Below are 84813 nucleotides of genomic sequence, written 5' to 3'. Positions count from 1 at the left end.
GGGCCCCCCCCCAGCCCGGCGCGCGACCGCGTCCCCCGGCTCTCGCTCCTCCCGGCCCCGCCGCTCAGGCGGCTTCGTTCACCGGACGGCTGAGGCGGCGGACCTCCTCGTCGTTGAGCAGGCCGCCGGCGCGCAGCAGGCTGGCGAAGCGGCCGTTGCGCAGCGACAGTTCGGTGAACCCGCCCATCTCGACCACCCGACCCTTGTCCATGAACACGACCAGATCGGCGTCGCGAACGGTGGTCAAGCGGTGGGCGATGATGAAGGTGGTGCGGCCGCGCCGCAGCTCATCGATGGCGTCCTTGACGCGATCTTCCGTCTCGACGTCGAGCGCGCTGGTCGCCTCGTCGAGAACCAGGATGGGCGCGTCCTTCAGCACGGCGCGGGCGATCGCGATGCGCTGGCGCTCGCCACCGGACAGCTGTCCGCCGCGTTCGCCGACGACCGTGTCGTAGCCCTCGCATTTCGACAGGATGAAATCCTGGGCGGCGGCCGCATTGGCCGCAGCATGGACCTCGTCATAGGTCGCCTCCGCACGGCCGACGCGGATGTTGTCCTCGATCGAGCGGTTGAGCAGGCCGGCATCCTGGAACACGGTGGCGATCGAATGGCGCAGCGATTTGCGGGTCACCGTACGGGTGTCGATGCCGTCGATCAGGATACGGCCGCTGGACGGGGTGAAGACGCGCTGCAAAAGGTTGATGAGCGTGGTCTTGCCGGCGCCCGTCGGGCCGACGATGGCGACGGTCTGGCCGGCCTGGACCTCGAACGACGCGTCGTCGACGCCCTGCCCGGAATTGCCGAACTCGAAGCAGACATTCTCGAAACGCACATGACCGGTGACGTTGACAAGCTCGCGCAGCCCGTCGGGCTCGGCGGCATCGGAAGCGGAGTCCTCGAGATGGTAGAATTCCTCGAGCTTGGCGCGTGCCTCGGAAATCTGGTTGGCGAAAGCCGACATCTGGTCGAGCCGGGCAATCAGCAGCGTGGCAAAGCCGGTAAAGGCGATGACGTCGCCGATGCGCAACTGGCCGTGCGTCACCAGATAGGCGCCAATCAAGAGCACCACCATCATCGAAATCGTCGACGACAGGCGGTGCAGCGCGTTGGCCATCGCCCACCAGTCGAGCACGGGATTCTGCGCGTCGAGCAGGTTCTTGACGTAGCGCTTCAGCGCCTCGGTCTCATGGCCGATGCGGTTGTAGCTCTGCAGGACGGCGACGTTGCTGACCGAGTCGGTCACATGCGCAAACACCTTGTGGTAATGCCGTTCCACGGCCGCCTGGCCTTCCTTGGTGCGCCGCATCACCAGCCGTCCGATGCCGACATAGAGCGCGCCAAGCGCCAGCAGCACCATCGACATGCGGATATCCATGCTGAGCGCCGTGGGCACCAGCAGAACCAGCGCAACCGCGGTCGACAGATGCTGCCGCATGAATTCCAGCCAGAGGCTGAACAAGGTCTCGACCGCGCGCAGGAGCGTGTGCAGGGAATTGGAGGTGCCGCGCTGATGATGCCAGGCAAGCGGCATGGTGATCACGCGCTCGAACGACTGGCAAAGAACCTCGCTGCGCCGCTGGTGGGCAAAGCGGTCGGCGCCGCGCGCCACCAGCACGAAGGCGATGATGTTGAACGCGCCGAGGCCGGCCCACATTGCGAGCGTCGCGAATACCGAGCCGCGGTCCGAAATGGCGTCGATCACCCGGCCGAACATGATCGGCTCGAGAATGGCGATAATGGCAAGCGCGACATTCGCCCCGCAGATAAACGCAACGCGTTTCCTGTCGGCAGCGAGATAACCAAGGGCTCGCCAGTAGATTTGCAGAAGTGACACTTCAGCTACTCCGCCAATTATTTATGGTGCAGTGCATCATTTTTTGACTCGTATCGGTTGACGCGTCGCAAAACAATGCTCGTCTAGCTCTTCCGTTCCCATTCGGCGAACAAAAGATGACGACGCTTCGAAATTTGCCGTGATCGTCTAACAGTTTGAGATAAAAGGTGAAATGTCAGCGTTGCGGCAAAATCATGGCAGCTGGAAAGCACTGCCACAATTTTAATCAGCAAGACCCTGGGCACGCCGTCTAAAGTCGTGTGCAGGCATTCAGCAAGGTCAAACGCAAATATAACCGGTAGAGGCACTTGGAGCGCCCGTGCGTGCCCTGGGGAACCCTGAGCGACGCTCCAAGTCCTTGAATCTAGGCCGGTATTCTGACGACCACCTCGGCACTATCTCCGGCTTTTGGCTCGAAGGACGAAGATTTGGTCTTCGTGCCGTTCACTTCAAGTGAGATGGCCCGGGCCTTTTTGTCGCGGACGACGCGTACTTTGATCTCGGCGCCCAGCATCTTCAGGGTTGCCGAATAGCCGTCCCAATGGCTGGGAAGTCTCGGCGTGAACTGGAGGCGCTGTCCGCGGCGCTCTATGCCGAGAATGCTCTCGACCGCAGCGCGATAAAGCCAGCCCGCCGACCCGGTATACCAGGTCCAGCCGCCGCGGCCGCCCTTGTCTTGCTCGGAATAAACATCGGCCGCGACGACGTAAGGTTCCACCCGGTAGCGCTCTGCCGCGGCTTCGTCGAGCGCATGGTTGACCGGATTGAGCATCGAAAGGCAACGGTAGGCATCGTCGGTGCGACCCATCTCGGCGAGCGCAATGACGAACCATGTCGCCGCGTGCGTGTATTGGCCGCCGTTTTCACGGACGCCCGGCGGATAGCTCTTGATGTAGCCCGGGTCCTTTTCCGTCTTCGAGAAGGGCGGGGTGAACAGTTTGACGATCTTGAGCTCGTCGTCGACGAGCGCTTTCATCGCCTGCCCCATTGCAGTCGTCGACCGCGCCGGGTCGCCCTCGCCCGAAAGCACGCTCCAGGACTGGGCGATCGAGTCGATCTTGCACTCGTCCGATTTGCGCGAGCCGAGCGGCGTGCCGTCGTCGAAGCTGCCGCGCCGATACCACTCGCCATCCCAGGCGGTGCTTTCCAGCGCCCGCTTCAGCACCTCGGCGTGCTTTGTCCAGGCTTGCACGCGCTTGGCATCGCGCTCCGCCTTGGCGACAGCGGCAAAGTCGCCGAGCGTCTTCAGCAGGAACCAGCCCAGCCACACGCTCTCGCCCTTGCCATGCTCGCCGACGCGGTTCATGCCGTCGTTCCAGTCGCCGCCGAGGATCAGCGGCAGCCCGGCTGGGCTGCTGCGCTTGACGGCAAGATCGAGCGCCCGCGCGCAATGGTCGTAGAGCGAGGCTGTCTTCTTCGAGATTTCCGGGATGAAGAAAGCATCGTGCTCGCCTTCGCCCAGCGCCTGCCCTTCGATGAAGGGCAGTTGCTCCTTCAGGATCGCGGTGTCGCCTGTCACCAGCAGGTAGCGGGCCGTGGCGTGGGCCAGCCAGACCACGTCGTCCGAGATCATGGTGCGGACGCCGGCCTCGGTGCGCGGCAGCCACCAATGCTGCACATCGCCTTCGGGGAATTGCCGCCGCGCCGCGTTGAGGATCTGATCGCGCGCCAGCTTGGGGTCATGCGCCAGCAAGGCCAACGTATCCTGCAACTGATCGCGGAAGCCGAAGGCACCGCTCGCCTGATAGAACGCAGAGCGAGCTCGGATGCGGCAGGCCAGGCTCTGATAGGGCAGCCAGTGATTGACCATGGCGTCGAGTGCCTTGTCCGGCGTCTCGACCTGGATGGTGTCGAGAAAGCCGCGCCATGTGCGCTCGTTGTCGGCCAGCCGCTGATCGAAATCCCTGGAGCGATGGGTCTGCACCAGCGCGCTGGCCTCCTCGGGCGAGGCCGCATCGCCGAGCAGCCAGAGCAGCGTGACGTCGCCACCGGCAGCGATGTCGATGTCGCGTGCGATGGCCGCGCAGGGATCGTCGCCGGCCTCGACGCGGCCCGACAGGCCGGTGCCGCTCAGCACGGCATGCGGAAACTCGCTCGTGCCTTGCCTGCCGATGAACTCGCCGCGATCGGCGGTGACCGAATGCACCGCACCGTCGGCGGCCAGAAAGGCGATCCGCTCGCCGAAATCGAGCCCATAGGGATTTTGCGCCAGCAATGCGCCGGTTGCGGCATCCCTCGACGGAACGATGCTTGCAGCGGTGCGCGAGCGATGGCCGCCAAGAACCCATTCCGCATAGGCATAGATACGCAGCCGCATCGACACCGAACCCGAATTCTGGATGCGCAGCCGCGATATCTTCACCGGATCGACGGGATCGACAACATGGGTCAGGTCCATCGACAGCGGCCCGCGTTTTGAACGGAACGTCGAAAAACCCTGCCCGTGCCAGGTTTCGTAGGTCATTGTCGGATCACGCACCACGGCAGCCATTGGCGAGAACGCCCTGCCACTGGCATGATCGTAGATATAGATGCCCTCGCCCGGCCGGTTGGTGACCGGATCGTTCGACCATGGCGTCAACTGATAGTCGCGGCTGTTGCGGCTCCAGGTGAAGGCAGCGCCTTCAGCCGAAATGTGGAACCCGAACGACGGGTTGGAGATGACGTTGATCCACGGCTGCGGCGTCGTGCGCCGGCCGGCAAGACGCACGACGTAGTGGCGTCCGTCCCCGTCGAAGCCGCCGAAACCGTTCCATTGGTCGAGCCCGCTGCCGTCGACGCGGCCCTCGATCAGTGCCTGGGCGGCAGATGCTTGCGACGTCGGCACCGGCAAGGACGGCTCGCGAAGCGCTGCAAGGTCTGCCGGCTGGAGGGCGGCGTCCCGCGCCTGCAGTGCCGCGGCCTCGGCGCGCTCGATCTGGTCGAAGATGGTGCCGTTGCGCGTATGCAGCACCACCCGGGCGACGGCGAGCAAGGTCCTGTAGGTCGTTTCCTCCATCAGATCGCGGCGCACCGCGAAAATGTGCTGGCGGGGTCCGAGCTCCTTGCCGCGCAACCGGCTGTTTTCGCACAGCGTCTCGACCGCGCGCTGCAGGTCCTGCACGTAGGATGACGCCTGCTCGTTGACGACGACAAAATCGATCATCATGCCGCGAGCGCGCATGTATTCCTGGAAGCGAAGCGCCTGGGCGACGATCTCCAGATCGGCGACATCGGCGATCCTGACCAGGAAAATCGGAAAATCGCCGGATATGCTGGTCGGCCACAGGCTGGACTGCCTGCCGAGCCCGGAAACGATGGATTCGCCGGGAAGGCGCAGGAACGGATCGGGATAGATCAGATAGCGCGCCAGCTTCTGCACATTGGCGGCGTCGGACAGGCTGAGGCCAAGGTGCCGGGTCTGCACCTGCGAGCGCGTCCAGGCGAGCATCGCCTGGCGGGCGAAGCTTTCGGGATGGTCGAGCCGTGCGATGGCGGCATCCAATTCGGCGCGATGGGTACCAACGACGGTCCAGAAGGTCAGCGAAATCTTCTTGTTGGCCGGCACGCGCACCTGCCGGCGAAGCGATGCGATCGGATCCAGGGTGAATCCGGAATGGCCGCCAAGCTTGGCGCCGGGATCAAAGGCAGCCGCCTCGGTGATGGTGCGGCCGCGGCCGATGAAAGCGCGCCTGTCGGTTTCCGCCTCGGCGTCGCGCGCCGATCCAGACGGGTCGGTGACGAAATGCACCATGGTGACGTCGGGTTCGTCCTTCTCGCGCTTGCGCCTGGTGGCGAAGATCGCGCCGTTGTTCGACGCGATCTCGGTCTCCACGAACATCTTCGAAAAGGCAGGATGGGCATTGTCCGAGGGCTCGGAGCCCAGCACCAGTTCGGCAAACGAGGTTACTTCGATATGCCGGTCGGCGGGGCCATCATTGTGGAGCGTCACCCGTCGGCCCTCACCATTGCCTTCCGAGATGACGATACACTCGACTTCCGAACGCAGCGATCCGATCGATTTGACGAAGCTCGCCTTGTCGTCGGAAAACAGCGTCTGCGCACGCTCGCCGGCGGCGCGCTTCGGCTCGGCGGTGGCCGACCACCAGTCGCCGTTGCTGGCGTCGCGCAGGAAAATATAGGAACCAAGGCGGTCCTCGGTCGGATCCGGCTGCCAGCGCGTGACGGCAAGTTCGCCCAAGCGGCTGTAGCCGGACCCGGTGGCGGTGACCATGACCGAGTAGCGGCCATTGGACATGACACTGGTCGAGCGCAGCGCCCTGATCGGATCGAGCACGATGCGCGTATCCGGGCTTTCCAGCTCGGTCTCGTCCTTCGAGCGCTCGTCGGCCTCGGTCCTGACGGTCGCGGTCGGGATGTCGCGCGGCGCCCTTTCCTGCAGCAGCAATTCGGCCGACTCGATCACCGGATCGCTGTGGAAGCGGTCGCGCAGGCGCCCTTCGAAGATCGCATCGGCAACGGCGGCAATCGACATGCCGGAGTGGTGGGCCATGTAGTTGAGCACGACGGCGTGGTCGGTGCCCTCAGGGACGCGTTGCGGCGTGAAATCCACCGCGTCGTAAAAGCCGTGCCGGCCCAGCGCGCCCAGCCGCCTCAGCCTGGCCAGGTTCTGCACGGATTCATGCGGCGTGAACTGCGCTGCCAGCACGGTCGCGTAAGGCGCGATCACCGTATTTTGGCCAAGGCCGCGCTTCAGGCCGAGCCCGGGCACGCCGAAATTGGTGTACTGATAGGTCAGCTCGCGGTCGCGGGCGTTGTAGGCCGCTTCCGAAATCCCCCAGGGAACGTTCTTCGAACGGCCGTACTGGATCTGGCGCTTGATGATCAGCTTGCTGGTCTGGTTGAGAATGCTGCCTTGCGGCTCCTTCATCACCAGCGGCGGCATCAGATATTCGAACATCGAGCCGGACCAGGACATCAGTGCGCCCTGGAAGCCGATCTCGACGATCGGCCGGCCGAGCCGGAACCAGTGCTCGGTCGGCAAATCGCCCTTGGCGATGGCGAACAGGCTGGTCAGCCGCGCCTCGGAGGCCAAAAGGTCGTAGCAGCTTTCGTCGAGCTGATGCTCCTCGACCCGGTAACCGATCGACAGGAGCTTCCGTTCGGGCCGCATCAGGAACGAGAAATCCATCTCGAAGGCGAAACGGCGCGTGCGCTCGCGCAAGGTCAGAAGCTTGGCCCGCAATGCCGCGACGGCGTTTTCGTCGCTGTGCGCGTCGTGCACATGGGCCTCGCAGGTGGCTTCGAGCCTGGCCGCCCAATCGGCGATGGTGTCGCTCTGGGTCGATGCGGCTTCGGTGTGGATGGCTGTTGCGAGCTTGCGTATCTCGCCGGCCAGGACGGCCAGATTGATCGTGCGGATCGACGCCATCTCCGGCTGCGCCTTGATCAATTCGACCGCCCGCCGCATGCCGTCGAGACGGTCGGCGAGCCGCTGGCGCAAGGGCCGCAATTGACGCCGGTCGTCGGGCAGTTCCTCAAGGCTTTCGTCGAGGATGGTGACGGTGTCGAGGATGCCTTCGAAGTCGCCCTGCACATGCACCGACGGCGCTTCGGCCCATTCGGCGCAGGCAGCAGCCACGGCCACCAGATGGCCGGCGAGATTGCCGCTGTCGACGGCAGAAATGTAAAGCGGGTAGAGCGGCTTCAGGGTCGTCGTGTCGTACCAGTTGAAGAGATGGCCGCGGTCGCGCGGCATGCTCTCGATGGTCGACATGGTCGCGTCGATGCGGTTGACGGCGTCGGAGAGGCTGATCCAGCCGAAATCGCGTGCCGAAATCACCGACAGCAGGTAGACGCCGATATTGGTCGGCGAGGTGCGGGGCGCCACTACGGGTGCCGGGCTTTCCTGGAAATTGTCCGGCGGCAGATGGTGATGCTCGGCCGTCACGAAGGTCTCGAAATAGTGCCATGTACGCCGCGCCACGGTGCGCAGCGCGTGGATGTCGGCGGCAGATATGCGCAGGCGGTCCTCGGTTTCGGCCGAACGGCTGATCCAGCAGGCGATGGCGGGCGAGCCGATCCAGAACAAGGCAAAGAAGAAGGCGACGAAGGCGCCGGTGGAATCGGCCAGCACCGGGACGGCGAGGCCGACGACGCCGATGATCACCGCACCGTACATGATGCTGTAATAGGAGCCGAGATCGTTGTCGCCGCCCTTGTGTGCCTGCGAGGCGGTGCGCCATTCGAGCAGGTTCTGGCGGCTGACGAACAGGCGGTAGAGCGTGCGGATGATTGCGTCGCCCATCATCCAGGCAAGATGCGCCATCAGCACGATCTTCAGCGCCACCAGGGCGGTACCGAAGGCAACGTCGCGCGCCAGCGCCGAGAAATGGCCGCGCGGCGTCTGATCGCCGCTCTTCGGCAGGATGGCGTTGACGATGTCGAAAGTGGGCGCCATGAACAGCGTAAGGATCAGCAGCGCCTGCCATTGCGCGGCCTGCGTGAAGGGCAGCAGCGTCCAGCCGGCGATCGCGGCCATCATCCAGAAGATCGGCGTCACCGAGCGGCGCAGATTGTCCACCATCTTCCAGCGCGACAGCGCAGGCACATTTGAGCGCGGGCCGAGGATGAATCCCAGAAGCTGCCAGTCGCCGCGTGCCCAGCGATGGTGGCGCGACGCGTCGACCGAATAGCGGGTGGGATAGTCCTCGACCAGTTCGACGTCGGTGACCAAAGCCGAGCGCGCCAGCGCCCCTTCGAGCAGATCGTGGCTGAGGATGGTGTTTTCCTCGATGCGGCCCTTCAGTGCCGCCTCGAAGGCGTCGACATGGTAGAGACCCTTGCCGGTGAAGGAACCGTCGCCGAAGATGTCCTGGTAGAGATCCGACACGGCAAAGACGTACGGATCGAGCCCGCGATTGGCGGAAAAGACACGCTGAAAGAACGACGCCTCGTCGCCACTGGTCAGCGACGCGGTGATGCGCGGCTGCAGGATGGAATAGCCTGCGATGACCTCGCGCCGGGCCACGTCGAAATGCGGACGGTTGAGCGGGTGGCAAAGCTTGCCGGCCAGCGCAGCGACGGCGTCGCGGGTGGTGCGGGTGTCGGCGTCCAGCGTCATCACGTGGACGACGCTCTCCGGCAATGGCACTTCCAGCGGCAGGAAGGTGGTGTCGCTGTCGCCGCGCAGCAGAAGGTTCAATTCGTGCAGCTTGCCGCGCTTGCGCTCCCAGCCCATCCAGACGCCTTGCGACGCGTTGTAGAGCCGGCGCCGATGCAGCAGATAAAAGCGCGGCGCGCCTTCCGAGGGATAGCGGGCGTTCAGCCTGGCGATTTCGGCGCGGGCGAATTCGAGGATTTCGACATCCGCCGTATCGATTTCGGTCTTCGAGTCCGGCCAGTCGGAAAGCAGCGCGAAATAGACCTCACCCGCCGTGTTGGCGAGGTGATGCACCTCGATGTTGCGGATGTTCTCCTCGACATCGTCGCGCGAGCCGATCAGCGACGGCACCACCACCAGCGTGCGCGCCTCGGCCGGCACACCGTGCCTGAAATCATAGCCGATGAGACGCGTCGGCTTCAAAAACAGCGAGACGACGGTGTTGAAGAATGCGAGCGCACCTTCGCTGGCTGGCACCGCGAACAGGGCCAGCATCAGGACGATCGACGGCACCGACAGGCCGAGATTGGCAAGCGCATTGCCGGAAACGACCAGAAGCAGGACCGTCAGCGCAAACACCGGCACGACGATGCCCAGCCATCCGGTCTTGCGGAACGTCCGGGTGATCGTCTTGCCGATGGTCGGCCGGTAGCCGATCGACCGCTCGAGCTCCATCCGGCGCGGGCCGACCAGAAAGAAGCCGACGTCGGTGTGAGCGATCGGACCGGTTTCGGAGCCCGGTGCATCGGCAGCATGGCCGGCGAGTTCTATCGCCCTTTCGGCAACGCGAAATTCGGAGAGATCGGAACGGCGTGCCAACTCCTCGATCGCAGTCCGGTACTGGTCGCGCGAAAAGAAATCGAGCGCCGCGAAATCGGTGCGTTCGCGCAGCAAGGTGTCGATGCGGCTGACGCCCTCGAACCACACCGTCCAGTCGATGTCGTTGATGAGGCGCAGGCCGCGGATGATGTTGCCAGTGGTCACGTTGCCGCTGGACAGCGTGTGGTGCTCGCTGAGGATGATCTCCTCGGCGTCGGAGCCGGTCCTTTCCAGCTCGCCCTCCAGCCATTCCAGCGCCCTGCCGGCATTTTGCGAGCCGTCACGCAGCCGGTAGAGCAACTGGGTGGCGAAGGTGGTGTCCTGCGCATGGGCGCTGTAGTGGGAAAGTATCGCCTGCCGGTCGGCGCTGTCGTCCGTCGCCAGCACACGGTCGGCGACCTCGTTGGCGATCTGGCGCAGTTCCCGCGTGCGATTGACGCGGACCGCGATGCGGCGAAGGTTCTCGATCAGGACGAAGCGCAGCAGCGACGGCAGCGCCCATAATTCGCCGATCTTCAGCGGCTCGACGGACTGGAAGCCTTCAACGATCGCCCTGAACATGGCCGACGAGACGGAACTGTCGGAATGCGCCACATAGGTCCATGCGACCGCCAGCGCGCGCGGCACGCTGGATCCGTCGGACAGTTTCAGCGTCGGCAACTGACGGTAGAAGCGGCGCGGCAGGTCGCGCTTGACCTGAAAAATGGTCTCCTCGACCAGGTAATTGTTGTCGAGCAGCCACTGCGCCGCCGGCGTGATCGTTTCGCCCCTCGCCTGGGCAGCGTTGGTGGAACGGTAAACATCGAGAATCTTCCTGGCGCTGTCGCGGATGCGCGCCTGAAAGTCGAAAGGTGTCAGACCGAACAAATCCTTGGCATCGCCATTGGCAAGGGCTGCGCCCAATGCGCGCAGCCGATCTTCCGGCAGGAAATTGGAGCGGATCGGCTCGTCGGTGACAGCCGGAAAGCTGGCGCTCGTCTTTTCGATTTGTGCGAGATTGGTCTGGATATTCATCTAAGGTTCCGTGTTGGGGACGCGGTGCGGCGTCACCGCCACGGCAATGTCCCTAAAACCGGTCCAAATGCAATTGGTTGCATCGCAACACTTGGCCGAATGTTTGTTTCCGCACCACGACAAGGTGTCGTCTTTCGACAAGTTCCAGGCGAGCGCTCCGAGCATCGTTTCGGCTTCTGATCGGCGGAAGATTCAGGCTTTTTCGTGATGCAGCGACCAGCTTACGCGATATTTGGCCGGCATCGCGATCATGTTTGGAAACAGGCGTTAATCGTTGCCGGCAATGCGGTCGATGCGGATCACGAACAGCATCGCCGGCCGGACGGGATGCAGGCGCAGTTCAGGTGCTTGCGGCCCGAGCAACAGCGCATCGAGCGGCCCCAGTTGCACGGACGCTGCGCCGGCCACCCTGAGCTCGCCGTCGACGCACAGGATGAGCGCCGCATCGGCGTCGGCCCGGATCTCCGTCGGAGCCGAAATCAGCAGGCGCTCGACCGTGTGGGCCGCCCGGGCGCGGCGCGTCATGACGTTGAGGTCGGTGATCGGACCGGCGATCAGCGTCGCTTGCGTCGGCACATCGGCTGGAAAGGCAAGCGGTGCGGAAGCCCGGGTGATTTCGACCGGCGGCCGGCCGGCGATGTCGAGGACCATGCCCTCGCCTTCCAGCAAGGCCAAGGTCCGGTCGACGCCGGCGAAGCCGGAGAACGGCCCGCTGCTCTCGACGCGCGCCATCGAGACGCGCCAGTCGAAATCGTCGAGCCCGGCACCTGGCGGCGAGACGGCAATCTCCGTCGTCACCCCGCCACCGTTCTTCCACGGCATCGAGCGGTATTCCGGAGCCCGAAGGATGCGCAAGGCGCGGCTCAGCCCAATATGCCGGGCAGGTTGAGCTGGTTCTCCCGGGCGCACTCGATCGCGATGTCATAGCCGGCATCGGCGTGGCGCATGACGCCGGTCGCCGGATCGTTCCACAGAACCCGCTCCAGGCGCTTGGCCGCCTCGGGTGTGCCGTCGGCGACGATGACCATGCCGGCATGCTGCGAAAAGCCCATGCCGACGCCGCCGCCATGGTGCAGCGACACCCAGGTGGCGCCGGACGCCGTGTTGAGCAAGGCATTGAGCAACGGCCAGTCGGAGACGGCATCGGAGCCGTCCTTCATCGCCTCCGTCTCGCGGTTCGGCGAGGCGACCGAGCCGGAATCGAGGTGATCGCGGCCGATGACCACCGGCGCCTTCAGTTCGCCCCTGGCGACCATCTCGTTGAAGGCGAGGCCGAGCCGGTGGCGATCGCCAAGCCCAACCCAGCAGATGCGCGCCGGCAGTCCCTGGAAGGCGATACGCTCGCGTGCCATGTCGAGCCAGTTGTGCAGATGGGTGTTGCCGGGCGTGAGTTCGCGCACCTTGGCATCGGTCCTGTAGATATCCTCGGGATCGCCGGAAAGTGCTGCCCAGCGGAACGGGCCGATGCCGCGGCAAAACAGCGGACGGATATAGGCCGGCACGAAACCCGGAAAGGCAAAGGCATTCTCGAACCCCTCCTCCTTTGCCACCTGGCGGATGTTGTTGCCGTAATCGAGCGTCGGCACGCCGGCGTTCCAGAACGCCACCATCGCCTCGACATGCTCGCGCATCGACGCGCGCGCCGCCTTCTCGACCGCCTTCGGGTCGCTGGTGCGCTTCTCGCGCCACTCGGCCAGCGACCAGCCCTTGGGCAGATAGCCGTTGAGCGGGTCATGCGCCGAGGTCTGGTCGGTGACGATGTCGGGGCGCACGCCGCGTCGCACCAGTTCCGGCACGATATCGGCGGTGTTGCCGACCAGGCCGACCGATTTCGCCTCACCGGCTTTGGTCCAGCGCTCGATCTTTTCCAGAGCCTCGTCGAGCGTGTCGGCGCGCTCGTCGACATAGCGGGTGCGCAGCCGGAAATCGATGCGGTCGGGATCGCATTCGACCGCCAGGCAGCAGGCGCCGGCCATGACCGCGGCGAGCGGCTGGGCGCCGCCCATGCCGCCGAGACCGCCGGTCAGGATCCATTTGCCCCTGAGATTGCCGCCATAATGCTGGCGGCCGGCCTCGACGAAGGTCTCGTAGGTGCCCTGCACGATGCCTTGCGTGCCGATGTAGATCCATGAGCCGGCCGTCATCTGGCCGTACATCATCAGGCCCTTTCTATCGAGCTCGTTGAACTTCTCCCATGTCGCCCAGTGCGGCACGAGGTTCGAATTGGCGATCAGCACGCGCGGCGCGTCCGGATGGGTGCGGAACACGCCGACCGGCTTGCCGGATTGCACCAGCAGCGTCTCGTCGTCGCCGAGCGTCTTCAGCGAGGCAACGATGCGGTCGAAATCGTTCCAGGTGCGCGCCGCCCGGCCGATACCGCCATAGACGACCAGCTCGTTGGGGTTTTCGGCAACGTCCGGGTCGAGATTGTTCATCAGCATGCGCAACGGCGCTTCGGTCAGCCAGGTGCGGGCGGTGAGCTCGCTGCCACGCGGGCTGCGCACTTCACGGATGTTGTGGCGAGGATCGGTCATGATTGTCCCTTTCGAATGAGGTGCACCGCATCAGCGCTGGGCCCACGCGATCGCGGTTTCCAGGATCTTTCTCAGCGTAACGCGGATCGGCGCCGCGAATTCGGCGTCGTAAGGCACCGGCCAATTGCCGGGCATGCCCTTGCCTTCGGGCTCGCGCAGATAGCCGCGGTTGGAGAGCTCCATCTGCAGCGCGTGGACGCCGGCTTGCGGCTGGCCGAAATGGCGCGTGATCCAGCCGCCCTTGAAGCGGCCGTTGACGACGAAGCTCTCGCCGGTTTCGGTGAGGATTTGCGTGACGTTCTCCTGCAGCGTTGGATCGGCGCTCTTGCCGTCATTGGTGCCGAGATTGAAGACCGGCAATTTGCCTTCGAAAAGACGCGGCAGCACCGAGCGGATCGAATGGCAGTCATAGACGACGATCTTCCCCTGCAAAGCGCGCAGCCTGTCGATCTCCGCCTGCAGCGCGGCATGATAGGGTACGAAGAATTTTTCGCGGCGTTCGTCGATCTCCGACGGTCCCGGCTCTTCGCCCTCACGGTAGAGCGGATCGCCGTCAAAGGTCTCGGTCGGGCAGAGCCCGGTCGTCGTCTGGCCGGGATAGAGCGAAACGCCCGACGGATCGCGGTTGACGTCGATGACGGTGCGCGAAATCGCCGTATGCACCACCGTCGCACCAAGGCTCTTGGCAAAGTCATAGAGCTTGTCGATCCACCAGTCACAGTCGCGGCGCCCGAGCCAGGGCGAGACCAGTCGGCTGTCGAGGCCGGCGAGGTCGATGCCGGTATGCGGGATCGAAACCAGCAAGGGTGCTGTGCCACGCTTCACAGTGAGCCAGGAGGGTGAGGTCATCGGAAGTCTCCGCGCGACAGAACGCGACCTTGCAATTGTCCGTGAACACCGACCTCGCTTTTTGCCGGCCGTGTCGTATTTTGTTCTTGCTTTGTGCCGGCAGCTATGCTACTAATTTCGGTATGGTGCTGATTCGGCCCCACGACCCGCCTTCGAGGCGGGTTTTTTGTTCCTGACCTTGAAAGTTTCGGTGTTGCCGGGCTGAGGTTGGCGGGACAGCGCCCCCCTCTGTCCTGCCGGACATCTCCCCCTCTAGTGGGGAGATTGGCGGTCACGACTGCTTTCGCCAATCTCCAACGTTGCAGTAATGAACGCAGGACCGCAGCTGCCAATCTCCCCCCTGGAGGGGGAGATGTCCGGCAGGACAGAGGGGGGCGCGACGGAACACGACCCGTGCCGGCGTAACGCAGCGACGACGGCTTCACGACGTCACCCCCGGCAGCCTTACCGCGCTTGCCGCTTCCACCGCCGCGCCGTTGCGTACCATGGCGATGGCCTTCTCCATGTCGGGGTGGAAGTGCCGGTCGTTGTCGAGATGCGGCACCTCTGCCCTGACCAGCCGGCGCACCGCCTCCAGTGCCGCGCTCGAGGCCAGTGGCGCATGGAAATCGCAGCCCTGCGCGGCGGCCAGCAATTCGATGCCGATGACGGCCGTCGCATTCTCGACCATGCCGATGAGCCGGCGCGCGCCATGCGCCGCCATCGAAACGTGGTCTTCCTGGTTGGCCGAGGTCGGGATCGAATCGACGCTGGCCGGATAGGCCTTTTGCTTGTTTTCAGAAACCAGTGCCGCGGCCGTCACCTGAGGGATCATGAAACCGGAATTCAGACCCGGCTTGGGTGTCAGAAAGGCCGGCATGCCGGACAGCGCCGGGTCGACCAGCATGGCGATGCGCCTTTCCGACAACGAGCCGATCTCGCAGACGGCAAGCGCGATCATGTCGGCGGCGAAGGCGACCGGCTCGGCGTGGAAATTGCCGCCCGAAAGTGCTGAGTCATCCTCGGCAAAGATCAGAGGATTGTCGGTGACGCCGTTGGCCTCGGTGGCGAGCGTGTCGGCGGCCTTGCGGAGCACGTCGAGCGCTGCGCCCATTACCTGCGGCTGGCAGCGCAGGCAGTAGGGATCCTGCACGCGCTCGTCGCCGACGCGGTGCGATTCACGGATGGCGCTGCCGGCCATCAAATTGCGCAACGCCTCGGCCGTCTCGATCTGGCCGCGATGTTTCCGGAGCAGATGGATACGGGGGTCGAACGGCGCGTCCGAACCCTTGGCGGCATCGGTCGACAGCGCGCCGGCGACCAGTGCCGACTGGTAGAGCACTTCCGCCTCGAACAAAGCCGCCAGCGCATAGGCGGTCGAAAACTGGGTGCCGTTGAGCAGCGCCAGGCCTTCCTTGGCGCCCAATATCACCGGCTCCAGGCCGTGCGAAACGAAGGCGACCTTGGCGGGAAAGCGGCCATGCGGGGTAAAGCATTCGCCGACGCCGATCATCACCGCGGTCATGTGCGACAGCGGCGCAAGGTCGCCGGAAGCGCCGACCGAGCCTTGCGCCGGCACCACGGGGATAACGTCGTTGGCCAGCATCGCCTCGAGCAGTTCGATGGTCCGCGGCCGCACGCCGGAGGCGCCCTGGGCCAGGCTGGCCAGCTTCAGCGCCATCATCAGCCGGCAAATTGCGACGGGCATCGGCTCGCCGACGCCGGCGGCATGCGACAGCACGATGTTTCGTTGCAACGTTTCCAGATCGGCGGCGGGGATGCGGACGCTGGCCAGCTTGCCGAAGCCGGTATTGATGCCATAGACCGGCTCGCCCTTGGCAACGATCCTGGCGACGGCCTCGGCGCTGGCCTTGATCTTCGGCCGGCAGGCATCGTCGAGCCTCAGTGCGGCGCCGCGATAGATGGCGCGCCAATCGGCCAGCGTGGCATTGCCTGGCCTTAGCTTGAGTTCGGTCATTGTCCCCTCCAGATGCGGGCATGCAGCGGGTTGAAGCCCATGCGGTAGACGAGTTCGGCCGGGCGCTCGACGTTCCAGATCGCCAGATCGGCGGATTTTCCGGCCTCCAGCGTGCCGGTCTGTCCAAGCAGCCCGAGCGCGCGGGCAGCCTCGCGGGTGACGCCGGCAAGGCATTCATCGACGGTCAGGCCGAACAACGTCGCGGCCATGTTCATGGTCAGCAGCAGCGAGGTCAGCGGCGACGTGCCGGGATTGTTGTCGGTGGCAACGGCCATCCTGACGCCATGCTGGCGAAACAGGGCGATCGGCGGCTTCTTGGTCTCGCGGATGAAGTAGTAGGCGCCGGGCAAGATGGTCGCCACGGTTCCGGCCTTCGCCATCGCCGCCGCACCGGCCTCGTCGGTATATTCGAGATGGTCGGCCGATAACGCATCATAGCGCGCCGCAAGTTGGGCGCCGTGCAGATTGGACAGCTGGTCCGCATGAAGCTTGACCGGCAGGCCGGCCGCCTTGGCCGCATCGAACACGCGGGCGATCTGCTCCGGCCAAAAGGCGATGCCTTCGCAAAAACCATCGACGGCATTGGCCAGGCCCTCGGCAGCGACGGCCGGCAAAATCTGCTTTGCAACAAGATCGATAAAGGCGTCCTTGTCACCTTTTGCTTCGGGCGGCAGCGCATGAGCGCCTAGGAAAGTGGTCCTGACCGTCACCGGCCGCTCATCGCCCAGCCGTCGCGCGGCGCGCAGCGACTTCTTCTCGTTTTCGAGGTCGAGGCCGTAGCCGGATTTGATCTCGACGGTGGTGACGCCTTCGGCAATCAGCGCATCGAGGCGCGGCAACGACTGGGCGACCAGTTCGTCCTCGTTCGCCGCGCGCAATGCCTTGACCGAGGAAACGATGCCGCCGCCGGCCTTGGCAACCTCCTCATAGCTGGCGCCGGCCAGCCGCATCTCGAATTCATTGGCACGGTTGCCGGCATGGACCAGATGGGTGTGGCAGTCGATCAGGCCGGGCGTGATCCAGCGGCCTTCGCAGTCGGTCGCCTCGGCGTCTTTACCAAGTGCTCTGGGGCGGAGTGCTGCCGGCATGTCGGCTTCCGGCCCGGCATAGACGATCCGGCCGTTGCGCACGGCGATTGCACCGTGCTCGACGACGCCTAACCCGGCGCTGCTTTCGGCCATGGTCGCGAGGCGCGCATTGCGCCAGAGGCGAACCTCCCCTGCCCGGCTTTTGCTCTCTGCAGCCATCATCTTTTCCGTTTCAATCGGTGATGATTATGTATATACATATCAAAAGGCACTGCAAGCGCTATCATCGCATGGCAGGCCGGGATTTGGAGAAAAACGTGACGGCAATCTTTGCGGAACAGGCACTTCTGCCCGACGGCTGGCACAGTAATGTGCGGATCGTCATCTCCGACGGCAGGATCGCCACGGTCGAGGCGAATACCTCGCTCCTGCCTGGCGACGAGCGCCATGCCATCCTTTTGTCCGGCATGCCGAACCTGCACAGCCACGCCTTCCAGCGCGGCATGGCCGGCCTTGCCGAATTGCGCGGGCCCTCCGCCGACAGTTTCTGGAGCTGGCGCGAGGTGATGTACCGTTTCGCGCTGTCGATGACGCCGGACCAGGTCGAGGCGGTCGCGGCCCAGCTCTATGTCGAGATGCTGGAGGCCGGGTTCTCGCGCGTCGGCGAGTTTCACTATTTACACCACGACCGTGACGGCCGGCCCTATGCCAATATTGCCGAGATGGCGGAGCGCACCGTTGCTGCAGCCGCCGAGACAGGCATCGAGCTGACTTTGCTGCCCGTGTTCTACGCGCATTCCTCTTTCGGCGGCGCTGCGCCAAATGAAGGCCAGCGGCGGTTCATCAACTATGTGAATCAGTTCTCGCGACTTGTTGAGAAAAGCCGCGAATCCATTCGCGCGCTGAATCAAGGCGTCGTCGGCGTCGCCCCGCACAGCCTGCGCGCCGTGACGCCGGGGGAACTGCAGATCATCACGGCGATGGCGCCGGAGGGGCCGATCCACATCCATATCGCCGAGCAGATGAAGGAGGTCGAGGATTGTCTTGCCTGGTCCGGGGCGCGGCCGGTCGAATGGCTGCTTGCCAACGCCAACGTCGACCAGCGCTGGTGCCTGATCCACGCTACCCACATGACCGAAGCCGAGACGATCCAGATGGCGAAAAGCGGCGCCGTTGCCGGCCTCTGCCCGATCACTGAGGCCAATCTCGGCGACGGCACCTTTGCCGCGCCGCTGTTCATGCAGCATGGCGGCCGCTTTGGCATCGGCTCGGATTCAAACGTACTGATCGGCCTGCCGGACGAGTTGCGGCAACTCGAATATTCGCAACGCCTCGCCCACCGCGCCCGCAATGTTCTGGCGGTGGCCGGCGGCTCGACCGGTCGCGCGTTGTTCGATGCTGCGCTCGATGGTGGCAGTGCCGCGCTGGGCGCCGGCGCTTCGCAGATCGCCGCAGGTGCCTCGGCCGATTTCGTCTCGCTCGACGGCAAGCATCCATCGCTGGCCGGCAAGACGGGCGATGCAATCCTTGACGCCTGGATTTTTGCCAACGGCACCAAGGTCGATTGCGTCTGGGTGCATGGCAGGAAACTGGTCAGCGACGGCATGCATGCGAAGCGCGATGCCATTGCCGAGCGGTTCCGCAAGGTCATGACGGCGCTTTCGGCATGAGCATGATCGGGATAATAAGCGCGGATTCTGGAAGCGCGGATGGCGGCGAGGTTCTTTCGCTGCACCAGCGCATCCTGTCGGACATCAGCGAACGGATCCTGTCCGGTGCCTGGGCGCCCGGCCACCGCATTCCGTTCGAGCATGAACTGACGGCCGAATACAATTGTTCGCGCATGACGGTGAACAAGGCGCTGTCACAACTGGCCAAGGCCGGGCTGATCGAGCGCCGGCGTCGCTCCGGCAGTTTTGTCCGCCGGCCGCAGTCGCAGGCGGCCGTTCTCGAAATCCACGACATCCGGATTGAGGTCGAGGCGCTTGGCCTGCCCTACCGCTATGAGCGCATGGCGCGAAGCAGAAGGCGCAGCAGCGCCGACGACCGCGCCCTGCTGGAACTCGACGTCGCCGGGCCGGTGCTGGTGCTGGAATGCCGGCATTTCGCCGGCAACCGGCCGTTCGCCCACGAGCAGCGGCTGATCAACCTGTCTGCCGTGCCGGAGGCCGCCGAAGAGGCGTTTTTCGACACCGCGCCCGGTCCGTGGCTGATCGGGCGCGTCCCGTGGAGTGCCGCCGAGCATCGCATCCGCGCCGTTGCCGCCGAAAGGTCTATCGCCGCGGCGCTCGACATCGAGACCGGCGCGCCGTGCCTGGTGATCGAGCGGCGGACATGGAGCGCCGAGCACCCGGTCACCCACGTCCGGTTCACCTACGCGGCAGAGAACCACACGCTGGTGGCGCGGTTCACGCCGTCGCAGGGGTGAGCTCCTAACCCTCCCCCTTGAGGGGAGGGTCGCGGAGCAAATTGCCGCACGGCGGCATTTTGTGACGCGGGGTGGGGTCGGAGCAACCTCGCCGACCCCACCCCGTCTCGAGTCTCCGCTTCGCTTCGACTACTCGCCGACCCTCCCCTCGAGGGGGAGGGTTAGAGCCGCATTCTCAAATCGCCGCAGTAACAATAATCTCGACCAGATATTCCGGTCCGGCAAGCTTGGCTTCGCCGGTGGCGCGGGCCGGCGTGTTGCCCTGTGGTACCCACTTGTCCCACTCCGCGTTCATCTCGGCGAAGGTGCTCATGTCGGCCAGCCAGATGATCGCCTGCAGGATCTTGGTCTTGTCGGTGCCGGCCTTGGCCAGCAATTCGTCGATCGCCGCTAGAATGTCCCTGGTCTGGGCGCCGACGTTTCCGCCCGGCTTGCCGACCTGACCGGCCAGATAGACGGTGTTGCCGTGGATGACGATCTGGCTCATGCGCGGGCCTACATCGATACGACGAATGCTCATTGGATATTCCTTCTCCTCTTGTCAGCTGCGCCTGTTTAGGGGCCGGGTTCGCCGGGAGCAAGGTCGCTCGAGCGGAACTTCTTGAGCCAAGCCAAAGCACACAACATGACGGCCGGCCGCAATTCCGCCCGATTGGCTTGTTGACTAATGTAATAACATCACATATCGAATCCGCCCCTGCAGCACAGATCGTCGCCCCATGGATCGTCACATGAGCCAAACCTGCCTGACCTTCCGCGACCTGACGCTGGGCTACAACAGCCATCCGGCGATCCACCACCTCGATGGTACGATCCGCAAGGGATCGTTGACAGCGGTCGTCGGCGCCAACGGCTCCGGCAAGTCGACGCTGATGAAGGGCATTGTCGGCGTCCTGAAGCCGATGGCCGGTGCGGTGATCCGGGCGCCGGGCGGGCGCGCCGCCTACCTGCCGCAGCAGTCCGAGCTCGACCGCTCCTTTCCGGCCCGGGTCGTCGACCTGGTTTCGCTGGGCCTGTGGCCGCGGCGCGGCATGCTCGGCCGTTATACAAGAGAAGACCGCGACTCGGTCGGCGAGGCGCTGATGGCCGTCGGCCTCGGCGGTTTCGAGAAGCGCCCGATCGACACACTCTCAGGCGGCCAGCTGCAGCGCACCCTGTTTGCCCGCGTGCTGTTGCAGGATGCCGAGCTCATCCTGCTCGACGAGCCGTTCAACGCGGTCGACAGCAAGACCGTCGGCGACCTGATCGCGCTGATCAAGCGCTGGCACGGCGAGGAACGCACGATCATGGTCGTCGTTCACGATCTCGATCTGGTGCGGCAGAATTTCCCCGAAACGCTGCTGCTGGCGCGCCAGCCGGTCGCCTGGGGAGAGACCAGGGAGACGCTGCGGCCGGAGAATCTGTTGCGCGCGCGCCGCTTCCACGAAGCCTGGGAAGACAACGCGCCATGGTGTGAGCCCGGCGAGCATGATCACAGTGGGCACGAGCACGGCAGCCACGAGCACAGCCATGACCATCATCACGGCTCCGGGCCGAGGGCGGCATGATGGACGTGCTTTATGGTCTTTTCGTCGCCCCGTTTGCCGACTACGCCTTCATGCAGCGGGCGCTCGCCGGTTCGATGATGTTGTCGCTCGGCGCCTGCCCGGTCGGCGTGTTCCTGATGCTGCGGCGCATGAGCCTGTCCGGCGACGCCATGGCCCATGCCATCCTGCCGGGTGCCGCCGCCGGATTCCTGTTTTATGGCCTGGAAATCCTGCCGATGACCATCGGCGGACTGATCGCCGGCATCATCGTGGCGCTCGGCGCCGGCGCCGTCTCGCGCTTCACCATCCAGCGCGAGGACGCCTCGATGGCGGCCTTCTATCTGATTTCGCTGGCGATCGGCGTGCTTATGGTGTCGATCCGCGGCTCCAGCGTCGATCTCATGCATGTGCTTTTCGGCACCGTGCTGGCACTCAACAACGAGGCGTTGACGCTGATCGGCGGCATCGTCGTGGTGACGCTGGTCAGTCTCGCCATCTTCTGGCGAGCGCTGGTCGCCGAATGCCTCGACCCCTTGTTCCTGCGCTCGGTCAGCCGGATGGGCAGCCCGGTGCATTTCATCTTCCTCGGCCTCGTCGTGCTCAACCTCGTCGGCGGCTTCCAGGCGCTCGGCACCTTGCTGTCGGTCGGGCTGATGATGCTGCCGGCAGCGGCGGCCCGCTTCTGGACCTCACGCGTCGAGCCGATGTGCGTGCTGGCCACAGTGATCGGCTTTGCCTCCTGCATTGCCGGGCTGCTGTTGTCCTACCATGCGTCATTGCCCTCCGGCCCGGCCATCATCCTGTCCGCCGGCGTCGTCTATTTCGCCTCGATCCTGTTCGGCACGCGCGGCATCCTGCGCGCCCGTATCGTCCATCACCGCCACAGAACCGCCTGATCCCAACAAGGAGAACCTGTCCATGCTGAAATCGATCCGCGCCTCCTTGGCCGTGAGCGTTATAACATTAACCGCCCTTGGCTCATCTTCGGCCTTTGCTGAGCCGTTGAAAGTCGTCGCCAGCTTCACCATCATCGCCGATTTCGCCAAGAATGTCGGCGGCGACCGGATCGATCTGACCACCGTCGTCGGGCCGGACGGCGACGCCCACGTCTACGAGCCGAGCCCCGCCGATGCGGTGGCGATGGCCAAGGCCGACATCGTGCTGGTCAACGGCCTGCATTTCGAAGGTTTTCTGCAGCGCCTGGTCGACGCCAGCGCCACCAAGGCTTCGATTGCCGTGCTGACCAAGGGGGTCACGCCGATCAATTTCAAACCCGAATTCGCCGAGGCCGATGCCGCCGAAGGCGCGGAAACCGATGGCGGCAAGACGGTCACCGATCCGCATGCCTTCCAGTCGATCGCCAATGCCAAGATCTATGTGAAGAACATCGCCGACGCCTTCTGCACGGCCGACGCTGCCGGTTGCGACAGCTACAAAGCCAATGCAGCCGCCTATACACAAAAGCTCAATGCGCTTGAGGGCGAAGTGCAGGCGGCGATCCAGTCGATCCCGCAAGAGAAGCGCGTCGTCATTACCTCGCATGACGCCTTCGGCTATTTCGAGAAGGCCTACGGCTTGACGTTCCTGGCCCCGGAAGGCGTGTCGACCGAGTCGGAGCCTTCCGCTGCCGACGTCGCCAAGCTGGTCAGCCAGGTGAAGCAGGACAAGGCGGCGGCGATCTTTGTCGAGAACATCACCAACCCGCGGCTGATCGAGCAGATCGCCAGCGAGACCGGCATCAAGGTGGGCGGCACGCTCTATTCCGATGCGCTGTCACAGCCCGACGGCCCGGCCGCGACCTATATCGACCTGATGCACAACAACATCGCCCAGATCAAAGGCGCGATCCTCGGCAGCTGAGCCGACCGATCCGGTTCATCCAGCCGGGCTGGCGCATGATGCGTCTGGCGACATGCGGCGTTAGCCCGGCTGGATTTCTGGCATCGAAATCTCTATCTGCGCGGATGGATTTCTTTTCGCGCGGATTGCCGACCGGGTCAGGGAGTGGCAAGACTGCCGCTAACCAAATTGCGAGGACCCCAGCCATGGAATACCGTCAGATCAGCGAGGACTATTCGGTCTCGGGCCAGATCCAGCCCGAGGATGTCGCCGCCATCAAGGATGCCGGCTTCAAGAGCGTGATTTGCAACCGGCCGGACAACGAGCAACCGGGCCAGCCATCCGCCGACACCGTCAAAGCGGCGGTCGAAGGAGCCGGGCTCGCCTTCCGCTACATCCCGGTGATCAGCGGCCAGATCACGGCCGAGAATGTCGAGGACCAGGCCGAGGCGCTGGATGAGCTTGATGGCCCGGTCTTCGCTTACTGCCGGTCCGGCGCCCGTTGCACCAATCTGTATGGGCTGATCCAGCAGCAGAAGGGGTGACTGGCTAGCCGCCGCGATCCTTCGCACCCCCCTCTGTCCTGCCGGACATCTCCCCCGCAAGTGGGGAGATTGGATGCCGCGTTGGCTTTCGCCAATTTTCAATGTTGCGGAGTGGGGCACGAGGTCAGAGCTGCCGATCTCCCCCCTTGCGGGGGAGATGGCCGGCAGGCCAGAGGGGGGTGCTGTCCCTCCGACATATCGCGCTTAATTCACCCAGCCTAAATCGGCAGCGCGCCGGTTTCCTTTAGCGTCTCCAGCACGATCGCCGTCTTCACATGCTGCACGGATTCGTGCGGCAGCAGCACGCCGTTGACGAACTCCGACAATGATTTGAGATCGGGCGTCACCACCTTCAATATGTAGTCCATCTCGCCGGTCAGCGCGTGCGCTTCCTGCACTTGCGGTAGCCGCGCCACCAATTCGCCGAAACGCCGCGCATTGTCGCGGTTGTGGGTGGCGAGCGTCACCGAAATGACGTTGACCAGGGAAAAGCCGAGCTTGTCGCGGTCGAGCACCGCCCGGTAGCCCTTGATATAACCGTCCTCCTCCAGCCGCTGGCGACGGCGCGAGCATTGCGACGCTGACAGGTTCACCCGTTCCGACAAATCGTTGTTGGTCAGCCGCGCATCGCCCTGCAGCAGAGCCATTATCTTGCGGTCAAACTGGTCGATGCGCGCCTCATCCATGAATTTCGGCTCCGCAATGCACAACTCGCGCATGACCAGAGCATTTCAAGCGTTTGAATGCAAGCAATTTGCACTCGCTCCGCGCTATAATTGCGCTCAGACATGGCCGACGCGGCCAATGCCAGATTTCGGGCCAGATTTCGGAGCAATGCCATGGGTCCCTTCCCGCACGACGCACCGCCCGCCAAGATCAGCAAAACCAATCCCGCCGGTACCGACGGCTTCGAATTCGTCGAATTCGCGCATGCCGAGCCGGAAAAGCTCGCCGAGCTGTTCACCCGCATGGGTTATGTGCAGGTGGCCAAGCACCGCAGCAAGGACATCACCGTCTGGCGGCAGGGCGACATCAACTATGTCGTCAATGCCGAACCCGGCTCGCATGCGATGAAATTCGTCGACAAGCACGGCCCTTGCGCCGCCTCGATGGCGTGGCGCGTGGTCGATGCCAGGCATGCCTTCGATCACGCGGTAGCCAAGGGCGCGACGCCCTATGAAGGCGCCGACAAGACGCTCGACGTGCCGGCGATCGTCGGCATCGGTGGCTCGCTGCTCTATTTCATCGAAACCTACGGCGAGAAGGGCTCGGCTTACGACGCCGAGTTCGACTGGCTGGGCGAGCGCGATCCAAAGCCTGAAGGCGTCGGCTTCTACTATCTCGACCACCTCACCCACAATGTCTATCGCGGCCAAATGGACAAATGGTGGGATTTCTACCGCGACCTGTTCGGCTTCAAGCAGATCCATTTCTTCGACATCGACGGCAAGATCACCGGCCTGGTCAGCCGCGCCATCACCTCGCCCTGCGGCAAGATCCGCATCCCGCTGAACGAGTCCAAGGACGAGACCAGCCAGATCGCCGAATATCTGAAGAAGTACAATGGCGAGGGCATCCAGCACATCGCCGTCGGCACCGACGACATCTATGGCGCCACCGACAGGCTGGCCGCCAACGGCCTGAAGTTCATGCCGGGCCCGCCCGAGACCTATTACGACATGTCTTATGCCCGCGTGAACGGCCATGAAGAGCCGATCGAGCGCATGAAAAAGCACGGTATCCTGATCGACGGCGAAGGCGTGGTCGACGGCGGCACGACCAAGATCCTGCTGCAGATTTTTTCGAGAACCGTGATCGGCCCGATCTTCTTCGAGTTTATCCAGAGGAAGGGCGACGAAGGTTTTGGCGAGGGCAATTTCCGCGCTCTGTTCGAATCGATCGAGCAGGACCAGATCAAGCGCGGCGTGCTGAAGGTGGACGGCAAGGCAGCGTAGCCAGCTCGGCCGAGGTGGCTTGTGGTTTGATCAGTTATGACCTAAATTCTGGTCATAAGAGGTTTGACCATGAATGTTCCGATGGCAAAAGCGAAGGCGCAACTCTCCGAGTTGGTGAAACGTGCCCAGGCCGGCGAAGAGATCCATCTGACGCGGCATGGAGAGGTGGTGGCGACCCTGAGCGCGCCCACCCGGGCTGGCGGGAGCAAAGGCCTTTTTGGGGCCCTGAAAGGCCAAATTCGGATATCGGATGATTTTGATGAACTCGGTCCCGAATGGGACGAGTACATTAAATGAGCCGCCAATATCTGGTGGATACTCACATTCTGCTTTGGGTACTCAACGCGGATTCACGCCTTTCGGATCACCATCGCGAGATCTTTCTTGCGGGCGAGGATGTGGTCGTCAGCGTCGTCTCGGTAGCAGAGATCGCCATTAAGAAATCGCTCGGCAAAGTCACGCTCACAGGCAACATCGTGGAAATCCTGCGATCGAACGGCATTCCGATCCTCAGTGTGAATGAACTACACGCAGCGAGGCTTGAGCATCTGCCGTTCCATCATCGCGATCCCTTCGACCGTCTGCTCATCGCACAGGCTCAAATTGAAGGTCTGACGGTGATCACTGCGGATCGACATTTCTCAGCCTACGACGTCGCGTTGGTCTGATCATCCAGCTCCAGCCGCTCGACTTCGGCTTTCCTCAACTTCACATCGTAATCGAGGAAGAACTCGTCGAGTTGCGGCGGTGTCACCGAGGTGCCGGACAGCATCGCGTGCACCTGGCCGCGATGATGGATGTCGTGGATGAAGAGATGGGCGAGCAAATCGCCGATCCGTTCCGGTATCATGCCGTTCTCGCGCCGGTCGGTGACGACGCGGCGCTCGATATCGTCCGTCGACAGGCGGTCGCAAAAAGCGATCAGCCGCCGGTCGGCCTCCGCCCGCGCGCCAAAGAGCGCGTCCGCTTCGTCGAAGAGCAAGAACTCATCGTAAGCCGCGGCGCCGAGGCCGCCCTCTTCGAGAAAATCGAGATAGAGATAATCGACGGCCAGGATGTGATTGAGCGTTGCCTTGATCGAGGGAAAGAAGCTTATCCTTTCAGCCTCGAATTCGCCGGGCTCAAGCTGCAGCACGGCACGATAGAGCCGGTCGTTGGACCACAGATTGTTAGCTGCCATGCGGCGGAAATGGCTCAGCAGGTCCATGACTTCACGGCGCGATCCGGAACAGCGACACACCCGCCCATAGAAGCGCAAACCCAGCCAAAACAATCAGCAGCAGCCCGATCATGCGCCGCCGCATGGCTTGCGTTTCCTGGTCCAGCGCGACATTCGTGTTGGTGACGGTGTGAAACATCATCGCTTTGCGCGGAAAGCCGCTGCGGTTGGTCAGGCCGGGCGAGCGCGCCTCGATGCGATAGCTCAGCCGGATCGCCAGGATGAAGATCGCCAGCATGGCAAGGGCCCAGACACCGTACAGCAGATAGAATGTCTCGCCCGTCATTCTCTTGCCCCCTCGTATTTCTCGACCTTCTGCTCGATGGCGCCGAAAATCGACTGTCCGGCCTTGTTTTTCATTTCGATGCGCACCGTGTCGCCAAAGCGCAGGAACGGCGTTTTCGGCGCGCCGGCTTCGATGGTCTCGATCATGCGCAATTCGGCGATGCAGGAATAGCCGGCGCCGCCTGCAGGGACAGGTTTTCCGGGCTCGCCGCCGAGCTTGTTGGAAACGGTGCCCGAGCCGATGATCGTGCCGGCGGCAAGTGGTCGTGTCCTGGCGGCGTGCGCAATCAGCGCCGGAAAATCGAAGGTCATGTCGATGCCGGCATTCGCCCGGCCAAACGGCTTGCCGTTGAGGTCGACCAGCAGCGGCAGGCTGACCTTGCCGCCATCCCAGGCATCGCCCAGCTCATCGGGCGTCACCGCAACCGGCGAAAAGGCCGATGAGGGTTTCGACTGGAAGAAGCCGAACCCCTTGGCGAGTTCAGGTCCGGTCAGGCCGCGCAGCGTCACGTCGTTGACCAGCATGACCAGCCGGATCGCTGCCCGCGCCTCATCGAGGCCTGTACCCATCGGCACGTCGTCGACAATGACAGCGACCTCGCCCTCCATGTCGATGCCAAGGGTCTCGTCGGTCATGCGGATCGGGTCGCGCGGCCGGAGGAAGCAGTCCGAGCCGCCCTGGTAGATCAGCGGATCGGTCCAGAAGCTTGCCGGCATCTCGGCGCCGCGCGCCTTCCGCACCAGCTCGACATGGTTCACATAGGCCGAGCCATCGGCCCATTGATAGGCACGCGGCAGCGGCGAATGGGCGTCATGCTCGTGAAAGCGGGCAGACGGCACCGCATTGTTCTCCAGCGATTCGGCCATGGCAGCGAGGTGCGGCGCGATGCGACGCCAGTCGTCGAGCGCGGCCTGCAGCGTCCGCACCAGGAACGACGCATCGGTAAATCGCGTCAGGTCGCGCGATACGACGACGAGCTTTCCGTCGCGCGTCCCGTCCTTCAATGTGGCAAGCTTCATGCTTCCTCCCAAGGCGTTTATTCGTAATATTTGCCGGCATAGATAATTCTGGCTGCGGCTCTCCAGGGATTTTCATTTGCCAGCAATGCCAGGTCGCCGCGCCGACTACCATCGGTCCAGGTGACGCCCAAGCGACAGCCGATTCAAGAAAAGTGGCTAACGAATTGTTTTCCCAGCCATTCCAGCTGATGTCAGGTCCTGCCGACCGCAATGCCTCCTTGCGGTCGGCGTCCTCACGGTCGTTTCGCAGCGCATCGAGGAACCGGACGAAAGACGGCAAGTCTTCCACCCCATCGAGAAACAAGGAGAGCTGCACCCAGGATGTCTCCTCGGATTTCTGCACCTCTTCCCAAAGCTTGTCGTTGGTCACGTCTCACTCCCAAGCCCCACAACAAGGCCGTCGCGGGCGATCGTCAAGTCGCCGGCCCATGTTTTCCTGACGGCGGCAATCCAGTCGGCCTCGCCGATCTCGGGATCGTCGGCGGGAATGAGATGGTTGAGGACCAGTCTTTTGACGCCTGCATCGCTGGCGATGCGGCCCGCTTCCTCGGCAAAGCTGTGGCTGGCAAGCAGGTGTTCTCTCAGCCTTGCGCCGTTGCCGGTCTTCGCGACCAGCCGCTCGATACCCCTCTTCCAGCATGGCCTCGTGGACCAGGACGTCGGCGCCCTCGGCGAAATCCGCCAATGGCGGAAAGAACGCCGTATCCGACGAAAAGACGACGCCTTGCCCCGCATGATCGAAGCGCAGCGCAAAGCAGTCCGTCACTGGCGGGTGGTCGACGCGCAAGGCCGATATTTTGAGACCGCGCTCTTCGGCCACTTGGCCTTCAGCAAACTCGACGATCGACACCAGGTCGCGGAGATCCGGCCTGCCTTCATCGGCGATGCGGATCTCGATGTCGAATTCCATTGCCTGGCAAAAGCGCTGCCAATAATGGCCGATGCCGGGCGGGCCGAACAAAGTGACGGGCGCCGCCAGGCCGGCCGTCCAGGCGGTGTGGATGAGAGGTCCGAGTTCCAGCACATGGTCGGAGTGCAAATGCGTGATGAAGATCAGGTCGAGCGCCTTCAGACTGACGCCGGCGTCGGTCAACCCGCGCGTTACGCCCAGCCCGCAATCGACGACGAGGGTGCGGCCGCCAATCTCCAGCAGCGACGAACTCGGCCACGGTCCGCCCGGCCGGAGCGCCGGGCCACCCTTCGAGCCGAGAAGCACCAGACGATCCGTCATGCGACGGCGCTCAAGACCAGTCGCCCTCGGGCGTGCCGTTGAAGCGTTTCTTCAGATCGGCCCAGCAGTCGATGTAATTGTCCTGCCGGGTTTCGAGCTCGGCGCCATAGCGGGTCACCATCTGCGGAAAGCGTGTCTCGAACATGAAGGCCATGGTGTTGTCGAGCTTGACCGGTTTCAGCTCCGCGCGCGAGGCTTTTTCGAAGCCAGACGCATCGGGTCCGTGAGCCAGCATCATGTTGTGCAGGCTGATGCCGCCGGGCACGAAGCCCTCTTCCTTGGCATCGTACTGGCCGTGGATCAGGCCCATGAACTCGCTCATGATGTTGCGGTGATACCAGGGCGGCCGGAAAGTGTTTTCCGCCACAAGCCAGCGCGGCGGGAAGATGACGAAATCGATATTGGCGGTGCCTTCCTCGCCGCTCGGCGCGGTCAGCACGGTGAAGATCGACGGATCGGGGTGGTCGAACAGGATCGCACCGACCGGCGAAAAGGTCGCAAGATCATATTTGTAGGGCGAATAATTGCCGTGCCACGCCACCACATCCAGCGGCGAATGGTCGATCTCGGTGACATGAAACTGACCACACCATTTCGCGATCAGCCGGCACGGTGTCTCCTTGTCCTCGAACCAGGCGCAGGGCGTCTTGAAATCGCGCGGATTGGCCAGGCAATTGGCGCCGATCGGGCCGCGATCCGGCAGCGTCAGCTTGGCGCCGTAATTCTCGCAGACATAGCCGCGCACTTGCGGATCGACCAGTTCGACCTTGAACACCAGACCACGCGGCAGCACGGCAATCTCGCCCGGCCTGAGTTCGATGACGCCCATCTCGGTGACGAAGCGCAAGGCTCCAACCTGGGGCACGACCAGCAACTCGCCGTCGGCGTTGAAGAAATGGTCGTCGGCCATCGAACGGTTGGCGACATAGACATTTGCCGCCATGCCGGTCTGGCCGAGCACGTCGCCGGCGGTGGTGATCGAGCGCATGCCGGCGATGAAGTCCGTCGGTTCCTTCGGCATGGGCACGGGGCTCCAGCGATACTGGCCGAGCGCGAGCTGGTGGTCGCCGACATTCGGCGCGCTTTTCCAAAACGGATAATTCGCCGCTTTGAAGCGGCCGGTATGCCTGACGCTCGGCCTTATCCGATAAAGCCAGGAGCGCTCATTGGTGCCGCGCGGCGCGGTGAAAGGCGAGCCCGACAGCTGCTCCGCATAGAGGCCATAGGCCGGCCGTTGCGGCGAGTTTCGCCCCTGCGGCAGCGAGCCCGGCAAAGTCTCGGTTTCGAAGTCATTGCCGAAACCCGGCATGTAGGAAAAGGCCATGGCATCCTCCCGAATTCATAGTCCCGGAGCGTCCAAGGGCGCTCCGAGTTGACCAAACTGGTTTCATTTGTAACCATTGAAAATGTAACCATCAATGGTGATTTCGGCGTGGGGCGCCAGCCTGCTCAGTCAAGGCCAAAATGAAACCGGAAATCCTCGAACTCCAATCCTTCCTGCCTTACCGGCTCTATCGGCTTGCCGATGCCGTCAGCCGCGAATTCTCAAGGATCTACAAGGACCGTCACGGCCTGACCCGACCCGAATGGCGCACGCTGGCCGGACTTGGACAGCACGGCACGATGACGGCGACGGCGCTCGGCGAGCAATCTGCCATGCACAAGACCAAGGTTTCGCGCGCGGTCGCCGAACTCGAGCGGCGGCGCTGGCTCGTCCGGACGCCAGACGAAAAAGACCGCCGTGTCGAGCATCTGACGCTGACCAAAGCTGGCGTTGCCGCCTATCGCGAAATGGTGCCGCTGGCGAAAGCGTTCGAGCGGGAGCTGCTGGCAAGGCTGAGCACGGAACAGCGAGCGGCCGTTGTAAGCGGAGTGGCAGCATTGGAGGCGGCATTGGGAAAAAGCTAGGTTCCTGGCAGAATTGCTGGCACGCTGGCGGGACAGCGCCCCCCTCTGTCCTGCCGGACATCTCCCCCACAAGTGGGGAGATCGGCAGCTTCGGCGCTCCGCTCGTCTTGCGACGTCGGAGATTGGCGAAAGCCAGCACGATGGCCAATCTCCCCCCAAGTGGGGGAGATGTCCGGCAGGACAGAGGGGGGCGCGAAGGATCGCTACGGAACAGCTTTCAGCCCGCACGGTGTTTCTTCGGCGTCACCAGTCCATCACCACCTTGCCGGAGTTACCGCTCTTCATCGCCTCGAACCCGGAAATATAGTCGTCAATGCCGATGCGGTGGGTGATCAGGCCGCTGACATCGAGAGGACCCTGCACCAGCGCGATCATCTTGTACCAGGTCTCGAACATCTCGCGACCGTAGATGCCTTTCAGATGCAGCATCTTGAAGATGACCTTGTTCCAGTCGATCTCGAAGCCGGTCGGCGCGATGCCGAGAATGGCGATCTTGCCGCCATTGTTCATGGTATCGATCATGTCGCGGAAGGCAGGCGCGGCGCCCGACATTTCGAGGCCGACGTCGAAACCCTCGGTCATGCCGAGCGCCGGCATGACATCGCGCAACTTCTCCTTCGAGGCATCGACGACATGCTGGACGCCGAGCTTTTTCGCCAGTGCCAGGCGCACCGGGTTGATATCGGTGATGACCACTTTGCGCGCGCCGACGCACTGCGCCACCAATGCGCCCATGATGCCGATAGGCCCGGCGCCGGTGACCAGCACGTCCTCGCCGACGAGATCGAAGGACAATGCGGTGTGAACCGCATTGCCCAGGGGATCGAATATCGCGGCGATCTCGTCGGGCACGTCGTCGGGGATCGGCACGACATTGTGCTGCGGGATCGCCAGATATTCGCCAAAGGCGCCCGGCCGGTTGACGCCGACGCCAAGCGTGTTGCGGCACAGATGCCCCCTGCCCGCCCGGCAGTTGCGGCAATGGCCGCAAACAATGTGGCCTTCGCCCGAAACGCGCTGGCCGAGTTTGTATTCGGTCACCGCCGCGCCGAAATCGGCGACCGTGCCGACGAATTCATGGCCGGTGACCATCGGCACCGGCACCGTCTTTTGTGCCCACTGGTCCCAATTGTAGATGTGGACGTCGGTACCGCAGATCGCGGTTTTCCTGATCTTGATCAGCACGTCGTTGGGGCCGATCTCCGGCACCGGCACTTGTTCCATCCAGATGCCCGGCTCGGCCTTGGCCTTGACCAGCGCCTTCATCATGTTCGACATTCTTTCGTCCCCAGAACCTTAGTCGCTTGAATCTCTTGATCCGGAATCGCTTTTCGGTCCCGGCCGTTCAGGAAATCACGCCGAGTTCGCGACCGACTGCGGCGAACGCCTCAACCGCACGATCGATGTCGGCGCTGGAATGGGCGGCCGACATCTGCGTGCGAATGCGCGCCTGGCCCTTCGGCACCACCGGGAAGGAGAAGCCGATGACATAGATACCGCGCCTCAGCATCCGCGCCGCCATCTCCTGCGCCAGCGTCGCGTCGCCCAGCATCACCGGGATGATTGGATGGTCGGCGCCAGCCAGTGTAAAGCCGAGCCTGCCCATCTCGGAGCGAAACCGCGCTGCGTTGGCATATAGGCGCTGACGCAATGCATCGCCATTGCGGATCAGTTCGAACACCCGGATCGAGGCGCCGGCGATCGCCGGCATCAGCGTGTTGGAAAACAGATAGGGGCGCGAGCGCTGGCGCAGCCAGTCGACCACCTGCTTCCTGCCCGACGTGTAGCCGCCGGACGCCCCACCCAATGCCTTCCCAAGCGTGCCGGTGATGATGTCCACCCTGCCCTCGACGCCGCAATGTTCGGCCGAGCCACGGCCATTCCTGCCGACGAAACCAACTGCATGGCTGTCGTCGACCACGACCATCGCATCATATTTGTCGGCGAGATCGCAGACGCCCTTCAGATTGGCGATGATGCCATCCATCGAGAACACGCCGTCGGTGGCGATCAGCCGGAACCGGCAGTCGCGCGCCTCTTTCAACCGCGCTTCGAGATCGGCCATGTCGTTGTTGGCGTAGCGGAAGCGCTTTGCCTTCGACAGCCGCACCCCGTCGATGATCGAGGCGTGGTTCAGCGCATCGGAGATGACCGCATCCTCCTCGCCGAGCAGCGTCTCGAACAGGCCACCATTGGCGTCGAAGCAGGAGCCGTAGAGGATGGTGTCCTCCATGCCGAGGAAGTCAGAAATGGTCGCCTCGAGCTGCTTGTGTTCTTCCTGCGTGCCGCAGATGAAGCGCACCGACGCCATGCCGTAGCCGTAACGGTCGAGCGCCTGCTTGGCCGCCTCGCGCAGTTCGGCGCTGTCGGCGAGGCCGAGATAATTATTGGCGCAGAAATTCAGCACCTTCTCGCCGCCGACCTCGATCTCGGCCGATTGGGTCGAGCTTATCACCCGCTCGGATTTATAGAGGCCTGCCGTTTTCAGTCCTTCAAGCTCGCTGTCGATGTGGGAAAGGAATGCTTCGGTCATGATCAGGCCCTGTTGAGATCGATGAGGACTGTCGCGCCCCGCGGGCGAAAAATCCATCGCAAAAGCGACCGCTCCGGTGGCGGCAATGGCACGGCAGAGGCCACGATGTTCAAATGCGGAGGCGCCGCGAAAGATTGCAATAACCACTTTGCGGGTTTCCCGCCACGGTCGCCGCCGCCGGCCTGTTGCCGTCCCAAACCTGTTAACACTTTGAAGCCAAAGGTTGTCGCGCAAGAATTCGTTGGCAAGAGGCCGCCTCAGAAAATGTCGCAGCAGCCGGTGCACGCCGTTTCAGGCAGGCTCATACTCCTCATCAAATCGGGCTACTGGCTGGCTCTGCTGATCATAGCCGCCATGGTCGTGGCCTCCTTCATCCTGCTGCAACAGGTGATGGCGACCCAACGGCACAATCAAGCGCTGCTCGATATCGTCAGCACACAAAAAGCCCTGTCGCAGCGCATCGTCTTCCTTGCCGGCGCGACAGGCAGCGCCTCGCGCGATCAACAGCGCGCCCTGGTTACCGCGCTCAAGCAAGCGACGGTGGAGTTCGAGAAAAATTACGATCTGCTACTCGAGCGGACCGCCGCCGATCCGGTGTCGCCGGCAAGGTTCGATCCGAAATCGATCGAGAGCGTGCTTTTCGCCAAGCCGTACCATCTCGACTACTTCTCGGTTGGGCTTATCGCCAACGGCGAGCGCCTGATCTCTTCATTCGAATCGCGGCTCAACACGACTGGCAGCGGCGGCTACAAAGGTGGAGAGGAGCGCGTCAACCTGAACGCATCCGTTGCCAACGCAACATTGTCGGGCTACGCAGCACTCGGCCAGCGCATCAGCGCCTACGCGGACCAGCGCTCCGAAAGGCTCCTCGATCTTCATCGGACATTGTTCTACTCGACCATCGGCGTTATCCTGATGGTGGCACTTTTCATTTTCCGGCCGATGTCGAACGCCATCCTGCGCCGGACGTGCGAGCTGGTCGATGCACGCAATTCCATGGCCTTTATTGCGGTGCATGACGGGCTAACCGGCCTGCACAACCGCACCTTCCTGACCGACCATTTCGATACGTTCATCAACGGCGCGCGGCGAAGGCGTGAACGGGTTGCCGTGGTGCAGTTCGACCTCGACCGGTTCAAGCAGATCAACGACACGCTCGGCCATGCCGCTGGCGACTATGTGCTGGTGGTGGCCGCGCAGCGTATGCGCGATTCCTGCCGGACGTCGGATCTCAACGTGCGTCTCGGAGGCGATGAATTCGTTGTGGTCCTCAACGACGCCGGCAGCACCGAAGACATCGATGTCGTCGCCAGGCGCATGCTGGCCAAACTCAATGAGCCGGTCATATTCCGAGGCACGACGATCCATCCGGGTGTAAGTGCCGGGATTGCGGTCTACCCGATCGATGCCGACAATGCGCAGGACCTGCTCGTCCATGCCGATCTGGCGCTGTATTCAGCCAAGAAGCAGGGCGGCGGCAGTTTGTCGTTCTTCTCCGATGAGCTGAGGCGCGAACTCGACAATCGAAAGCAGCTCGAGCTCGACATTAGGGTCGCCATCTCGGAGAAGGCATTCGAGGTCTATTTCCAGCCGCAGGTGTCGCTGTCGGACGGCGCCATCAGTGGCATCGAGGCTTTGGCTCGCTGGAGGCATGCGGAGCGCGGTATGATCGCGCCGGGCGAGTTCATTCCAATCGCAGAAAAATGCGGCTTGATGTCCGAGATTGGCCGCATCGTCATTACCAAGGCGATCGACGAAGCAGCCGAATGGAACCGCGCAGGCATCGGCTTCGGGCGGATCGCCGTCAATGTGTCCGGCTCGGAGCTGCGCGAGACAGATTTCGAAGTCTTCCTGTTCGACATGCTGGAGAGGGCTGGCCTGCCAGCGCACAAACTATCGCTGGAGATCGTCGAATCCGTCATTCTCGACGACGAGAAGACCGGTATCGCGGCAAAGCTGCGGCACATTCGCGCGGCCGGCATCCATCTTGAGCTCGATGATTTCGGCACCGGCTACGCATCGCTCAGCCATGTCAATCCAAACGAGATCGACCGGCTGAAGATCGACCGCCGTTTCGTCCAGAATATCAACGAGAACGGCGGCAACACCAAGATCGTGCGAGCCCTCACAGAACTGGCTCGCGGTCTCGGCATCTCGATCGTTGCCGAGGGCGCTGAAACCGAAGCCGAACTCGACTCGCTGATGGCGATCGGCTGCGACCAAGTGCAAGGCTATTCCATTGCTTTCCCGATGCCGCCGGACAGGGTGCGCGAATGGCTGGTGGCGCGAACGCCGAAAAAGGCCAGGCTGACGGTGCTGCAGGGCCGCCTGGCGTAGATCCGTCATGGTCCGGCTTTGCGAACCGACCTGATGAGCCGAGGCGGAAGGTCACCCTCATCGCCGGGAAATGCTGCCAGGAATTGTCCAAAGCTGGGCACAAGCGCCAGTCTTTCGTAGTCCTGGAACGACAGAATGACCGCCTGCTTGCGGCCACGCCGGGTGATGACGGCCGGTTCTCCCGTGATGACCTGATCGAGCACCGCCGAGAGTGTGGCCCTGGCGTCCTTCAGCGAAATTACGCGCATAGCGTCTTCCTAGCCTAAATTTCTAGCTCTCGACATTGGCTCGCAGCGCAGCCAGCACCGCTGCAAACTCCACCAGCCTGTCGTCGGACAGTCCTTTCCGCAGCCGTTTGTCGAAGGCTAACGCGGCGGTGCGCAATTTCAGGAACAACGCTTCTCCGGCTTGGGTCAGCTCCACCTGGTGAACCCGGCGGTTCTCGGGATCGCGGCGCCGCATCAGCAGGCCTTGGGTCTCCATGGCGTTGAGGTGGTGGGTCAGCGTTGCGCCCCGGATGCCGATCATGCCGGCGAGCTCGCGTTGGTTGGCCAGCTCCCGCGACTTGACAGACAGCAAAGTGACCCAGACCGGCAGCGTGCCGCCGGCCTCGACCAAGGCAGCGTCGAAAGCCTGCGCGACCAGCTTGGCGGTGCGGGCGAGATTCATCCCGATCGGCGGGCGGTCAAACGGCGTCATGGTCCAACACTAGAACAAGGGCAAAGCCTATGGAACCGGCTCGGAGCTTATGCATTGACATCTAATCATTTGATATCTATCAATACGGTTAGCGGTGGGCAAGAGAGGAAATGCGGTCATGCAATATGTCTACATTATCGTCCTCGGCCTTCACGTCATGGCGGGTGTGTTCTGGGCCGGCACCACCATCGCGGTTGCCCGCGAACCGGAGATCAGGGCGGAACGTTTCTTCCGGCCGCAAATGGGCGCGGCCGGCGTGGTTTTCCTCACGGGTTTGCTGCTGTGGTATTTCTTCCACAACGGCTCTTTCGGCTCGATGGAGAAGGTACTGGCGCTGGGCATCTTGACGGCGTTGATCGCCGCCGGGGTTCAGGGCGCGCTGGTGGGTTCCGCCAGCAGGCAGTTGGCTGGCGCTGATGCCGCGAAGCAAACCCAGTTGCGCGCGAAGATGACAAAAGGCGAGCGCATCGCCGGCGGACTGCTGGTCATCACCGTGTTCTGCATGGCCACCGCCAGGATGTTTTGAGCGTCCTGCCGCAATCGCAAGATCGTACGGTGCCCGGCGATGGCCGGCGGCGTGCGCGGCGCGCAGACCGGACCGAAGTACCGTGGTGGCTCTCCGTACGGAGGTTCGGCTGCGCGCCACCAATCAATCCAAAATATTCCTCAGATCCGCAAGCCGAACCTGATGCCGTCGTAGATGGCGGCATGGATGTTGCGGGAGGCGACAGCGTCGCCGATGCGGAAGAGTACGAAGCCACTCTGCGGATTGCGGACCGGAAAGATGTCGCCGCCATTGATCAGTTTTTCGTAATCGATCGCGCCGGCGTTCTTCGACAGCGGCTTCAGCGCCAGATAGAGATCGTCGAGCGGCAGCGTGCCGTGCTCGACCACCACTTGATCGACTCGCCGCTCGCCGCGCCAGCCATCGGCGAAGTCGGAAGCGAGCTCGGCGATCAGCTGGTTGCCCTCGCGCCGCACCGAACGCAGCCGTGTGTTGATGGTGACGGTGACACCCTTTTCCTGGAAGGCGCGCATGTAGGGCACATGGTTCATTCCGCCCATTTCTGGGGCGAAGAAGCGCTCGGGTGAAACCAGCTCCAGCCTGGCGCCGCTGTTGGCGATCAGTTCGGCAGCACCCATACCCTGATGGCCGCCATTGTCGTCATAGAGCAGTACATTCTCGGCCGGCTTGACGCTGCCAGCCATGATGTCCCAGCTCGATGTGACGAGATCGTCGCCGGCCGTCAGAGGCGGGTTCTGCGGCAGGCCGCCGGTGGCGATCACCACCACGTCCGGCGACAGCGCCAGTACGTCGTCCTTCTCCGCCCAGGTATCGTAGCGGATCTCGACACCGAGCCGGTCGAGTTCGGCCAGGCGCCAGTCGATGATGCCGATCAATTCCTTGCGGCGCGGGTTCTGCGTTGCCAGCCGTACCTGGCCGCCGGCCTGGCCCGACGCTTCCAGCACCGTCACCCGGTGCCCGCGTTCGGCGGCGACGCGCGCTGCCTCCAGCCCGCCGGCGCCGGCGCCGACGACGACCACCTTCCGCTTCGGTCCCTCGGTTTTCGGTATGATATGCGGGATATCAGCCTCGCGGCCCGTCGCCGCATTGTGGATGCACAGCGCCTCGCCGCCCTCATAGATGCGGTCGAGGCAATAGGTGGCGCCGACGCAAGGGCGGATCTCGTGCTCGCGGCCCTCCATCACCTTCCTGACGATGTGCGGGTCGGCAATGTGGGCACGCGTCATGCCAACCATGTCGAGCTTGCCGGCGGCGATGGCGTGGCGCGCGGTGGCGACGTCGGAAATCCGCGCCGCATGGAAGGTCGGGAATTTCGTCGCCGCCCTCACTTCCCCGGCGAAGTCGAGATGCGGTGACGACCGCATGCCGGTCACCGGGATGACTTTTGTCAGCGCGGCGTCGGTCTCGATCGAGCCACGGATGATGTTGAGGAAATCGACCTTGCCGGAGCCGGCCAGCCGCCTGGCGATTTCGACGCCTTCCTGTTTCGACAGGCCTTTCTCGAAGTCCTCGTCGGCGACCATGCGGATGCCGACGACGAACTTTTCGCCGACCGCGGCACGCACCGCATCGAGCACCATGCCGGTGAAGCGCAGCCGGTTGTCGAGCGAGCCGCCGAAATCGTCGTCGCGCTGGTTGGTAGCCGGCGACCAGAAGCCGTCCATCAGGTGGCCGTAGGCCTCGAATTCGATGCCATCGAGACCGGCTGCCTGGCAGCGCTGGGCGGCCGCCGCATAGTCGGCGACGATGCGCTCGATATCCCAGTCCTCGATAGTCTTGGGAAAGGCGCGATGCGCCGGTTCGCGCACCGGCGAAGCCGACAGAACGGGCAGCCAGTCGGCCTTGTTCCAACCGGTGCGGCGGCCGAGATGGGTGATCTGTATCATCACCTTGCAATCGTGCTCGTGGCAGGCATCGGCAAGCTCGGCGAGCCATGGCACGATGCGGTCGTCATAGACATGCAGATTGCCAAAAGCGGCCGGGCTGTCGCGCGAGACGATCGCCGAACCGGCGGTCATGGTCAGCGCCATGCCGCCCTTGGCCTTTTCGGCATGGTAGAGCCGGTAGCGTTCCTTCGGCATGCCGTCCTCGGAATAGGCCGGCTCATGGCTGGTCGACATCACCCGGTTCTTCAGCGTCAGATGCTTGAGCTGATAGGGCTGGAGGAGCGGGTCGTTGCTAGTCATCGTCTTCCTGCTGTTTCAAATTGTGCTAATGAGCGGCAAATTTTTGTTTTTACGCATGTCGCTATCCCAAAATCGCTGCGCAGTTTTGGGCGACATGCAGCAAGGAACCTGCTCATGACCGATACGAAAAACCTCACCCAGCTCGGCACCAACGTCGAGGCGCCACAGAGCCCCGAAGCGGCAGTCCTGGAAACCGTGCCGTTTTCGCGCGGCGACGGCCCGCCGGCCATCGTTCGCTTCACCTGCCCGGAATTCACTTCGCTCTGCCCGGTCACCGGCCAGCCGGACTTCGCCCATATCGTCATCGACTACGCACCCGATGCGCTGCTGGTGGAATCGAAGTCGCTCAAGCTGTTCATGACCTCGTTTCGCAACCATGGCGCCTTCCACGAAGAATGCACCGTCATGATCGGCCGCCGCATCATCGCCGCGACCAAGCCGTTGTGGTTGCGCATTGGCGGCTACTGGTATCCGCGCGGCGGCATTCCGATCGACGTGTTCTGGCAAACCGGCGCGCCGCCGGAAGGTGTGTGGCTGCCCGACACCGGCGTCGCCCCCTATCGCGGGCGCGGGTGAGCCTGAGTTTCTGAGGAAAATACGTAGCATCAGTTGAGCGGGAGCCGCCGGTAGCGGCCGGGATTGTTCGGGTCACTGAAATGGCCCATCGGCCCGTGTTCAGCGAAGTGGCCCGCCCAGCGCTTCATCGCAGCCGGATCGAGTTCGACGCCCAGCCCGTCACCCTCCGGCACGCGCACCGTATTGCCCGTCTGGCGGAAAGGACCGTCCTTGATGACATCGCCGATCTGCCAGCGAAACAGCGACTGCGATGCTTCGGTGATCCACGGTGTCGCCGCCACGACGTGCAGATAAGCCGATGTCATGATGCCGAGATCGTTCGAATAGCACCAGAACCCCTTGCCCATCGCCTCACAGGCGGCGATGAATTTCAGAGTTTTCGACAATCCGCCGAGTGCTGCGAAATTGCAGACGAAGTAATCCGGCGCACCGAGCGCGACTGCCCGTCTGATATCCGGGATGTGCGTGGAGAAAGGAATGCGCGAATGCTGGCGCAGCGCTGCCATCTCCTCGAAGGTCGCGACCGGATCCTCGTAATTGCGGATGTTGAATGGCTCGATCTCGCGCAGTACCCAACGCGCTGTGGTCAGCGACCACTGCATGTTGGAATCGAGTTTGATCTGCGCCTTATCGCCAAGCGCCTCGCGCAGCGTGCGCACTGTCCTGATCTCGAGCTCGGGATCGCCCATAATCAGCTTGCCCTCGAAGATCGTCGAGCCGTGCTGTTCTCGCATGCCGAGACAGTAGTCGACGATCGCTTCGGCGGTCATCTCGCCGCCGGCTCCGCCTTGAGCGGCGCGAAAGGCGAAATATTCCGAAAACGGAATGTCCTTGCGCACCGCGCCGCCGAGCAGCTTATAGAGCGGCATACCGAAGACCTTGCCTCTTATATCCCACAGCGCCAGTTCGACGGCGCCGAACGCCACCGTGGCTGCGTTTTCGCCGGTGTTGGCGGTGATCTGCCAGGGCGGCACACAGCGCGCCTCGCAGTCGGCGATGTCGAGCGGATCGGCGCCAATCAGCGCCGGCGCGATCTCGGCCTTGATCACCTCGCCGAAATGCCACCATGGCGCCTCGCCCAGTCCGACCACGCCTTCGTCCGTCTCGACCTCTACGATCGATTTCGAGGCGCCGCCGTAGAGACCAGCCGTCCACCAGAACGGAGCATCGAGCGGGACGTTGACGTGGGTGACGCGGATGTTGCTGATCTTCATCGGTTCCGTTCTCACTCACACTGGTATTGGCTTAGCGCCCATTCGCCGGTCACCGAGAGCAGGTCCGATATCTTCCAGTCGCCGTCGACCTTTTTGAACTTCCATTCCAGCCGGTGCGGATTGCCGGAGACGACGAAGGCGACGACGACCTTGGCCTCGTCGCCCCTGACCGCTTCGATGGTCTTCAGGCTCTTGTCGATCTCCGCCTTGTCGTATTCGGCATTGTCGAGCGCCATGTTGGCATCGAGGCACTCGCCCTGCCCCGACTTGCGCAGCACGTCGCTCTTGTCCAGCACCGACTTTGCCGGGTCGGTGAAATGGCCCCGCTGAGCCGGATCGACCTCGAGCCCGGCATGCTCGTAGAACGGCTTCACCACCGCAGTCGGCGAGCCCGGCTGCACGGGTGCGGCCGGCGCGTTTTCTGCCGGCGGCAAAACTGCGAGCGGAGGTGCCGCATTGTCGGCCGGCGCGTCTGCTGGTGGCGCGCCCAACAGGCCCTGAGCGGCGGCGCTGCTCAATCCGGCCAGCAGGCACGCAGTCGCCAGAACCCAGGGACGGCGGCAAGGCACGGCATCACTCCGGGGGCTGCCCGGCCAGGCATTCGAGCGCACTCAGCGTCCAGCCGCTGGTCTTCGAGGTAATGTCGGCGACCTTCCACTGGCCGTCGATCTTCTTCAACGACCAGACCATTTCGCGTTTGGAATCATCGCCTTCCGGGAAAAGGTTGAACGTCGCCGTCACCTCGGCGCTGTCGCCATTGAGCGTTTCAGCCAGGGTCAGCGTCTTGGCCACGGTCTTCTCGTCATAGTCCTGCGCATCGAGACCAGGGGCGAAGTCGATGCAGGGAACTTCATCCGGATGGTTCTTTGCCGCATTGTCGTTCAGTTCAAACAGTTTCGTCACTGGCGCGGTGAAGCGGTCGCGATATTGCGCATCGGCCTCGAATTTGACCGACGGGACATAAAAGAACTTCACGGCGCTGGCAGCCGGGCCGGCAAACGCGGCCGCCGGCAAGGCCATCGAAAGCGCGGCAACAAAAAGTGGCAGTTTCATGCGTGTCCCCGATTGTTCACTGACGGAAGCTATCAGTACCACGCATCTTGCCCGTCGGCTTTCTTGCGGTCCATGAAATCCTGCAACGCCTCCTCTGCTGGCAACTCAGGCGTTCAGCCAGACATTCTGGAGATCCATCTCGAAGGTTTGGTGGACACCGTAGTCCTTCACCTTCTCGTTCATGTGGCTGAACAGCTTCTGCCAAAACGGCTGAATGATGACGCCCGAATCCTGCAGGATCTGCTCGATGTCCTTCATGACCTCGCGGCGCTTCTCGACGTCGATGAGCGAGAGAGCCTGCTTGAGCTTGGCGTCGAAATCAGGGTTCGAGTAGCCGGTTTCATTCCAGGCCTCGCCGGTGCGATAGCCGAGCGCCAACACCTGGACGCCAAGCGGGCGCATGTACCAGATGGTCATCGAATAGGGGTATTTCGTCCAGTCGTTCCAGAAGGTCGACCCCGGCAGCACGGTGCGCTTCACCTTGATCCCGGCATCGCGCAATTGGCCGGCAATAGCGTCGCCGGTGTTCTTTTGCCAATCGTCCTCGACGGTGATCAGTTCATGCTCGAAGTCGTCCTGCCCGGCCTCCGTCATAAGCTTCTTGGCGCCCGCGGCGTCGCGTGTCTTCTTGGGCAGCGCGTAGTATTCCGGATGAATCGGGCTGACGTGGTGGTTTTCACCAACAGTGCCTCGCCCGGCGTAGCCAAGTTCGAGCACCGCTTTGTTGTCGACGGCCATCTGGAGGGCGTTGCGAACCCGCTTGTCTTCATAGGGCTTGTTCGTGATGTTGGTCCGGGCGACGAGCGTGGTCGCTGTCGCGACCTCCGATTTTACCAGCCCCATCTTGTCGAGAATGTCTATGAAGTCGGCCGGCGTCTCGAAGTTGAGATCGATTTCGCCGGAGTCGAATGCATTTATCGAGGCGTTGAAATCGGTTCCGTAGTCGATGAATTCGACGCCGTCGAGAAGCGCTTCACCGCCCCACCACTTGCCAGTCTCACGACGCTTGACGATCGCTTTCTGGCCGACCGAATAGGACACCAGTTCGAACGGCCCGGTGCCAATCGGCTTCTCGATCGGATTGGCGCCGTCGGCGTCGAAGTTGCGATGGACCACGAGCGCCGGATAGTCGGTGAAGTTCGGGATCAGCGAGATGTCCGGTTCGTTCAGCTTCAGCTTCACCGTGTTGTCGTCGACCTTGGTGATCGCCCCTTCCCTGGCCTTGCCGGTCTTTGCATCGATCAGCGCACCAACGCGCGCGGCCATGGAATTGCCGGCGGCAGCCTTCTCGCACCAGCGCGTCAGATTATAGGCCACATCATCGGCGCCGAAAGCATCGCCGTTGTTCCAGGCGATGCCCTTGCGCACATGCAGCACGTATTCGGTGGCGTCGTCGTTGACCTCCCAGCTTTCGAGCAGAACCGGCTCGAAAGTGAACTGGCGCGTGTAGCGGACAAGCGGCTCCAGCCAACAGCGCGAAATGTTCGCAAGTTCCACCCAGTCGTAGGTGCGCGGATCCTTTTGTGCCTTCACCGACATCGAAACGTGGAGCGTGCCGCCTTTCTTCGGCTCTTCAGCCAAGGCCCGCTGCGGCACGGCGAGGCCGATCATGCCGTAGGCAAAGGCCGTCGATGCGCCGAAGGCGCTTGCGAGAGCCAGAAACTCGCGCCGATCCACACGACCTGCACGAGCCTCGCTGGCCATCGCTTCGATGGCGCTCGGTACGCGATCACCGTTGCTTCTGAAGAGTGTCATTTTTTCCTCCGTTATGGTTCCCATCGGGTCTTCGCCCGTTATCAACTAACGCTGTCCGGCAGTTTCTCCTCGCGCCGCGCAATCAAATCTTTGAGACCATCGGCGATGCCCTCATCGAGCTTCGGCTCCTCGTAATCGGCGAGCATGTTGCGCGCTTTCTCGCGGCCGCGGGTGTCGTGGTCCTTTGCTCCTTCCGCCTTCCACTGTTCGAACGAATTGAAGTCCATGATGCTCGGTATGAAGAAGGCGGACTCGAAATGTTCGAGCGTGTGCTGGGTGCCAAGGAAATGGCCCTGCGGTCCGACCTCGCGGATCGCCGCCATAGCCTCCTTGAAATCGTCGAACGGCAGCCCGCCAGCATATTTGTACCAGCCGACAAGCTGCTCGCAGTCGGTCGCAAATTTCGAATAGCCGCAGGTCAGGCCGGCCTCGAGCCAACCGGCGGAGTGCCAGATGTAGTTGGCGCCGGCAAGGATGGCGGCATGCATCAGCATGTTCGCCTCGTAGCCCGCCTGGGCGTCGTTGAGCTTCGAGCCGACATGGAAACCGGACGTGCGCCACGGCAGCCGATACTTCCGCGCGAGCGCGCCCATGAGATACATCATCTGGGCCGCCTCCGGCGTGCCGCCCATGGGAGCGCCGGTCTTCATGTCGACCGTCACCATGAACTGTCCGTAGATCTGCGGCGAACCCGGACGCAAGAGCTGTGTGAACGCGACGCCCGCCAGCGCTTCGGCATTGACCTGCGCGACCGCACCGACGGCAGAGGCCGAAGTCGAGGCGCCGCAAAGGGCAAAGGGCGCGAGGATCAGCGGCTGGTTGTGGCGCGCATAGACTTTCATCGCGTCCAGCATGGTGGCATCCCAGACCAGCGGCGAATTGCAGTTGGTGATGGCCACCAGGACTGGGTTGTCGCGGACATAGTCCTCGCCGAACACGATGCCTGCCATCGCCATCGTATCTTCGGCTCGATCCTTGGAGGTCACGATGCCCATGAACGGCTTGTCGGAGTGCTTCAGCGCCGAATGGATGATGTGGAGGTGACGCTTCGGCACCGCGATTTCCATCGGCTCGCAGATGATCGAGCTCGACGAATGCAGCGCCGGCGCCATGTAGGCGAGCTTGTGGAAATTGTTGAGGTCGGCGAGTGTGCCGTAGCGCCTGTTGTTGTCGAGGTCGCGCACGTAAGGCGCCCCGTACATCGGCACGAAGATGGAGTTGTTGCCACCCACACGTACGGAACGCTGGGGATTCCTCGCATTGAGCGTGAACTCCGACGGGACCTTCGATACGAGGTCCATCAGCAGGGCGCGGTCTATGCGGACCCTTGTCTCCGAGACATCGGCGCCCGCCGCCTTCCACAGTGCGATAGCCTCGTCGTCGCGGAACTCGCATCCCACCTCTTCGAGGATCGAGAGCGACTCCTGGTGGATGAGCTCCACCGCCTCGTCCGGGACCATCTGATACACCGGAATCTTGCGAACCAGGGTCGGAAATGACGCTACGGGAGCTCCCCGCAGCGCCTTGCGCCCCAGGCGGCCACCCGCGCGACGATTGGTGTGTTCGCTCACTTCAACGGCCGGTGCGTTCATGGAGGCTCCATATTCCTGTTGGTGACCAATCTAGCCAGACAAAATGCAGCTGTGACGCTGGAAAATCCTGATCTCTTGTATAAGCTCAGCTTATGCGAAGCTTGCGCCACCTGCTGCCGTCGGCCGGCAGCCTGATCGTTTTCGAGGCCGCCGGGCGGCTGTCGAGCTTTACCGCCGCCGGGCGCGAGCTCGGCATGACGCAGGCTGCCGTGTCTTATGCGATCCGCGGGCTCGAAGAGCAGCTCGGCGCGAAACTCTTCCAGCGCCGCCACCGGCAAGTCAGCCTTACCGAGGCCGGCGACCGCTTCCATGCCGACGTCTCGCTCGGCCTGTCCCACATTCGCAAGTCGGCGGAAGACCTGCGCCAGATCGCCGTCGGCGCTCATGTGACGCTCGCCGCCTCGACCGCTTTCGCCTCGTTCTGGATGATGCCGCGCCTGCAGCAGTTTCGCGACGAATTGCCGGGCATCGACCTGCGCATCCAGACCGCCGATCGCGATCTCGACATCATCGCCGAGGATATCCCGCTTGGTGTCCGCGGCGGCGAGCCCAGGGAATGGCCGGATTATCATTCGCTGCCGCTGGCCGATGAAGTGATATTCCCCGTCGCCGGCGTTAGTTATGTGGCCCGGTTCGGGCTGCCGGAGCGCGTCGCGGACCTTCCATCGCACCGCCTCATTCATCTCGAAGAGCCGTTTCGCGAGGCCGCCAGCTGGGACGAGTGGTTCGCCTCGGCCGGTGTCGACATCGCCGATGCCGGGCGTGGCTTGCGTATCAACGACTATGCGCTGGTGATCCAGGCAGTGATGGAAGGGCAAGGCATCGCGCTCGGCTGGGGTCACCTCGCCGAGCGGCTGCTGGCATCAGGGCTGCTGGTGCGCGTCACCGGCCACACGATGACGACCGGCAAGGGCTTTCATGTCATCTGGTCGAGGAACCGCGAGCTCAGCGACAACGCCCGCAAGGTGCGGGACTGGCTGGCGGCGCAGGCGTGAGGCTATCCCACAATGCCCGGTCAAACCGTCACGACGATCTTGCCGAATTGTTCGTTGGATTCGAGATAACGGTGCGCCTCGACGATCTGGTCGAACGGAAAGGTCCTGGCGATTGCCGGCTTCAGCGAACCCGAGCTCAGTCCGTCAAGGATGAACGCCTTGGCGGCCTGCAGCCGGACTGGATCGCGCACGATCTCGTGGACGAGATAACCGCGCAGCGTCAGTGTCTTTGCCAGCACTGCAGGTAGCGGAAAAGGTGTCGGGTCGAGGCTCAAGCCGCCATATTCGATGAGAATGCCACCCGGAGCCATCGCTGCCGTCAGAGGCTCGAAGATCGGCCCGCCGACCGCGTCGAACACCACGCGCACGCCGTCCGGGCCGGCGATTTGCTTCAGCCTGGCTTCCAGATGCTCCTCTGCCGAGGCGATGACGTGGGTCGCGCCGAACTCAAGCAAAGCCCGCTTCTTGGCAGATGTCCGTGTGACCGCGATCGGGGTCGCGCCAATCATGTTGGCGATCTGGATCGCCGCAAGTCCGACGCTGCTCGACGCCGCGGTGATAACGACAAAGTCCTCCCTGCCAAGTTTGGCAATGTCGACCAGCGCACCGCAGGCCGTGAGATATTGCATCCACGCTGCGGCGGCCTCTTCCCAGCTCAGCGATGGCGGGTGCTTGACGACGAGCTCGGCGGGATATGTGGCAATCTCACCATAGGCAGGCCAGCGGGCCATCGACAATGGCGGCACCACGCTGACGGCATCGCCCGGCGCAAAGCCGTCCACGCCTTCACCGACCATCTCGACGATACCCGCCGCCTCGAGCCCAAGACCGGAAGGCAACGGCGCGGTCTGGATATATCTGCCTGAACGCAGCAGCGCCTCGGCCCGGTTGAGGCCCAACGCCTTGACACGGATCTGAACCTCGCCCCGCCCAGGCGCGGACATGTCGACATTCTCGATGCGCAGAACCTCGGGACCACCCAGCTCATAAAAACGAACGACACGTGCCATCGGTCACGACTCCAAAATATTTGAACTGAATGTGCTATGCCAGCGGCGATCAGGCGGATAAATGGCCGTTTGAGTAGATCAGCAGAAACTGTGGGTTTTGAATATGGATCGCCTTACGAGCATGGCCGTGTTCGTCAAAGCCGTCGACCTGGGCTCGTTCGCGGCCGCGGCCGCCGCTCTCGATCTGTCCGGGCCGATGGTCGGCAAGCATGTCCGGTTTCTCGAGGAGCGCCTGGGCGTGCGCCTCATCAACCGGACCACGCGCCGCCAAAGCCTGACGGATTTCGGGCGCGCCTATTATGAACGCTGCCGGCTGGTGCTTGCTGAAGCGGAGGCCGCGGATGCGTTGGCGGCCGACCAGCTTGCCGAGCCGCGCGGAAAGCTGCGTGTGCTCATGCCGATGCATTTCGGCCGGCGCTGCGTTGCCCCGATCCTGTTCGGGCTTGCGCAGCAATATCCCGCGCTGGAACTTGACCTATCGTTCAGCGATGCCATCGCCGATCTCGTAGAGGATGGCTGCGACTTCGCTGTCCGCACGGGCGATCTGGAGGACCAGACCGGGGTGATAGCGCGTCGCATCGCGCGCCAGCATATGGTCGTCTGCGCGTCGCCGCCCTATCTTGAGCGGCACGGCCAGCCGCAGCAGATAGATGACCTCGGCAGCCATCATGCGATCATCTACCGCCGTTCCGGGCGTGCCGTTCAGCCGTGGCTGTTTCCGCACAACGGCCAGCCCGCGATGGAGGTTAAGCCCGTCGGCAGATTATGGCTCGACGATCTCGATGCCATCGCCGATGCCGCGGCCGCCGGCATGGGGCTCGCCTGGCTGCCATACTGGCTGGTGCGCCAGCGCATCCAGGCGGGCGCGCTTGTCCCGCTGTTGCCGGAACAGCCGAAGTTTCTCTACGACGTTCATGCCGTTTGGTTGCAGACGCCACATCTGCCGATGAAAGTCCGCCTTGCCGTCGACGCACTGGCGGCAGCGCTGCCCAAGCTCATGAGTTGAGTGCACGAGCGCGTTCAGCTGCGTGGATTTCCTCAATTCCGCCCTCCCGCATCGACCACGAATCCGCCTATAGTGCTGCCATGCCCATCCGCCAGCTTTCCGAAACGATGATCAACCAGATCGCCGCCGGCGAAGTCATCGAGCGTCCGGCAAGCGTGGTCAAGGAACTGGTCGAGAATGCACTCGACGCCGGCGCGACGCGCGTAGAGATCGTCACCGCCGGTGGCGGGCTGAACCTGATCCGCGTCAGCGACGACGGCTCGGGCATTCCGGAAAAGGAACTGGCGCTGGCGATTGCGCGCCATTGCACCTCCAAGCTCGCCGACAACATTCACGACATTCGCTCGCTTGGCTTCCGCGGCGAGGCCTTGCCGTCGATCGGCTCGGTGGCGCGGCTGTCGATCCGCTCGCGCACCGCGTCCAGTGAAAACGCCGCCGAGATCGGCATCGACGGCGGCCGCGTCTCCGCCGTCAGGCCGGCGGCGGCCAATCGCGGCACCACGGTCGAGGTGCGCGACCTGTTCTTCGCCACGCCGGCGCGGCTCAAATTCATGAAGGGCGAGCGCGCCGAAAGCTCGGCCATTGGCGACGTGGTCAAGCGCATCGCCATCGCCTTCCCCGCCGTGCGCTTCACCCTGGCCGGCCCGGACCGCTCGACGCTGGAGCTGCCGGCGACCGACGACAGCCCGGAAGGCCGGCTGCGCCGTGTGGCGCAGGTGATGGGCGCCGACTTTCCGGACAATGCGATCGCCATCGACGCGATGCGGGACGGCGTGCACCTCGCCGGCCATGTCTCGGTCCCCTCCTTCACCCGCGCCAACGCGCTACAGCAATACGCCTATGTCAACGGCCGCCCGGTGCGTGACAAATTGATCGCCGGCGCCATTCGCGGCGCCTTCGCCGACGTGCTGCCGCGCGACCGCCATGCCGTCACCGTGCTGTTCCTGACGCTCGATCCGGCGATCGTCGACGTCAACGTCCATCCGGCCAAGGCAGACGTGCGCTTCCGCGACCCGGGGCTGGTGCGCGGGCTGATCGTCGGCGCCATCCGCGAAGCGCTGGCCAATGCCGGCATCCGCGCCGCCACCACCGGGGCCGCCGGCATGATGGCGGCGTTCCGGCCAGGCGCGGCATCCTATGCGCATGGCGGGCCGGCCAACGGCCACCGCAGCTACGAGGCCGCCTATCGGGCCTCCGGCTTTGCCGGGTTCGATCCTGGCCGCTCGCCACAGCGGCCGCTCGATGTGGGCGGCGGGTTCGGCGAGGACGAGCAGACGGCCTTCGATGCCGGACCGCTGCACAGTGCCGACGCGCGCGCCGGCCAAAACGAAGCGGCGGAGACGCTGCTCGGCACGGCATTGGGCGCGGCGCGCGCGCAAGTGCACGAGAATTATATCGTCGCCCAGACCAGGGATTCGCTTGTCATCGTCGACCAGCATGCGGCGCATGAGCGGCTGGTCTACGAGGCCTTGAAGAACGCCCTCCACTCACGCGCGGTGTCGTCGCAGATGCTGCTTTTGCCGGAGATCGTCGATCTGCCGGAGGAAGACGCCGAGCGGCTTGCCATGCATTCCGAGACGCTGGCCCGGTTCGGCCTCGGCATCGAGCGCTTCGGCCCCGGCGCCGTTGCGGTGCGCGAGACGCCGTCGATGCTCGGCGAAACCAACGTCCAGCAGCTGGTGCGCGACCTCGCCGACGAGATCGCCGACAACGACACAGTCGACACGCTGAAAGGGCGGCTGGACAAAATAGCCGCGACCATGGCCTGCCACGGCTCGGTGCGTTCCGGCCGCCTGCTCAAACCGGAAGAGATGAACGCGCTGCTGCGCCAGATGGAGGCGACGCCAGGCTCCGGCACCTGTAACCATGGCCGCCCGACCTATATCGAGCTCAAGCTCGCCGACATCGAGCGGCTGTTCGGGCGACGGTAGGGCCTGCGGCTTACGACGTCCGCTGGCGCAGCCCCCTCTCCGGCCGCTCCGCGGCCACCTGTCCCCCAGTTTGGTGGGGGCGAGGAAACGCCAATCGCCAAAGGCCGCAATCTTGAAAACCTTGGGTTCCTCGCCCCACAAGGTGGGGAGAGGTGGTTTGCGAAGCAAACCGGAGAGGGGAAATCAAAAAGAGCCGTTCGATACGGCTCTTTTTAATTCAAGCAAGCCTCCGAACCCTCTGACTTACCTCTTCAAATTCACGACGACGATGCCGCCCAGCGCCAGCGCCCCGCCGACTATGCCGAGCAGCGTCGGCACCTCGCCCAGCCAGAAGAAGCCGATCAGCGTCGCCACCGGCGACACCAGATAAAGGAAGTTTGAGGCACGCGCCGCCGGCAGCCGGGAAAGTGCGGTTGCCCAGGCGGCATAGGCAATCAGGCTGGGTACGATGCCGAGAAAGATGACCGCGCCGAGCCCGGCGGTATCGGCGGCCGCCGCCTGCGCCAGGCCGCTCGGCAGGAACGGCGACAGGCAGAGCGCTCCAAGCACCATGTTCGAGGCCGAGATGGTCAGCGGGTGGTGGCGGGCAAACAGCGGCTTCTGGACGATGGTGTTGACGGCCGAGCACAGCGCCGAGCCGAGGACAAGCAGCGCACCGCTGTTGAAATGCAAGCCTTGCCCCTCGCCTATGGCGATGATGCCGATGCCGGCGAAGGACAGGAATGTGCCGGCCCAGGCCAGGCCCGAGAAGCGTTCGCCGAGCAGTGCCATGGCCATGATGGCGGTGAAGATCGGGCTGACATTGATGATGAAGCCGGCCGCACCGGCCGAAACGGTCAGTTCGCCGAAATTGAGCATCACCGTGTAGAGCGCGACGAAGACGGCACCACCGAAGGTAAAGCGCCAGAGTTCATCGAGCCTGGGCAGTACCGGCCGCTTGACCGCGAGGAAGATCGCCGCCGGAACCGCGGCGATGGCAAAGCGCAGCGCGCCAAGTTCCAGCGGCCCGAAGGCGGCAAGGCCGGCGCGGATCGCCGGAAAGGCGGAGGCCCAGCCGACCACCGTCAGCGTCACCGCGATGGCAGCCTTGGCATCCATGCGCTGTGTCGTATTCAACGTGCCGGTGTAAGCGCTCATCTGGGTGTCCTCGCGATCCAATGCCATGAAGTAGAGAAACGCTATTGCGGGCCGGTTGACAAACGAACAAATCGAGGATCAGCTGTGACTATGGATCACAGCTTAGACCCGATGCTGCCGCTCGAAACACTGCGCGCCTTCGACGCCGCCGCTCGGACCGGCAGCTTTTCGGCGGCGGCCGAGAAGCTCAACATTACCCACGGCGCCGTCAGCCGGCAGATCGCCAAGCTCGAGGGCTGGCTCGGGCTGAAAGTCTTCGATCGCGGCGCCCGCGGCGTCTCTCTGACCGTCGAAGGCAACCGCCTGCATCTGCGCACCACGGAAGCCTTTGCCCTGATCGCCAGCAATTCGGACCGTTGGGTCGAGCCGCGCGGTACGGCGGTGGTGCGGCTGACCTCGATCCCCTCGGTCAGCGGGCTGTGGCTGATGCCGCGCATGGCGGCGCTGGAGAACCACCCGTCCAAGCTGCGCATCGTGCTCGACGTCGACATCCGCCAGGGCGATCTTGCCGACGAAGGCATCGACCTGTCGATTCGCTGCGGGCGCGGTCGCATTCCGGGCCGGATCTCGGTGCAGCTTTTCGAAGAATATGTGTTCCCGGTCGCCTCGCCGGAATTGGCCAGGGAGATCGGCCGCGGAGATCCTGCCCGGCTGCTCGACTATCCGGTGATCAACGATTCCGACGCTTCGGCCTGGCGCGCCTGGTTCGCCGCGCAGGAGATGGACTATCGGCCGCGGCCGCACGACCGCCGTTTCGAGGACTACAACCTCGTGCTCGACGCCGCCGCGCACGGGCTCGGCATTGCGCTGGCGCGTCCGCCGTTGACGGTGGACCAATTGAAATCGGGCCGCATCGTCGCCGTGGACGAGCGCACTGCGCTGAGCCCGATATCTTACTGGCTCGACCGGCCGTTGGGGCGCCCGCGCGCCGCCGCCGCCGAACTCGCCCGGCGCATCGCCGTCCAGGCCGGGCTGCCAGCGGAGAAGATCGAAGAGTTTATCATCGCCGAGGAATGAGATGCCTAACGCGCGTCGCGTTCGACCGGCCTGATGCGGCGCGCTTCAGGTACTTGTGTTTATGCATGTCGCGCAAAACCGCTGCACACTTTTGCGCGACATGCATTGGCATCCGCTTTGCCGGCTTGTTCGAACAAGTGCCGCCAGAAACAGAACCAGGCAAAGCCAAGCGAGCTTGACCTCGCCGCAATTTGTGGCGATGACATCGTCATGAATTTCGGCACCACCCCATGATGAACCGTTTCGAAGGCCCCGGCGGCAAGGAAGCCCGCATCCGCTATCTCGACGGCGACTTCCAGGTGACCAGCCCCGGCGCCTTCGTGCGCTGCGCGGTGACCGGCGAGAGCATCCCGCTCGACGAGCTTAAATATTGGAGTGTCGCCAGGCAGGAACCTTATGTGAACGCCGCTGCCTCGCTGCGCCGCGAGATCGAAGCGCATCCGGAACTACGCCGCCGACGCTAGTCCGACGCAAATGGAAGCCGCCCCGTTGCGACCCTTCGCGCTCTGCCGCGGCGTCAGGCCGGCAACACCGAAACCTTAGAGATTATCTTGAAATAAAAAACCCGCCTCGGGGCCGAGGGCGGGTCGTCGGTGAATCATCACTATACCCAAATTAGTAGCATAGCTGCCGGCACAAAGCAAGAACAAAATACGTTCGACCGGCGGAAAGTTGCAAATTCCAGTCCCCGCATCGCGGTGCTGAGCTGCTGGTCAGCCTTTAAGCCGGCGCTGCCGCCAGGCATCCAGCGTCTCGTCGATGATGCGTTGCGGCACGTGGCCGAGCTCGAAGACGGTGTCGATCTCCAGCACGTCGAGCCCGTCGAGGAATTCCGGCGGTGCTGCGCCGTGACGCAGGCGGGCAGCGTCCTTGGCGGTGGTAATGAGGCCAAGACCGGCTTTACGCGCCGTCGCCGTCAATTCAGCAAGCTCGTCCGCACTGTAGAAATGATGGTCAGGAAATGGTCGGGTCAGCGCAAGCTCGCCGCCGGCCTCGCTTACCGTGTCGAAAAACTTGTCGGGATGGCCGATGCCGGCGAACGCCAGGAACCGCCTGCCGGCCAGCGTCACCTTGCTGGTCGGCGCGGTGTGCGCCTCGAAGATCGGCCTGCCGGCGCGCGCTGCCTGGCGCACGACCGTATCGGCCGCAGTGCCCTCGCCCATCTTCAGCAAGGCGCTGGTGAAGACCAGTTGGTCGACGATGTTTGCCCGCAGCGGCCCGCCGGGGATGACGCGGCCATTGCCGATGCCATGGCGCGCGTCGACGACGACGAGCGCATAGTCGATGTGGATGCGCGCGCTCTGAAAACCGTCATCCATGATCAGGAAATCGCAGCCGAGCTTCTCCAGCAGAAGCCTGGCGCCGGCGGCCCGGTTCGGCGTCACCGCGACCGGCGCGTGTTCGGCGAGAAGCAGCGGCTCGTCGCCGACATGCTTGGCGGCGTCGTGGTGCGGATCGACGATATGCGGCTGGGCGAAGGAGCCACCATGGCCGCGCGACAGGAAACCCGGATTGAGCTGCATGCGCCGGGCCTGCTCGGCCAATGCGATCGCCACTGGCGTCTTGCCGGTGCCGCCGACGGTGAAGTTGCCGACGCAGAGCACCGGCGCCTCGACCTTTTCGCGCGGCGCGTGCCGCATGCGGCGACCGGCGACGAGCGCATAGACGGCGGAGAGCGGCGACAGCGCCGTCACCCGCCAGTCCGGCTCTTCCCACCAGAAGGGTGGCGCTTCCGAGGTCACGTCAGCGCCCGTTCGCGCCCTTCAGGCGCGACTTGACGACCAGCGGCTGGATATAGGGCTCGAGCGACCTGAGCGTATGCGCCAGCGCACCGCGCATCTCGTCGACCGTCGCCGCACCCGCCGCCATCATCTCATGGCGGGCCGCCTCGTCGGTCAAAAGGAAATTGACGGCGCCGGCCAGCATATCGCGGTCGCGCACCAGCTTGGCGCCGCCACTGTCGAGCAGGCGCTGATAAGCCTCGCGAAAATTCTGGACGTTGCGGCCGGCAAGCACCGCCGTCTCCAGCATGGCCGGTTCCAGCGGGTTCTGGCCGCCCTCGGAAGTCAGCGAACGGCCGACAAAGGCGATTTCCGTCAGCCTCAGATAAAGCCCCATCTCGCCGATCGTGTCGCCGAGCAGGATATCGGTATCGGCGGTGATCCTGTCGCCCTTGCTGCGCTGCGCCAGCTTCAGGCCCATGCCGGAAATCTGGGCGGCCAGCTGACCGGCGCGATCGGGATGGCGCGGCACGATGATGGTCAAGAGCCCGTGGTGGCGCTTGTGCAGCATGGCGTGAACTTCGGCGGCGACCGCCTCTTCGCCGTCATGGGTCGAGATCGCCGCCCAGGTCGGGCGGCCGCCGATCTGGCGTTTCAGCGCCGCCAACGCCCGTTCGTCGGCCGGCGGCGGCGCGGTGTCGACCTTGAGATTGCCGGACACGGTGACCGGCCGGGCGCCGAGCGAAAGGAAGCGCTCGCCATCGAGATCCGACTGGGCGACGACATGGGCGAGATTTTCGAACAATGCTTCGGCAATGTTGGCGCGCTTCTTCCAGGACTTGAAGGAGCGGTCGGACAGCCTGCCGTTGACCAGAACCTGCGGCACGCGGCGGGCGCCGAGTTCCAGGATGGTCATCGGCCAGATCTCCGATTCGGCGATGATCGCCAGGTCCGGTTGCCAATGGTCGAGGAAGCGGCTGACCGCCGGCTTGAGGTCGAGCGGCACATATTGGTGGATGATGCGGTCGCCCAGCCGTTCTTCGGCGACCTGTGCCGAGGTGACGGTGCCCGTCGTCAGCACGACGTTGACGCCGTAATCGAGAATGCTCTCGACCAGCGGCACGACGGCGATGGTCTCGCCGACGCTGGCTGCATGGATCCAGATCACCGGGCCTTCGGGGCGCTCGCGTCCGGCGACGCCGTAGCGCTCGCGCCGGCGAATGCGGTCCTCCTTGCCTCTGGACGTGCGCCAGGCGACGTAAGGTCCGACCAGCGGGTAGGCGACGGCCCCGGCGAAGCGGTAGGCCGTCAGGAAGGCGCGCGCCCAGCGCATACTCATTTCGAACCGTCCACAAGGCGATAGGCCTCGGCGGTCGCGGCATTGAGCGAGGCCGTGACCTCCTGGCGCTTGCGTTCCATTTCCGCGGCGTCGGCGTTGGCCGGCACGAAGACAGGCGTGCCGACGACAATCGAGGAGCGGCCGAAGGGCAAGTTGATCGTCGTCTTGTCCCAGCTGCCCTCGATCACCTTGCGGCGGCTGGTGGCTATCGCGGCAGGCAGGATCGGCCGGCCGGACAGCCGCGCCAGGAGGACGACGCCGAGCCCCGCATCGCGCGGTGTGCCGTGGGGAATATCAGCAATCATGGCGACATTCTTGCCGGTGGCGAGCGACTTTTTGAGGGCGATGAGCGCCTTGGCACCGCCCTTGTCGAGATGCCTTGCGCTTTCGCGCCCGCCAGAGCCGCGAACGGCCTCGATGCCGAATTTCTCGACCATCAGGGCGTTGAGCTCGGCATCGGCGCTGCGCGATACCATGGCAACCAGCGGCCGTCCTTTGGGATAATAGGCCGGGGTCAGCAGATGCTGCCCGTGCCAGAGTGCGATGATGCCAGGCTCGAGCTGCGCATAGGCGCCGCCGGAAAACTTCGCCGATCCTTCGACCAGGCGGTTGGTCACGCGGACAAGGCGGACGAAATACGCAAACAGTGCGGCAAGCGCATTCTTGACGAATCGCGACTGCGCCAGCGGTTCGCGGATCTTGCGCCAGAACGTCTTCGGCTTGCGACGTCTGACCGCCGACCGCGGGGCTGACCGCTTGACCGCTTCATGGTTCATCGATGTCAACCGACAGCCTTGTTTTCGGGGTCGAGCAGGCGGTGCAGGTGAACGACGAAATAGCGCATATGGGCATTGTCGACGCTGGCTTGCGCCTTGGCCTTCCAGACGGCGTGCGCCGATTGATAGTCCGGATAGATGCCGACGATGTCGAGCGCGTCGAGATCGCGGAATTCGGTGCCGCCCAGCTTCTTGAGTTCGCCGCCGAACACCAGGTGCAAAAGCTGTTTCTTTCCGTCTTCAGCGGCCATGTCGATCCTTCACATATCGTGAGTTTGGGACAGGTCTAGACCAAAGCCGCCGACTTTGGAACTATTGATAGTGGTCAATTGTCCAGCCCGGCGATGACGCCGGCGAGCACGGCCAGGAGTTCGCCGCTGCCGGCGGCGAGCGGTCCGTGACGGATCACTTCGCCGGCATAGAGCGGCGCGCGGCCGTGCCGATCGAGCAAGGCGCCGCCTGCCTCGCGCAGGATGAGATCGGCCGCGGCGATGTCCCAGTCATGCGCATTGGCCTTAACGAAGGTGGCATCGAGCTGGCCGCCGGCGATCATCGCCAGCCGGTAGGCGAGCGAAGGAATATAGGGCACCCGCCTCAGCCGCTTATGCCATTTCGCCGGCATCAGGTCGATCATCGGCTTCGGTCCGGCAATTTCGGCCGTTTCCGACGGCGGACGCACGCTGATGCGCTGGCCGTTCAGGAATGCGCCCTCGCCCGGCAGCGACCAATAGATTTCGCCCTTCGCCGGGCAGTCGAGCACGCCAGCAAGCGTTCGGCCTTTCTCGACCACCGCGACGCTGACGCACCATGTGGGCAGCCCTTCGAGGAAGCCGCGCGTGCCGTCGATCGGATCGACGACGAAGGTGCGGCGCGCGACAAGCCTTACCGGGTCGTCGACGGTTTCCTCCGACAGCCAGCCATAATCCGGCCGGGCCGTCAGCAAGGTCTCGCGCAGATATTTGTCGGCGGCGTGATCGGCTTCGCTGACCGGCGAGGTGCCGCCCTTCATCCACACTTGCGGATTGTTGTTGAAGTACTGCATGGCGATGAGCCCCGCCTCGCGGGCGGCATCGCGCAACAGCTGCAAGTCTTCAGTAGCGCCGGCCGAGACGGCCGGGTCAAGCTCCGGCAAGGGTCATTCCTTCGATCAAAAGCGTGGGCGCGGCAGTGCCGAAATTGCGGTCGAGATCGCTCGCCGGAACCATGTTGAGGAACATCGTCTTCAGATTGGAGGCAATGGTCACCTCGGCGACGGGATAGGCCAGCTCGCCGTTTTCGATCCAGAAGCCGGAAGCGCCGCGGCTATATTCGCCCGTCACCATGTCGACGCCCTGGCCGAACACTTCGGTGACGTAGAAGCCGGTCTTAAGCGACTTGATCAGCTCTTCCGGCGTGTTTTCCCCGGGCTCGATCGCGAGATTGGTCGACGATGGCGAGACCGACGAACCGCTGCGCGAGCCGCGCCCATTGGTAACGAGGCCGAGTTCGCGAGCCGCCGAGGTCGACAGGAACCAGTGGTTGAGCACGCCCTTGTCGACCATGAACAGTTTCTCGCCCTCGACGCCTTCGCCGTCGAACGGGCGCGAGGCCTGTCCGCGGCGCCGGAGCGGCTCGTCGGTGACGGTGATTGCGGCCGAAGCCACCTTCTTGCCCATCATGTCGCGCAGAAAGCTGGTCTTGCGCGCCACCGCGGCGCCATTGATGGCACCGGCAAGGTGGCCGGCAATGCCGCGCGCGACGCGCGGATCGAACACCACGTCGACCGGCCCGGTCGCCGCCTTGCGTGCGCCAATGCGGCGGACAGCGCGCTCACCGGCCTTGCGGCCGATGTCTTCCGGCGCGTCGAGATCGGAAAAATGCTGGCGCGAGGAGAATTCGTAATCGCGCTCCATGCCGGTTCCCTCGCCGGCGATCACGCTGGTCGAGCGCGAAAAACGCGAGGCGACGTAATGGCCGACGAAGCCGTGCGAGGTGGCGAGCACCAGGCCGCCGAGCCCGGCACTGGCACCGCTACCGGCCGAATTGGTGACGCCCTTGACGGCAAGCGCCGCCGCTTCGGCGGCAAGCGCTGCCTCCTTCAGCTGGTCCGCCGACACCTCGGTGGCGTCGAACAGATCGAGGTCGCGCGGCTTCTTGACCAGCAAGGCCGGGTCAGCGAGGCCCTGATAGGGATCCTCAGGCGACACCTTGGCCATGGCGACGGCGCGCTCGGCCAGCATATTGGGGTCGGATGCCGCCGTTGCCGAAACGCTCGCTACCCGCTTGCCGACGAAGACACGCAGCGAGACGTCTTCGCTCTCGGACGCTTCTGTGCCTTCGACCTTGCCGAGCCGCACCGAGACGCCGGTCGAACGGCCGCGCACCGCAACCGCATCGGCGGCATCGGCGCCGGCCCGTTTGGCAGCCTCGACCAGGGCCGCGACGCGATCGGTCAGTTTCGCTGCGTCGAGCGTATCGGTCATGCGCATAATCCTGTTATTTCCGGCTGGCTGAAGGGCAGCCGCTGCTGCACCATCTATTGTCCCGGTGCCGCTTCTGCAATGGGAGAAGCGGACAATCAGGAGGCATCTAGCCCCAGGTCGGCGCGACCGATCTAGAGCTGGTGCGTCCTTCTAGACGCACAAGATCTTTGATTTTGCACCTACGCTGGCCTGATCGGAAATAGACTCCTGATCAACCCGAAGGCGAAATGTTCGATCGATCAGGCGCGGAAGCGACCAGCCGAAAACGCCGCGACACGCGCTGGATCGCCGCGACCACTGATCAGTTCAGCGACCAGGCGTGCAGTGATCGGAGCGAGTGTCAGGCCAAGGTGGCCATGACCGAAGGCATGAATCACCCTGGAGCTGCCGCGCGACGGGCCGATGACCGGCCGGGAATCGGGCAGCGACGGCCGGAACCCGAGCCACTCGGATGACGGCCGGCCGAGTTGTGGAAAGAACTGCCTGACACCGCGATCGAGCAGCGCCAGCCGGCGTGGATTTGCCGGCGCTGCAAGCCCGCCGAGCTCGACGGTTCCGGCGACACGCAGCCGGCCGTTCATCGGCGTCATGTAGAAGCCGAGATCGACAGGACAGACCGGGCGATGGAGCAGGGGCGCCCCGGTCGGGAATTCGAGATGATAACCACGTTCGGTCTCGAGCGGGATCCTGTCGCCGGCCTGCATGGCCAACGCCCGCGCTTGCGCGCCCGCGGCGATCACCACCGTGTTCGCCTTGATGCGAAAGCCGGAACCGCTGAGCCTGACACCGTCCGCCTCGACCCGCAGCCCGGTTATCTCAGCCTGCGCTACCGAAACGCCGCGGGCGGTCGCGGCATTGAGCAGCCGCCGCATCACTGTCTTGGGATCGGTGACATTCATCGAGTCGGGGAAGTACAGGCCGCTGGCCCCGGTCGCGGGCAGGCCAGGCTCCAGCGCGGCGACCTCTTCCGGTGTCAGAACCTCTTGATGGACGCCAAACCCGGCGCGCAGCGCCCTGCCCCCCGGCGGCCTTGGCGAAATCGCTCTCGCGGCGATACAGGTAGAGGCAGCCGTTGCGGCGCAGCAGGTCGGCCAAGTCAGCCTCCTCCACCATCTCTTCCCAGGCCGGCAGGGCCTCGGCCAGTAGACCGGCGAGCGCCAGCGCATTGGCGCGGGTGGCCGCCGGAAGCGATTGCCTCACGAACTGAACCAGCCATGGCGCAAGCTGCAACAGCGCCGGCCAGCGCAAGGAAAAAGGGCTGTCAGGATCGAGAAGCAGCTTTGGCAGCGCGCGCAGCACAGCCGGATTGCCCACCGGCATGCAGGCATATTCGGCAATCGTTCCGGCATTGCCGAAGGAGGCCCCGGAGCCCGGCTCATTGGGGTCGATGAGCAGGACTTTGCGACCCTCAGCTGCGAGCCGGAGTGCCGTTGCCAGTCCGACAACACCGGCGCCGACGATGGCGCTTTCGACCCTTTCCGACGCTGCCATCATTAAATTCCTAGACGAAGCCAGGCAATTGCAGATGGCCCGCCGATAACAGTTCGGCCATGGTGTTCAGGGCCGTGCGCAGATCGTCGAGCGAGCGCGCGGCGCCGACATTGATGCGCACGCCGTGCTGTACCGGCTCGCGCCCAACCGCGAAGGCGTCACCCGGGAGCACAGCAACGCCACGTTCCAGGCAGGTGCGAGCGAAACCGGCGCCACGCCACGGCTCCGGAAGGCGCAGCCAGGCATGCGTCGAAGTGGGGTGGTTCTGGACATCGAAGCGGCCGAGGATTTCGGTGAGGATGGCCTGGCGCTGGCGAAGCTCCTGCTTCTGCGTTTCTATGATGCGCGCCGCCAAGCCCTCTTCTATCAGCCGCGCGCCGATCAGCCCCGTCAAGGGACTGATGCTCCAGCAGTTGATGCGCAAAGCCGCTGCGACCTGGCCGGCTATGGCGCGTGGCGCGATAACAAAACCGAGGCGCAGCCCTGGGGCAAGACATTTCGACAAGGCGCCGACGTGAACCGTCAATTCGGGCTCGAGGCTGGCAAGCGATGGCAGCGGATTGTCTGCCAGCGGCCGGTAGACGTCATCTTCGATGATGAGGACGTTGTGGCGGCGGGCCACGGTCACCAGCTCGTGCCGGCGATCCTCGGATAGCGTAATGGTCGTCGGGTTGTGCAGGGTCGGCACCAGGAAGACCGCGCGTGGGCGGAGCTGCGCGCAGGCCGCGTCGAATGCGTCGGCCCGCATGCCACCACGGTCCATCGCGACGCCTCTGAGGTCGAGCCCATGCACCCGGCACAGCGCGTTGATGCCCTGATAGGTCACTTCGTCGGCGAGCACGACCTCGCCTTGCCTGGTCACCGCGCCAAGCACGCAATCCAGCCCGTGCTGGGCGCCCGCCGCCAGCACCACGCGGCCGGGATCGCCTTCCCCCGCTACCGGTCGCATCCACTCGGCGATTGCCGTCCTCGCCCAAAGCGGCCCCTCGGGCGGATGATAATCCTGAAGCGTGGCATAGTGCCGGTCCTTCGACAGGCGCGGCAGCAGCAGCGCTAGCGCATCGAGATAGGCCGAGGTTGCCGGCCGGTTGACGGAAAGGTCGATGACGCCGGTGTCGTCGCTTGGCGCCGAGACGAAGCCGGGTCTTTCGCCGGCGTCGCGGGCCGCGACCGTCGTGCCGCGCCCAGGCCGTGCTTCGAGCAAGCCGCGCTGCTGGAGCGTCGACAGTGCGCGCGTCACCGTGGTGACATTGATACCCAGTGCGCGGGCAATCTCGCGCTGCGGCGGCAGCCGGTCTCCAACTGCAAGTGTGCCGGACGTGATCCGTTCGGCAATAGCGTCGGCAAGGCGCCGGTAGACCGGGCCTTCATCCGAGGCGAGTTGCAGGTCCTGAAGCATGCGGATTGACGGATTCGGTGTGTTGACGCTCTGGCTATCGGCGCATCTAGCATAAGACAATGCTCCAGACAATAGCACTTGTCCGGTAGGTATTTTCAAAATCCGGCCCGGAAAATCTCACACAATCGCGAAGAAAGCCGCTTGACGGCCAAACTTGTCTGCATCTATGGTTCTTTAGCGATCGATTGTGTGAGCATACAAGTTTGGTTTGCCGCCATTGTGCGGCAGCGTCATGCGAGACCGATATATGCACGGCAAGCGCCACCTCGTTTCGACAAGCAGCTTCTGCCGCAGCTCGACGGACTTACGTCCGTGATGGCCGAAGCGACAGCCCTGTCACGCGACAGTGCCGGTTCTGCACGGGCGGGCGATGCCGGCAGCCAGCGATTTGTCGAATTTGTCGATGTCGAGAAATCATATGACGGCCGGACCTTCGCGGTAACGCGGCTGAACCTCGGCGTAGCGCGCGGCGAGTTCCTTACCCTTCTCGGACCTTCCGGTTCGGGCAAGACGACGACGCTCAACATGCTTGCAGGGTTCGAACGGCCGACCAGCGGCGTCATCACGCTTGAAGGCCGGTCGGTAGACAGGCTGCCGCCCTACGAACGCAACATCGGCATGGTGTTCCAGAACTACGCGCTGTTTCCGCATATGAGCGTTGAAGAGAACGTCGCCTTCCCGCTCTCCGTCCGCAAGATTACCAAGACGGAAGTCGCGGCCCGCGTCGGCCGTGCGCTCGACATGGTGCGGCTGCGGCAGTTCGGCGACCGGCGGCCGGCACAGCTTTCCGGCGGCCAGCAGCAGCGCGTAGCGCTTGCCCGCGCGTTGGTGTTCGAGCCGAGCCTGGTGCTGATGGACGAGCCACTCGGTGCGCTCGACAAGAAGCTGCGCGAGCATATGCAGCTCGAGATCAAGCAACTTCACACAATGCTCGGTGTCACCATTGTCTATGTGACACACGACCAGAGCGAGGCGTTGACCATGTCGGACCGCGTCGCCGTTTTCAACAATGGCGGGATTGCCCAGCTCGGTTCGCCTGATGATCTCTACAACGCGCCGCAAACTTCGTTTGTCGCAAGCTTTATCGGCGAGAACAATACGCTGCTCGGCAAGGTCGACCGCGTCTCTGGCAAGGAGTGCCGCGTTGCGCTGGACGGCGGCGGTTCGGTAACGGCGCTGGCCATCGGTGTTGCGGAGGGCGCGGCCTGCCATATCGCTATCCGCCCGGAGCGGCTGAAGCTTGCGCCCGCTTCGAACGGAGCAAATGCGTTGGCCGGCACGGTCGATGGCCGCATCTATCTCGGCGACCACCAGCGTCTTCTGGCCAGGCTGGAAAACGGACAGGTGCTGACCGTCAAGGTCGGCCCCGAAGCGACCATGGGCAACGGGGAACCGGTCACGGTTTCCTGCGCGCCCAACGACTGCCGCGCCTTCCCGACAGATGCCGGAACGGGCGGTTCCATCTCGAAAACAGGGGAATAACAACAATGAAAATCACCAAAGCACGGCTGTTCGCCTTTGCGGCAGCCACAGCATTCATCACCTCAGGACATGTCGCCTTCGCCGACGAGCTTTCGATCATGGCCAGCGGCGGCGCCTGGCAGGATGCCCAGCGCAAGGCGTGGTTCGAACCATTCAGCAAGGAGACCGGCGTCAAGATCGTCGAGCAGGAATATCTCGGCGATCTCGGCAAGGTCAAAGCCATGGTCGACACCGGCAACGTGCCGATCGATCTAGTGACGGTCGAGACTGCGACCGTGCTGCAAGGTTGCGACGCCGGCATTCTCGAGCGCCTCGACTATTCCAAGATCGCGCCGCGCGAGAAATTCCTCGAAGGCTCCGCGCTCGACTGCGGTGTCGGTCTCGACGCCTATGGCGACGTGCTCGCCTACGATCCCAACGTGCTGAAGGAGGCGCCGACCTCGGTGCTCGATATCTTCGACACGACCAAGTTTCCCGGCAAGCGTGCGATGCGCAAGTTCCCGGCGCAGAATTTGGAATGGGCGCTGATGGCCGATGGCGTCGCGCCGGCCGATGTCTACAAGGTGCTGGCCACGCCGGAAGGCGTCGACCGCGCCTTCAAGAAGCTCGACACCATCAAGAAAGACATCGTCTGGTGGGACGCCGGCGCACAGCCGCCCCAGCTCCTCGCCTCGAAGGAAGTGGTGATGACCACCGCCTGGAACGGCCGTATCCAGAATGCCATCGACAAGGACGGGGCGCCGTTCAAGATCGTCTGGAACAACCAGATCCTCGAATACGACATGATCGCCATTCCGAAGGGGGCCAAGAGCCCGGACCTGGCCTACAAGTACCTTGCCTATATCAGCCAGCCGGAAATCAACGCCAAGCTGGCCAGCTACATCACCTACGGGCCAGTGCGCACCGATGCAGCTTCCTTTGTCGCGCCGGACGCGCTGCCCAAATTGCCGAACGCGCCCGACCATATGAGCGCTTATCTGGTCGCCGACACCGAATTCTGGGGCGACTACGGCGAGGATCTGGTCAAGCGCTTCAACGCCTGGCTCGCGCAGTAGGAAAAATGACGGCGCTTGGGCCCACGGAACTGAATCGGCCGCGCATCGTGCGCGACCGGTCGGCTGCCGATGCCAAGGCGGCGAAATCCGTCACGGCAAAGCTTCGGCGCGCTGAGTTCGGCGATCGATTACGGTCGCTGGCGCTGGCGGCACCTTTGCTTGTGCTGCTGGCGCTGAGCTTCGGCATCCCGATCGTCCTGCTGCTGTCGCGCGCCGTCTATGATCCGACGATTGCTGACGCCCTGCCGCAGACCAGCCAGGCGCTGCGCGGCTGGAACGGCGCGGGACTGCCAGGCGATGCCGCCTTCCTGGCCCTTGCCGCCGACCTCAGGGACAATCAGGCCAAGGGCACCGCCTACGAACTCGCCAAGAGCCTCAACGCCCGCCTGCCCGGTGCGCGCAGCCAGGTGCTCAAGACGGTACGCCAACTTGAGGCTGCCGACAGGCCGCCGCTGGAGGTGATGAAAGGCGTGCCGTTCTGGTCGGCGCCCGGCACGTGGCCGGCCATCGAGAGCGGCACCCATAGCGTGACGTCGTTCTACCTGCTTAGCGCGCTTGATCTGCGCTGGAACGCCGATGGAGGCATTGACAGAGTGCCGCCGCAACAGGCGATCTTCCTGCAGGTGTTCATGCGCACATTCTTCGTCGCCGCGGCGGTGACGCTGGCCACGCTGATACTGGGCTTCCCCCTCGCCTATCTCATCGCCTCGGTGCCCAAGGGCCTCGCCGCCATCCTCATCGTCGCGGTGCTGCTGCCATTCTGGACGTCGATCCTGGTGCGAACCGCGGCCTGGACCGTGCTCCTGCAGAAATTCGGCCTGGTCAATGATTTGCTGTTGTGGCTCGGCATTGCCGACGACCGGCTTGACCTGATGTACAGCCGCATCGGACTGATCATCGCCATGACCCATATCCAGCTGCCGTTCACGCTGCTGCCAATCTATAGCGTCATGCGCACGATCCCGGCCTCGCAGATGAAGGCCGCCTATTCGCTCGGCGCAAAACCCTTCACCGCGTTCCGCCGCGTCTATCTTCCACAGGTTTTTCCAGGAGTCATGGCCGGTTGCCTGCTCACCTTCATTCTCTGCCTCGGCTACTACATCACGCCGGCGCTCATCGGCGGGGCAAGCGACCAGCTGATCAGCAATTTCATCGCCAACTACGTCAATGTCGAGCTGAACTGGGAGATGGCGGCAGCGCTGAGCTTCATCCTGCTCGTCTTCACCCTGGCGCTGTTCGGCGTCTTCGCCCGCATCCTCGGCCTCGACCGTCTCAAGCTGGTGTAGCCATGCTGCTGTCTCCCTATCCGACAACAGGCGAAAGAATCCGCATAACCCTGCTCTGGCTATGGTGCGGCATGGTGATCCTGTTCCTGCTCGTGCCGATCCTCGTTCCTGTCCCCTTGTCGTTCAACAGCGGCGCCTTCTTCATCTTTCCGCTGGAGGGATTTTCGACGCGCTGGTACGCGGTCGTGCTTGGCACCCAACGCTGGCAATCGGCGATCGGCAACAGCCTGATCGTTGCGTTCGGGACGACGCTGATCGCAACGATACTCGGCACGTTGACGGCGATTGCGCTTTCCGACGAAAAGTTTCCCGGCCGCCGCATCGTGATGCCGCTGCTGCTGTCGCCGCTGATCGTGCCGGTGGTGATCACCGCCGTCGGCTCGTATCTGTTCTATGCCCGCGTCGGCCTAGCCAGCACCTATGCCGGCATCATCCTGGCGCACACCGCGCTCGCCAGCCCGTTCGTCGTTGTCACGGTGGGAGCGAGCCTCACCGGTTTCGACCGCAATCTGATGCGCGCTGCCGCCATCTCCGGAGCAAGGCCCGTCACATCGTTCTTCAGGGTGATGCTGCCGCTGATCCTGCCCGGCGTGCTGTCCGGCGCCGCCTTTGCCTTTGTCACCTCGTTCGACGAGGTCGTCGTTGTGCAGTTCCTGGCCAGCGCCAACCAACGCACCATGCCGCTCGAAATGTTCATTGGCTTGCGCGAAAAGCTCTCCCCGGCAATCACCGCCGCAGCGACACTGATGATGGGGCTGTCGATCATCCTCCTGGTCGTCGCCAATCTTCTGGCTAGACGCAGCCGGCGGCGGCCTGGACCGAGCATCTAATCCTGGGTTTCAAGCCGGGCGAGATCGGTCTTGCCCAACCTATCATCAGGAAGCGGCCACCGGCGTCCAGATTACGTCGTCGATCCTGAGCGCGCCGGTGGCGAGCATCACCAGCCGGTCGAAGCCGAGCGCCGCGCCGCTCGCCTGCGGCATGATGGCGAGCGCGGCGAGGAAGTCCTCGTCGATCGGGTAGCGTTCGCCGTAGACACGCTGCTTTTCGTCCATTTCGGCGGCAAAGCGCCGGCGCTGCTCGGCCGGGTCGGTCAACTCGCCGAAGGCGTTGGCGAGTTCGACGCCGCAGCAATAGAGCTCGAAGCGCTCGGCGGTGCGCGGATCGTCGGCGCTCGGCCGGGCCAATGCCGCCTCCGAGATCGGATATCCGAAAAGGATGGTGGCGCGGCCCTGCCCCAGCGCCGGGTCGATTTTTTCGACCATCACCCGGCTGAACAGGTCTGCCCAATTGTCGTCGGGCGCGGTCCGCAATCCGGCCTGGACCAGGGCGGCATCCAACCCCGCGCGGTCGGTGCTGCCGTCGGCTGCAACCGTCGCCAGCAGATCGATGCCGGCGTGACGCATAAAGGCCTCGGCGACGCTCAACCTTTCCGGCTCGGCAAACGGGTCGACCTCGCGGCCGCGGAAGCTAAAACGCTTCGCTCCGGTCCGTTCGGCCGCCAGCGCGACGAGCTCGGCGCAGTCGCGCATCAGGCTCTCATAGGTCTCGCCGACGCGGTACCATTCGAGCATGGTGAACTCAGGATGGTGCAAGGGGCCGTGCTCGCGGTTGCGCCAGACAGCCCCGAGGCTGAAGATGCGCTCCTCGCCGGCGGCAAGCAGCTTCTTGCAGGCGAATTCCGGCGAAGTGTGGAGGTAGAGCGGCTGGCGCCGCCCGTCCGGCCCGATCGCCTCGGTGGCAAAGGCCGACAGGTGCGCTTCATTGCCGGGCGAGACCTGCAGGGCCGATGTCTCCACCTCGACGAAGTCGCGGCGGGCGAACCAATCGCGCATGCCGGCGGCAATGGCATTGCGCAGGATCAGCCGCGGCCGGCGGTCGGCGTGGACATGCGGCGTCCACCACGGCGAGGCGACGGTCATCGGCTTCAGGGGAATTGCACAGAGGGCTGGCGATTGCGGCCAAGATGCGCTAGGCCGCACGCAACGGCCTCTCCAGCCGATTTGCGCCAACAAATTTTATCAGGATGGAAACCCGTGAAGGTCATCGCCAGCTCCTTACGCAAAGGCAACGTCGTCGAAAAGGACGGCAAGCTTTATGTGATCCTCTTTGCCGAAAACATTCATCCTGGCAAGGGTACGCCGGTCACCCAGCTCGACATGCGGCGTATCTCCGACGGGGTAAAGGTTTCCGAGCGTTACCGCACCACCGAGCAGGTCGAGCGCGCCTATGTCGAGGAGCGCGAGCACACGTTCCTCTACCGCGACGGCGAAGGCTTTCACTTCATGAATCCGGAGACTTACGACCAGGTCGCGGTGCCGGAAAGCGTGGTCGGCGACATGGCGCCTTATCTGGTCGAAGGCATGCCGGTGCAGATCTCGCAGTACAACAACATCGCCATCTCGCTGGTGCTGCCGCAGCGCGCCACTTTCGAGGTGGTCGAGACCGAGCCGGTGACCAAGGGCCAGACGGCGTCCTCGTCCTACAAGCCGGCAACGCTGTCCAACGGCGTGCGCACCCTGGTGCCGCCACACATCAGCGCCGGCACCCGCGTGGTGGTGATGACCGCCGATGGCGCCTATGTCGAGCGCGCGAAGGATTGAGGCGCGAAACCTGAAACGCCTCGCCGAAAACGTCGAGGCTGCCGGTCACGTCTTCCTCTTTGTGCCAGGGCTTCGCCTATTGCACGACGCCAGCGGGCAATCTCTGAGCCTCCAGCAACGCCGACCGCCCCTTTCGCCAGGTGCCAGGTGGAATGCCGACGAACTTTTTGAAGGCACGATTGAAGGCGGCTTCCGACTCGTAGCCGACCTCGGCCCCCGCTTGCGCGATGCTCATTTCGGGCCGTTCGAGCAAACGTCCTGCCAGTTGCAGACGCCAACGAGCAAGATAGTGCATGGGCGAGACCTCGACATAGTGGGTAAAGCGGCTCGCAAAGGCCGTGCGCGAGAGCCCTACTTCGCGGGCGAGCCGGTCCAATGTCCATTCCTCCCTGGGGCGAGCGTGGATGAGCCGGAGCGCCTCGCCGACATGTTGATCCCGCAGGCCTGACAGCCAGCCGCGCGAATCGTCGGGGAGGGTCTCGAGATGGCGGCGGATGATCTCGACGAACATCAGCTCGCTCAGCTTGGCGAGGATCGTTTCACAGCCCGCCCGCCCACTGCCACCTTCGGCCAGCGCCAGCCGAAAAAGGTCGATAACCCAGCTGCTTCCATCGGCGGGCTTGCGGGCACACAGGATGGCCGGCAACGCGGCGAGGAGAGGATTGAAGGGACGCGCATCGCAGCCAAGATACCCGCAAATGAACCGGGTCCGCTCGTCTCCACCGCCACCATGGATCACCGCGAACGGCAGGCTCTCGTCTATCGGCCGATAATACATCGCCATATTGGGTTCGCCCCGCGCCCCGGGCGAGGAGCTCAACACGTTCGGAACACCACCGGGGAAGACAACGACATCACCGGCGTTCACCAGCACCGGGGGCACCGAATCGTCTGCCAGCGCGGCCCAGCACGAGCCCGACATCACGGCATGAAAAGAAATGATGTGCTCTGCCTCCGGCATGACGGCGGCGGCAATGTCGGCCGTGCCCGGCGACTCGCCGACCCAGGGAGAGCTGGCGTCGACGTCGAAATAGATCGCACCGGTGAGGCGAACGGCTCGGAGCACATCGGAAAGGACATCCATGCACTACACCTCCGGAAACGATCGGCTGCTCCCTTTGACAACGCGTTTTTCGGCCAGGCATCTCGAACTATCCGGCAATACAGCCGCCCGAGCAACTACCCATCCGGTCTAATCCTCCTCTGAACGATCGGGCAACAAAAATGGACGATGTGACATTTGCGGGAACAACGGACGGGACTAGCGTTTCATCGACCGGCCGACAGGTCCACTAACGGGGAGGAATACCATGCACGATCAAGACATCACCAAATCCGCAGCAAGCCTGCGGATTCCGCGTCGAGAATTCATCACAAAGGGCAGCGCGGCGCTGGCGGGCCTAGCGGCATTCTTCGCGAGCCAACACGCCTATGCCTTTCCAAGCCGGCCCGGCGAGAAAGTCGTCAAATGGCTCGACCAACTGCCACCGAACCCGGTTCCGGAGGTCATCAAGAATCAGCTCGTTTGGGAGGATCTCGATTCCTGGGTAACGCCCAATGACAAGTTCTTTTCAATCGCGCATTTCAACCGGCCAGTCATCGACGCAGGCACCTGGAAGCTCGAAATCGGCGGCCTGGTCAAAAAGCCGACGACCCTGACGCTTGCCGATATCAAGGCACGGCCGCGCCAGGAAGTCACGTTCACGATCGAATGTTCGGGCAATACCGGCCTTCCGTTTTTCAATGGCGGCATCGGTAATGCGCGCTGGGCGGGTACGCCGCTCGCCCCGATCCTAAAGGAGGCCGGCGTCCTCGACAGCGGCATCGAAGTGGTCTTCTGGGCCGCCGACGAAGGCGAGATCAAGCGGACCGACGACGTCAAGTTCAAGCAGAATTTCGCGCGCAGCATGTCGCTGGCAGATGCGATGGACCCAAAGAATGTCCTTTGCTACGAGATGAACGGAGCTGCCCTACCGGCCGATAATGGCTTCCCGCTGCGGCTGATAGCGCCGGGCTGGTACGGGGTCGCCAACGTGAAATGGCTCAAGCGCATCGACGTGCGCGACCAGCGCTTCGAGAACCGGTTCATGGGACGCGACTACGTCACGCTCCGCGAGGAAGACCATAACGGCGAGACCGTGTGGGTAGAAACGTCCGTCGGACGGGCGCGCCTCAAATCGGCGCCGGCCCGGGTCACCCATATCGGCAACGATTACCGGATCGTCGGAGCCGCCTGGGGCGCGCCGATCGACCGGGTCGAGGTGAAGATCGACGATGGGCCGTGGATGCCGGCGACAATCGGCAGCGACGAGGCGGAATTCGCCTGGAAGATGTGGTCTCTTGACTGGCCCAAGCCTTCGCCCGGGGAGCACACCGTGACCTCGCGCGCGATCGACATGAGCGGCAACATTCAGCCGGCGATGAACGATCCGTGGATCGCCAAGAAACACACATATTGGGAAAGCAATGGCCAAGTGACGCGCCGCCTACGCGTCGACTGAGGATTTGGGCCAAGTGCGGCAATTGCGTCGGGCATTGCCGAATGAGCGTCAGACAGTTGGATGAGACCGCCTCGCGACACCGCAGCGGTTTCATGAAACTTGGCGGGAACATTGCGCTCGCAATCGTCCGGGACGGCGGTTTGAAGAGCGCAATATGGCCATATGAGCAAGCGCACATATGGCTGATCCTCCCCTGAACGATCGGGCAACAGAAATGGACGATGTGACATTTGCGGGAACAACGGACGGGACTAGCGTTTCATCAGCCGGCCGACAGGTCCAATAATAGGGAGGAATGTCATGCACGATGAAGACATCACCAAATTCGCAGCAAGCCTGCGGGGCGAAGTCATCCGCGCCGGCGACGCCAGCTATGACGAGGCCCGCAAGCTCTACAACGGCATGATCGACAAGCGGCCGCTGATCATCGCCCGCTGTGTGGACGTCGCAGACGTGATCGCAGCGGTGAATTTCGGCCGCGACAACAATTTGCTGGTTGCGGTACGTGGCGGCGGCCATAACGGACCCGGATTGGGGAGCTGCGACGACGGTCTGGTGATCGACCTGTCGGCGATGAACGGCGTGCGCGTCGATCCGGACGCCCGTACGGCGCGGGTGGGTCCGGGCTGCACCCAGGGCGACCTCGATCACGCCACCCATGCGTTTGGCCTGGCCGTACCGGCGGGCATCATCTCGACCACCGGGGTCGCCGGACTGACGCTGAGCGGCGGCCATGGCTATCTGACGCGCAAATATGGCCTGACCATCGACAATCTGGTCGAGGCCGATGTCGTGCTTGCCGACGGAAGCTTCGTCACCGCCAGCAAGGAGCGGAACCCCAACCTGTTCTGGGCGCTTCGCGGCGGCGGCGGCAATTTCGGCATCGTCACCAGCTTTGTGTTCCAGCTTCACCGGGTCAGCATGGTCTTTGCGGGGCCGATCGCATGGGATCAGCGCCACGCCCGTACCATCATGCAGCATTATCGCGAATTCCTGCCGAACGCGCCCGAAGAACTCGGCATCTTTCTCGGGCTCAAGACCATCCTCTCGAGCGCACCGTTCCCGGAAGAGTTTTGGGGAAAGCGGATGTGTCTGCTGATGTGCTGCTATAACGGCCCGGAGGACAAGGGCAGAGAGGCGCTGGCTCCGCTACTCGATGCGCTCCCCGCGCCTTGGTTCAATTGGATGGGAATGATGCCCTATCCCGCCGTGCAGAGCATGTTCGATGGGCTCTACCCGAAGGGAATGCAGTGGTACTGGCGGGGCGATTTCGTCAAGACGCTGTCCGACGAGGCGATCGACGCCCATCTCGAGCAGGCGGCGAAAACACCGAGCGAGCTATCGCTCATGCATCTCTATCCGATCGACGGCGCGGTCCATCGCGTCGGCAAAGACGAGACACCCTGGAATTACCGCGATGCGACCTGGTCGATGGTCATCGCCGGGATCGATCCGGACCCACAGAAAGCGGGACCGGTGACACGCTGGACCAAGGCCTACTGGGAGGCCGTGCATCCATTCGATCTGGGTGGCGCCTACCTGAACTTCATGATGGATGACGAGGGCGATGCAAGAATCAAGGCGGCATATGGCGATAACTACGAGCGCCTGGCCTCGCTGAAGAAGAAATACGACCCGAACAACCTCTTCCGGGTGAACCAGAACATCCGGCCGGCTGCTTGACGGCGGCCCTCGTCAGGCCGGCAAGTGTTGTATCGTACCGGCCGGCTCGGCCGGTACGATAGGTTGCCGGTCCGGACGCTCGCCGGCCTTGCAAGCGCGATACTCGGCCGGGCTCGGCCACCATGTTCCATGAGCCATGTCTGACATGCAGCAAAAGCGGTCGGCCCGCACGCTCAGGTCACCCGTAGCGCTGCTTCAACCGGCAAGCCCGGGAGTAGGCAAGGCGGTCAAAGGGATATGCCTCAGCGGCTGCTTCCCTTCAGGCCGATTGCGCCGGCAGCCTACCGACAATTCCACGCTTCGATGCGGACGTCCGACGTCACCACGACACCCTTCAGTCCTCCTCGAGCACCATATCCCCTTCAGAATTAGCTAAATTAGCAATTTCTTAAGTGCCTTTGGAACTTTGTAGCTTGCGTTCCATTTTCAACCGCATGCGAGATTCTGTGGTGCAACGGGCTGGAATGACGGTGAACAGGTCACCGCCGCGCTACTCGCTGGTCTTGCCCATATACAATGAAGAACAGGTGCTGCCTCGGCTGATCGAGCGGATCAGTTCGCTTATCCGCCGGCTGGACGGCGAAACGGAGGCCATCTTCGTCGATGACGGAAGCGTCGATGGAAGCGTCGAATACCTTCAAAAAGTGGTCGCCGCCGAGCCGCGCTTTCGGCTGATCGAATTTTCCCGCAATTTCGGCCACCAGGTGGCGATTACCGCCGGTATGGACGCCGCTGCGGGCGATGCCGTCATCGTCATGGATGCCGACCTGCAGGACCCGCCGGAAGTCGTTCTCGATCTGGTGGCTAAGTGGAAGGAAGGCTTTGAGATCGTCTATGCCCGCCGGGTCAAGCGCGACGGCGAATCCTGGTTCAAGGTCTTTACGGCAAGTCTATTCTATCGACTGCTGGAGCAAATGACCTCGGTCGATATTCCGCGCGACGTCGGCGACTTCCGCCTGGTCGGCCGCAAGGCCCTGGAAACCTTCAAGCGTATGCCCGAACATGACCGCTTCGTCAGGGGCATGTTCGGCTGGATGGGCTTCAAGCAGACGGCTGTGCCATTTGAGCGCCACGCGCGAACCCTGGGCCAGACCAAATACCCATTCTGGAAAATGATGCACCTCGCAGTTCACGGCATCGTCAGCTTCTCCGAGAAGCCGTTGCGCCTGGCGCTCTGGGGCGGATTGGCCATTTCCGCGCTTGCAGGGGCCTTCGGCGCCTACGCCGTCTTTGCCTGGTTTTTTGAAACCGGCATCATTGCCGGCTGGACATCAACCGTGGTGATCGTGTCGCTTCTGTGCGGGATTAATCTTTTCATGACCGGCGTGGTCGGACTCTATGTCGGCAGCATCCACGCCGAGGTCAAACGCCGCCCGCTTTATGTGATCGATCGGCTCACCGGCTTCGACGAGCCGATGCGTGCCGCCTCTGGTGAGCGCCGCCGGTCATTTCACAAGTCCAGGAGTGGAGTCCCCGCCAATGGCCGAACTCTTCGACAGCTATGAATCCGAATATGGCGAGGCGGTCGAAGGCTCCATCCGGTTTTCCGGGCTCAGCCACGACTTCTTCCTTGTCGCCAAGGCGGACCTGCTGCGGCGTCTGGTGGTCGAGCGAAAGCTTCGCCAGGGTGGGTCGGCTGTAAGGGCGCTGGATGTCGGCTGCGGCGTCGGTTCGCTCCACCCCTACCTCGACGGCGCTTTCGACAGCCTCGATGGCTGCGACGTGTCGGAGCAATCAATTTTGCGCGCCGGCCAGGACAATCCAGGTGTGACCTACAGGGCCTGCACCACGCCGAGACTGCCCTACGAGGATGGCGCGTTCGATCTGGCTTTCGCCAGTTGCGTCGTCCATCACGTTCCGCCCTCCTCCTGGCTCGATTTCTTCATGGAAATGCGGCGCGTCGTGCGGCCAGGCGGCGTCGCCTGTGTCATCGAGCACAACCCCTACAATCCGATGACGCGCCTTGCGGTGTTTCGGTGCCCTTTCGACCAGGACGCGGTCCTGCTCAACGCGGCGAGAGCAAGGTCTCTTTTTCAGGACACAGGCTTCAGGGACATCCGATCCGAGCATTTCCTGCTGCTGCCATCGGCAAGGCCCTTGGCCAGAAGAGTCGAGCGGGTATTCGCGCCTTTGCCGCTTGGGGCGCAGTATGCGTGCAGTGCGCATGTCTGAGCGCCGTTCGACCAGCAACGCCGGGCTGAGGCTACTGGCGCGTTTCGGGTCGGTCGGCATTGCTGCAACGATCCTGTATGCCGTGATGGCCACCGCTTTGGTAAAATCGCAACGGTTCGACCTCTCGCCGGTCGGTGCCTCGCTCGTAGCTTACACGGTAGCCGCCCTGTTTTCTTACCTCGCGCATAAGTTCGTAACCTTCGCGTCGAGCGGATCGCATCGAACTGAAGCTCCGCGTTTTTTCTTGCTGACGGCGACAGGCTTCGCCGTCGCCTACGCGGCGCCGGCGCTTCTGACGGCCAAACTCGGCCTGCCGCCGATCATTGCCATTCTGGTTACATGCCTGCTTGTTCCAGCGGTCAATCTTCTCATGCTCGACCGCTGGGTTTTTCAGCAGCGAAGACGCATCCAGCAGCGTGATCGCCCGCCCTAACTCGCCTCAATGGGATCGAGCCGTAACGACAACAATTTGATCGAGCGTTTGTAGATGTTGCTGGCGGCCGGAGTTTGCGGAATGCCGTCGAGGTAGTCGAAAGCTATGTCGAGTGTTTTAGCCTCGGCGAGAGTCGCTGGTGGGATGACGAACGAGACCGTTCGCGGCTCTTTGCCGGACAACGTCACCGCATGCACCCGAACGCCATTCACCAAAATCACCACTCTTTGCGTGACCTGTGGCGAGCGAATGACGGCGGCCATTTGCAGCGTGGCCGTCAGGCCGTCGCGGAGCGGCGATATCTTCAGGCGAAGCCGCGAAGTCTCGCCCAGCGAATGGGTGCCGTCGGCAACCGGGCCCGACCAGCCGCAGACCATCATGCCGGCTGTCTTTTTGGCGCCGTCGGACCGGAACGACACCGTCTCGCCAAGTGTGTAGCTGCCGACCGCATCGCGATTGAGACAGGTCGTTGTCCGATCAATGTAGTAGGCGCGGTAATCGGCGTTGACGTTCGGATTGAGAGCAAGCGTAAGGATGACGACCTCGGACCCGGCCAGAACCGCCGCGAGCGCGTAGCCGCCGACGAAGGCGGAGCGCCGATATGGGTCCGGAGTGCTAGACCAGGGCAAGATAGCCCCCGATCCATGCCACGGTCATGAAATAACAGGCGCCCAGGAAGAGAGCCAGAGCCGCAAGAAATGTCAGCTTCGACGCCGACAACAGCATGGCCAGCAACATTGTCAGAGGTGCAAGCCCAACGACGTATCTGACCATTGAGGCCAGGTTCGTGATCAGCGGCAGGATGATGCAACAGGCGCAGAACAACGCAGCGCCATATTGCCTGCGAACCGCCAGAACCGCCGATAGCGCCAGTCCTATGAGTGCGGCGAGCGCGCTCCATTGCGGGGCTGTGGGGAGCCATCCATCCGCCGGAACGGCCGAGAGCCCATCCCATATAAAGGCGAGCGGATTACCCGGCACCCGTCCAAACGCGCGCTGCACGTGCAGGAAGGCAAAGCCGTCGCCGACCGTCAGATAGAGGAACAGGATGTAGGCGAATAGACCGGCCGGCGAGATGAAGATCGCGACAAGCAGATCCGGTCGGCCGAGCAGCCAACGCGGGAACGACAGCGTCGACCCGCCCTTGGCGCGGTAATCCCTGAACATCTGAATGACGGTCGCGAATACAACAAGCACCCCGACAAGCCTGGTTGCCGACAGGAGAGCCGACGATAGTCCCGCGGCCAGATAGCTGGAGCGTTTGAGCGCCAGAAAAACGCACGACGTCAGGAGCACGAAAAGAGGTTCGGTCAGGAAAGTCGTGAAGTGATAGGAGAACGGGCCGCTGAGCAGAAAGGCGCAATACAGCACATAGGCGCGCATGTTCTTCTCGAGCAGCGGCCACGCCACCAGACAGGCGGCATAGCTGCACGCAATCGATGTGATCGATGCGACCAGGATGGTCGGAAAAGGGAAAACAGACCGGATGGCCGCCACCAGCATCGGATAGAGCGGGAAGAAGCCCCAGCGTCCGACATTGCTCTGGCCTGGAATGGGAAAGCGCTCATAGGCGAGTTCGGAAATGTCGACATACCACGCGCAATCCCAGCGGCAGAGCGCCTGGGCGTAGGCCGCGAAGCCTGCCTCCGACGAGACCGAAGTGAATGCGGCATAGCGAATGGCCAGTCCACTGACGACGAACAGCAACGGCACCGCCACGACGGCTACCGCAATAAAGCGGCGACCGGCGTTCGGACGCGCCACAGCTTCGAGCGCCAAAATCTGCCTCCACCCGTTCAAGTGGCCGGCGCCACTCAAAGCTAGATGACGCGCGCCCTGGCGAATTCAAGGCATGCATTGCGGCTCAATTCTGCGATACCTATCCGGCGTCCCCGAGCCAGACCAGCATCTCGCCGGGGTCGTGGTTGTCCCAGGCGAAATACGGCACAGCGGTGACCTTCGCTTCCTAGACCGCCGGCGGTTCGGTGCGGTACAGCCTCCTTCCCGGTTTTCGAATGCCTCCTCTTCGGCAATTGCCGACTGCGCCGGTGTATTCGGCCCTTGAGAATCCTTCAGCCTTCGGCAACATGGCGGCAGGGCTGAGAGCACGAGGATGAGCAAGGTCATTTCCGCCGCATCGCGGCGTCGGTCGGCGCCGCCCAAGTCACCGATGGCGCTGACCGAGGCGCTGGTCGCCCGCACCTTGCGGGCGGTCGAGGACGCCGGGCCGACGCCGGGCATGGTCTACATGACCGATGCCGATTACGCGCGCATTCGCGACGAGGTGCTGGCCGGCGCGCCGGCCGGGCCGGTGAAGCTGTTCGCCTATGGTTCACTGCTGTGGAAGCCGGCCGGCGAGGTCAGCGGTGGCGAACGGGCCGTGGCGACAGGCTGGCACCGTTCGTTCTGTTTTACGGTGCAACGCTTCAGGGGCACGGTCGAGCAGCCCGGCCTGATGATGGCGCTTGACCGCGGCGGCCAATGCCAGGGCATGGTCTTCGAGATCGCCGAGCCGGTGGCGGCCAATCTCGAAACGCTGCTGCGCCGCGAGATGACCATCCTGCCGTCCGTCAACGTGCCGCGCTGGCTGCAGGTCAGGACAAGCGACGGGATGGGCCAAGCGCTTGGTTTCGTTGTCGATCCCGCCAATCCACGCTATGCCGGCAAGCTCGAAAAGCGAGCGATAGCGGCGACCTTGGCCACGGCCGTCGGCCACTGGGGTTCGGGCGCCGAATATCTGTTCGAGACCATTCGCCATCTCGACGCCTGCGGCATCCGCGACCGCAATCTCTGGCAGCTGCAGGAACTTGTGGCCGAGGAGATCGGTCGGGCGCCGCCGTCGGGCTTCATTCGTCCCTGAGCCAGACCAGCATCTCGCCGGGGTCGCGGTTGTCCCAGGCGAAATACGGCACGGCGGTGACTTTCGCTTCCTCGATCGCCGGCGGTTCGGTGCGGTAGAGCCCCTCCTCCCAGTTTTCGAAAGCATCCTTCTTGGCAATCGCCGAAAGTGTCACGACGCCGCCCAGAAGGTTCGGCTGCTGATGCGCCTCGATGTCGGCCGTTCGCGGCAGAGCGATGCGATGCAGCTGGCTGGAATTGTCGGTCTCCTCGACGCAATAGATCAGCGGACCCCGCGCCAGCGCGACGCGGCCGATATCCTGCCGCACCTGCGGGTTGGCGTAGAGGCGATCGACGGCCATTTCGAGATCGAGCTCGACGCGGTCGCCCTTGCGCCATTCGCGGCGGATCGCGGCATAGCCGTCGCTGCTGATGGCAGCCAGATCGACATCTGCGCCGTTGACCTTGAGCGCTGCCTTGCGGCACCAGCCCGGCATGCGCAGATGCAAGGTGAACTCGGTCGGAGCTTCCGGTTCGACGGAGATCGAGACCGCGCCGTCCCACGGATAATTGCTGGTCTGGGTGAGCTCTATTTGCGTGCCCGCAATATCGAAACGAGCCGTGCCGTTTCCATAGAGATGGACGGCGAGTGCGTCGTCCGACAGGCCATAGAAATAGCTGCCGATCGAGGCGACCATGCGCCCGACATTTGGCGGGCAGCACGGGCAGCGATGCCATTTCCAGCGGTGGTGGGCGCCGCGGCTTTCGAGCGGGTTCTCGTAGAAGAACAGCGAGCCGTCGAGCGACAGGCCGGAGATCGAGCCGTTGTAGAGCGCCCGCTCCATGATGTCGGCGTAGCGCGCATTGGGACCCATGCCGAGCATGCGGCTTGCCCAGAACACCAGGCCGACCGAAGCGCAGGTCTCGGCGTAGGCGGTGTCGTTGGGCAGGTCGTAGTCGGCAGTAAAACCTTCATTGTGCGCCGACGGCCCGAGGCCGCCGGTGACATAGAGGTTCTTCGTCATGAGGTCGTCCCACAGCCGGTCGAGCGCCACCCGCAGCGTGTCGTCGCCATATTCGGTGGCGATGTCAGCCATGCCCGCATAGAGATACATCGCCCGCACCGCGTGACCGACGACCTTGTCCTGCTCTCGCACCGGCTTGTGCGACTGGTTATATTCGTAGGTCTTGAAATGATAGGCCTTGGGGTCGGCGCCGCGGGCGCGCGCCTCCTCGTCGAAATAGTGCGGCTGCTGGCCGCGCTGATCGATGAAATATCTGGCAAGCTCCATGTATTTGCGCTCGCCGGTCACCCGCGCCAGCTTGACCAGCGCCAGCTCGATCTCCTCATGGCCGCAATAGCCCTTCTTCTTGCCGGGCTCGGGACCGAACGTCTCGGCGATATGGTCGACATAACGGCACATGATGTCGAGCAGCTTGCGTTTGCCGGTGGCCTGGTAGTAAGCGACGGCGCCTTCGATCAGGTGGCCGGCGCAATAGAGCTCGTGGCAATCGCGCAGATTGGTCCAGCGCAGGCCGGGCTGGATGCGCTGGTACCAGCTCGACAGATAGCCGTCGGGCTGCTGCAGCCTGCCGTACATGTCGATGACGGCATCGATTTTCTTTTCGAGCTCGTCGTTGCGCCGGCGGTAGAGCGAATAGGCGGCGGTCTCGATGGTCTTGCCCCAATCGGAGTCCCAGAACATCTGAGTGGTCACCGTCGATCCGGTGAACTCGTTGCCGGCGGTGGCGGCCTCGTCCGGCGAGGGTGAGTGGAACGGAATGACGACGCCGGGCGACGGTCGGTCCGGGTCGATCTGCTCGAGCATGCACGCCTCGACGCAGCGATCGTAGAGGATGCCGGCGGTTTTTGAGGCGACGGCATCGACGCGGTCGCCCCAGAAGCCGCGCACGTCGACCTGCGGCACCGGCAGCGGGCGGAAGGCGAGTTTCGGCTTGGCGCCCTGACTGGCGGATTGCGATGCGGTCATCAATTTACTCCGTTCGATTTCTTGTGGTCACTTCACGGCCCCTGCCATGAGGCCGCGGATGTAGAAGCGCTGCAGAGCCAAGAAGAGCACCAGGCACGGCACCATCATCACGGTGACGCCGGCCTGCACCGCGCCCCAGTCGATGGCGCCGAAGCGGCCGGACTGCAGCGCGGTCATCATGATCGGCAGCGTGAATTTGGACTGGTCGGTCATCAGCACCAGGGCCGCCAGAAACTCGTTCCAGGCGCCGAGGAAGGCGAACAGCGCGATGGTGACGATGCCCGGCCAGACCAGCGGCAGCATCACTCTGAGCAGCATGGTGACATTGTTGGCGCCGTCCATGCGCGCGGCCTCCTCGATCTCGCGCGGCACCGCGTCGAAGGCGTTGCGCATCATGAAGATCGAGAACGGCAGCTGCAGCGTGACGTAGACGCAGACCAGCCCGGTCAGTGTGTTGTGCAGGCCGATTTTTGTCAGCACCAGGAAGATCGGCGTCAGGATCGACTGGAACGGGATCATGATCGTCGACAGGATGACGACGAAGAGCAGGTTCTTCAGCGGAAAGCGGAAGCGCGAGAAACCGTAGCCGGCGAGCACGCTGACGATTACCGACAGCACCACCGTCATCACCGAGACATAGATGCTGTTTTGCGCCGGCAGCCACAGGCCATCGCCGAAGGTGTTGAGCGTGGCGTAGTTCTCGAGCGAGATGCCGCTGGTCGGCCAGGGCGGCAGCGGCGGCTGGCGCGCCTCCTGCGCCGGCTTGAAGGCCGAAAGCACCGTCCAGGCGATCGGCGCCAGGAACAATATCGACGCGATGATGCCGGTCGCGTGCTCGGCGATCTGCATGCCGATGCGGCGTTTGCGGCTCCTTGCCTGCGCCATCAGTCGACCCCCTCGTGCTGGCGCAGCAGCCGCAGTTGGATGAGGCTGAGCGCCACCAGGATGACCAGCAGCACCATCGATAGGGCGGCGCCATAGCCGAGCTTGAACGACACGAAGGACTGGTTGAAGATCCAGTAGACGGCGGTCAGCGTCTGGTTGCGCGGGCCGCCGCGCAGGATGATGTAGAACTGGTCGAAGGCGAGGATCGAGCCGGCGACCGACAGGATCAGCGCCAGCGCCAGCGTGCGGCGCATCAGCGGCAAGGTAATCGCCCGGAACCGCGCGAATGGCCCTGCCCCGTCGATCATCGCCGCCTCCTGCAGGTCGGGCGGGATCGATTGCAGGCCCGTCATCAGGATGATCATGGTGAAGCCCGCCACCTTCCACACCACCATGGCGATGATCGACCAGAAGGCCGGCTGGAAGGTCGCCAGCAGGTTGAATTTCTTCTCGGTCAGGCCAAGCTCGAAGGCGGCCGGGCTGAACAGGCCGGAATCGACGTTGAGCAGCCACGACCACAAAAGGCTGGCCGAGGCAAAACCGATGACCGCCGGCATGAAGAAGGACGTGCGGTAGAAGCCGGTCAGCTGCCGCGGCCTTTCGATGAACAGCGCCAGCGGAAAGGCGACGGCAAAGATCGCGATCGTCACCACCACGGTGTAATAGCCGGTGAACTTCAGCGCGTTCCAGAAGCGGGTATCGCGCAGGATCGCCCAGTAATTGTCGAGGCCGATGAAACTATGCGCGCCCATCAGCGGCCAGTTGTGCAGCGACATCCATGCGGTCATGCAAAGCGGCACGATGAAGAAGACGACAACAAGGGCAACGGCCGGCGCGACATAGAGCAGGCCGATCCACTGCCGGCGCCCGGCGCCGACCAGTTTGCGGGGGCGTGCCGGGGCGGAGATTGCTGTGATGGTGGTCATGCGGGTCTTCCATTAGTGGGACGTCCCCCTCCCCTTGAGGGGAGGGTCCGGCCGAAGGCCGGGGGTGGGGTCCTCTGCGACGTGCGCCGACGTTTTCTTTCTGTCGGCGCGTTTCACTGAGGACCCCACCCGGACCTTCGGTCCGACCTCCCCTTAAGGGGAGGTGGAGTGCTGCGGGTGGGGTCGCCTGCGAAGTGCGCCAACAGAAAAGAACGTCGAGCACTGCCGCAACGACCCCACCCGGACCTGCGGTCCGACCTCCCCTCGAGGGGGAGGTGGGCGCTTTACTTCTGCGGCGCCGAATCGATGATCGACTGCATGGTCTCCTGCGCGTTGGCGATGGCGCCGTCGACGTCTTCACCGAAGAAGACCTCGTTCATCATCTGGTTCCACGGCCCGTTGGCCGAGTTGATCAGATCGTTGAACACCACCGAATAGGGCGTGCGGCCCTTGGACATGGCTTCGGCGGCGACCTTGTAGCGCGGGTCGAGGTCCTTCAGCGCCTCATTGGCGATGTCGCCGCGCACCGGCAGACTGCCGTACTTCGCCAGGATGGTCTGGCCTTCGAGCGAATAGGCGAAGTCGAGGAACTCCTTCACCACCGCGACCTTGGTGGTGCCCTTGGTGACGACGAAATTGTCACCGCCGGCAAACGACGACCAGCCGCCATCCTTGCCGGGCAGGAAGGTGATGCCGTAGTCGATATCGGGATATTGCGTGTTGAGCGCGCCGATGGCGAAGGCGCCGGACGGCGAGATGCCGATATTGCCGGTGGCGAAGGCGGCAAAGAAGTTGGAGCCGGTGTCGGTCTGCGCGCCTGATGGCACCAGGTCCTTCTTGACCATCGAACGGTAGAGGTCGATGGCGCCGCGCATCTGCGGCGTATCCAGCGTCGCCTTGGAGCCGTCCTCGGTCAGGATATCGCCGCCCGAGGCCCAGATCAGCGGCGTGAACGTGAAGATGTTGCAGCCGCCGCAATTGCCGGAGAAGTAGAAGCCCTTGATGTCGCCGCCGAGCGCGTTGACCTTTTCGGCGTCGGCTTCGATCTCGGCCCAGTTGGTCGGGCCTTTTTCCGGATCGAGGCCGGCCTGCTTGAACAGCTTCTTGTTCCAGATCAGCACCGAGCTATCGGCCGAGAACGGCAGCCCGTAGATGCGGCCCTTATAGGTGCCGGTCTTGACATGCGCCGGCGACAGGCTGGCGAAATAAGGCAACGATTTCGCCCAGTCGGTGATGTCTTCGAGCTGGCCGGCGGCGGCGAAGGACGGCGTGTAGATCAGGTCGAGCGAGAGCGCATCGGGCGCGGTGCCGCCGGCGGCGGCTGCGCCGTATTTCGGGATGATCTCGGCATTGGGGATGATGTCGAGCTTGATCTGGTTCTGATGCCCCTTGTTGAAGGCATCGACAATGCGCGGCATGAAGTTCGAGCCGTCGGCGCGAACCCAGATGTTGGCGGTGTCGGCGGCGGCCGAGCCGGCTGTTGCCAGCGTGCCCAGAATGCTCGCGGCGATGGCGAGCCCGGTAATGGTGGTTCTCATGCTTCTCCTCCACATGGTTTTAATTCAGCCGCGCCCCCAAGCGGGTGACTATCGACACGGCCCGTTTCGTTCAGCCGTCCGGCGGACGGCCGCATGACTGACGCACCACCAGCCGGCACGGCAGTTTTCTGATGCCCGGCAAAGCGGGTTCGCCGCCGACGAGCGAAAGCAAGGCAAGGCCGGCCTCGCGGCCGAGCGCGGCCAGGTTCATGTCGACCGAGGTCAGCGGCGGCCGGGTCGCCTCGGCCACGATCTGCCAATTGTCGAAGCCGATGACGCCGACCTCGTCCGGCACGCCGATACCGCGCTCACGCAAGGCATCGATGACGCCGCGCGCGATCTGGTCGTTACCGCAAAACACCGCATCGGGCTTTTCGCGCGTGCCGTCGTCGCCGTCGAACAGTTTTCTGACCGCCTCGTGGCCCCAGGCCTCCGACCACGGGCCGAGCAGCGGTTCCATGACCGGCAGGCCGTTTTCGGCCAGCACCTCGCGATAGGCTTCGGCCCGCGCATGCACCACGGCAAAGCTCGCGGGACCGCTGACATGGGCGATGCGCCGGCGTCCAAGCCGGCAAAAATGCTCGACCGCCAGCCGCGCCCCGCCGGCATCGTCAGAGACAAAAGCGATGGCATTGGGATCGGGCTCGGTGAAGGCGTAGATCGCCGGAATGCCGAGATTGGCGAGGTCGACCGGCAGGTGGCGGTCGATGCGCTTGCCAGTGGCGATGATGCCGTCGACGCGCTTGTCGAGCATGGCATCGACATGCAGCTGGGCAAGGCGCGGGTCGTCCTCGACATTGCACAAAAACACCGAGACGCCGGCATCGACCAGCGCATCGGAAACGCCGGCCATCAGCGGCAGCGAAAAGCGGCCATAGGTGTCGTTGGTCAACAGCCCGACGGTAAAGGAGCGCCGCCTGAGCAGGCTCTGCGCCAGGCTGTTCGGGCGAAAGCCAAGCCGCTGCGCCGTCTCGCGAATCCGGGTTCGCGTCTCGGCCGTCATCCGCCCCTGCCCGTTCAGCGCTTTCGACGCCGTGGCAACGCTGACGCCAGCAATGGCTGCCACCTCACGGAGAGTGACGGGCTGCTTGACAGGCGTTGGCTGCGCATCGGACGCCATGATTTGGATATCGATCCTCCCCATTGAGAAAAGCTTTTCTCTTATGGCCCTGCGGAGTGCTGATTGGTGAGGTCAGCAGCTACGAGGGCGGTTGGGAAAAGGTTTTCTCAGGGAGATTAGGACGAAGGATGTGGGGATTGCAAGGGGGGAATGGCCGTTCAGCGGGCACCGCGATCGAATAATCGCGGTGCCGCAGTCTACCCGTACGGCTAGCAACTCTCAGTCTGCGGATCGCACGCCTTGTTTTTCTGTTTCTGTGGCTTGGCCGCCTGTTCCGGCTCGGCGGGCTGCTCCTTGGCCTTCGGCTTTTCAGGCTTGGCCGCCTGTTCCGGCTCGACTTGCTGCTGCTCGGCGGCGGGCTGCTTCCTGGTCTTCGGCTTCTCAGGCTTGGCCGCCTGCTCGGGCTCGGCCTGCTGCTCGGCGGCGGGCTGCTTCTTGGACTTCGGCTTCTC

At 63.6% G+C, this 84813-nt stretch carries 70 protein-coding genes and 4 pseudogenes; 29 read left to right on the top strand and 45 right to left on the bottom strand.

Annotated features, from left to right (window positions below; translation table 11 throughout):
• Nucleotides 1-64 precede the first annotated feature (64 nt).
• From NKH21_RS25150 to hutI, 7 genes are all read right to left on the bottom strand, one after another.
• Entirely contained in the window at nt 65-1834 is a 1770-nt protein-coding gene (locus NKH21_RS25150) for a glucan ABC transporter ATP-binding protein/ permease (protein ID WP_352566279.1), read from the bottom strand.
• 364 nt (nt 1835-2198) lie between these two features.
• Nucleotides 2199-10769 (bottom strand): glycoside hydrolase family 94 protein, encoded by an 8571-nt coding sequence (locus tag NKH21_RS25145; RefSeq protein ID WP_352868130.1) that lies wholly within the window; start codon nt 10767-10769, stop codon nt 2199-2201.
• Between the two features lie 267 nt (nt 10770-11036).
• Nucleotides 11037-11624 carry a HutD/Ves family protein gene (locus tag NKH21_RS25140; protein WP_352662966.1) on the bottom strand — a complete coding sequence of 196 codons (588 nt, stop codon included), beginning with the start codon at nt 11622-11624 and terminating at the stop codon, nt 11037-11039.
• Nucleotides 11625-11632: 8 nt separating this feature from the next.
• Nucleotides 11633-13303: a urocanate hydratase gene (gene hutU, locus NKH21_RS25135; RefSeq protein WP_352868127.1), complete on the bottom strand. Its 1671-nt coding sequence runs from the start codon at nt 13301-13303 to the stop codon at nt 11633-11635.
• A gap of 30 nt (nt 13304-13333) precedes the next feature.
• Complete coding sequence (gene hutG, locus NKH21_RS25130; RefSeq protein ID WP_352662972.1) at nt 13334-14152, bottom strand: N-formylglutamate deformylase; 819 nt, start codon at nt 14150-14152, stop codon at nt 13334-13336.
• A gap of 421 nt (nt 14153-14573) precedes the next feature.
• Complete coding sequence (hutH, locus tag NKH21_RS25125; protein ID WP_352662974.1) at nt 14574-16109, bottom strand: histidine ammonia-lyase; 1536 nt, start codon at nt 16107-16109, stop codon at nt 14574-14576.
• Nucleotides 16106-17356: an imidazolonepropionase gene (gene hutI, locus NKH21_RS25120; protein ID WP_352868123.1), complete on the bottom strand. Its 1251-nt coding sequence runs from the start codon at nt 17354-17356 to the stop codon at nt 16106-16108. Before hutI ends, hutH begins: the two co-directional genes overlap by 4 nt.
• Nucleotides 17357-17454: 98 nt before the next feature.
• Between hutI and NKH21_RS25115 the strand changes: the two genes are divergently transcribed.
• Both NKH21_RS25115 and hutC read left to right on the top strand, forming a co-directional pair.
• Nucleotides 17455-18807: a formimidoylglutamate deiminase gene (locus NKH21_RS25115; RefSeq protein ID WP_352868120.1), complete on the top strand. Its 1353-nt coding sequence runs from the start codon at nt 17455-17457 to the stop codon at nt 18805-18807.
• On the top strand, nt 18804-19565 hold the full coding sequence (gene hutC / locus NKH21_RS25110) for a histidine utilization transcriptional repressor HutC (protein ID WP_352662983.1): 762 nt from the start codon (nt 18804-18806) through the stop codon (nt 19563-19565). Before NKH21_RS25115 ends, hutC begins: the two co-directional genes overlap by 4 nt.
• A gap of 175 nt (nt 19566-19740) precedes the next feature.
• Here the strand turns inward: hutC and NKH21_RS25105 are convergent, their stop codons facing one another.
• Nucleotides 19741-20085: a RidA family protein gene (locus tag NKH21_RS25105; protein WP_023674415.1), complete on the bottom strand. Its 345-nt coding sequence runs from the start codon at nt 20083-20085 to the stop codon at nt 19741-19743.
• Between the two features lie 211 nt (nt 20086-20296).
• On the opposite strand from NKH21_RS25105, the gene aztA reads away from it, so the two are divergent.
• The 4 genes from aztA to NKH21_RS25085 all read left to right on the top strand — a co-directional run bounded on the left by aztA (nt 20297) and on the right by NKH21_RS25085 (nt 23475).
• Entirely contained in the window at nt 20297-21112 is an 816-nt protein-coding gene (gene aztA / locus NKH21_RS25100; RefSeq protein WP_352868116.1) for a zinc ABC transporter ATP-binding protein AztA, read from the top strand.
• The gene (aztB, locus tag NKH21_RS25095) at nt 21112-21987 is read left to right on the top strand and encodes a zinc ABC transporter permease AztB (RefSeq protein ID WP_023674413.1); all 876 of its coding nucleotides are present in this window, start codon (nt 21112-21114) and stop codon (nt 21985-21987) included. Before aztA ends, aztB begins: the two co-directional genes overlap by 1 nt.
• Nucleotides 21988-22009: 22 nt before the next feature.
• The gene (gene aztC / locus NKH21_RS25090) at nt 22010-22951 is read left to right on the top strand and encodes a zinc ABC transporter substrate-binding protein AztC (protein WP_352662989.1); all 942 of its coding nucleotides are present in this window, start codon (nt 22010-22012) and stop codon (nt 22949-22951) included.
• Nucleotides 22952-23136: 185 nt separating this feature from the next.
• A complete protein-coding gene (locus tag NKH21_RS25085; protein WP_352662992.1) occupies nt 23137-23475 on the top strand; it encodes a protein tyrosine phosphatase family protein in 339 nt (112 codons plus the stop codon).
• A gap of 218 nt (nt 23476-23693) precedes the next feature.
• Here NKH21_RS25085 and NKH21_RS25080 read toward each other — a convergent pair whose 3' ends face one another.
• Nucleotides 23694-24161: an Lrp/AsnC family transcriptional regulator gene (locus NKH21_RS25080; protein WP_023674409.1), complete on the bottom strand. Its 468-nt coding sequence runs from the start codon at nt 24159-24161 to the stop codon at nt 23694-23696.
• 153 nt (nt 24162-24314) lie between these two features.
• Between NKH21_RS25080 and hppD the strand changes: the two genes are divergently transcribed.
• The 3 genes from hppD (at nt 24315) to NKH21_RS25065 (ending at nt 26098) form a co-directional block, all read left to right on the top strand.
• On the top strand, nt 24315-25430 hold the full coding sequence (gene hppD, locus NKH21_RS25075; protein ID WP_352662995.1) for a 4-hydroxyphenylpyruvate dioxygenase: 1116 nt from the start codon (nt 24315-24317) through the stop codon (nt 25428-25430).
• Between the two features lie 69 nt (nt 25431-25499).
• Nucleotides 25500-25727: a type II toxin-antitoxin system Phd/YefM family antitoxin gene (locus NKH21_RS25070; RefSeq protein WP_352662998.1), complete on the top strand. Its 228-nt coding sequence runs from the start codon at nt 25500-25502 to the stop codon at nt 25725-25727.
• Nucleotides 25724-26098 carry a type II toxin-antitoxin system VapC family toxin gene (locus NKH21_RS25065; protein ID WP_352663001.1) on the top strand — a complete coding sequence of 125 codons (375 nt, stop codon included), beginning with the start codon at nt 25724-25726 and terminating at the stop codon, nt 26096-26098. The genes NKH21_RS25070 and NKH21_RS25065 overlap by 4 nt, the downstream gene beginning before the upstream one ends.
• Here NKH21_RS25065 and NKH21_RS25060 read toward each other — a convergent pair.
• The 5 genes and pseudogenes from NKH21_RS25060 to hmgA all read right to left on the bottom strand — a co-directional run bounded on the left by NKH21_RS25060 (nt 26077) and on the right by hmgA (nt 30509).
• Nucleotides 26077-26637, bottom strand: a complete 561-nt coding sequence (locus NKH21_RS25060) for a DinB family protein (RefSeq protein ID WP_352663004.1) — start codon at nt 26635-26637, stop codon at nt 26077-26079. The two genes, NKH21_RS25065 and NKH21_RS25060, sit on opposite strands and share 22 nt — an antisense overlap.
• A gap of 4 nt (nt 26638-26641) precedes the next feature.
• Nucleotides 26642-26935, bottom strand: coding sequence for a hypothetical protein (locus NKH21_RS25055; RefSeq protein ID WP_352663007.1), 294 nt, complete (start codon nt 26933-26935; stop codon nt 26642-26644).
• Complete coding sequence (locus NKH21_RS25050) at nt 26932-27954, bottom strand: fumarylacetoacetate hydrolase family protein (protein WP_352663010.1); 1023 nt, start codon at nt 27952-27954, stop codon at nt 26932-26934. Before NKH21_RS25050 ends, NKH21_RS25055 begins: the two co-directional genes overlap by 4 nt.
• Nucleotides 27955-28320: 366 nt before the next feature.
• A pseudogene (locus tag NKH21_RS25045) lies at nt 28321-29185 on the bottom strand (MBL fold metallo-hydrolase).
• 10 nt (nt 29186-29195) lie between these two features.
• The gene (gene hmgA / locus NKH21_RS25040) at nt 29196-30509 is read right to left on the bottom strand and encodes a homogentisate 1,2-dioxygenase (protein WP_352663016.1); all 1314 of its coding nucleotides are present in this window, start codon (nt 30507-30509) and stop codon (nt 29196-29198) included.
• Nucleotides 30510-30649: 140 nt separating this feature from the next.
• Here hmgA and NKH21_RS25035 point away from each other — a divergent pair, with 140 nt between their 5' ends.
• On the top strand, nt 30650-31093 hold the full coding sequence (locus NKH21_RS25035) for a MarR family winged helix-turn-helix transcriptional regulator (RefSeq protein WP_352663019.1): 444 nt from the start codon (nt 30650-30652) through the stop codon (nt 31091-31093).
• A gap of 243 nt (nt 31094-31336) precedes the next feature.
• On the opposite strand, the gene tdh is transcribed toward NKH21_RS25035, so the two are convergent.
• Nucleotides 31337-32371, bottom strand: coding sequence for an L-threonine 3-dehydrogenase (tdh, locus tag NKH21_RS25030; protein WP_352663022.1), 1035 nt, complete (start codon nt 32369-32371; stop codon nt 31337-31339).
• A gap of 67 nt (nt 32372-32438) precedes the next feature.
• Nucleotides 32439-33626 (bottom strand): glycine C-acetyltransferase, encoded by a 1188-nt coding sequence (locus NKH21_RS25025; RefSeq protein WP_352663025.1) that lies wholly within the window; start codon nt 33624-33626, stop codon nt 32439-32441.
• Nucleotides 33627-33890: 264 nt separating this feature from the next.
• Between NKH21_RS25025 and NKH21_RS25020 the strand changes: the two genes are divergently transcribed.
• Nucleotides 33891-35963, top strand: a complete 2073-nt coding sequence (locus NKH21_RS25020; protein WP_352868106.1) for a putative bifunctional diguanylate cyclase/phosphodiesterase — start codon at nt 33891-33893, stop codon at nt 35961-35963.
• Nucleotides 35964-35968: 5 nt separating this feature from the next.
• On the opposite strand, the gene NKH21_RS25015 is transcribed toward NKH21_RS25020, so the two are convergent.
• Entirely contained in the window at nt 35969-36211 is a 243-nt protein-coding gene (locus NKH21_RS25015) for a type II toxin-antitoxin system Phd/YefM family antitoxin (RefSeq protein WP_352663031.1), read from the bottom strand.
• A 22-nt stretch (nt 36212-36233) separates the two neighbouring features.
• A complete protein-coding gene (locus NKH21_RS25010) occupies nt 36234-36662 on the bottom strand; it encodes a MarR family winged helix-turn-helix transcriptional regulator (protein WP_352663034.1) in 429 nt (142 codons plus the stop codon).
• A gap of 118 nt (nt 36663-36780) precedes the next feature.
• On the opposite strand from NKH21_RS25010, the gene NKH21_RS25005 reads away from it, so the two are divergent.
• Nucleotides 36781-37188 carry a hypothetical protein gene (locus NKH21_RS25005; RefSeq protein WP_023674396.1) on the top strand — a complete coding sequence of 136 codons (408 nt, stop codon included), beginning with the start codon at nt 36781-36783 and terminating at the stop codon, nt 37186-37188.
• Between the two features lie 140 nt (nt 37189-37328).
• Here the strand turns inward: NKH21_RS25005 and NKH21_RS25000 are convergent, their stop codons facing one another.
• On the bottom strand, nt 37329-39374 hold the full coding sequence (locus tag NKH21_RS25000) for an oxidoreductase (RefSeq protein WP_352663037.1): 2046 nt from the start codon (nt 39372-39374) through the stop codon (nt 37329-37331).
• A gap of 114 nt (nt 39375-39488) precedes the next feature.
• On the opposite strand from NKH21_RS25000, the gene queF reads away from it, so the two are divergent.
• Nucleotides 39489-39950, top strand: coding sequence for a preQ(1) synthase (gene queF / locus NKH21_RS24995; protein WP_023674394.1), 462 nt, complete (start codon nt 39489-39491; stop codon nt 39948-39950).
• Between the two features lie 29 nt (nt 39951-39979).
• On the opposite strand, the gene NKH21_RS24990 is transcribed toward queF, so the two are convergent.
• The 5 genes from NKH21_RS24990 to NKH21_RS24970 all read right to left on the bottom strand — a co-directional run bounded on the left by NKH21_RS24990 (nt 39980) and on the right by NKH21_RS24970 (nt 45564).
• A complete protein-coding gene (locus NKH21_RS24990) occupies nt 39980-41164 on the bottom strand; it encodes a mandelate racemase/muconate lactonizing enzyme family protein (RefSeq protein WP_352663040.1) in 1185 nt (394 codons plus the stop codon).
• Nucleotides 41165-41175: 11 nt separating this feature from the next.
• The gene (locus tag NKH21_RS24985; protein WP_352663043.1) at nt 41176-41733 is read right to left on the bottom strand and encodes a hypothetical protein; all 558 of its coding nucleotides are present in this window, start codon (nt 41731-41733) and stop codon (nt 41176-41178) included.
• A gap of 4 nt (nt 41734-41737) precedes the next feature.
• Nucleotides 41738-42217 carry a DUF3828 domain-containing protein gene (locus NKH21_RS24980; RefSeq protein ID WP_352868100.1) on the bottom strand — a complete coding sequence of 160 codons (480 nt, stop codon included), beginning with the start codon at nt 42215-42217 and terminating at the stop codon, nt 41738-41740.
• Nucleotides 42218-42322: 105 nt separating this feature from the next.
• Complete coding sequence (locus NKH21_RS24975) at nt 42323-43972, bottom strand: ABC transporter substrate-binding protein (RefSeq protein ID WP_352663049.1); 1650 nt, start codon at nt 43970-43972, stop codon at nt 42323-42325.
• Nucleotides 43973-44013: 41 nt separating this feature from the next.
• On the bottom strand, nt 44014-45564 hold the full coding sequence (locus NKH21_RS24970) for a trimethylamine methyltransferase family protein (protein WP_352663052.1): 1551 nt from the start codon (nt 45562-45564) through the stop codon (nt 44014-44016).
• 92 nt (nt 45565-45656) lie between these two features.
• Between NKH21_RS24970 and NKH21_RS24965 the strand changes: the two genes are divergently transcribed.
• Complete coding sequence (locus NKH21_RS24965) at nt 45657-46559, top strand: LysR substrate-binding domain-containing protein (RefSeq protein WP_352663055.1); 903 nt, start codon at nt 45657-45659, stop codon at nt 46557-46559.
• A 20-nt stretch (nt 46560-46579) separates the two neighbouring features.
• On the opposite strand, the gene NKH21_RS24960 is transcribed toward NKH21_RS24965, so the two are convergent.
• Nucleotides 46580-47569 carry a zinc-dependent alcohol dehydrogenase family protein gene (locus NKH21_RS24960; protein WP_352868096.1) on the bottom strand — a complete coding sequence of 330 codons (990 nt, stop codon included), beginning with the start codon at nt 47567-47569 and terminating at the stop codon, nt 46580-46582.
• A 103-nt stretch (nt 47570-47672) separates the two neighbouring features.
• On the opposite strand from NKH21_RS24960, the gene NKH21_RS24955 reads away from it, so the two are divergent.
• Entirely contained in the window at nt 47673-48575 is a 903-nt protein-coding gene (locus NKH21_RS24955; protein ID WP_352663061.1) for a LysR family transcriptional regulator, read from the top strand.
• An 80-nt stretch (nt 48576-48655) separates the two neighbouring features.
• Nucleotides 48656-50506 carry a DNA mismatch repair endonuclease MutL gene (gene mutL, locus NKH21_RS24950; RefSeq protein WP_352663064.1) on the top strand — a complete coding sequence of 617 codons (1851 nt, stop codon included), beginning with the start codon at nt 48656-48658 and terminating at the stop codon, nt 50504-50506.
• Nucleotides 50507-50749: 243 nt separating this feature from the next.
• On the opposite strand, the gene NKH21_RS24945 is transcribed toward mutL, so the two are convergent.
• Nucleotides 50750-51643, bottom strand: coding sequence for a DMT family transporter (locus NKH21_RS24945; RefSeq protein ID WP_352663067.1), 894 nt, complete (start codon nt 51641-51643; stop codon nt 50750-50752).
• 90 nt (nt 51644-51733) lie between these two features.
• Between NKH21_RS24945 and NKH21_RS24940 the strand changes: the two genes are divergently transcribed.
• Both NKH21_RS24940 and NKH21_RS24935 read left to right on the top strand, forming a co-directional pair.
• Nucleotides 51734-52660, top strand: coding sequence for a LysR substrate-binding domain-containing protein (locus NKH21_RS24940; protein WP_352663070.1), 927 nt, complete (start codon nt 51734-51736; stop codon nt 52658-52660).
• Nucleotides 52661-52890: 230 nt separating this feature from the next.
• A complete protein-coding gene (locus NKH21_RS24935; RefSeq protein WP_031211156.1) occupies nt 52891-53124 on the top strand; it encodes a DUF2093 domain-containing protein in 234 nt (77 codons plus the stop codon).
• Between the two features lie 249 nt (nt 53125-53373).
• Here NKH21_RS24935 and lpxK read toward each other — a convergent pair whose 3' ends face one another.
• From lpxK to NKH21_RS24895, 8 genes and pseudogenes are all read right to left on the bottom strand, one after another.
• Nucleotides 53374-54402, bottom strand: coding sequence for a tetraacyldisaccharide 4'-kinase (lpxK, locus tag NKH21_RS24930; protein ID WP_352663073.1), 1029 nt, complete (start codon nt 54400-54402; stop codon nt 53374-53376).
• A 1-nt stretch (nt 54403) separates the two neighbouring features.
• Nucleotides 54404-55720 carry a lipid IV(A) 3-deoxy-D-manno-octulosonic acid transferase gene (gene waaA / locus NKH21_RS24925; RefSeq protein WP_352663076.1) on the bottom strand — a complete coding sequence of 439 codons (1317 nt, stop codon included), beginning with the start codon at nt 55718-55720 and terminating at the stop codon, nt 54404-54406.
• Nucleotides 55717-56496, bottom strand: coding sequence for a lysophospholipid acyltransferase family protein (locus NKH21_RS24920; protein WP_352663079.1), 780 nt, complete (start codon nt 56494-56496; stop codon nt 55717-55719). The genes waaA and NKH21_RS24920 overlap by 4 nt, the downstream gene beginning before the upstream one ends.
• A 5-nt stretch (nt 56497-56501) precedes the next feature.
• Nucleotides 56502-56747, bottom strand: coding sequence for a DUF4170 domain-containing protein (locus NKH21_RS24915; protein WP_023674378.1), 246 nt, complete (start codon nt 56745-56747; stop codon nt 56502-56504).
• Nucleotides 56748-56821: 74 nt separating this feature from the next.
• On the bottom strand, nt 56822-57628 hold the full coding sequence (locus tag NKH21_RS24910; RefSeq protein ID WP_352663082.1) for a 3'(2'),5'-bisphosphate nucleotidase CysQ: 807 nt from the start codon (nt 57626-57628) through the stop codon (nt 56822-56824).
• Entirely contained in the window at nt 57615-58958 is a 1344-nt protein-coding gene (locus NKH21_RS24905; RefSeq protein WP_352457105.1) for a TldD/PmbA family protein, read from the bottom strand. The genes NKH21_RS24910 and NKH21_RS24905 overlap by 14 nt, the downstream gene beginning before the upstream one ends.
• A gap of 239 nt (nt 58959-59197) precedes the next feature.
• A pseudogene (locus tag NKH21_RS24900) lies at nt 59198-60449 on the bottom strand (NAD(P)/FAD-dependent oxidoreductase).
• A 10-nt stretch (nt 60450-60459) separates the two neighbouring features.
• Nucleotides 60460-61848, bottom strand: coding sequence for an aminotransferase-like domain-containing protein (locus tag NKH21_RS24895; RefSeq protein ID WP_352663091.1), 1389 nt, complete (start codon nt 61846-61848; stop codon nt 60460-60462).
• Nucleotides 61849-62160: 312 nt separating this feature from the next.
• Here NKH21_RS24895 and NKH21_RS24890 point away from each other — a divergent pair, with 312 nt between their 5' ends.
• From NKH21_RS24890 to NKH21_RS24875, 4 genes are read left to right on the top strand one after another with little or no spacing between them, the layout of a single operon-like run.
• Nucleotides 62161-63330, top strand: a complete 1170-nt coding sequence (locus NKH21_RS24890; protein WP_502903367.1) for an ABC transporter ATP-binding protein — start codon at nt 62161-62163, stop codon at nt 63328-63330.
• 5 nt (nt 63331-63335) lie between these two features.
• The gene (locus tag NKH21_RS24885; protein ID WP_352663097.1) at nt 63336-64385 is read left to right on the top strand and encodes an ABC transporter substrate-binding protein; all 1050 of its coding nucleotides are present in this window, start codon (nt 63336-63338) and stop codon (nt 64383-64385) included.
• 5 nt (nt 64386-64390) lie between these two features.
• The gene (locus NKH21_RS24880) at nt 64391-65671 is read left to right on the top strand and encodes an ABC transporter permease (RefSeq protein WP_352663100.1); all 1281 of its coding nucleotides are present in this window, start codon (nt 64391-64393) and stop codon (nt 65669-65671) included.
• Nucleotides 65672-65673: 2 nt separating this feature from the next.
• The gene (locus NKH21_RS24875; protein ID WP_352663103.1) at nt 65674-66501 is read left to right on the top strand and encodes an ABC transporter permease; all 828 of its coding nucleotides are present in this window, start codon (nt 65674-65676) and stop codon (nt 66499-66501) included.
• Between the two features lie 45 nt (nt 66502-66546).
• On the opposite strand, the gene epmA is transcribed toward NKH21_RS24875, so the two are convergent.
• Nucleotides 66547-67593, bottom strand: a complete 1047-nt coding sequence (gene epmA / locus NKH21_RS24870; RefSeq protein ID WP_352663106.1) for an EF-P lysine aminoacylase EpmA — start codon at nt 67591-67593, stop codon at nt 66547-66549.
• Nucleotides 67594-67707: 114 nt separating this feature from the next.
• Here epmA and efp point away from each other — a divergent pair, with 114 nt between their 5' ends.
• The gene (efp, locus tag NKH21_RS24865) at nt 67708-68274 is read left to right on the top strand and encodes an elongation factor P (RefSeq protein WP_023674374.1); all 567 of its coding nucleotides are present in this window, start codon (nt 67708-67710) and stop codon (nt 68272-68274) included.
• A 76-nt stretch (nt 68275-68350) separates the two neighbouring features.
• On the opposite strand, the gene NKH21_RS24860 is transcribed toward efp, so the two are convergent.
• The gene (locus NKH21_RS24860) at nt 68351-69358 is read right to left on the bottom strand and encodes an AraC family transcriptional regulator (protein WP_352663110.1); all 1008 of its coding nucleotides are present in this window, start codon (nt 69356-69358) and stop codon (nt 68351-68353) included.
• A gap of 226 nt (nt 69359-69584) precedes the next feature.
• Between NKH21_RS24860 and NKH21_RS24855 the strand changes: the two genes are divergently transcribed.
• From NKH21_RS24855 to NKH21_RS24835, 5 genes are all read left to right on the top strand, one after another.
• The gene (locus NKH21_RS24855) at nt 69585-70775 is read left to right on the top strand and encodes a sulfite oxidase (protein WP_352663113.1); all 1191 of its coding nucleotides are present in this window, start codon (nt 69585-69587) and stop codon (nt 70773-70775) included.
• A 300-nt stretch (nt 70776-71075) separates the two neighbouring features.
• Nucleotides 71076-72458, top strand: coding sequence for an FAD-binding oxidoreductase (locus tag NKH21_RS24850; RefSeq protein ID WP_352663117.1), 1383 nt, complete (start codon nt 71076-71078; stop codon nt 72456-72458).
• A 464-nt stretch (nt 72459-72922) separates the two neighbouring features.
• Entirely contained in the window at nt 72923-73963 is a 1041-nt protein-coding gene (locus NKH21_RS24845; protein ID WP_352663366.1) for a glycosyltransferase family 2 protein, read from the top strand.
• Nucleotides 73938-74630: a class I SAM-dependent methyltransferase gene (locus NKH21_RS24840; RefSeq protein ID WP_352663120.1), complete on the top strand. Its 693-nt coding sequence runs from the start codon at nt 73938-73940 to the stop codon at nt 74628-74630. The genes NKH21_RS24845 and NKH21_RS24840 overlap by 26 nt, the downstream gene beginning before the upstream one ends.
• Entirely contained in the window at nt 74623-75063 is a 441-nt protein-coding gene (locus tag NKH21_RS24835; protein ID WP_352663123.1) for a GtrA family protein, read from the top strand. The genes NKH21_RS24840 and NKH21_RS24835 overlap by 8 nt, the downstream gene beginning before the upstream one ends.
• Here the strand turns inward: NKH21_RS24835 and NKH21_RS24830 are convergent.
• From NKH21_RS24830 to NKH21_RS24820, 3 genes and pseudogenes are all read right to left on the bottom strand, one after another.
• Complete coding sequence (locus tag NKH21_RS24830; RefSeq protein ID WP_352663126.1) at nt 75060-75692, bottom strand: hypothetical protein; 633 nt, start codon at nt 75690-75692, stop codon at nt 75060-75062. The genes NKH21_RS24835 and NKH21_RS24830 overlap by 4 nt on opposite strands.
• Nucleotides 75679-76842 (bottom strand): putative hexosyltransferase, encoded by a 1164-nt coding sequence (locus NKH21_RS24825; protein WP_352868082.1) that lies wholly within the window; start codon nt 76840-76842, stop codon nt 75679-75681. Before NKH21_RS24825 ends, NKH21_RS24830 begins: the two co-directional genes overlap by 14 nt.
• 100 nt (nt 76843-76942) lie before the next feature.
• Nucleotides 76943-77020, bottom strand: a pseudogene (locus NKH21_RS24820) (hypothetical protein); the annotation flags it as partial.
• Between the two features lie 156 nt (nt 77021-77176).
• On the opposite strand from NKH21_RS24820, the gene NKH21_RS24815 reads away from it, so the two are divergent.
• Nucleotides 77177-77923, top strand: coding sequence for a gamma-glutamylcyclotransferase (locus tag NKH21_RS24815; protein WP_352868080.1), 747 nt, complete (start codon nt 77177-77179; stop codon nt 77921-77923).
• Here the strand turns inward: NKH21_RS24815 and NKH21_RS24810 are convergent.
• The 6 genes and pseudogenes from NKH21_RS24810 to NKH21_RS24785 all read right to left on the bottom strand — a co-directional run.
• Nucleotides 77910-79892: a glycoside hydrolase family 127 protein gene (locus NKH21_RS24810; RefSeq protein ID WP_352868078.1), complete on the bottom strand. Its 1983-nt coding sequence runs from the start codon at nt 79890-79892 to the stop codon at nt 77910-77912. The two genes, NKH21_RS24815 and NKH21_RS24810, sit on opposite strands and share 14 nt — an antisense overlap.
• A gap of 27 nt (nt 79893-79919) precedes the next feature.
• Nucleotides 79920-80777, bottom strand: coding sequence for a carbohydrate ABC transporter permease (locus NKH21_RS24805; RefSeq protein ID WP_352663138.1), 858 nt, complete (start codon nt 80775-80777; stop codon nt 79920-79922).
• Nucleotides 80777-81703 carry a carbohydrate ABC transporter permease gene (locus tag NKH21_RS24800; RefSeq protein WP_352663141.1) on the bottom strand — a complete coding sequence of 309 codons (927 nt, stop codon included), beginning with the start codon at nt 81701-81703 and terminating at the stop codon, nt 80777-80779. Before NKH21_RS24800 ends, NKH21_RS24805 begins: the two co-directional genes overlap by 1 nt.
• A 284-nt stretch (nt 81704-81987) precedes the next feature.
• Nucleotides 81988-83241 carry an ABC transporter substrate-binding protein gene (locus NKH21_RS24795; protein WP_352663144.1) on the bottom strand — a complete coding sequence of 418 codons (1254 nt, stop codon included), beginning with the start codon at nt 83239-83241 and terminating at the stop codon, nt 81988-81990.
• A 70-nt stretch (nt 83242-83311) separates the two neighbouring features.
• On the bottom strand, nt 83312-84361 hold the full coding sequence (locus tag NKH21_RS24790) for a LacI family DNA-binding transcriptional regulator (protein ID WP_352663147.1): 1050 nt from the start codon (nt 84359-84361) through the stop codon (nt 83312-83314).
• Nucleotides 84362-84570: 209 nt separating this feature from the next.
• Nucleotides 84571-84813, bottom strand: a pseudogene (locus NKH21_RS24785) (OmpA family protein); the annotation flags it as partial.

Origin of the sequence: Mesorhizobium sp. M1329 (assembly GCF_040318035.1) — a bacterium.
GTDB lineage: Bacteria > Pseudomonadota > Alphaproteobacteria > Rhizobiales > Rhizobiaceae > Mesorhizobium.
The sequence above is the reverse complement of the archived record's forward strand: the minus strand, read 5'-3'. Positions and strand labels throughout refer to the sequence as shown.

What these genes read in the sequence shown, in the direction of transcription:
- NKH21_RS25145 (WP_352868130.1), bottom strand. Translation starts at nt 10,769, where the DNA reads ATGAATATCCAGACCAATCTCGCACAAATCGAAAAGACGAGCGCCAGC.
- hutU (WP_352868127.1), bottom strand. Translation starts at nt 13,303, where the DNA reads ATGACCGATCCTCGCCACAACATCCGTGAAGTGCGCAGCCCGCGTGGC.
- hutG (WP_352662972.1), bottom strand. Translation starts at nt 14,152, where the DNA reads ATGACCTCACCCTCCTGGCTCACTGTGAAGCGTGGCACAGCACCCTTG.
- hutH (WP_352662974.1), bottom strand. Translation starts at nt 16,109, where the DNA reads ATGACCGAACTCAAGCTAAGGCCAGGCAATGCCACGCTGGCCGATTGG.
- hutI (WP_352868123.1), bottom strand. Translation starts at nt 17,356, where the DNA reads ATGGCTGCAGAGAGCAAAAGCCGGGCAGGGGAGGTTCGCCTCTGGCGC.
- hutC (WP_352662983.1), top strand. Translation starts at nt 18,804, where the DNA reads ATGAGCATGATCGGGATAATAAGCGCGGATTCTGGAAGCGCGGATGGC.
- NKH21_RS25105 (WP_023674415.1), bottom strand. Translation starts at nt 20,085, where the DNA reads ATGAGCATTCGTCGTATCGATGTAGGCCCGCGCATGAGCCAGATCGTC.
- aztA (WP_352868116.1), top strand. Translation starts at nt 20,297, where the DNA reads ATGAGCCAAACCTGCCTGACCTTCCGCGACCTGACGCTGGGCTACAAC.
- aztB (WP_023674413.1), top strand. Translation starts at nt 21,112, where the DNA reads ATGGACGTGCTTTATGGTCTTTTCGTCGCCCCGTTTGCCGACTACGCC.
- aztC (WP_352662989.1), top strand. Translation starts at nt 22,010, where the DNA reads ATGCTGAAATCGATCCGCGCCTCCTTGGCCGTGAGCGTTATAACATTA.
- NKH21_RS25085 (WP_352662992.1), top strand. Translation starts at nt 23,137, where the DNA reads ATGGAATACCGTCAGATCAGCGAGGACTATTCGGTCTCGGGCCAGATC.
- NKH21_RS25080 (WP_023674409.1), bottom strand. Translation starts at nt 24,161, where the DNA reads ATGGATGAGGCGCGCATCGACCAGTTTGACCGCAAGATAATGGCTCTG.
- hppD (WP_352662995.1), top strand. Translation starts at nt 24,315, where the DNA reads ATGGGTCCCTTCCCGCACGACGCACCGCCCGCCAAGATCAGCAAAACC.
- NKH21_RS25070 (WP_352662998.1), top strand. Translation starts at nt 25,500, where the DNA reads ATGAATGTTCCGATGGCAAAAGCGAAGGCGCAACTCTCCGAGTTGGTG.
- NKH21_RS25065 (WP_352663001.1), top strand. Translation starts at nt 25,724, where the DNA reads ATGAGCCGCCAATATCTGGTGGATACTCACATTCTGCTTTGGGTACTC.
- NKH21_RS25060 (WP_352663004.1), bottom strand. Translation starts at nt 26,637, where the DNA reads ATGGACCTGCTGAGCCATTTCCGCCGCATGGCAGCTAACAATCTGTGG.
- NKH21_RS25055 (WP_352663007.1), bottom strand. Translation starts at nt 26,935, where the DNA reads ATGACGGGCGAGACATTCTATCTGCTGTACGGTGTCTGGGCCCTTGCC.
- NKH21_RS25050 (WP_352663010.1), bottom strand. Translation starts at nt 27,954, where the DNA reads ATGAAGCTTGCCACATTGAAGGACGGGACGCGCGACGGAAAGCTCGTC.
- hmgA (WP_352663016.1), bottom strand. Translation starts at nt 30,509, where the DNA reads ATGGCCTTTTCCTACATGCCGGGTTTCGGCAATGACTTCGAAACCGAG.
- NKH21_RS25035 (WP_352663019.1), top strand. Translation starts at nt 30,650, where the DNA reads ATGAAACCGGAAATCCTCGAACTCCAATCCTTCCTGCCTTACCGGCTC.
- tdh (WP_352663022.1), bottom strand. Translation starts at nt 32,371, where the DNA reads ATGTCGAACATGATGAAGGCGCTGGTCAAGGCCAAGGCCGAGCCGGGC.
- NKH21_RS25025 (WP_352663025.1), bottom strand. Translation starts at nt 33,626, where the DNA reads ATGACCGAAGCATTCCTTTCCCACATCGACAGCGAGCTTGAAGGACTG.
- NKH21_RS25020 (WP_352868106.1), top strand. Translation starts at nt 33,891, where the DNA reads ATGTCGCAGCAGCCGGTGCACGCCGTTTCAGGCAGGCTCATACTCCTC.
- NKH21_RS25015 (WP_352663031.1), bottom strand. Translation starts at nt 36,211, where the DNA reads ATGCGCGTAATTTCGCTGAAGGACGCCAGGGCCACACTCTCGGCGGTG.
- NKH21_RS25010 (WP_352663034.1), bottom strand. Translation starts at nt 36,662, where the DNA reads ATGACGCCGTTTGACCGCCCGCCGATCGGGATGAATCTCGCCCGCACC.
- NKH21_RS25005 (WP_023674396.1), top strand. Translation starts at nt 36,781, where the DNA reads ATGCAATATGTCTACATTATCGTCCTCGGCCTTCACGTCATGGCGGGT.
- NKH21_RS25000 (WP_352663037.1), bottom strand. Translation starts at nt 39,374, where the DNA reads ATGACTAGCAACGACCCGCTCCTCCAGCCCTATCAGCTCAAGCATCTG.
- queF (WP_023674394.1), top strand. Translation starts at nt 39,489, where the DNA reads ATGACCGATACGAAAAACCTCACCCAGCTCGGCACCAACGTCGAGGCG.
- NKH21_RS24990 (WP_352663040.1), bottom strand. Translation starts at nt 41,164, where the DNA reads ATGAAGATCAGCAACATCCGCGTCACCCACGTCAACGTCCCGCTCGAT.
- NKH21_RS24980 (WP_352868100.1), bottom strand. Translation starts at nt 42,217, where the DNA reads ATGAAACTGCCACTTTTTGTTGCCGCGCTTTCGATGGCCTTGCCGGCG.
- NKH21_RS24975 (WP_352663049.1), bottom strand. Translation starts at nt 43,972, where the DNA reads ATGACACTCTTCAGAAGCAACGGTGATCGCGTACCGAGCGCCATCGAA.
- NKH21_RS24970 (WP_352663052.1), bottom strand. Translation starts at nt 45,564, where the DNA reads ATGAACGCACCGGCCGTTGAAGTGAGCGAACACACCAATCGTCGCGCG.
- NKH21_RS24965 (WP_352663055.1), top strand. Translation starts at nt 45,657, where the DNA reads ATGCGAAGCTTGCGCCACCTGCTGCCGTCGGCCGGCAGCCTGATCGTT.
- NKH21_RS24960 (WP_352868096.1), bottom strand. Translation starts at nt 47,569, where the DNA reads ATGGCACGTGTCGTTCGTTTTTATGAGCTGGGTGGTCCCGAGGTTCTG.
- NKH21_RS24955 (WP_352663061.1), top strand. Translation starts at nt 47,673, where the DNA reads ATGGATCGCCTTACGAGCATGGCCGTGTTCGTCAAAGCCGTCGACCTG.
- mutL (WP_352663064.1), top strand. Translation starts at nt 48,656, where the DNA reads ATGCCCATCCGCCAGCTTTCCGAAACGATGATCAACCAGATCGCCGCC.
- NKH21_RS24945 (WP_352663067.1), bottom strand. Translation starts at nt 51,643, where the DNA reads ATGAGCGCTTACACCGGCACGTTGAATACGACACAGCGCATGGATGCC.
- NKH21_RS24940 (WP_352663070.1), top strand. Translation starts at nt 51,734, where the DNA reads ATGGATCACAGCTTAGACCCGATGCTGCCGCTCGAAACACTGCGCGCC.
- NKH21_RS24935 (WP_031211156.1), top strand. Translation starts at nt 52,891, where the DNA reads ATGATGAACCGTTTCGAAGGCCCCGGCGGCAAGGAAGCCCGCATCCGC.
- waaA (WP_352663076.1), bottom strand. Translation starts at nt 55,720, where the DNA reads ATGAGTATGCGCTGGGCGCGCGCCTTCCTGACGGCCTACCGCTTCGCC.
- NKH21_RS24920 (WP_352663079.1), bottom strand. Translation starts at nt 56,496, where the DNA reads ATGAACCATGAAGCGGTCAAGCGGTCAGCCCCGCGGTCGGCGGTCAGA.
- NKH21_RS24915 (WP_023674378.1), bottom strand. Translation starts at nt 56,747, where the DNA reads ATGGCCGCTGAAGACGGAAAGAAACAGCTTTTGCACCTGGTGTTCGGC.
- NKH21_RS24905 (WP_352457105.1), bottom strand. Translation starts at nt 58,958, where the DNA reads ATGACCGATACGCTCGACGCAGCGAAACTGACCGATCGCGTCGCGGCC.
- NKH21_RS24895 (WP_352663091.1), bottom strand. Translation starts at nt 61,848, where the DNA reads ATGCTTCAGGACCTGCAACTCGCCTCGGATGAAGGCCCGGTCTACCGG.
- NKH21_RS24885 (WP_352663097.1), top strand. Translation starts at nt 63,336, where the DNA reads ATGAAAATCACCAAAGCACGGCTGTTCGCCTTTGCGGCAGCCACAGCA.
- NKH21_RS24880 (WP_352663100.1), top strand. Translation starts at nt 64,391, where the DNA reads ATGACGGCGCTTGGGCCCACGGAACTGAATCGGCCGCGCATCGTGCGC.
- NKH21_RS24875 (WP_352663103.1), top strand. Translation starts at nt 65,674, where the DNA reads ATGCTGCTGTCTCCCTATCCGACAACAGGCGAAAGAATCCGCATAACC.
- epmA (WP_352663106.1), bottom strand. Translation starts at nt 67,593, where the DNA reads ATGACCGTCGCCTCGCCGTGGTGGACGCCGCATGTCCACGCCGACCGC.
- NKH21_RS24860 (WP_352663110.1), bottom strand. Translation starts at nt 69,358, where the DNA reads ATGGATGTCCTTTCCGATGTGCTCCGAGCCGTTCGCCTCACCGGTGCG.
- NKH21_RS24855 (WP_352663113.1), top strand. Translation starts at nt 69,585, where the DNA reads ATGCACGATCAAGACATCACCAAATCCGCAGCAAGCCTGCGGATTCCG.
- NKH21_RS24850 (WP_352663117.1), top strand. Translation starts at nt 71,076, where the DNA reads ATGCACGATGAAGACATCACCAAATTCGCAGCAAGCCTGCGGGGCGAA.
- NKH21_RS24845 (WP_352663366.1), top strand. Translation starts at nt 72,923, where the DNA reads ATGACGGTGAACAGGTCACCGCCGCGCTACTCGCTGGTCTTGCCCATA.
- NKH21_RS24840 (WP_352663120.1), top strand. Translation starts at nt 73,938, where the DNA reads ATGGCCGAACTCTTCGACAGCTATGAATCCGAATATGGCGAGGCGGTC.
- NKH21_RS24835 (WP_352663123.1), top strand. Translation starts at nt 74,623, where the DNA reads ATGTCTGAGCGCCGTTCGACCAGCAACGCCGGGCTGAGGCTACTGGCG.
- NKH21_RS24815 (WP_352868080.1), top strand. Translation starts at nt 77,177, where the DNA reads ATGAGCAAGGTCATTTCCGCCGCATCGCGGCGTCGGTCGGCGCCGCCC.
- NKH21_RS24810 (WP_352868078.1), bottom strand. Translation starts at nt 79,892, where the DNA reads ATGACCGCATCGCAATCCGCCAGTCAGGGCGCCAAGCCGAAACTCGCC.
- NKH21_RS24805 (WP_352663138.1), bottom strand. Translation starts at nt 80,777, where the DNA reads ATGGCGCAGGCAAGGAGCCGCAAACGCCGCATCGGCATGCAGATCGCC.
- NKH21_RS24800 (WP_352663141.1), bottom strand. Translation starts at nt 81,703, where the DNA reads ATGACCACCATCACAGCAATCTCCGCCCCGGCACGCCCCCGCAAACTG.
- NKH21_RS24795 (WP_352663144.1), bottom strand. Translation starts at nt 83,241, where the DNA reads ATGAGAACCACCATTACCGGGCTCGCCATCGCCGCGAGCATTCTGGGC.
- NKH21_RS24790 (WP_352663147.1), bottom strand. Translation starts at nt 84,361, where the DNA reads ATGGCGTCCGATGCGCAGCCAACGCCTGTCAAGCAGCCCGTCACTCTC.